Genomic DNA, 115,343 nt, shown 5'->3' with positions numbered 1-115,343 from the left:
GACGACTGCGGCGCCGTGGTGGACACCCATCCGCACAACCTGCCGGGGAGCCCGCCCGGCGCGGCGACCGTCCCCGGCATTCCGAACTTCATGTGCGACTTCCTGCTGGACACCACCCGGGCCGCCGTCAACATGATCAGCAAGCGGACGCTGGACCGCTTCCCGAACATCTCGGTGATCCTGCCGCACGCCGGCGGCTTCCTGCCCTACATCGCGACGCGCATCGAGGCCCTCGGACGGTTCTGCGACCCGCCCGTGGACCCCGGCGCCGTCCGCGACCACCTGCGGCGTTTCTACTACGACACCGCGGGACCGATGGCGCCCGCGGCGACCCTCCTCGCCCAGGTGCCCTCCGACCACATCCTCTTCGGCACGGACTGGCCGGCCGCCCCGGCCGACACGGTCGTGGACCTCGCGCTCCCGGCGCTCGACGCGGACTCCGCGTTCACCCCGGAGCAACTGTCGGGGATCTACCACGACAACGCGCTGCGCCTGATCCCCCAGTTGGCGACGGTCTGACCGGCGGACTCGTCGGCCCGCCCGCCGGTCCGCCCGCCGGCCCGTCCTCACCGGCCCGTTCTCACCGGCACATGTCGAGCAGCAGCCCCGCGGCCACCGCCGCCCCGTCGGTGCGGAACGTGCCGGCCACGGCGGTGGCCCTGGCGGCCGTCTCGGAGGTCAGGGCCGACTCCAGCGCGGCCGAGAGGGATGCGAGGGTCGGAGTCGGACCGTCGTGGGCGGCGCCGATGCCCAACTCGGCCACCCGGCCCGCGAAGTACGGCTGGTCCGCACCCTGGGGCACCACCACCTGGGGCGCGCCGGCCCACGTGGCCGTCGTCGTCGTGCCCGCGCCGCCGTGGTGCACGACGGCGGCCGCCCGGCGGAACAGTGCCTGGTGGTTGACCTCGCCGACGACGAAGCAGTCGTCCTGCTCGTCGATCAGGGCCAGGTCGGCCCAGCCGCGGGAGAGGACGGCGCGACGGCCCTGCGCGCGGATCGCCTCGACGGCCGCCCGGGCGGCGTCCTGCGGATCGCGCAGGGGAATGCTGCCGAAGCCCACGTAGACGGGTGCCGTGCCGGCATCGAGGAAGGCCACCAGCTCGGCGGGGAGTGGGCGTTCGTCCGGCAGGACCCACGCGCCGGTCTGCACCACGTCGAGGTCCGCCGGCTGCTGCCACGGGGCCAGGACGGGGTCCGTCGCCAGCCAGGGGCGGTCGGTGAAGACGTGGTCCCGGACGTTGTCCAGCGGCGGCAGGCCGATCGACGCCCGGTGCGTGTTGATCGCCTCGCCGAAGACCTCTTGCGCGTCCCGGGCGTCCCGGTCCCACAGCACCCGGTTGTCGGTCACCTCCGGAGGCAGCGGCCGGCCCGGCCGCGGCATCGGCGGGTGGTGCGGCGACGGCAGGCTGACCGGCTGGTAGCTCGCGTACACGTAGGGGATGCCCAGTGTCTCGGCCGCCGACCTCACGCCGGCCACGGCCGGCACGAGGCCGGTCGCCAGCAGCACGTCACACCCCTCGCCCGCCGCGGTGACGTTCTCGTGGAACGCGGCGACCAGCTCGGCCGCGCGCCGGGGCACGCCCCCCGGCGACGGCGGCGTCTTCCCGGTCACCAACGCGCGCACCGACTTGCCGGTCGGCACCATGTCCACGCCGACCACCGCCAACCGCTTCGCGAACTCCTCGTCAGGCGGCGCGCACACCCGCACCTCGGCACCGCGCTCCCGCAGTCGCACCGCGAGTCCCACCAGCGGTTCGACGCCCCCGCGCGAGTCGTACGCCGACAACAGCACACGCATTCTCGTGACTCCCCCATTCGCACTAGCCTGGATACATGCAGGGTGATCGGATCACACTGTGCCTCACCGGCGACGTCATGCTCGGGCGGGGTGTCGACCAGGTCCTTCCGCACCCGGGTGATCCGGCGCTGGAGGAGGCCTACCTCCGTGACGCCCGCTCCTACGTCGAGCTGGCGGAGGCCGCGAACGGCCCGATCCCCCGGCCGGTCGACTTCTCCTGGCCCTGGGGCGACGCGCTGCCGGTCCTCGACCGGGCGGTACCGGACGCCGTGGTGCTCAATCTGGAGACCAGTGTCACGCGGAGCGACGACTTCGCCCCCGGCAAGGGCGTCCACTACCGCATGCATCCCGCCAACCTGCCCTGCCTGGCCGCCGCCCGTCCCGACGTGTGCGCCCTGGCGAACAACCACGTCCTCGACTTCGGCCGGCGCGGGCTCGCGGAGACCCTCGACGCGCTGGCGGGCGCCGGGTTCGCCGTGGCGGGGGCGGGACGTGACCTGGAGGGGGCACGGCAGCCGGCGAGCGTCCCCGTCGAGGGCGGTCGGCGGATCCTGGTCCTTTCCTTCGGCATGCCGTCCAGCGGGGTCCCGCCGGACTGGGCCGCCGGCACGGACCGGAGCGGGGTCGACTACGTGGCCGAGGCCTCGGACACCGCGGCGGCCGCGGTGATCGCCCGGATCCGGCGGGTGAAACGACCGGGGGACCTCGTGGTCGCCTCGATCCACTGGGGTTCCAACTGGGGCTACACCGTCCCCCGCGACCAGGTGCGCTTCGCGCACGCGCTCGTCGACGGCGGCGCGGACGTGGTCCACGGGCATTCCTCGCACCATCCGCGGCCGCTGGAGCTGTACCGGGGCAAGCTCATCGCCTACGGCTGCGGCGACCTGGTCAACGACTACGAGGGCATCACCGGCCACGAGACCTACCGGGACGACCTGCGGCTGCTCTACTTCCCCTCGCTCGATCCCGACAGCGGGGCATTGCGCGAGCTGCGCATCGCGCCCTTCCAGGCCCGGCGGATGCGGCTGTGCGAGGCGTCGCCGGAGGACTGCCGGTGGCTGCGGGACCTGCTGGGCCGGATCAACCGCGGCTTTGCCCCACCCCTCGCGCACGAGCCGGACGGCACCCTCGTCCACCGCCTGCGGATCGCCGGATGAGCCCGTACGGGGGGATTCTGGAACTACCGGAAGCAGTGCCGACCGGAGCGTGAGGAGGCACGTGATGACACACGCCGAGGAGTGGAAGGTGGGCGTCTACCTGACCGAGGAGGAGGGTACGACCAAGGCCCGGGCCGTGCTCGAGACCGGGAAGGCGACGATGGTGGGCCGCGGCAAGGCGCGCTGCAATCCGCAGGACGTGGAGGTCCCCGCGATCGGTGACGAGCTGGCGGCGAGCCGGGCGATGCGCGACCTGGCCGGTCAGCTGATGCGGGCCGCCGACCGGGACCTGGCAGCGGTGGGCGCCGTACCCGAACCGCCGCGCACCGGTTACGGCTGGCCGCAGGACACGGGCCCGGCCAAGTAGCCGGCCCTCACCGGCGGGGCATGCGGGTCGGGTGCCCCGCCGGCGCGCGGTCGGCGGCGCGACGCCGCCCCTCCCGCCCCGGCTCAGCCGGCCGCCCGGCGGGCCGCGACCGCTTCGGCGAACTCCGCGAGGGTGGCGTCGCGGAACTCCGCCTCGCCGATCTTGACGCCGAGCCTCTCCTCCACGGCCATGGCCAGCTCGACGACCATGAGGGAGTCCTCCAGCAGGACGCGCATCGGCGCGTTCGCCCGCACTTCCTCGGCCGGCACTTCGAGCGTCTCGGTGAGCAGTTCGGTGATCACGTCGATGACGGATCCCTGCGCGGAAATGGTCACGGCACCTCTTTTGGAACGGACGGAACGAATCTCGTGGTGGAATAAGTATCACGTCGGCCAATTCACGCAAAACCCTTGGCCTGAGCGGTTATTGACGATCCGACAGACGAGAGCGAGAGTCCTTCATGTCCGAAAGCCTGACCGATTTTGTTGAAGCGGCCGCAGTCGAATTCCGACTGTTTCGGCGGCTGTTCGGCGAGGCGGGCGAGATCGCATGGGGCCGGACCCTCGACTGGCTCGTCGACGACTGGTTCCGGCTGGACGTCTTGGGCTTGGAGAACGTGCCGGCCGAGGGTGCGGCGATGCTCGTGGCGAACCACTCCGGCGCCTGGGGACTGGACGCCTTCGTATTCCACAAGGTCCTCACCCGCGGCCTGCGCCGCCCCTTGCACATTCCGGCGGATCCCCTGACCTTCCGCATCCCGGTGCTCGGCTCGTACGCGCGCAAGAACGGCGGATTCCCGATCGACCCGACCCTCGGAATGGAACATTTGAACACCGGGGAGCTCGTGGGAGTGTTTCCGGAGGGAGTCGCCGGTCTCGAAAAGCCCCTGAGCGAGCGCTATCGGCTGCGCCCGTTCAGCCCCGGATTCGCCGTGACCGCCGTCCGCACGGGCGTCCCCGTCGTACCGGTGGCGATCGTGGGTGCCGAGGAGGCGTCCCCCAAGCTCGGGGAGATCCCGGCCCTGGCACGCCTCTTCGACCTGCCCTACTTCCCCCTCACCCCCGCGTTCCCGCTGCCCGCGAAGTGGCTCATCAGCATCGGCGAGCCCATCGAGGCCCCTGCGCGGCCCTCGTCCCTCGCCGAGCGCTCGGCCGCGGCCCGCGCGCTCTGCGCCGAGGCCCAGGCCGCCGTGCAGGACATGCTCGACCACGAGGTCGGTCGCCGCGACACGCCCTTCTGGTAGGGCCCGCACGGTGGCGGGCCCCATCACCTTCAGCCCGCCACCCTCAGCCCGCCAGCCGCTGCGCCGCCCGCCGTACGTCGGCCGCGGCCTTCGCACACCGGTCCGCGTGCCCCAGCAGCACCATGCGGAAGTGCTCGCCCGCCTGGTCGCCGTTCCATCCGGTGTTCCCGGCGCAGGCCGCGAGGCTCTCCGCGTGCCGTTCCAGCCGCTCCGCGCCGGCCTGGGCCAAGGCCCCGTACGAGGCCGGCGCGTAGCCGGGCGCGGCGAGGGGCAGCGCCGTCGGCAGGCCGACCGTCACCCGTGCGTCGGCGGACCCGCCCGCGAGTTCGGTCAGGGCCACGAGCAGCCCGCTCGGGTCGAGGGTGTCCGGCAGCCGGTCCGCGTCGAACCGGGGCGAGATCGGCACCGGTCGGGACTCCGCCACGACCGCGCGTACGGTCTCGGCGGCGACGAGCTCCGCGAAGGGCGCCGACGCGCAGCCCGCGGGGGCGGTGCAGAGCGCCCCCGGCCAGGGGGCCGGGCCGTCCTGGCCCGGTGGGTGGGGCAGCAGGCCGGGCGCGCACAGGATCTCCGTACCGGCCTCCACCGCCAGGTCCCGCCAGACGAACGGGGCCCGTACCGGGTGCACGGCGGCGGCCACGGGCGGATAGCGGCGCAGGGCCTCCGCCACGGCCCGCTCCGGGGAGTCCGCGGCCCGCGCGGCGAGCAGGGCCAGGGCCTGGAGCGCGGTGCCCGAGGCGGCCTCGGACACCAGGGCGAGCGCGTGCGCGACGACGGGGACCGCGCTGGCGGCGGCCTCGCCCCCGGTCGACAGCCTGCCTGCCAGGGACGCGGGGTCCGGGTCGGTCAGGTACGGCGCGAGCCGCCGGCTCAGGGCCGCGGAGCGGGCTTCGTGGGACCGGCTGTCCACGGCCGCCGTCGCCGCCGCGACCACCTCGCTCAGCAGGGTGTCCTCGGCGGCGCGGGCACCCACCACGACCCGGCGGGCCAGGCGGAGCATCCCGGAGCGCCAGACCTGCCAGTCGAGGGTGCCGTCCCCGCGCCGGGCGCCCGTCACCCGGTCCACGTCCTCACGGAGCAGCGCCCGCAGTTCGGCGACGGGCAGCTCCGCGTCCCGGGCGCCGGGCCCGTCGGGGGTCGCGTGCGGGGAGAGCCCGTGGCGGTGTCCCCCGGCGTCGAGTCCGCGCGCGGCCCCCAGGGCGCCGGCGAGGTCCGCGTGGGACAGCAGCGCCGCGGCGTCGTCCGCGCAGAGCGGTACGAGGAAGGACCCGAACGGGGTGCGCAGCCGCACGGGCCGCCCTGACCGGGTACGCCCGAGGTACGCCAGCAGGGCGCGGGTCAGGCCCTCCCGGGTGAGTGCGTCCAGGCCCAGCGCCCGGGCGGGGGCGTCCGCCCAGGGCAGCCGCCGGGCGAGCAGGGCGGCGCTGAACAGGGCGTTCTCCAGGGGCCAGGCGGTCGCGGGCCCCCGTGCCGTCGTCGTGCTCCGGCCGCCCTGGTCGTCGTCGGTCATCGGTCGGTCCCTCTCCCTCGCGGTCACTTGTCGCGCAGCATGTACGGCTGGTTGCCGGTGATCTCGCCGTCGTAGGTCCGGATCAGCCCGTTGACCCGCTCCCGGTGGTGGGCCATGGGGCCGCGCAGGCTGTCGGAGTACGCCTGCGGGGCGTGCGACAGCGGGTAGTCGTACGACTCGTCCAGCCAGGACAGCTCGACCCAGCCGGCCGGGATGTCGTTCGGGGAGGCCGGTCCGCGCCCGTCCAGCGTCGGGATCACGTCGTGCTTGTTGACCAGGCTGATCACCTGGGTGGTGTGGTCGGCGGGCCGCTTGCCGTCGATCGGGGAGCCCACCGCGATCACGTGGGTGAGGCGGTAGGTCGCGGAGAACTCCGGGTCCGAGGCCAGGTTCATCGCGGTCAGCCCGCCGAGGCTGTGACCGACGATCATGAGGTCGGATCCGGCCGGTACGCCCGCCCGTTCCAGGAGGTTGCGGGCGGCTCGGGTGTAGGTGGTGTCGGTGCGCAGGCACCCGTCGAAGGCGCCGATCACGTCCTGGGGCGTGCTGTTGCTGAGCAGGGCGAAGCTGGTGCCGGGCAGCAGGAGCACGTGGCGCACGGCCCCGTCGGCGCACCGGATCCGGCGCAGCAGGGCCAGGCCGTGGTTGCCGATGGCGCCGATGTCGTTGACGTAGCTGACGAGGTCGTTGCGGGAGGTGTCCAGGACCTTCGCCAGGATGGAGTCCGGCTCGGTCCGCTCGGCCCGCCCCGGCCCGGGGTTGAGGTACTTGATCAGCGAACTCGGCAGTCCGAGGAAGGGGTCGGTGGTCGGTACCCCGCCGGCGAGGGTGACCCAGGAGAAGGCGTCGTTGACCGGGTTCTCGTCGAGCAGTCCCAGCAGGGCGAGCAGCTCCATCATGACGGGGCTGATGGTGGTGAGGGCGCGGGTGATGCCCAGCAGTTCGACGAGCCCGCGCAGCGCCCGGAGCGCCTCGATCCGGTTCCCGTTCACCATCGCGTCGGTCAGGCGCCGGGCCGCCGGCGCGTCCAGGTTCGGGTGCTCGGCCGCGGCCGCCTTGATCCGGAGGGCGAAGGCGTCCACCGCCATGGCCACCTGGGCGGGCCGGCGGTACGTCACGCTCCCGGCGATCCGCGCCAGTTCACCGACGAGGCCGCCGTTCGCCCCGAATCCCAGGCCTGACGGGCTGGTCAGGGCCTTGGCGCAGGAGTAGGCGGCGCCGAGCGCCCAGGAGGGGCGGCGCAGGGCTTCGAGCCCGAAGCGCCAACTGCCGAGGGCGCCGGTCAGTTCGGCGCCGGCCTGCCGTGCCGTGAGCGCCGCGTCCGCCAGCAGCACGGAGGCGGCGATCAGCAACTCGGCTTCGGGTCGCCCCGGTTCGGGTGGGGCGGCGGATTCGTCCCTCGCGGGCACGTCCGGCCGCCGCCGCTCGGGAAGGCGCCGCGTCGCTTCGTCGACTACCTGAGGGGTCACTTCCCCACCTCTCGTCCGTGCCCGGCGGCCGCGCGCCGCCCGTGCCCGCCGTGTGCGCTGATTGCTGTGATTGCTCTGACTGCTCTGATTGCGCACGCATCGTGGCACCGAATGCGGACTCCGGAACGCGGCGGCGGCGCCTCACGGGCCGCCGCACCTGCGCGGATTTCGTGCATGGCCGCGCGTCTGCCGGGCCGCCGGCGGTCAGTGGCGCCGCCGGGACCGGCAGGGCCACCGGGGGTGAGTGCACCGTCCGCGTGTTGACACGGGGCCGTCGGGCGGGCCGCGATGGCCCCGAACCCCTCCCGGTGCTTCACTGGTGACATGCCATTCGACCACTACGGCGTGCTGGCCGGGACCCTGGCGCAGCACTTCCGTGACACGCCCGACGACGAGGGCGCGTGGTTCCACGTCAACCTCCGGGTGGACGCGCCGGACGGGCGGTACAAGTGCGCCGTCGACGTGGACAGCCACGACTCCGCGACGGGTGTGCAGTGGCGGTCCTTCACCGTGGACGCCGCGATGCTCGGGCCGGTGGCCGCGCTGCCGCAGGGCTACACCGAGCTGGAGCGCACGTCCTCGTCCGGAGCACTGGACTACCTGCGGCATCCGGCCCTGCGGGACCGCCCGGCCTGGCCCGCGTGGCTGCCCCCGTATCTTCGGGAGCTCCTCGACCGGTGGGTGAGGCCGACCCGGCCGTGGAAGTCGGGTTCCAACCTCGACGCCGCCCTCGCCCTGGAACAGATCCTCGTCGTCGGACGCCCGATCCTGGTCTTCGGCGAACCCTTCGACGCCGGCCTCGGCATGCACAACATCCACCAGAACCAGGGCGACCCCTACGGCAGCCCGTGGTGGGAGGAGAACGGCATCTGGCAGGACGGCGCGACCCTGACCCGCCGCCCCGACGGCCGCTACGACGTGTTCCTGAACAGGTTCTCCACCCAGAAGGACCACACGGACTCCGACGGTCACCCCGTCTAGCGCTTGGCCGGAAAGGTTTGCCGGGGCGCGGTGTCCGGTGCGGTGCATCGCAAGGCGGAGGGACGCGGCTCGTACTGGACGTACTCGCGCGGCCCGACAACGCGGCGAGGTGCCGTGCCGGGTGCCGCGACCCGGTGAACCTTTCCGGTCACAGCACCAGGACCGACCCTCAGCCCAGGCGGGCCGGGGAGGAGGCGCCCGGGGTCAGCAGGCGCGGGCTGCCGCTGCCGTCGGCGGGGACGGTCCACAGGTCCGTGCTGTCGACTGCGCCCTCGGTGGGCAGGGCGTAGGCGAGGGTCCGGTCGTCGAGCCAGGCGGCCTGGTCGTCCACGCTGTGCTTCTCCGCGAGCGGTTGTTCGCGCAGGGTCCGCAGGTCCAGGACGTGTTCGCGCCACAGCGAAGCCCCGCGCTGCACCCGCTTCTTGTAGGCGACGCGGGTCTCGTCCGGGGACAGGGACGGGCATTCGACGTTCCGCGCGAGGGTGGTGACGCTCCGCCCGGAGATCGAGCCCTTGACCAGATACGTCTGGTTGTCGGTGCCGAGGGTGGCGTAGAAGGTGTCGTCGTCCTTGGAGAAGGTGACCCCCCAGAAGTTCACGTCCCCCGCGCTGTACTTCTTGCCGTCCATGAGGATCTCGAACTTCTCCAGGTCCGGTTCGAGCTGCCAGGTGGTCGTGTCCACGATGGCGGTACGGGTGGAGAAGAACGCGGCGCCGTACGACTCCCCCGCGACGAAGACCGTCCAGGCGGCGAACCGGCCGCTCGGGGAGACCCGCGCCCGGCTGGGCGTGCCCGCGAGGGGGAAGCTGCGCCGGGTGCGCAGCTCGGCGTCGACGATCAGCGCCACGTTGTCCTGCGCGAGGGCGCCCGGGGTGGAGCGCAGGCACACCCCGGTGCCCGCGGCGGCGTGGAAGCGTTGGCAGCTGAGGTCGGAGGCGGTGCGTCCGCCCTGGGGGTCCTCGGCCGGGACGGAGGCGAGGGTGCCGCGGTGCGGGCCCTGGGCGGTGTTGAGCAGGGCCAGTGCGCCCGGCCGGGTGAGCGTGACCTGGCCGGTGGTGACGGCGGGGGCGCCCTGTCGCGGCTGCTCGGCTCGGGCGGCGGCGCGCAGGACCATCGCGGTGGCGGCGCCGCCGAGGAGCAGCACCGCCACGGCGAGGACGAGCAGGCGGCGCTTCGGCGACAGCGTCATCGGGTGGTTCCTCACGGGCGTCGGGTCGAGTCGGTACGAGGTGTGGCGCGCGGGTCGCGCAGTACGAAGCCGGCGACGGTCGCGCAGCACAGCAGTCCGGCAGCGGCGGCGGCGAGTGCCGGGCCGGGACCCCAGAGGGTCCAGGCTCCGCCGAAGGCCAGCGAGCAGGCGACCCGGGCCAGGGCCTGGCCGGTGCCGACGAGGGCCAGGCCGGTGCCCCGCAGTTCCCCGGGGACGGTGGCGGCGACGGCGGCGGGCAGGACGCCGTCGGTGGCCGCGTAGAAGAGCCCGTGCAGTGCGAGGACGAGGTAGGGCAGGGCCGGCCAGTGGGGGGCCCAGAGCAGCAGCGCGTATCCGGTGAGGAGGAGGGCGTGCCCGGTGAGGAACACCGTGCGCCGCCCGATCCGGTCCGCGAGGGCCCCGGCCGGTACGGCCAGCAGCAGGAACACCGCGGCGGTGCCCAGCGGGAGCAAGGGGAACCAGCGCTCGCCGATGCCCGTGCGGCTCTGCAGCAGCAGGTAGAGGAAGGCGTCGCTGACGGTGGTGAGACCCAGCAGGGCGGCGCAGAGCGCCAGGGCGCGCAGCCTGGGCAGCCGCAGCAGGGCCAGGGCCTCGCGCAGGCCGACGGCGGGCGCGGTGGAGGGGGCGGTGGAGGGCGCGGTGAAGGGCGCGGTGGAGGGCGCGGTGGAGGGGGCCGGTCCGGTCTTGCCCGGTACGAAGAGCACCAGCACGACCACGCCGAGCACGGCCACGCAGGCGCTGACCCCGAAGACGGCGTCGTAGCCGCCCACCGCCGCGCTCAGGATGAAGAAGGCGGCGAGGGGGCCGAGCAGCGCACCGGTGGTGTCCATGGCCCGGTGCACACCGAAGGCGCGTCCCTGCGACTCGGGCGGTGTGGACAGGGAGATCAGGGCGTCGCGCGGGGCGGTGCGCAGGCCCTTCCCGGTGCGTTCCAGCGCGAGGACCACGCCCACCGGGCCCGCGCTGTGGGCGAGCAGCAGCAGCGGTTTGCACAGGGCGGACAGGCCGTAGCCGAGGCCGGCGATCAGTTTGTGGTTGCGGACCCGGTCGGCGAGGTGCCCGCCGGTGAGCTGGACGAGGGCGCTGACGCCGTTGTAGACGCCGTCGAGGGCGCCGAAGCCGAGGGGGCTCAGGCCGAGACCGGCGATCAGGTAGAGCGGCAGGACGGCGGTGACCATCTCGGAGGAGATGTCGGTGATCAGACTGACCGTCCCCAGCGCGAGGACGGCGGACGCCACCGCGGGGGTCCGTCCGGGGCCGGCCCCCGGCGCGGTCTTCGCCCCGGTGGGGGCGGAGCGGTCCGCGAGGTACATGGTCAGGCGCTCCCCACGTCCTGCCGGCTGCTCTCGTCCCGCAGCCAGGTGGAGAAGTCCCCGTCCCGGATGGCCTTGCGGGACCCCCTGCGGGCGGCGAGTGCCGCCACGACGAACACCACGACGCCGGGGAGCAGCCGCGGCTCGGCGCGGAGCACGGCGCGCAGATCGGCGGTGCCGGTGCGCGCGGACGGCGCCGGCTGTGACGTCCGGTCCGTTCGCGACGCCTGTACGTGTTCCAGCTCGGCGGAGGAGGTCGCCGCGCGGATCTTCCGCTTGACCAGGTCGGACCAGGTGCGCGGCGGGCGGACCACGACCCGGGCGGCCTCGACCACGGTCCGCTCGTCGGGCCCGAAGGCCAGGGAGGCGGCCAGGTCGTCGGCCATCAGCGGCGGCAGCGCGGCGATCCGGGCGTGCCCCGCCTCGGTCACGGCGATGACACCCCGGCCGAACAGGCCCTCGCGGACGGCCGGGAGCCGCTGCCACACCCGGTAGTACGCGCGGACCGGCCAGGCGCAGCCGGTCAGCGGGATGTCCCGGCCGGGGGCCGCGGCGAGGAGCTCCGGGGTCCCGTCGAGCGCGGCGACGAGGGCCCGTACGCCGGCGGCGCCGAGGATGACGTCGGCGTCCACGTAGAGCCGTGGAAAGCCGTACGCGTGCTCGTCGCCGACCCGAAGTGCCGTGTGTTTGGAGGGAGTCGGTATCTCGACCACTCGGACGCGGGGGCCGCGCGCGGCCGCCACGTCGGCGGTGTCGTCCGTACAGCCGTTGCACACGACGACGATGTCGCTCCCGACAGGCTCCCCGTCTGCGGGATCGGCCAGGAGGGCGTCGAGGAGTCGGCCGATGACCCGTCCCTCGTTGTGGGCCGGGATCACGATGCTGGTCACCCGGGCAGTATGCACGTTCGATCAACCGACTCGGGTGATTACCCCAACTCTCCCCAGGCATAGGCAAGGTGGACTAGATTGAGCGCGCTGTGGACGGGTTCGGTCGCATGGGGGAACACGCGGCCGGTCCGGGGGGCGGAAGCACGCGGTTTTCGCAGCATCGGTAGTGGGGGGCCATCACCGTTGAGCAGGTCATGCACGGGTCGCGCAGGCGTCCGGCCTGCCCTCGACGGCACGTCCCTCCATCACACGCGTCCCGGCCACGAGTTGTCGTCACGCCGCCCGGCGTGCGCGGAGGGAAGGGGAACGCCGTGAAGGACACCGCGAAGGGAGCGGGGCGGGACACCGTCGCCGCGGGCCGGGAGCCCGGGGATCCGTTAGGCGTTGCCGTGGTCGGCGCGGGCTACTGGGGCCCCAATCTCGTGCGCAACTTCCAGTCCAGTCCGGGGTTCCGGCTGCGCTGGCTCTGCGACCTGAACGTGGACCGGGCCCGGCAGGTCCTCGGCGGGTACTCCACCGTCCAGGCCACCGCCGACTACGCGGCCGTCCTCGCCGACCCGGAGGTCGACGCGGTCGCCGTGGCCACCCCCGCCGGGACGCACCTGGACGTGGCCCTGGCCGCGCTGCGCGCGGGAAAGCACGTACTCGTGGAGAAGCCCCTCGCGGCCACGTACGAGGACGGACTGAAGCTCGTACGCGAAGCGGAGGAGCGCGGTCTCACGCTGATGTGCGACCACACCTACTGCTACACCCCGGCGGTGGCCCGGATCCGCGACATGGTCCGCTCCGGGGAGCTCGGCGACATCCAGTTCGTCGACTCGGTCCGGATCAACCTGGGGCTGGTGCAGAAGGACGTCGACGTCCTGTGGGACCTGGCCCCGCACGACCTGTCGGTGCTCGACTTCATCCTCCCGGACCACGTGCAGCCGGTCGCGGTGGCCGCCCACGGAGCCGATCCGATCGGGGCCGGGCAGTCCTGCGTGGCCTATCTGACGCTCCAGCTCAGCACCGGCGCCATCGCGCACGTGCACGTCAACTGGCTGTCCCCGACGAAGGTCCGCACCACGATGGTCGGCGGATCGAAGCGCACGCTGGTGTGGGACGACCTCAACCCCTCCCAGCGGGTGGCGGTGTTCGACCGCGGGGTGGATCTCACCGCGCCCCAGGAGATCGGCGAGGACGAGCGCCGCGACATGCTCGTCTCCTACCGGACCGGCGACATGGTGGCGCCCGCGATCGGCGAGAAGGAGGCGCTGCGCAGCATGGTCGAGGAGTTCGCCGACGCGATCAGGACGAGGCGGCCCGCGCTGACCGACGGCCGGGCCGGCTTGAAGGTGCTCGACATCCTGGAAGCCGCCTCGCGGAGCCTGGAGTTCCGTGGCGCGGTGGTCGGACTGCGCACCGGACGTTGACCGTTGGCGGGACCTTCGCACGACAGACGATGAACGACTCAGTGGGGGCAGGGCGTTGAGCAGCGTACGAGGCAAGAGGATTCTGGTCACCGGAGGCGCGGGGACCATCGGGTCGCACGTGGTGGACCTCCTGGTGGACAACGGGGCGCGTGAGGTCGTCGTACTCGACAACTTCGTGCGGGGGCGTGCCGCCAACCTGGCCCGCGCCCTGCCGAGCGGTGTGGTGGAGGTCGTCGAGGGCGACGTGCGCGACGTGGCCGCCGTGCGCAAGGCCACGGACGGCGCCGACCTGGTGTTCCACCTGGCCGCGATCCGGATCACCCAGTGCGCGGAGGAACCGCGGCTGGCGAACGAGGTGCTGGTGGACGGCACGTTCAACGTGTTGGAGGCGGCGGCGGCCGCCGGGGTGGGCAAGGTGATCGCCTCGTCCTCGGCCTCGGTCTACGGGCTGGCGGAGACCTTCCCGACCACCGAGCGCCATCACCCGTACAACAACGACACCTTCTACGGCGCGGCGAAGGCCTTCAACGAGGGGATGCTGCGCAGTTTCCACGCCATGTACGGGCTGGACTACGTCGCACTGCGCTACTTCAACGTCTACGGGCCCCGGATGGACATCCACGGGCTGTACACCGAGGTGCTGATCCGCTGGATGGAGCGGATCTCCGCGGGCGAGCCGCCGCTGATCCTGGGCGACGGCACCCAGACCATGGACTTCGTCGACGTCCGGGACATCGCGAGGGCCAACCTGCTGGCCGCGGAGTCGGATCTGACCGACGAGGTGTTCAACATCGCGAGCGGGACCGAGACGAGCCTGCTCGACCTCGCGCTCGGCCTGCTGGAGGCGATGGGCGCGGACGGCCTGGTGCCGGAGCACGGGCCGGCCCGTTCCGTGAACGGGGTGACGCGCCGGCTCGCGGACACCTCGGCGGCCGCGGCACGCCTCGGCTTCACCCCGGACATCGACATGCGGAGCGGGCTGCGGGACCTGGTGGACTGGTGGCGGGCCGAGCGCGCCGCCGATGCGTCTGCCTCCGGCGGGGCTGCGGATGCGGAGGCCGGCCGATGAGCGGGCCGGAAACTGCGTCGGCGGCCGGGGCGGTGCCCGCGGTCGCGGCGGTCGCGGCGCCCGACCGGATCCCCGTCATGGTGCCGTGGCTGGGCGAGGAGGAGGCCGAGGCCGCCGCCGACGCGGTGCTGTCCGGCTGGGTCGCCCAGGGCCCCCGGGTCGCGGAGTTCGAGCGGGCCTTCGCGGAGCGCGTGGGCGCCGAGCACGGCATCGCGGTGAGTTCGTGCACCACCGCCCTGCACCTGGCGTTGATCGCGCTGGAGCTGGGGCCGGGCGACGAGGTGGTCGTCCCCTCGCTGTCGTTCATCGCCACGGCCAACGTGGTGCGCTACGTGGGGGCGCGGCCGGTGTTCGCGGACGTCGAGGAGGCCACCGGCAACCTGACCGCGGCCACCGTCGACGCGGTGCGCACGCCCCGCACCAAGGCGGTGCTCGCCGTCCACCAGGGCGGGGTGCCCGCCGACGTGCACGCGCTGCGCGCGGCCTGCGCCGACTGGGGCCTCGCGCTGGTGGAGGACGCGGCCTGCGGCATCGGCGCGACCGTCGGCGGCAAGTCCGTGGGCCACGGGGCGCTGCTCGCGGCCTGGTCCTTCCACCCGCGCAAGGTGATCACCACCGGCGAGGGCGGCATGCTGACCACGGACGACGCCGAGTGGGCGCGGCGGCTGCGGCGGCTGCGCGAGCACGGGATGAACGTGTCCGCCGCGGAGCGGCACGCGAGCGGCAAGCCGATCGTCGAGAGCTATCTGGAAGTCGGCTACAACTACCGGATGACCGACATCCAGGCCGCGGTCGGCCTGGTGCAGTTGGGCAAGCTGGACGAGATCGTGACCCGGCGCCGGGCGCTGGCCGCCCGGTACACGGAGCTGCTGGCCGAGGTCCCCGGCCTGACCCCGGTCCGGGATCCCGGTTACGGCCAGGGCAACTTCCAGTCGTACTGGGTGCTGCCGGCCGAGGGCTTCCCGGTCGGCCGGGACGAGCTGTTGGCCGCGCTCGCGGCGGCCGGTGTCTCGGCCCGGCGCGGGATCATGGCCTCGCATCTGGAGCCGGCGTACGCGGGACACGGCTCGGCGCCGCTGCCGGTGACCGAGCGGATCAGCCGGGACTCGCTGATCCTGCCGCTGTTCCACACCATGACCGAGGCCCAGCAGGACCGGGTGGTGGCGGTGCTCCGCGAACAGGCGGGCGGATGAGCGGCGGACGGCCGGCCGGGCGGCCGGACACCGAGGACCTGCTGATCGTCGGCGCGGGCGGGTTCGCGCGGGAGACCGCGCAGGCGGTGCGGGACGTGGTCGCCGCCGACGTGGCGCAGGGCCGTCCGCCGCGCTGGCGGCTCGCCGGGCATCTCGACGACGACCTGTCCCTGCACGGCCGTGACGTGGACGGCGTGCCGGTGCTGGGCGGCACCGAGCAGGTGCACCGGCTGTGGGACGCCCGGGTGGTGGTCTGCGTCGGCAGTCCGCGCGACTACGCGGTGCGGGCCCGGCTGGTGCGGCGGCTGGGGCTGCCGGTGAACCGCTACGCGACGGTGGTGCACCCCACGGCGGTGGTGTCGGATTCCTCGATGCTCGGCGTGGGCTCGGTCCTGCTCGCGCACGTGGTGCTGACCGCCGCCGTGCGGATCGGGTCGCACGTGGCGGTGATGCCGCAGGTGGTCCTCACCCATGACGACGTGGTCGGGGACTTCGCCACGGTCGCCTCGGGGGTTCGCCTCGGCGGTGGGGTGCGGTTGGGGCGCGGCGCCTACGTGGGCGCGGGATCGCTGGTCCGCGAGTACACGTCGGTCGGCGCCTGGTCGCTGACCGGGATGGGAAGCACGGTCCTGGCCGATGTGCCGCCGGGCGAGGTGTGGGCCGGCAGCCCGGCCCGCCGGCTGCGGGCGGCGGGCGGACCCGCCCTCGACGAGTTGCGGGCCGATGGCGAGGCGACCGGCCGGTGGCCGGAGACACGGATGGGGAGTCCAGTCGCATGAACCAGATACCGCTCGTCGATCTGAAGGCCGCGCACGCCGAGGTCGCCGAGGAAGTGCGCGCCGGGTTCGACCGGGTGCTGGCCGGTACCGCCTTCATCGGCGGTGAGGAGGTCGCCGCCTTCGAGCGCGAGTACGCCGAGTTCGCCGGGGTCGGGCACTGCGTGGGTGTCGCCAACGGCACCGACGCCCTCGAACTGGCCCTGCGCGCGAGCGGGGTGGGCGTGGGCGACGAGGTGGTGCTGCCCGCCAACACCTTCATCGCCACCGCGGGCGCCGTCGCCCGGATCGGTGCCCGTCCGGTGCTGGTCGACTGCCTCCCCGACACCCTGCTGATGGACCCGGGGGCCGCGCTGGACGCGGTCGGGAAGGCCACCCGCGCGGTGGTCCCGGTCCACCTGTACGGGCAGTGCGCCGGGACCGCCGAACTGGCCGCGCGGCTGCCCTCGTACGTCCGGGTCGTCGAGGACGCGGCGCAGAGCCAGGGCGCGACCCGGCAGGGCCGCTCCCCCGGCAGCGGCGGGATCGCCGCGACCAGCTTCTACCCGGGCAAGAACCTGGGCGCGTACGGGGACGCGGGCGCGGTGGTCACCGACGACGCGGAGACGGCCGCGCTGGTGCGGGCGCTGGCCAACCACGGCGGCGTCGCCAAGTACCGGCACGACGTGGCCGGGTTCAACAGTCGGCTCGACGGTCTGCAGGCGGTGGTCCTGCGGGCGAAGTTGGCCCGGCTGGCCGACGGGAACGCGGCCCGCCGCGCCGCCGCCGCCCGGTACGACGCCCTGCTGGCCGAGCTCGCGGCCGCCGGACGGGTCACCCTGCCGGTCACGGCGGAGGGCAACGTCCACGTGTGGCACCTGTACGTCGTACGGGTCGACGGGGCGGACCGGGACGCCGTCGTCGGCAAGCTCAACGCGGAGGGCATCGGCGCGGGCGTGCACTATCCGGCCCCGGTCCACCTGACCCCCGCCTTCGGTCACCTCGGCCACGGCCGCGGCGACTTCCCCCACGCCGAGCGGGCGGCGGATCGGATGCTCTCCCTTCCGCTCTTCCCGCAGATCACCGCTGCCCAACAGCAGCGGGTCGTCGACGCGCTGACAAACGCCCTGCGCTGACGCAAGAAGAGGTACAGATGAACAGACGGAGAAGGCTCCTCCGGTACGGTCTCTTCACCGTGGTCGCCGCTCTCATGGCCACGGTCCTGCCGCCGTCGGTGGCGGCTGCGGCCGACCCGTGCGGCCCGGGGAGCAATGCGATCGTGTGCGAGAACTCCAAGCCGGGCACTCCCATGTCCGACTGGTTCGCGGCCGGCGCGTACGGCGACATCAAGGGGTTCCCGGCCCAGACCAGCGTCCAGGCCGGCGAAACCCTGCAGTTCAAGATCCAGTCGCCGACCGCGTACCGCGTCTCGGTCTACCGGCTCGGCCACTACGGGGGCAACGGGGCCCGCCTGATGTCGACCGCCGCGCAGGCGGCCCAGACGTACCCGGCGAACTTCGCGCCGGGCGGTAATCCCAAGAGCTGTACGACCAAGGCCTCCACGGGCCTCGTCGACTGCGGGAACTGGCCGGTGACCGCTTCGTGGAGCGTGCCGTCCGATGCCGTCTCCGGTCTGTACATCGCCAACTTCGACCAGGCGGACGGCAACGGCGTGATGCCCTACCCGTTCGTCGTCCGCAACGACTCCAGCCACTCCGACATCGTGGTGCAGACCGCCGACCAGACCTGGCAGGCGTACAACAACTACGGCGGCCAGGACCTCTACGACGGCACCGGCCCGGCCCCGGACGGGCGTGCGTACGAGGTCAGTTACAACCGGCCGATGGACATCGGCGGGGAGAACGGGATCTACGGCTCCGAGTACCAGATGATCGCGTGGCTGGAGCGCAACGGGTACGACGTGAGCTACATGTCCGGGATCGACATGTCGACCCGGGGTGCGACGCAGCTGCAGAACCACAAGGTCTTCATGTCCTCGGGGCATGACGAGTACTGGACCCAGGACCAGTTCACCAACGCGCTGAACGCCCGCCGGGCCGGGGTCAACCAGACGTACTTCAGCGGCAACGAGGTCTTCTGGAAGACCCGTCTCGCGCCGAGCATCGACGGCGCGAACACCGCCAACCGGACGCTGGTCTGCTACAAGGAGACCAAGCTGTCCTTCCCGGTTCCGAACGGCGTGCCCGACCCGAGCGGGATCTGGACGGGCACCTTCATGGACCCGGCCAGCGGCACCAACGGGCGGACCTACCAGCCGCAGAACCAGCTGACCGGCTCGCTGTTCAGCGTGAACGGCTCCCGCAGCGACGCGATCACCGTTCCGGGCTCCTTCGCCAAGATGCGGCTGTGGCGGGGCACCACCGTCGCGGCCCTGACCCCCTCCCAGACCGCCACGTTCCCGGTCGGCACCCTCGGCTACGAATGGGACAGCGACGTGGAGGACGGCTATCGGCCGCCGGGCCAGATCGCGATGTCTTCGACCACGGTGGACATCAACGACGGCAAGTTCCGGCTCGACTACGGAAACACCTACGGCAACGGCACCGCGACGCACAGTCTGGTGGCCTTCCGCGACCAGACCTCACACGCCCTGGTCTTCGGGGCGGGCACGGTGCAGTGGTCCTGGGGCCTGACGAACATGCCGACCGGCAATCCGGACGACGCGGTGGTCACCGAGGACAAGCGGATGCAGCAGGCCACGGTGAACGTGTTCGCGGACATGGGCGTCCAGCCCAAGTCCCTGCAGAGCAACCTGGTCGCCGCGACGGCCTCGACGGACACCGTCGGCCCCGCCGTCACCGTGACCAGCCCGGCGGCGAACGCCACCGTGCCGGCCCTGAAGCCCGTGACCATCAAGGGAACGGCGACGGACACCGGCGGCGGCGTGGTGGCCCGCGTGGAGATCTCCACCGACGGCGGGACCACCTGGAAGGCGACCACGGGCCTCGGCTCCTGGAGCTACACGTGGACGCCGACCGCCCAGGGCGCGGCCCAGATCAAGGTGCGCGCGGTGGACGACAGCGTCAACATCGGCGCCACCACCACGGTGGCGCTGACCGTCGGTCCCCAGCAGTGCCCGTGCACCGTCTGGCCGGCCGCGACCGTGCCGGGCACGGTCAACGGCGGTGACGGCGGAGCCGTCGAACTCGGCGTGAAGATCCGCTCGTCGGTGCCCGGTTCCATCACCGGCATCCGGTTCTACAAATCCCCCGTCAACACCGGGACCCACACCGGCAGCCTGTGGAGCAGCAGTGGCCAGCGCCTGGCCACCGGCACCTTCACCAACGAGACGGCGTCCGGCTGGCAGCAGCTGAACTTCTCCTCCCCCGTCCCGATCAAGCCCAACACCACCTACATCGCCTCCTACTTCGCACCGCACGGCGGCTATTCCTACAACACCACCTTCGCCTCGTCCGACGCCGGCCTGGCCCCGCTCACCGCGCTGAAGAACGGCACCGACGGCGGCAACGGCGTCTACCGCTACAGCGCCACGGGCGGCTTCCCGAACAACGCGTCCTCGGGCAGCAACTACTGGGTGGACGCGATCCTCGACACCGCCACGGCCAGCACGACGCCGCCCACCGTCACCGCCATCTCGCCGCAGTCCGCGGCGACCGGCACGGCCATCACGGCATCGGTGACGGCGACCTTCAGCGGGGCCATCGACGCGGACACGCTCGCGTTCACCCTGAAGGACTCCGGGGGCAACTCCGTACCGGGCACCAAGGTGCTCGGGGCGTCGAACAGCGCCACCTTCACCCCTGCCGGCGAGCTCGCGCTGAGCACCACCTACACGGCGTCCGTACAGGCCTCCGACCTCTGGGGCAACGCCATGGCCGCGCCGGTGACGTGGAACTTCACCACCAGCGCGACACCGCCGACGGTCAACTGCCCCTGCACGCTGTGGAGCGGCACGACGACCCCGAGCACCGCCAACGTGGGTGACGACACCAACTCGGTGGAGCTGGGCACCCGCTTCCAGTCGGCGGTGAACGGCTACATCACCGGCGTCACCTTCTACAAGGGACCGAACAACACCGGTACGCACACCGGCAGTCTCTGGGCCGCCGACGGCACGCTCCTGGCCACCGGCACCTTCGGCAGCGAAACGCTGACCGGCTGGCAGCAGCTCAAGTTCGCCACCCCGGTGCCCATCACGGCGGGAACCTCCTACGTGGCCTCCTACCACGCGCCGAACGGCAACTACTCGGTGGACGGCGGCTACTTCACGGCGGCGCACCGCTCCTACCCGCTGGTCGCCCCGGCCGACGGCACGGGCGGGGCCAACGGCCTCTACAAGTACGGCGCGAACACCGCCTTCCCCACCAACACCTTCGGCTCGGTGAACTACTGGGTCGGTCCGATCTTCACCACCACCCCGCCCGCGACGCTCGCCGAGTCGGCCGCCGCCTCGGAGGTGTCCGGCCAGTGAGCACGGTCAGCGTGGTGATCCCCTGCTACAAGTACGGGCATTTCCTGGCGGACTGCGTCAGGAGCGTCCTGGACGAGCAGGAGGGCGTCGACGTCCGGGTGCTGATCATCGACGACGCCTCGCCCGACGACTCCGCGGACGTGGCGCGGGCCCTGGCGGCGAAGGACCCGCGGATCGAGGTGCGGGTCCACGAGCAGAACCGGGGCCACATCGCCACCTACAACGAGGGCCTGCTGGAGTGGGCCGACGGGGACTACGTCGCGCTGCTCTCGGCGGACGACCGGCTGGTCCCCGGGGCCCTGGTGCGCGCGGCCGCCCTGCTCGACGCCCATCCGGAGGCGGGCTTCGCCTACGGCAGGCCGCTGCGCTTCCGGCACGGCGGGCCGCTGCCCGCCGCCCGCACCCGGTCCACCGGGTCGGTGGTCTATCCCGGACACTGGTGGCTGGAGCGCCGCTTCCGGGAGGGCACGGGGTGCATCACCTCACCCGAGGTGGTGGTGCGTACGAGCCTCCAGCGCAAGGTCGGGGGCTACGATCCCGAGCTCCCGCACGCCGGTGACATCGAGATGTGGATGCGGCTCGCGGCCCATGCCGACGTCGGCTACATCAGCGGCGCCGACCAGGCCTTCTACCGGGTCCACGGCAACAACATGTCCACCACCGACTTCGGCGGACAGCTCGACGACCTGCGCCAGCGCCTCGTCGCCTTCGACTCGGTGCTGGAGAAGTGCGGCGGCCTGCTCCCGGACGCCGATCGGCTGTCCCTTTCCGCGCGCACCCGGCTCGCCCGGTACGCGCTGCGGCGGGCCTACCGGGCCTACGACCGGGGGCGCACCGGGGTCGTTCCGGTCGAGGAGCTCGTGGCGTTCGCCGCCGAGTGCCTGCCCGGCGGCTACACCGCGCTCGGCGAGTACCGGGCGCTGCGCCTGCGCCGGCGGATCGGGGCGCGCGTGATGCCGTACCTCCAGCCGCTGGTGCTGTCGGCCGTCGCCGACCGGGGGCGCGAGTGGCTGTGGTGGCGTTCCTGGAAGCGCCGAGGGATCTGATGAACCGTCTGTTCCAGTCAGCTGCTCGCCCGTCGGGACCGGCGGGCGAGCAGCTGGTCGGTCCACAGGGCCGCCGGCACCCCGAGTGCCCCGGCCAACAGGGCCGACCCGGCCAGCCCACGGCTCTTGGTGCCGGTCTGCGCCACGGAGTTCGGCGGCACCAGGAGGGTGATGCTCATCCGCGCCGCCTCGGGAATGCCCTGCTGCGTCTGCAGGTCCGTCAGGTGCTTCGAGTAGACCTCGATGATCTTCTGTACGGTCGTATTCGCCGCGGCCGGCGTGGGCTGCTCGGCCTGGATCTGCAGGGAGGGGATCAGGTAACGCGGGGTCACACTGGTGCCGCTGTTGCGCGGGATCAGCCGGTAGGTGCCCTCGACCCCCGCCGCGCGCAGCTCTTCGGCCCCGGCGCGCGACTCCACCTGGCGCACGGCCGCGTACGAGACGGCGGCGAGCGGCGGCTGGAGGTTCGCGAGCTGGTTCGGCTGGCTACCGGTCACCGGGGGTTTGAGTACGACGATCGCCGAGCTCAGGTACGTCGGACGGGGGCGCAGCACCTGGTGTGCTCCGGCGGCCGCCAGCGCCATCGCCACGACCAGGACGTACCAGCGCCGGCGCAGCGCTCGGACCAATTCACCAGGCGACACACGATTCCTTCCGTTCCCCCATGTCGTGATCGATCCTGTCAGGACACGTGTCGGCGCGCCATCAAATCCGGTACCTCCCGGGGGCGTTCGTGACCATCGGTGAGATCCTCGCGGTGCTGCGGCGCCGCTGGTACGTGATGGTGCCGATGGCGCTGATCGGGCTGCTCGCGGCCGGCCACCTGTACCGGTCGGTGCCGGTGTCGTACCAGTCGCAGAGTTCGGTGGCACTGATCGATTCCAAGGCGGTGGCCGAGCTGGCCCCCGCGTTCGGCAATCCCATCTCGAACGCGGGCGGCACGCTGGTCGTGACCGCGGACGTGCTGATCAGGACCCTGTCGGGGGCTGACGCGGCGCGGGACCTGAACGGCCTCGGGGTGACGGACCCGTACACGGTCTCCTTCGCCGCGAACGCCTCGGGTCCGACGCTCACGCTGACCGTCACGGGTACCGACCGGGAGAAGGTCCTCCGGGAGACCAAGATCCTCACCGATTTCGCCGGGGAGCAGCTGGGCGCGCTCCAGGCGGCGGCCAAGGTCGAGCCCGCGTACTTCGTGCAGACCACACCCGTGGTGTTGCCGCAGATTCCGCGGGCCCAGCTCAAGACCCGCTACCAGCAGGTGCTGAGCGTCCTCATCCTCTGCACCACGGCCGGGTTCGCGCTGTCCTTCGTGACCGAGACCCTGGTGGTGGCGGTCCACCGCAGGCGCGCGGCCGGGTCAGGCGGCAGGGTGCGCGCGTGGAGGGCCCGCAGGCGGGCCCGGGGCCGTCAGCTGGACGCGGTCACGCTGCTCACCGGCTATCTGGCGCTGGCCTTCTTCGTGCCGTCGAACCTGACACTGCCGGGGATGGGCGGTGTGGGCACCCCGGCCAACGTGTTCGCGCTGCTGGGCCTGTTCTGGTACCTGGCGGCGTGGATCACCGGCCGGATCCGGCCCGCCCCGGGCACCCGGCTGCCCCGGGTGATGATGTGGCTGCTGGCGGTCGCGGTGCTGGCCTCGTACCTGGCGAACGCGACCCGCGGTGCCTCCCGCAAGGAGATCCTGGGGGCGGACCGCGGACTGATCGCGCTGCTGGTGTGGGTCTCCCTGGTGGTGCTGGTCTCGGCGGCCGTCCAGGACCGGGCCCGGCTCGACGTGCTGCTGCGCCGGGCCGTGGTGATGGCGTCGGTGGTGGCCGCCATCGGCTACTACGACTTCTTCGCCGCCACCAACGTCGCCGACTCGATCACCATCCCCGGCCTCTCGTCGAGCGTCCCCCAGCTCGCCGCCATGGACCGCGGTGCCTTCACCCGGCCGCGCTCCACCACGGCGCACCCCCTCGAGTTCGGCGGGATGCTCGCTCTGTTGCTGCCGTTCGCCATCCAGCAGGCCTTCGATCCGGTGCGGTCGCACCTGAAGCGGTGGCGCCGCTGGGCGCCGGTGGTGCTGGTGGGCGGCTCGCTGCCGCTGACGGTGTCCCGGACGTCGATCATCGGTGCGCTGATCGTGGTGCTGGTGATGGTGCCGGGGTGGAAGCCGCAGCGGCGTTGGACCGCGATCGGCCTGATCCTGGGTTCGGTGGCCTGCTTCAAGGTGATCGTCCCCGGGCTGATCGGAACCATCACCACCCTGTTCGGGTCGTTCCTGGCCAACTCCGACAGCAGTACCCAGGCCCGTACGGTCAAGTACAGCGCGATCGTCCCCTATCTGGAGGGGCGGCCCCTGTTCGGGCAGGGTCTGGGGACCTTCATCCCCGAGCTCTACTTCTTCACCGACAACCAGTACATGCTGACGCTGGCGGAGATGGGCTTCCTCGGGCTGATCGCCCTCCTGGCCCTCTTCCTGACCGGGATCCACCAGGGCGGCGCCATCCGCCGACTGGCCCGCGACGAATCCGACCGGGAGCTCGGGCAGGCGTTCTTCGCCTCCGCCCTCGTCGCCCTGGTCAGCAGCGCCACTTTCGACGCCCTCAGCTTCCCGATGTTCGCCGGGATGTTCTTCCTGACGATCGCCGCCGGCGGCAGTTACCTCGGCTTCGTCCGGCGCGCGGCGCCGAAGCCCCTGACCATGGAGTCCTCATGCGGTTCGACAGCCCAGTCCCCCGCCCCGCGGCCGGCGGTACCGGTCCCGTAGCCGTCGTCGTCGTCACCTGGAACAGCGCCAAGGTGCTTCCGGAGTTCCTCTCCTCCCTGCCGCAGGCCATGAGGGGGCTCGACTGGCGGCTCGTCGTCGCCGACAACGATTCGGCCGACGACACCGTGGACGTGATCCGCTCGCTGGCCCCGGACGCGACGATCGTCCAGACCGGCCGCAACGCCGGTTACGCGGCCGGGGTGAACGCCGCCCTCGGGGCGACCGCCGACTGGGAGGACGGGCCGCGGGCGGCGCTCGTCTGCAATCCGGACATCCGGATGCGGCGGGGCTGCGCCAAGCTGCTCGTGGACGGGCTCGGAGCGCCCGTGGGCAACGGCGACCGCGTCGGGATCAGCGTGCCGCTGCTGTACGAGGAGGACGGCCGCACCCTCGTGCACTCGCTGCGCCGGGAGTCGAGCGTGACCCGCGCCCTCGGCGAGGCCGTCATCGGCAACCGCCGGGCCGGGCGCTTCCCCCATCTGAGCGAGCTGGTCACCGACTCGGCCGCGTACGAGCGGCCGACGCACGCGGACTGGGCGACCGGAGCCCTGATGGCCCTCTCCGCGGACTGCCTGGCCGCATGCGGCCCATGGGACGAGTCCTTCTTCCTCTACTCCGAGGAGACCGAATACTGCCTCCGTGCGCGAGACCGGGGATACGTCACGCGGTTGGAGCCGACGGCCGAGGCCGTTCACCTGGGGGGCGACTCCCAGGTATCACCCCGGCTGTGGACTCTGCTCACCCTCAACCGCGTCCGTCTGTACGGGCGCCGGCACGGTCCCCTCGCCACGGCCGCCTTCCGCACCGCTGTCCTGCTCCGGGAGACATCGCGCGCCGCGCTCGGCCGCCCGGCCGCCCGAGCGGCAGCCGCCGCCCTCGCCCGACCGGGCGCGCTGCGCGCCACGCCGGGGCCGTGATCGCGACCCGTCCGGGAGGTGCGTCCTCCCGGACGGGGCCGGCGGGTCAGGGGCGCGATTTCCGGCGTCCGAGTCGCCGCATCACGGGCACCTCGACGAACCGGTGCATGAGCCCCGCGAGCGCCACTGAGAGGACGAGCGCTCCGACGGTGAGCGTCCAGGCCTTTGCCGGGGCCGAACCCTCGGCGTCGAGCCCCCGCATGAGATCCACGATCACCGACTGATGGATCAGGTAGAAGGCGAAGGAGACCTCTCCCAGCCACACCGCGGACCGGCTCCGCCACACACTCGGCTTCCCCTCGATGTCGGCGACGGCCACGGCAGTGATGAGCAACGCGAACGGGATCGCGGTGACGGCGGACGTTTCCGCGTCCGGCGGGAAGTACGGCGTCACCGCGTAGGCGACGACGACAAGCACTGCGGCGGACCACACGGGAATCCGCGGCCGGCGCCCGTTCTTCACGACGAGCGCCATCAGAATCCCGAGCACGAACTCCAGCAAGCGGACCGGCGGGAAGATGTAGACGAACCAGTAGTGCCGCTCGGCAGGCAGCAGCATCGCCATCACGGGCACCGCGAACACGGCCGCTACGCACGCGGTGGCGCTCGCCCACAGCCTCTCCGGACGGATACGGCGGAGCACGGGCAGCAGCACCGGGAACAGGGCGTAGAAGAACGCCTCACAGGCGAGCGACCAACTGACCGAGTTCGCACCGAAGTAGAAGCGCGGGTCCGGCCACCACGCCTGAACGAGCCCCAGGTTCGCCGCTCCGACGAGGAACCCGACGGCATGGCCGGTCGCATACAGCCCGATGAGGGAGATGACGAAGGCCAGGACGTAGTTCGGGTAGATCTTCGCCGCTCGACGCCGCCAGAAGGCACGAACGGTGTCTCCTTGCCGTGCCGACCACGTCAGGACGAAGCCGCTGAGGACGAAGAAGAACGAGACACCCACAGCGCCGGCGCCCGCCATGCGAGCGAACGCGTGTTGCGTCGACGACGGAGCCAACAGCCCCGATATCGAGACGTGGAAGCAGAAGACGAGGAACGCGGCGACGAACCGGAGCCCTGTCAGCGAGGGGAGCCTCGATCCGTCGGCCTGCGTTCCGGCCCGCCTGTCCGATCCGTCGGTGACCTCAACTGCACTCATGAACCCCCCTGAGAGCCCGGAGCGACCCGAGCCGACTCACCCGGCACTGGAGTACCGGCTCGCGCTCCGCGGTCGGCACACCATGGCGATGAAGTCGTGCCCCACCTCCGGGAGTGCCGCGTCCTCCGCGGCGAAGCACTGCTCCAACAGCTCCAGCGTCTCCGGCCGCTGGTCCCGGAAGTTGTGCGCGATCCCGGAGAACGCGATGTGGAGCACCGTGCCCCCGTACGGCCGTTCCTCGACGACCTCGAAATGGCGTCGCAGGCCCGGCAGCAGCGCGGCGGCGTCGACCGCCTCCGAGGGGTCGTCCAGCACCATCGACAGCCTGCTGGGCCGTACGACGCGGCGCTTGATCCGGCCGTCGGCCAGGCGGCGCCGCTCCTCGGGGAGCCGGGCGAGCAGGACGTTCGCCGCGTCCAGCTGGGCGTCGGTCCACTGGAAGCGGGTGGGTCCGACGAACTCGTCGATCACGAACGTCCCGCCGGGTTCGATCAGTCCGGACAACCGTGGCAGGGTCTCGTCGAGGTTGTCGAAATGGTGCAGTGACTGCAGGCCCAGCAGTACGTCGAAGCGTTCCCCGTCGGCGGACATGCGGTTGACGTCGGTGACCCGGAAGCGCAGGACGTCGGCGAGACCGGCCTCGGCGGCGGACCGGGTGGCGAAGTCGATCCGCTGCTGCGCCACGTCCACGCCTTCCAGGAGACCGAACGCGCCGGTCTTCGCCCAGAGCAGTTCGTTCCCGCCGGTGCCGCACCCCAGGGAGAGGCCGCGCAGGTCGGTGCGCGGCGCGAAGTGCTTCGCGGCCACGTACTGGGGATATGAGGTGTCCGCGTCGCCGGTCATCAGCAGGTTCCACCGCTTGATGACGCCCGGGATCGCCCACCACTCGGTCAGTGACGGGTCGACCTGGGACCAGTGCTGGACCACGCGCGCGCCGCCGCGCACCCGCAGCTTGGCCAGCACCGGGTCCAGGTCCAGCTTCCGTACCTTGCGCAGCAGCCGGTCCGCGTCGTGTCTGTTGATCAGGTTGTTCAGCATGCGGGCTCCCTCCGTACGGCGATGAGGGACTTCGGGGCACCGAGCACCCGCTCGCTGAGCAGCACCGATCCGGGGAACAGGTAGCGCATTTCGGTGCGGGTCAGCAGCTCGATGTTGATCACGGCGTTCATCGCCGACTCCGGGCTGTCGGGGCGGCTGTGGACCAGCGGCCAGCGCCGCACCAGACGCGCCCTGGCGGCCAGCGGCAGGAACTGGAAGCCGGGCGCCACGAAGTGCGGCTCGACCGGGAAGTAGCGGTACGGCGTCTGGATCCAGTGCAGCGGCGCCAGTTGCTCGACGGCGGCCACGAACAGTCGGCGCCGGCTGTGACCGCCCACGTGCTCGATGGTCGAGTTGGAGAACACCAGGTCGTATCCGCCGCGGGCGCTCAGTTCGGCGGCAACCGCCGGGTCGGTCACGTCGGCGATCTCCGCACTGATCCAGTCTGGCAGTTCGGCGGGGTGTTCCTCCAGGTTGATCAGGTGGACGTGCTTGGGGCGCACCTGGGCGCGCAGCCACATCTCGGCGGTGCCGCCCAGGTCCACGACGCTCATGTTCTCGATGCCGGGGAAGCAGCGTCGGAACCTCTCCCAGCGCGCGATGCGCATGCGTTCGCCCAGCGAGCCGGGGGCGTCGACGAATTTGTTTCTGAGGGCCCGGGATCGGGGCATCGGATCAACCACCTGTGGTCGGTGCGGATGGGGGGGCGAGCTTCAACTTGGCTGTCTCCATTGCGTGTAGAAGCTGGCCGGGTTCATCAGGTATCGGACGGTGGGGTGCGGCACATGGCGCACCCGGTGCCGGCGGCCGTACCGGCGGATCAGCTCCCAGTCCTCTCGGGGCAGCACCTCCGGTGTCCGGCGCAGACGGCTGAAGTGCAGTGAGCGGTTGCGGCGGGCGACGAAGGCGTTGGTGTCCAGGAAGGCCTCGCGGGCGGCGCGACGCCGGTCGTAGGGCACCGACAGGACGTCGTGCTCGCTGCCGTCGGGCAGGACGCGGCGCAGCGCCGTGTAGACGGCGTCGGGCCCGCCCGGCGTCTCCAGGACTGCCAGCGTCCGTTCCAGGTGGTCCGGTTCCCACAGGTTGTCGTCGTCCAGGAACGCCACGTACCGCGAGCGGGTGAGGCGGATGCCGACGTTGCGCACGACGCCCGCCACACCGGTGTTGCGTGCCAGCGATACGGCGAACAGTCGTGGGTGGTCGGGGAGTTCGGGCAGTCCGGCGCCGTCGTCGACGACGATCACGACCTGGTCCCGGACGGTCTGGTCCAGGGCCGAGCGCACCGCGGCACGCAGCGCCTCGGGACGCCGGTGGGTGGCGATCACCGTGGCGACCAGTGCCGAGGGCGGCGACGCCAGGACGAGGGCGAGCCGTCGGGTCTCGGCGTCCTCGATCCGGCGCAGCCGCACCGCGCTCGGGGCCAGCAGGACCTTGTTCCTGGTTTCGAAGAGCACCAGCCAGCCGAACAACGTCTTGAGCACCGTCCACGGCGCCCGCGCGACGCGGCGCACGACGCCGCTCACGGGGTCGGCTCGGGTTCGATCGGGCGGCCGTCGGACATCCGGTTGTTCCGCCACACGTTTCCGGCGCCGCTTTGGTTCCAGTGGGCGACCACGCCGTATCCTCCGGCGGCGGGGTGGTATTCCGTCGAGAAGACGTTGTCGGTGACCTTGATCCCGGTGGCGCCGGTACTGCCGCCGTAGAGGGCGTAGGCGCCGCCGGCTATCCAGTTGTTGTCGACGGTGACGTTGCGGACCACCCCGGTGTCGGCGAACAGGCCGATGCTCCCCGAGGCGCCCTCCTTGAGGCCGGTCGGGTTCAGCAGGGTGTTGTGGCGGATGATCAGCTCCCCGGTGTTGCCGCCGCTGCTGATCACCGCGTTGGTGTGCTGCCACTCACCGCCCAGGTTGACGAACGGGGCGATGTCGTGGACGTAGTTGTCGTGCAGATTGCCCTGTCCCATGGCCAGGGCGTCGCCGAACACCGAGACGTCGCACCAGCCGACCTCGATGGAGCTGCCCCCCATGTTCGACACCGCGTAGTCCACGCCGCCGTTGTCCGGCCCCTTGCCGGGAACGGCCGTGATGGTGGAGTGCAGGACCCTCAGGCCGCTGTAACCGGGGCGCAGGTTGATGCCCCACCAGTTGTCCGAGGTGATCTTGCTGTCGATGACGGTGACGTCGTTCGCGTAGATGTCGAGGGAGCCGGTGATGTCCCACCCCCGGATGACGAGCCCGTTCTCGCGGACGGCCATGTACCCGGTCTTGTGGGGCGTGAGCGGGATCCGCGGACCGGTGGTGGAGGCGTCGGGGAAGCCGCAGGCGCTGAAGGTGGCGCAGGCGGCCTTGGCGGCGGGGGTGCCGGACGGACTCGCGGCACCGGCCGTCGCGGTGGGCTTGGCCGTCGGGGACGCGGAGGCCGCGGGGCTGCCCGTCGCCTGGCCGTCCGCGGTCGGCGGGCCCCCGGTCGGTGAGGCCGGGGATCCGCTCGCGGGGCAGGTTCGCGCGGAGTCCGGGCAGTCGGGCAGCGCGGACGAGCGGTCCGGTCCCGAGCAGGCGACGCCCATGACCGCCAGCAGGGCCAAGAGCAGCAGTCCCGCGAACGGGTTCCGGCTGATGCGCCGTGACATCGGGTTCACCTCGTGTCCTGTGGGGTGGGCCGGGCCGGTGCGGACGGCCGACGCCGGCCGCGGTGGGGCCGGTCGCCGCGGTCGGCTCCGCGCAGGAAGCCCCGGCTGGGCAGTACGCACACGGTGTAGGCGGCCGTGGCGGTCGTGCCGATCGCCAGGAGCGCGAGCCGGCCGTCGCCGAGCCAGCGCTCCCCGCCCAGGATGGTCGCGGCCATCACGGCCCCGCCGAGGAAGGGCCACGCGCAGGCCTTCGCGACCCAGGCGACACCGATGCCGCCGCGGCCGAGCGCGTACAGGAACACGGGCACCACCAGGCCGCCGGCGACCAGGACATGGGCCTGGGAGGCTCCGACGATCCCGTTCAGGCGGGCTCCGACGAGGAGCACCGGGATCAGGGTCACCAGCCACAGGCCCTGCACCAGGAAGAGCGACCGGCGCTGTCCGACCGCGATCAGGCAGTCGTAGGCGAGTTCGCTGCCGATGCGGATCAGGCCGAGGGCCATGAGCCAGGGCAGGGCCGCGGCGGCGGGCGCCCACTGGCTCCCGTAGAGCAGCTCGATGGCCGGCCCCGCGAAGCAGGCCAGCAGGACGCACAGCGGGACGGTGCCTGTGATCACCACGCCCAGGGCGCGGCTGAAGCCCTGGGCGAGCGCCTGCGGCGAGTCGGCCAGGCGGGAGAAGCCGGCGAAGGAGACCCGGCGGGCGGCCTCGGAGATGATCCGCACGGGCCAGCCGGACATGTTGAAGGCGAGTACGTAGAAGCCCAGGGCCACGTTGCCCACCGTCGCGCCGACCACCATGGTGTCGACATTGACCACCGAGAGGGCCAGCAGGCTCGCCCCCGCCAGCGGAAGCCCGAACCTCAGGAGTTCCCGGGCGTGCCCGGGGTCCCAGCCGTACTTCAGGGTGCCCGGTGCGGCCAGGCAGCAGCCGATCAGCGTCACGGTGTTCCCCGCCACGGCTCCCCAGGCGAAGCTCATCGCGCCCCAGCCCGCGAAGGCCAGCAGCAGCGTGACCGACGTGCTGATCACGAAGTTGAGCCCGTCGATGATCATCCGCTTGCCCTGGGCGAACTCACGGGTGAGGAACTGGCCGGGCACCGCGGCCACCCCGCCGATCACCACGCACAGGCACATCACCCGCAGGACGCCGGCGGCGTCCGGCGAGCCGAGCAGACCCGCCACCGTCGGTGCCGCCGCGAACAGCGCCACGTACAGCAGGCCGCTGGAGAGGGTGCTGAGGGTCAGCACGGTCGGCGCGAACCGCCGTGGGTCCCCCTCCCAGCGCACGATGGCCAGGCTCACGCCCAGCTCGTTCGCGGACAGCAGGACCAGCAGCACCGTCTGCGCGACGCCGTACACGCCCCATTCCGCGGGGCCCAGGGCGAAGCGTGCCAGCACGATGCCGGTCGCGAAGTTGCCCAGGCGCAGGACGAGGGTGTTGATCAGGCTCCACCGGGCCGCCGAGCGGACCTTCCGGCCGAGGGAGGGAGGAACGGTGGCTGCGGACGCGGGGGGAGCGGGGGCTTCGCCCGGCGCACCGGTCTCACTGTCCGGTGCGCGGACGGTGTCCATGGTTCGACTCCTCGTCGAGCGGCTCGGCGGTGATCGGTGAGGCCGTGACGGGCTGTGGCGCCTTGGGCTCCGCGTCGGCGGGCCCGTCCTCGTCGGACCGGGCCCAACTGGGCGGCCGCCGGATGGCGAGCGTCCGTTCCACCGCCGATTCCTCGGTCCGGGAGGCGGGGGCGGCCGACCCCTCCTCCGGCTCGGGGCTCTGGGCCTCCTGCTCGGAGGCCGGCTCCTCTTCGGGGTCGGGCCGGTGCTTGCCGGGGCCCCGCCGCCGCTTGCGGGCCTCCACGAAGAAGGTGGCGACCAGGCTGAGCACGAAGCCCAGTGCGGCCGCCATCGCGAGGAACTGGATCCGGGACTTGGTCTGGGCCTCCGGCTCCTGGGGCGGCACGATCGTGGCCATCCTGATCATGGCCTCGGGCCTCACCGACTGCTGGGTCTGGAACTCGTCCAGCCTCTTCTGCGCGTAGGCGGTGAGGATCTCGTCCGACTTGAGGACGGCCGCCCGGTCGGTTCCGGTGACGGTCAGCCACATGAAGGGGCCCAGGGCGTTGTCGGCGATCTTCGCCTCGTGCGTGCCGGTGAGGCCCAGGGCCTTGAGGTCGGCGACGGCACCGTCGGAATTCAGGTTGCGGGCGAGTCCGTCGGCCATCCCGGTGAGGGAGGTCTGGGTGCTCAGGAAGGGGTTGCCGTCGAAGGCCTCCGTGGCCTTCTTCGAGTTCAGGAGGGTCACCGTGCTCTGCGACTGGTACTGCACCGGAACGAAGAAGTGCACGGCGGCGGCCAGCGCCGCCGTGATCACCAGCCCGGGTATCAGGACGTACCAGCGCCTGCGCATGACCCGCCAGATTTCGGCGAGATCCAAGGTCTTCCCCTTCTCTGAACTACCTGTTTACTGCGGGACGAGGTCGGTCGGCCGGGGCCGGGTGTGCCTGCTCCCGCCGTCCAGCAGGACCTCGGCGATGCGCTCGCTCGCGCGGCCGTCCCAGAGTTCGGGGCAGCGGGGCGGGGGCGGATCGTCCAGCACCCGGTTCACGGTGGCCACGACGCGTTCCGGGTCCGTGCCCGCGAGCACGTTGGTCCCCTGCTCCACCGTGATGGGGCGCTCGGTGTTCTCCCGCAGGGTCACGCAGGGCACGCCCAGCGCGGTGGTCTCCTCCTGGATGCCGCCGGAGTCGGTGAGCACCAGGCGGGCGGAGTCCTGCAGGGCGATGAAGTCCAGGTATCCGGCGGCCGGTACGAGCCTGATGCCGCCGGGTACGCCCAGTTCGGCCAGCCGCTCGGCGGCCCGCGGGTGCACGGGCAGCAGCAGCGGGCACCGGTCCGCGATCTCGCCCAGGGCCTTGAGCAGGCCGCGCAGCGCCCCGGGGTCGTCCACGTTGGCGGGTCGGTGCAGGGTGACCAGTCCGTATCCGCCCCGGGTCAGGCCGTGGCGGTCGAGGACGTCCGACCGCCTGGCCCGCTCCAGGTTGGCGAGGAGGGTGTCGATCATGACGTTGCCGACGACGTGGATCTGGTCCTCCCGGTAGCCCTCGGCCCGCAGGTTCGCGGCGGCGTCGGGCGAGGGGGCCAGCAGGTAGTCGCTGAGCCGGTCGGTCGCGACCCGGTTGACCTCCTCGGGCATGCCCCAGTCGCGGCTGCGCAGTCCGGCTTCCACGTGGGCCAGCAGCGGGCCGGCCTTCGCGGTCACCAGGGCGCAGGCCAGCGTGGAGTTGATGTCGCCGACCACCACCACCGCGTCCGGGGCCAGTTCCTCGACCAACGGCTCGAACGCGGCCATCACCCGGCCGGTCTGTTCGGCGTGGGTGCCGGAGCCGGCGCCCAGGTACCGGTCGGGGGACCGGATGCCGAGGTCGCGGAAGAAGACGTCGTTCATGGACTCGTCGTAGTGCTGGCCGGTGTGGACCAGGATCACTTCGGCACCGCGGCGCTCCAGTGCGTCCATCACCGGTTTGATCTTCATGTAGTTGGGTCGCGCTCCGGCGACGCAGATGATCCTCTTCGTGCCGCTCACGACTCAGAGCACCTCCACGTTCGGTCCGGACAGCCGGTTGCGGCAGTCCAGTACGTACGAGGCGTGCTCGGAGATCAGCTGGTAGTCGAAGTTGTCGTGGTCGGTGATCAGGACGACCACGTCCGCCGCCGCGATCTCCTTGCGGGTCGGTTCGACCCGGACGAGCCGGGCGTCGACCTCGATGCTCTCCACCACGTGGGGGTCGGCCGCGCGCACCTTGGCGCCCATGTCGATGAGCAGTTGGGAGATGCGCACCGCGGGCGACTCCCGCGCGTCGCCGGTGTTCTTCTTGTAGGCGAGCCCGAGCAGCAGGACCCGGGAGCCGTTGACGGAGCGGCGTTTGACGTTGAGCGCGTCGATGACGCGGCGGGCCACGTACTCGGGCATGTGGCTGTTGATGTCGTTGGCGAGTTCGACGAAGCGGAAGTTCTGGCCGAGTTCCCGCTGGACGCGCCAGGACAGGTACGAGGGGTCGATGGGCAGGCAGTGTCCGCCGACCCCGGGCCCGGGGGTGAACTTCATGAAGCCGAAGGGCTTGCTGGAGGCCGCTTCGATGGCCTGCCACACGTCGATGTCGAGGTGCCGGGCGAACATCGCTATCTCGTTGACGAGGGCGATGTTCACGTGCCGGAAGGTGTTCTCCAGCAGTTTGGCCAGCTCCGCCTCCTTGGGCGAGCTCACCGGCACGGTGGTGTCGACGAGTTCCCCGTAGAAGGCCTCGACGGCCTTGAGCGAGGCGGAGTCGACGCCGGAGACCACCTTGGGGGTCTGTTGGAAGCCCCAGACGGCGTTCCCCGGGTCGATGCGTTCCGGGCTGTAGCCGAGGTGGAAGTCGGCGCCGGCGGTGAGCCCGGAGCCGTCCTCCAGGATCGGCGCGAACAGTTCCTCGGTGGTGCCCGGGTAGGTGGTGGACTCCAGGACGACCGTGGCGCCGGGCCGCAGGTAGCGGGCCAGGGTGCGGGCCGACTCCTCGATGTAGCGCAGGTCGGGTGTGCCTTCTCGCAAGGGGGTGGGGACCGTGACGACGGCGACGTCGAAACCGCCGCAGTCCCGGGCCAGTTCACTGGGCCGGTAGGTGCCGCGCTCCAGCGCCCGGGCGATCCGCTCCGAGGAGACGTCCTCCACGAAGGACTCGCCGGCGGCGAGGCTCTTGACCCGCCGGGAGTCCACGTCGTACCCGATGACCTGGTGGCCGACTTCGGCGGCCCGGATGGCGAGCGGCAGTCCGACGTATCCCTGTCCTACGACGACGACGCGCATCAGCGACTCCTGTTCGCAAGGCCGGCAGGCGGTGTGCGGCGGACGAGTTCCCGGGCCGTCATGGCGAGGAAGGCGGCGTTGGTGGTGAGGTAGCGCTTGCCGAGCCGGCGCGGCTCCTGGAGGGTGCGGTAGAACCATTCGAGTCCCATCCGCTGCCACACCAGTGGGGCCCGCTTGGTGATCCCGGCGAGGATGTCGAAGGAGCCGCCGACGCCGTGCACGACGTTGGCGCCGGTGCGCTTGCCGTAACCGGCGGTGAAGATCTCCTTCTTGGGCGAGGTCATGCCGAGGAACAGCAGCCCGGCGCGGCTGTCCGCGACGGCGTCGGCGATCGACTCCTGTTCGGAGTCGTCGAAGTAGCCGTTGCGGCTGCCGGCCACGTACAGCTTCGGGAACCGCTCGGAGACCCGCCGGAGCATCGTGTCCAGGACGTCCTGCCGGGCGCCGAGCAGGTAGACGGGGATGTCCGCCACCTCGGCCGCGGCGAGCAGCCGCATGAAAAGGTCGATGCCCGCGACCCGTTCGGGCAGTCTGACTCCCAGGACGCGACCGGCCCAGACCACCGCCTGGCCGTCGGCGAGGACCAGGTCGCAGCCGGCCACGGCCTCGGCGAGGCGGGGATCGCGCCGCATGTTGACGAGCTTCGCGGCGTTGACCATGCCGATCTCGATCTGCTCGCCGCGCCGTACCGCGTCCAGGCAGCGCTGTACGGTCTCGTCCATGGTCAGGGGGTCCAGTCCGACCCCGAAGAGGAACTGTCGTCTCGTCATCTGTGGGGACCCCCGAGCCAAGCGAACAGCATCCAGCCGAACTCGTACGGGCGGCACTCGCGGTCCACCGAGACGGGCCGGAAGATCCCGTCCAGCGGCGCCAGCCGCGCTCGGGGCGCGACCCGGGTGGTGAGTCCGCGGGCGGCGCGGACGGCCTTCTTCGGGTCGCCTCGGTAGACCTTGCGCCAGGTGACGCCGAACTCCTCGCGGATCATCGGCTCGCGCGGGGTCCCGGTGGGCCCGGCGAGTTCGGGGACCTCCGTCATCCAGCGCAGCCCTTGGTGGATCTCCGCGGCGAAGTCCGTGCCGCCCGCCTCGGCCAGGTCGAACAGGGCGGTCGGGGCCATCGCGTGCTGGTGGACGCTGTAGACGGGGTAGCCCTCCACCACGGTGCCGTGCCGGGCGTCGTAGTGCCACCACCACTGTCCGCCGTCCCCCTGGAGGGCGCAGATGCGGGCGGCGCAGGCGTCGGCGGCCGTGAGGGCCTGCGGGTCCCCGCCGCTCGCGTGCAGCCTGGCGAGGGCCTGGAGCGGGTACGTCTGGTCGGCGAAGCAGGCGACGTGGGACCGGTAGCCGGGCACCAGCCCCGGTGCGGTGGCGTGCGCGAACAGCGGGCTGTCCCCGGTCCTGGCCGCCAGCAGGCGGTCGCGGGCGGCCGGGATCCGGCCCTCCACGTCCAACGTGCCGCGGGCGGCGGCGAGGGCGGAGAGCACCCAGGCCGCCTCGACCGTGTACTGCGGCCGTCCCGGCTCGTCCAGGGCGGCCACCCGGTCGAGGGCGTCGGACAGCTTCGGGTGGCCGGTTTCGGCGGCCGCCCAGGCGATGAGCGCCGCGTCGCCGAGGTTGACCACGCCGGGAAGCCGCTGCACGAGCAGTCCCGTGAACTCCTCGGCGGTGCGACCGCCGAAGAGTGCGCGCTGGCGCTCCTCGGGCAGGAACCGGGCCCCGAGCGCGGTGATGGCCGCGTACCGGGTGCTGGTCCCGCGCTGCTCCAGGCCGCGGGTGCCGTCGGGCGACACCTTGCCCACCCGGGTGAACACGAAGGTTTCTTCCCCGGGCAGGTACATCGCGGGCAGGCCGGACTCGGCCAGTGCGAGCAGTCGCTCGGCGAGGGCGTGCAGCGCCGGGTCCTCGTGAGCCAGTGCTCCTAATCGCTTGGTGGTCATCGGGTCCCCACCCCGACTCCCCGGGTGCTCCGGGCACCCCGCATGTCCGAGCCGTAGCGCTCCAACACACCTACCCCCTCTGATGTCTCGTCGGAGGGGGATTGCGCCAACGGCGCCCGTGCCCGCGGCGTCGTCCCGCCGATGGCACGAACCGTCCCACGGCTGCGTCTGGAACCCCCCAGCGATGCCGCGGACCGGGGTACACGGATCGGCGGTGTCGGCGGGAGCGGTGTCACCGCGCCCGGACATGACACTGCCCCGGTGCCCTCGTCGTGTACAACCCCCCACTGAGCAAGGCCTGTTGCCTGCTCAGATCCCGTTGTGCAGGGACACGGTATGCCCATGGATGTTCGTTGATTGTGGTTTTGAGGAAATGCCGTTGCCCTAAATTGCCGACATTCCGTCAGCTGCGCTCGGCGAGGGTGCCGTCCTTCTCCTCGTACAGCGCACCGGTGCTCGGGCACTCCCAGACGTCCGGCTCGTCCCCGCGCGCCACCAGACGGATTCCGGCCTTCCCCACCCAGCCGATCCGCCGGGCCGGCACCCCGGCCACGAGCGCGAAGTCGGGTACGTCCCGGGACACCACCGCGCCGGCAGCGACCAGTGCCCAGCGCCCGATCCGCACCCCGGCGACACACACCGACCGGGCGCCGAGCGAGGCCCCCTCGGCGACCACGACCCCGGCCGCCTCCCAGTCGCCGTCGCGCTTCAGCCGGCCGTCCGGGTCGACCGCACGCGGGTAGAAGTCGTTGGTGAGCACGGCCGCCGGGCCGATGAACACGCCGTCGCCGAGCACCGCGGGCTCGTACACGAGCGCGTAGTTCTGCAGCTTCACGTGGTCGCCGATGCGCACGCCGGGCCCGACGTAGGCTCCGCGCCCCACGATGCACCCGCGCCCGAGGCGGGCGTCCTCCCGTATCTGTGCCAGGTCCCAGATGGTGGTCCCTTCGCCGAGCTCGGCCGACTCGTCGACCTGCGAGGAGGGTTGAATGCGGACACTCACGACGCGTTCCCCTTACGGTTCGCGAGGCCCCCGGGCGCACGGGCCTACGAGCGGAGCATATGCGCCGCCGGCCGGCCGCGCCCCGTGGATCAACCCACTGTTCGCCAAACGGACTTGAGGTGCACCACCGGCCTTGTCGCGCGGGCGCGGACCGTACGTGAATCGCCTGGAGATAGGCTCCGTGACCAGGGGATTCACCGGATGAGCAGTCAAGGCGGGGGCAGTGCATGGCATACCGGCGCGCGGCGATACCGGCACTGGCCGGGGGGCTGCTGCTCACAGCGCTGCTCTGGTGGGCGGGGGCGAGCGCCCAGGCGCTGCACCTGCCGGGCACCACCGGCGTGATCGGCGGCCGGGCCGCCGCCCAGCTCGAAGGCTGGCTCGCCCCCTGGTCGTACGACCCGCCGGCGGCCCTGCCGCTCGGCTCCGAACCGTCCGGCGGGACCGGGACGACGGCCGGGAGCGGCAGCACGCGCTACGGCACGCTGTACGGGGCCGGGATGCAGATCCGCTTCGCCGCGGTCTTCGTCTTCTTCGTGCCGGGGGCGCTGCTCCTGATCCGCAGGCTGCCGCCGGTGCGCGGCCGGGTGACGGCCGCACTGCTCGCGGTGTGGGCCTGGGGCCTCGTGGCCGGGGTGCTGGCGGTGACCGTGTCGGCGCCGTGGCTGATCGCCTCGATGGGCCACGGCAGCTACCGCGTCCTGCCCCAGTTGGCGAGCGTGATCGCCTCCGGGCGGCCCGTCGTGGTGGTGACCGCGCTGGTCGCCGCGGTGGTGACGGTGCTCGCGGCGCGCGTCACGGCCGAGGGCGCCGGTCCGGTGCCGCAGAACATCGTTCCCGCGCGCGCGGCCCGCCTGGCCGCCGGCGTCGGGACCGCGGTGGTCGCGGTGTCCCTGGTGGTGCTCTCGTACCAGCCGGTGGCCGCGGCGATCCAGATGGTCTCCCCGGACGGCGGGCTGTTCGCCGAGCCGGGCGACCTCCTGCGCCAGTGGCTGCTGCTCGGCGCCTGGGACAGCCCGGCGGGCGTGCCGTTCGGAGACTGGCTCTTGTACCGGTCCGGCGACGTGCTGCTGCTCGTCGTGGTGTGGTGGGCGCTGCGCCGGCTGCCCGCCCTGCTCACCCGGACCACCGTCCCGGCGATGGCGGTGGGCGCGGTGTGCGCGACGGTCCTCGGGCTGTTGGCGAGCCAACTCTGCGGTTGGCGACGGACCGTACGGGGCTGCTCTACGGGCCGCTGCAGCTGTTCGCCGGCATCGGCGGCGGCATCCCCGCCGCCCTGGTCTTCGGGCTGTTGGCAGGGGTCTCGGCCGCGGTGACCCTGCGGTTGACCACTGCGAAGGAGCTGTCATGAGTACGGGGAAGTGGCTGCGCATCGCGCTACAGCGTTACGTCCTGACGGCCTTCCTCGGCTGCGTGGCCGCGTTGGCGGTGCTGCCCGGCGAGGAGCACCTCAAGGAGGCCTTGGAGGTGGGGCCGCGCGTGGTGCTGGTGGTCGTGCCCCTCCTCACGATCGCGACCATGTTCGTGATCGTCCTGCTGGCCGGTCGGCGGTTCGAACCACCGACCGGCGGCCCCCAGCGGATCCGGGGCGGCTGGATGGTCGTGCTCCCGCTGGCTCCGTTCTTCCCGGTCGGACTGTTCGCGCCGCTGCAGTACCTGATCGCGGTGAGCACGCAGCTCGTCTACGTGTTCTGCGTGCTGCCCTGTCAGGATTCCCGCGACACGGCGGCTGTCCTGCGCTCGCTCGCCGACCCGGCCGTCCCCGCCGAGCAGCGCGCCCGGATCGCACGGGCGGTCGGAGAACTCCGCACCAGGCCGGTCGTGGAAGCGCTGGTGAAGGCCGCGACCGACGAAGAGCCGGAGGTTGCCGAAGCGGGGCTGGAGACCCTCTGCGCCATCTGGCGACGTGACGGCGTCGTCGGCGAGGACTTGCTGTCGAGGCTTCGCCCCGAGGCCCAGGAGCGGGTCCGCGCGCTGGACATCAGGGTCCGTAGCCCCTGGTGAGGACCTGGTGCTGTGGCCGTGAACCTTTCCGGCCACAGCACCAGGCCCGCAGCCGTCACAGGCTCGGGGCGCGGTGGGTCGGTCGGCCGGCCAGGACCGTGAGCAGGACCGGCAGTTCGGGCAGGTCGGTGGCGCCGGCCGCGAGGGGGTTGCCGGCGAGGGCGGTGAGGTCGGCGCGGTGGCCGACGGCGATGCGGCCCGCCTCGTGCTCCTCGCCGGCCGCGTAGGCGGCGTTGACGGTCATGCCCTGGAGGGCTTCCAGGGCGGTGAGGGCCTGTTCGGGGCCGTGCGGGGGCTGGGTCAGGTCGCGGCTGGGGCGGCGGTGGCGGGCGCCCGCCATGACTCCCAGCGGCGGGTACGGGGCGATGGGCCAGTCGGAGCCGAGGACGACGCTCGCGCCGGAGTCCCACAGGTCGCGGCAGCGCCAGGCGCGGGAGGCTCGTTCCTCGCCGAGCCGGCGGGACCAGTTGTCGGTGTGGTCGGCGCGGGTGAAGTCGCAGCAGTGGGTGGGCTGCATGGAGGCGATCACGCCGAGCTCGGCGAAGCGGTGCAGGGTGTCGTCGGGCACGGTCTCGATGTGCTCGACCCGGTGCCGGACGCCGCGGCCGCCGCCGGCCTGCGCCTTCTCGACGGAGTCGAGGACGTGTCGGACGGCCGCGTCGCCGATCGCGTGGGTGGCCGTGGGCACGTGGGCCCGGTGCAGCTCGCCGATGATCCGCGTGTAGGCCTCGGGGTCGGGCCAGAAGGCGTGCGTGGATTCGCCGTGGCAGTCGGGGCGTTCCAGCCAGGCGGTGCCGTTGTCGATGGTGCCGTCCATGAAGAGCTTGACCCCGTCGGTCCGCCACAGCGCGCCGCCCGTGCCCTGCTGCTCGATCAGCGCGCGCAGCGCCTCCGCGTCGATGCCGGGCCGGCACCAGGGTGCGACCCGCAGGCGCAGCGGCAGCTCGCCAGCCTCGTCGAGTTCGGCGTAGAGGGCGAGGCTGTCGCCGTTCGCGTCCATGGCGTGGCCGCCCGTGAGCCCGGCGGCGGCCATGGCGCGCAGGGCCGCGGCGAGGCGGGCGCGGCGCTCCTCGCGGGTGGGCTGCGGGGCGACGCGCTCGACGAGCTCGCAGGCGGCGTCCTCCAGGAGCAGCCCGGTGGGCCGGCCGTCCGCGTCGCAGACCACCTCGGAGGCCTGGTCGAAGGTCCGCGGCCCGTCGACGCCGGCGAGTTCCAGCGCGCGCCGGCTCGCCAGCATCGAGTGGGCGTCGAAGAGCAGCAGGAGCGCCGGGACTCCGTCGAGCACGGCGTCGAACGGGGCGATCTCGACGGGGCGGCCACCGAACACGTTCGGGTCCAGGCCCCAGCCGTGCAGCCAGGCGCCGGGGGCGAGGCGCCGCACCTCGCGGTCGAGGGCGGCGCGCACCTGGTCCACGTCCGTACAGCCGGACAGGTCCAGTCCGTGGGTCAGTTCGGCGCCGGAGACGGGGTGGAGGTGCCCGTCGACCAGGCCCGGGGTCACCACCGCCCCCTTGAGGTCGATCACCGTGGTCCCGGAGTCCGCGAGCGCGCGGATCCCGCGGTCGTCGCCAAGGTCGGTGATCCGCCCGTCGGACGCGGCGAGGGCGGTCTGCGGGAGGAACGCGCCCGTCGCCGGGTCGAGCAGGCGGGCGGAGAGCAGGACGAGAGAGGTGCGCACGGGGGCTCCTGGGTGGAACGGTGAGAAGGATCAGGCGACGGGGCCGGGGGCGGGGGCGGGACTGACGTCGTCGCCCAGGTCCTCGCCCGGGTCGTCGAGGGTGCCGGTGGCCAGGCCGAGTTCGCGCTCCGCCGTCGTGACGGCCATGCGGGTCACCGCCTCGGGGCGGTCGCTGATGTCGGTGTTGGCGTGGGCCCCGAGGCCGTCGAGTACGACCAGGATCTGAATGGTGGTCGCGCGCGGGTCCTCCGTACGGAATTCCCCGCGCTCGACGCCCTGCCGGATGACCCCCTCGATGCGCCCGCGCCAGGCGGACTCCTGCTCGGCGACCCGGTCGCGGAGCACGGGCCGGTAGCGGCTGAGGTGGCGGGCGTTGATCCAGAGCCGGCTGATGTCGTCGTAGGTTTCCCCGGTCGCGTGCGCGAAGAACCGCGCCAAGTGGCGTGTGGGCGTCGTGTCGGCCCGGCCCTCCGGGAGCAGCCGGTCGAGCTCGGCGGTCGCGGCGTCACCGAAGGCCTCGGCCACCAGATCTTCCACCATGGGGAAGTAATGGCTGATCAGACCGGGTCGCACGGCCAGTTCGTCGGCGATCCGCCGGAGCGTGACGCACTCCAGCCCTTCGGTCAGGGCGACGGCTGCCGCGGTCTCGACGATCTCCGCCCGTCGGGCTTCGGGGGATTTGCGAATTCGTTTGCGCTGGACGCTTGACGGCATACCGAGGATGCTATTGAGTGTGCGACCAATAAGCAAGCAGGTGGGTTCCCCCCGCACCGGAGGTCCGCATGGCATCGACGTTCCCCGACCCGCACCCGGACGCGCACAGAGCGCGGATGACCACCCCGAGCGACCACGGCACCGCGAGCGTCCCGGTCGTCACGGACCGCCCGGGCCGCATCGAGGTCCACGGGATCGACCACATCCCCGACGCGGAACGCCACGGCCGTCCCCGCGAGCTCTTCTCGGTCTGGGCGGCGGCGAACGTGAACTACCTGAGCCTGGTCGTCGGCGGCGCGCTGGTCCTGATGGGCCTCACCCTGTGGCAGGCCGTCGCGGTGATCGTCGTGGGCAACCTGTTCTGGGTGCTCACCGGGCTGCTCGCCACGTCCGGCCCCGCCGCCGGCGCCCCCAGCGAGGTGATCACGCGGGCGATGTACGGAGTGATCGGCAACCGGGTCAACAACGCGGTCATCGGCTGGCTGGTCTCCGTCTGCTACTTCGCGCTCAACCTCGCGGCCGCCGCGACCGCCGCCTTCGCCCTGGTCGAGATGGCCGGCCTCGCCACCGGCACCGGCGTCAAGATCGCCGTCGTCATGGCCATCGCCGCGCTCACCCTGGCCATCAGCGTCTACGGACACGCGCTCATCGTGCGGCTCTACCTCCCGATCACCCTGGCGCTCACCGCCGCCTTCACCATCGTGGCCTTCGGCGTGCTCGGGCACACGGACTTCTCGTACGCGCCCGCCGAGCCGCTGACCGGCCTCGACCTCTTGGCGACCCTCGCCGCCGGCGTCACCCTCATCGCGTCGGGACCCCTCTCCTACACCACCAGCGCCGACTTCTCCCGCTACCTGCCCCGCACCTCGTCGCCGAAGGCCGTCCTGGGCTGGACCGCGCTCGGCGCCTTCCTGCCCAGCGTCATCGTCTGCTCGCTCGGCGCGTTCGCCGCGACCGCCGTGGACATGACCGACCCGCAGACCGCGCTCCGGGAGCTGCTGCCCGGCTGGTTCTACCCGCTCTTCCTGCTCGCGCTCGTCCTCGGCACGATCTCCGTCAACGCCCTGACCGCCTACAGCGCCGGTCTCGCGCTCCAGGCCGTCGGGGTGCGCATCCGCCGCTCCGTCAGCGTGCTCTTCGACGGGGCCGCCGCGATCGCCCTGACGCTGTACGGGCTGCTCGTCTCCAACCTCCTCGACACCGTCAGCAACGTCCTCCAGCTGATCGTCGTCCTGATCGGCCCCGCCATGGCCGTGTACGCCACCGACATCGTGCTGCGCCGGTGCCGCTACGACGGGCTCGCGCTCATGGACGAGACCCCGCGCGGCCCCTTCTGGTACACCGCGGGCGTCAACGGGGCGGGCGCCCTCGCGCTGGGCGTGGGGGTGACCGCCGCGGCCCTGTGCGTCAACACCCTCTACACGGGCCCGGTCGCCGCCGCCCTGGGCGGGGTGGACCTGGCCCTGCCCGCCGGCATGGTCGTGTCCTCGGCCCTGTACGCGGCCCTGATGCGCCGCTCCCCCACCGTGCGCGCCGCCCGCGCCGCGGGATGAGCGGGCGGGGGGTCACCGGAGCCAGTCCGGTGACCCCCCTTTCGGCTACGGGCCCGTCAGCCCAGCAGGCCGTTCATCTTGGCGATCTCGGCGGTCTGCGAGCTGATGATCGCATCGGCCATCGTCTTGGCCTCCGGGAAGGCGCCGGCGGTCTTCTCCGCGCGGGCCATCGCCACCGCGCCTTCGTGGTGCTTGATCATGAGCTGCATGAAGGCGGTGTCGAAGGCCTTGCCGGAGGACTTCCCGAGCCGGTCCATCTCCTCGGCCGTCATCATCCCGCCCGTCCCGCCCGCGCCGTGCGCGGAGTGGTCCGCGGCGCCCTCGGCGGGCACCTGCTCGCCCCAGGAGGTCAGCCAGCCGGAGAGGGTCTTGATCTCCGGGTCCTGGGCCTTCTTGATCTGCTCGGCGAGCTGCTTCACCTCGGCCGACTCGGCACGGGAGGGGGCGAGGTCCGCCATCTCCACGGCCTGCCGGTGGTGCGGGATCATCCCCTTGGCGAAGGCCACGTCGGCGGCGTTGTGCCGGCCCTGCGAGGCGGGAGCGGACGCCGAAGGCGTCTGGCTCGCGTGGCCGCCGTGCCCGGCGGCGCCGTCCTCGCCGGACCCGCAGGCGGCGAGGACGAGCGAGGCGGCGGCAGCGGCCACGACGGCGGCGGTACGGCGGATGAGGGAACGGTTCGTGCTCATGGTGGTGCGACTCCTTGTCCGGAATTGAGGATGCGACGGAGCGCGACAGCCCCGAGGGGGCTGCCGTGCGGGTCGTCCTATATCCGCAGGAGTTGCAGTTCGGCCAGGTCGGGCGGCGCCCGACCGCTCTGCGCCGAGGCCGTGGCGACGGCGTGGGGCGCCTGGGCCGCGGGTACGCCGTCGAGGGCGGCGGCCGGGACGGGCGGCGCGTACGGCGTTGCGATACCGGTGGCCGCGCAGGTGGCGTCCGCGTGGTGCGTGTGGCCGGATCCGCCCGCGGTGTGCGAGCAGCCCTCGGCCGCGCGGGCCACGGCCTCGGCCGGTTCGTGGTGGCCCCCCGCCACGGCGTGGGCACCGACACCCGCCGCGGTACGCGCGGAAGCCGGCCCGGGGCCCAGGCCGTGCATGGCCAGCACACCGGCCAGCACCGCGAGTACGAGCAGCACGAAGCCGCGCCCTGTCGGGCGGCGGCCGGGCGGCTGCACGCGGGAGATCATGCGGTCATCGTACGAAAGTCTCGGGGCCGCCACCTCGGCGGGCCCGCATCGTGGGACCGTCCACTTGCGCATCGGCCGCGGAGGGAGTTGCGTGGGTGGTGTCTCCCCTGGACGGGGGTGAGCCAAGGTGTTCTTCACCGATCGGGCCGACGCGGGTCGGCGTCTTGCCGCCGCGCTACGGCATGTGGCGACGGAGGATCCCGTCGTCCTCGGACTGCCCCGGGGCGGCGTACCGGTGGCCTTTCAGGTGGCTCGGGAGCTCGGCGCCCCGCTCGACGTGATCGTGGTGCGCAAGCTCGGGGTCCCGTATCACCAGGAGCTGGGGTTCGGGGCCATCGGGGAGGGCGGCGTACGGATCATCAGCGAGGACATCGTCCGCCAGGCGCGGGTCGCCCGCGAGGACGTCGCCGCGGTCGAACGGGCCGCGCAGGAGGCGCTCGGCAGGCAGGCGCACCGGCTGCGCGAGGGCCGGCCGCGGGTCTCGCTCGTCGGGCGCACGGTGATCGTGGTGGACGACGGGATCGCGACCGGTGCCACGGCGGCTGCCGCCTGCGAGGTCGTCCGCGCGCAGGGCGCGTCCCGGGTGGTGCTCGCCGCCCCGGTGGCTCCGCCGGACGCGGTCGCGTGGCTGCGCACCGAGGCGGACGAGGTGGTGTGCCTGTCCACGCCGCGCGCCTTCCGGGCCGTCGGCGAGTGGTACCAGGACTTCTCCCAGACCGCCGACGAGGAAGTCGTCGCGCTGCTGGCCGAGGCCGGGACGGGCACCCCCGCGCCCGCCCCGCGCCTCACCGAGGTCGAGGTGGCGGTGGAGGTCGAGGTGGACGGGGGCGCGCTGCGGCTGGCCGGGGACCTCACCCTGCCGCAGGGCGGCGGGGACGCCGGAGCGGTCGTCATGTTCGCGCACGGCTCCGGCAGCAGTCGGCGCAGCCCCCGCAACCGCGCCGTGGCGGCCGCGCTGAACGAGGCGGGCCTGGGCACGTTGCTCTTCGACCTGCTCACCCCGTCCGAGGAAGCCGACCGGTCGAACGTGTTCGCCGTCGAGCCCCTGGCCGGTCGGCTTTCGGACGCCACACGGTGGCTGCGCAGCGGGCACGCCCCCACTGCCGCCATCGGCTACTTCGGTGCGAGCACGGGAGCCGCGGCGGCGCTGCTGGCCGCCGCGGACCCCGACGCGGACATCGGGGCCGTGGTGTCCCGCGGCGGCCGCCCGGACCTCGCCGGGCCGCGGCTGGGCGACGTACGCGCGCCGACCCTGCTCATCGTCGGTGGCCGCGATATGACCGTGCTGGAACTCAACCGGCAGGCGCAGGCGGAGCTGAGCTGCGAGAACCGGCTCGACGTGGTCCCGGGCGCCACGCACCTCTTCGAGGAGCCGGGGGCGCTCGACGAGGTGGCGGAACTGGCCCGGGACTGGTTCACCCGCCACCTGGAGAACACGGCAAGATAACAGCCTTCTCAGGGGCCGTCCGATTGTTTGTCCAAGGGTGATGGTCCTGCCGCAGTGACGTCGGCAGTGGCCTAGCGTCCCGTGACACCCACGGAGCTAGGAGGCACTGTGCTGTCACTGCGGTGGCGATCCATCAACACCCTGTCGGTGGCCACGCGGCACACGATCGCGAACGGCATCGTCATCACCGCCCTCGCCGTCACGCTGATCGCGCTGCTGGTTCCCGTAGAGGGATTCGGCGGCCGGACCCCGGTCGGGGCCGCGGCCCCCGGTCCGGCGGGCGAGGACGACGGCGCCGGGACCATGAGCACGGCGTACGGGCCGTTGACCGCCGCGGACCGGGACTTCGTCCGCAAGGTACGGCTGGCCGGGCTGTGGGAGCTGCCCGCCGGCCGGCAGGCCCAACAGCGCGGAACGCGCGCCGCGGTGCGCACGGCCGGGGAGCACCTCGTCGAGGGCCACACCGACCTGGACCAGCAGGTCATCCGCGTCGGCCAGGCCCTCGGCGTCGACCTGCCCAATCAGCCCTCCGCGCAGCAGCAGGAATGGCTGGCGCAGCTGACGCAGGCTCAGGGAGACGCGTACGAGCGGCTGTTCGTCCAGCTCCTGCGCCGGGCGCACGGGAAGGTGTTCGCGCTGCTGGCCGGGGTGCGGGCGCAGACCCGCAACTCCATGGTCCGCGCCCTCGCCACCTCGGCCAACGCCACGGTCCTGGACCACATCACGGTCCTGGAGGAGAGCGGGCTGGTCGACTTCGACGCGCTCGCCGACGCGGCTCCGCTCCCGGCGCCGGCCCTCTCCACCCCGGCGCTCTCCTCCCCCGCTCCTCCGATCCCATCGAGGAAGAAGTCATCGCATGAGTCGACAGGGTCATGAACGCCGCCCGCTGCCGGGCAAGCTGCTGGCCGTGGTCTCCGCGCTGGTGCTGGGCGCCGGCGGGGTCGCCGTCGTCGCCGGCAACGCCTCCGCGGGCCAGGACAGCGACGGGGCGGGGAAGTTGACCGCCACCATCGACTGCCCGGACGTCGGAGAGCGGCTCACCTCCGTCCCCGATCAGGCGAAGGCCGAGGTCGACGAGGGTCTCGCCCAACTGGACGTCCAGGTGGCCGACGCCTACCGGCGGCTCGCCGCCGGTGAGGCGCGGGGCGACGCCCTCCTCGGCCAGCTCCGCGAGCAGCGCGGCACGACCATCAACGGGCTGGCCGATGCGATCGGCCGGTCGGCCGGACGCCCCGAGGACCTCACGGCCTTGAGCGGGTGCCGGATGAAGCAGGCGCCCGCGGAGGACGCGACGGCCGCGGAGCCCGCCTCCGTACGCAAGGGCGGTCCGGCGCGCAGCGACTTCGTGTCCATCACCAAGGTCCGGCCGAACGTACGCACCCCCGCGCCGTCGGCCGACGCATCCAAAGGCACCTTCACCTCGCGGTGTGGCCGCAACGAGAACGGCCACTTCAACCCCGACAACGTGATCGTGGCACCCGGCGTCTCCAACGGCGCCCACCACATGCACGACTACGTCGGCAACGAGTCCACGGACGCCTTCTCCACCAACAACAGCCTCGCCGCCGCCGGGACCACCTGCGGCAACGGCGACCAGTCCAGCTACTACTGGCCGGTGCTGCGGCTGCGCGACGGCAAGGCCGAGCGGGACGCGAAGGCCCCCGGCGGCGGCCAGGACGGCAACGTGGGCACCATCCTGCGACCGAAGCAGGTCACCATCACCTTCCAGGGCAGTCCCGTGGGCCGGGTCACGGCCATGCCGCGCTTCCTGCGCGTCATCACGGGCGACGCGAAGGCCTTCACCAACGGCACGGCCAACGCCAACGCCTCGTGGAGCTGTACCGGCTTCGAGAACCGGCAGCTGAAGGACAAGTACCCGATCTGCCCGAGGGGCAGCGACGTGGTCCGCACCTTCACCTTCCAGAGCTGTTGGGACGGCCGGAACATCGACAGCGCCAACCACCGCACGCACGTGGCCTTCGCGGACCGTGCCGGCCGCTGCCCCGAGGGCTTCACCGCCGTGCCACAGCTCGTGCAGCGGATCACCTACGGCATCGCGCCGGGCGCCCGGTTCGCCGTGGACAGCTTCCCCGAGCAGCTGCACAAGCCGGTGACCGACCACGGTGACTTCATCAACGTGATGTCGCCCGACCTGATGGCCAGGGCCGTGGACTGCGTCAACTCCGGTCGCAGCTGCCGCTGAGCTCCCGGGCCGGGCGCCCCCCTCCCCCATCCGCCGCGCCCGACCTGGGAAAGGTGTTGGCCCGAAGCCGTCAGGCTTCGGGCCAACACCGCGTTCGTCTGTCCTTCCGTTGTCCTCCGTTGTCCTCCGCTGTCCTTCCGTGGGCTACAGGCCGTTGACGCGGGCCATCCGTCCGACGACCAAGGGCGTGAAGTCCGCCGTGACCACGCGCGGTGTCCTGCGGCCCACCCGCGAGTGCTGGCGGCGCACTTGGGCCATCAGCCGGCGGCTGCGCAGGGCCATCTCCAGTTCGAACCGGGTGCGGGGGTCCCTCAGCCCGGTACCGAAGAGCTTCTCCAGCTGGCGCATGCGGTAGCGCACGGTCTGGGGGTGGACGCTCAGGGCCTTGGCGGCCTCGGGGGCCCCGCCGCCCTCCAGCCAGGCGAGCAGGGTCACCTCCAGCCGCTCGCTCTGGCGGGGGGTCAGGTCCGCCAGCGGGCGCAGCCAGCGCGCGGCCAGCGCGTGGGCGAGGGGCTCGTCCTGGAGCAGCAGCAGGGTGGAGAGGTGGTCGTCCACGAAGACGGTCCGGGCGTCCGGGCCGCCGCGGGCGGGGGTGAGGGCGAGCAGGCGCAGCGCCCAGCGCAGCGAGGACGCGGCGTCGCGGAGGGGCACGGCGTGGCCGACGGCGGCGCAGCGGCCGCGCAGCGGGAGTTCGAGGGGGGTCCGGGTGTCGGGGTCGGTGGCCGGGACCAGCAGGCACGGGCGGCCCGCGAACACGCCCGCGAGGGCGTCGTCGAGTACGGCGGCGAGCTGCCGCGTTTCGCCGGGCGTGGCGAGCGCGACGGCCCGAACGGCCATGGGGAGGGGCCAGCCGGCCGCTTGGGCGAGCTCGGCGAGGGAGCTCGCGGAGGGGGCCCGGTCGTCGGTGAGGGCCGCGAAGAGGTCTTGCCGGGCCTGGTCGCCCAGCTGCGATCGCTCCGGTTCGGCGCCGGCGCCGGCCCTGTCTTCGGGTATGGCTAGGGGCACGAGCGCGGGCACGGGATCGGGCGCGTGCCCGTGCTCGGGCTCGGGCTCGGGCTCGGGCTCGGGCGCGGGTTCCGCCTCGGCGTCGGCTGCCGCGTCGGCCTCGGCCGGATCGCGGTAGCCGAGCGCCGTAAGGAGTGCCTCTTCCACCTTCTGTCTGAGCAGTTCGCCGTCAATGGCATCGTTGTCATCGACAAGTGCGGAAAGTTCCGGATTTCCATGCAGAAGCTCCTCCACTACCTCGGCCGCCAGCGCCGGGAGTTCCCTGCGCAGGACGCGGGTCCACTCGCCGCGCGGGCGGGACCAGATGCGGTTCAGAAGTTCGCACATCGTTACCTCGTTCGTGCCGGTGAGGTCTTGACGAAGGGGAGTCTTCCGGTCTTGTTCGATGCGCCGGAGACGCGGTGCGAGAAATTATCACGTTTCGATAAATCCTGTGGAGGTGCTGCACAGGTCCACGATGCTTCTGCACTCCGACCCCAAGACCCGTCTGTCGGCTCGGAGTTCACAGGAGAACCGGATGCCTCTGCCCCAGCCGCACCCACCCCGCTCGCACCGGGCCCGCCGCCGTCACCCCGGCGCGCTCACCGCCGCGGCCGCCGCTCTCGCCTCCGCCGTCGTGGCGGCCCGCGCGGGCGTCCTGACCCACCTCTGGGAGTTCCTCGACTTCGGATCGGGAGTCCTCTCGCTCGTCTCGCTCACCGCCACCGTCCTGTGGGGGCTGATGGCCACCGACCGGGCCCTGTTGGGGCCGGGCCACCGGCTGCTCGCCCAAGGCGTCCACCGCGGCCTGGCCGTGGCGGGGCTCGGCTTCCTCGCCCTCCACGTCTGGGTCAAGGTGGCGGAGGGGCGAACGGGCGCCGTCGCGGCGGCGGTTCCCTTCACGGACGCGGACCGGCCGTTCGTGGTCGGCCTCGGCACGCTGGCCGGATACCTCTTCGTTGCCGTCGCGGTGTCCGGCGGGGTGCGCAGCGCCTTCGCCACCAGGAGCCGCTCGCTCTGGTGGCGGGCGCTGCACATCGGCGCCTATCCCGCGTGGGGCGCGTCCCTGGTGCACGGCCTGAAGGCGGGCCGGCCGGCCGGCGCGTGGGTGACCGCGGCCTACGCGCTGTGCCTGATGGGGGTGGCCGCCGTACTCGTGCTCCGTCTCAAGTCCACCCTGCGCGGGGTGACTTCGCCGCCGATCGCCGCGCCCGTCGGTGCCCGGGAGCCCGTCGGGCGCCGGACGTCGGTGCGCCGGACGTCCGTACGCCGGATGTCCGTGCGTAGGACCGTCGTTCGCGCCCCCCGGGTCGAGCAGCTCGCCGGCCGGGAGCGGTGGAGGTGAGCGGCGGACCGCGTCCCGGCCTCGGCTGTGTGGGCGCGCCCAGGCTGTTGGCCGGGCTCGACCGGGCCGCGCGGCTGGACCGCGAGGCCCATCTGGCCGTGCACGGCACGCTGCCCCGGCCCCACCCCGAGGAACTCGTCGCCCTCGCCGACGACATAGACCTGCGGGGCCGGGGCGGAGCCGGCTTCCCCTTCGCCCGGAAACTGCGCGCGGTCACCCGATCGGCCCGGGGGCGGGACGGGCTCACCGCCGTGGTCGTCAACGGCAGTGAGGGTGAACCGAGTTGCCTCAAGGACACCGCCCTGCTGCTGCACGCCCCGCATCTGGTGCTCGACGGGGCCCTGTTGGCCGCCGCCGCGCTCGGCGCGGAGGAGGTGGCCGTGGCCGTCACGCGGGCGGACGTGGAGCAGTCGGTACGGGAAGCCGTCGCGGAGCGCGGTCCCGCGGGCCGCCGGGTCCGTGTGGCGAGGCTGCCCGAGCGCTTCGTGACGGGCGAGGGGACGGCCCTGGTGGACGGCCTGAACGGCGGCGCCACGTTGCCGTCCGGGCAGAAGGTGCGGACCAGCGAGCGGGGCCTGGGCGGGGTGCCCACCCTGTTGTCGAACACCGAGACCTTCGCCCAACTCGCCGTCGCCGCACGGCTCGGCGCGCGGGAGTACCGTACGGCCGGGCTGCCGGCCGAGCCGGGCACCGTACTGCTGACCGTCGCCGGTTCCACGGTCGTCGAGACGCCGACCGGGACCTCGCTCTCGTACGTCCTCCAGCTGTGCGGCACCGAGCCCGGTCAGGGCGTCCTCGTCGGCGGCTACCACGGAAGGTGGCTGGACCCGGGGTCCGCGCGCGCCGCGCAGGTGTCCCGGCAGTCCCTCGCCGCCCTCGACGCGGTCCTGGGGGCGGGGGCGGTGCTGCCGCTGCCCGAGGACACCTGCCCGGCCGGGGAGGTGGCGCGGGTGACCCGGTGGATGGCGAAGGAGTCGGCGGGCCAGTGCGGGCCCTGCGTACGGGGGCTGCCCGCGCTGGCCGACGTACTGGAGGACGCGGTCCGGGGCGGGGGCCGAGCCGCCCTCGAAGCGGTGGAGGCGCGGCTGCGCGGGGTTCGGGGCCGGGGGGCTTGCAGCCATCCCGACGGGACCTCGCATTTCGTGGCCTCGGCGCTGTCCGCGTTCCCGGACGAGTTCCGCGACCACGCGCTCGGCAGCGGCTGCGGGCGGCGGGTGCTGGGGGCGCTGCCGCTGCCCCGGGACGAGAGTCCGGAGCGGCTGGTCGTGGACTGGACGCTGTGCCGGGGGCACGGGCTGTGCGTGGACATCCTCCCCGATGTCGTGCGGCTCGACGCGGACGGCTATCCGGCAGAGGCGTCGATGGCGGTGCCGGGGCGGCTGCGCCCGAAGGCGCTGCGCGCGGTGCGGCGCTGCCCTGCCCTCGCGCTGCGCATTCAGGGCTGAGCCCGGTTCTTGGCGCGATCGGACAAATTCCTGGGGAAATTCACTGCCACCGCCCCGTTCCCCGTATCAATGATGAAAGCACGGAAACACGGGAACGAACCTGAACGAATCCAATCGAACCTGAAGGAGCGATCGATCGTGAAGAGAATCCGACGTGGGATATTCGCCGGGTCGACTGTCGCGGTTCTGCTGCTGACGGCCGGATGCGGCTCCGGCGAAGAAACCGCGGGGAAGTCGGCCGGGGTCAAGCCGGTGGCCGACAGCGGGAAGATCGGGTCCGCCTACGATACGGGCGGCGCCGGGTACGGAAGCGATCCGGGCACCGTCACGGCTGCGGGGGCGGGACAGTTGAAGGTGCGGGACATCCCGGCCGTGGGCGCCGCCGTCACCGACGGGGACGGCCTCACCCTCTACCGGTTCGACAAGGACACGGCCAAGCCCCCCAAATCCGCTTGCGACGGGGACTGCGCCAAGGCCTGGCCCCCGGTGGCGGCGGACGACGCCACGGCGGGCGAGGGCATCGAGGCGGGCCTGCTCGGATCGGTGGCCCGGGCCGACGGAACCCGGCAGCTCACCCTCGCCGGCTGGCCCGTGTACCGCTACGCCAAGGACACCGCGCCGGGCGAGGCGCTCGGGGAGGGCGTCGGCGGAACGTGGCACGTGATGGGGGCGGACGGGAAACCGGCGGGAGCCCCTGCGGCCGAGAAGAAGAAGGGCGCCGAGGGAGCCGCGGGAGCCGACCTCTCGGTCGTACAGAACCCGACGCTCGGCGGCATTCTCGCGGACCCTGAGGGCCGCACCCTGTACCGCTTCGACAAGGACAGCGCATGGCCGATGAAATTCGGCTGCCTGGATTCCTGCCTGGACACCTGGAAGCCCGCGGGGCCCGTCGACAAGGCGAAGATTTCCGGAATCGCCGCGGAATTGGTCGGCTCGGTGAAGCGTCCGGACGGCACGGAACAATTGACGATCGACTGCTGGCCGGTCTACACGTTCACCGGCGACAAACAGCCCGGAGACATCAGCGGGCAGGGCAAGCAGGGTCTCTGGTTCGCCGTGACGGACAAGGGGAAGAAGGCGAAGTCATCCGTATAGCACCGGCCGCCGTGGTCGCCGCGGCGGCGTGCGGCGCGCTGCTGTGCGGCGGCTGCGCCGCGCCGGGCCCCGCGAAGGCCCCGGCGACGCCCTTCGTCTCGATCGAGGAGATCGCCACGGCCATCGGCTGCACCGCCGAAGTGAGCGTGGAGGCGGAAGAGTTGCGCCAGGGCGGTTGCGAGAGCGGGCAGGGGGCCTACCGCATGGCCACCTTCGCCGCGGACGAGGGACTGCGCTCCTGGCTGGCCGAGGCCCGGATCTACGGCGGCAGCTATCTGGTCGGGAACCGTTGGGTGGTGACCACCGGGGAGAGCGCCGCGTTGAGTTCCCTGCGCGACCGGCTGGGCGGCTCCCTGGACACCGGCACCCCGCACGGGCAGCACCACCCGTGAGCCCGCCCCGCGGGTCAGGTGGATGACGCGGGTCACGTCGCGGACGGCCACGCCGTCCGCGACGTGGCCCTTCAGGCGGTCTCGGTCGCCTCGGCCCTCAGCGGTTCCCGGTCCAGGACGCTCTGCTCCCGCTCCGTCAGCGCAGGTCCGTCGAGCAGCGGCCGGCGCAGTCCGCGGGCGGCCGCGATGAGGACATCGGGGCTGCCGAGAATCGTGGCGGGCCTCTTCATGGTCATCACGTCCGTCAGCGCCCGGACGACGAGGAAGTTGCCGATCGCCGTGCGGTTCAGGCGTTGGACGTACCGGGCCGTGAGCCTGTCGGCCAGGTTCGGCGCCTTGCCGACCGCGTCCGGGTAGAAGCGGTCCTGGCCGACGGCCAGGAGCCAGGCCGCGGCGGCCGGGCGCGCGATGGCCTTCTGGGCCCGCGCGGCGAACCTCGGCGCGGTCACCGGGGTCTTCGCCGCGGTGTCGCGCAGGGCCAGGGCGCCGAGCGCCGCGGCGGACATGCCGTGCCCGTACACCGGGTTCAGGCTGGTCGCCGCGTCGCCGAGGACGACGAACCCGGCGGGCATCGCGGCCTTCTCGAACTGCCGCTGCCGGTTGGCCGTCCGGCCGAAGACGGCCACGTCGCCGATCGGCTCGGCACGCGCCAGGAAGTCGGCGGCCAGCGGGTGCCGCACGCCTCTGGCGAACTCCTCGAAGAGGTGCTCGTCGGCGCTCGGCTCGCCGCCGCGGGTACCGGAGAGGCTGACGTGCCACTGTCCGTCCTCGATGGGGATGACGGAAACCACCTGGCCGGGCTTGCCCAGCCGCGGGTCCGCCTGGATGTGGATGACCGGCCAGTCCGATTCGGCGCCATCCGGCGCGCGGTAGCGGCGGCTGGCGTAGCGCACGCCGGCGTCCACGACGGTCTCCTCCACCACGGGCCCGCCGATCTCGGTGAGCCACTGGGGGGCCTTGGAGTCGCGGCCCGTCGCGTCGACGACGAGGTCCGCGTCGATGACGTCCTCCTCCCTCGCCCCGTCCAGGACGCGGACGCCCGTCACCTCGGAGCCGTCGCCGACCAGCCCGCCGATCTTCACGCCGGTGCGTATCCGCACGTTCGGGTGGGCCCGGAGCCCGGTGCGCACGCCCCAGTCGATGAGGTCGCGGCCGGCTCCGATGAGGTAGTGCGTTTCGGTCCAGCGCCGGAACCAGCCCCCGGGCGAGTACGAGACCATCCCGTTGGGGATCGGAATCCGGTGCGCGCCGGCCTTCAGCCACGTTGCGGTGGTGCCGGGGAGCAGTTCCTCGATGGCGTCGGCCCCGCCCGCCCACAGCATGTGGGCGTGCGCGGCCTGCGGCAGCCTCGGCCTGGGGGCCGCGGTCTCGGGGAGCACGGCGTCCCGTTCGATGACGAGGACCTCCGCCACGTACGGCGCCAGCGCCGCGGCGGCGAGGGTGCCGGCCAGTCCGCCGCCGAGGACGACGGCTCGGGGGCCACCGGAAGGGGTGTGGGTCATCTTGACTGCTCTCCAGGACGGTTCCAGGCTCGGCGCCTTGCGGCCCTGCCCCTGCGCGGCGGCTTGATGACGGTGCCCGGACGTGCGAAACCTTAAATCAGAACGCCGATCGATTCTATAGATGAAACGATCGTTTACTTTCGACTCCTCCCCTTCGTCGGGGAGTTCGGACCGTCCGCCGATTCCGCCCCCGATTCCGCCTTCGATTCCGCTTCCGGAACCGCCTCCGGAACCGGCGCCCGACGGTCGACGGCCCAGAGCAGCGGCCCGCAGAGCGCGGTGGTGACCAGTGCCATGACCACGAGGGCCAGATACAGCGCGGGAGTCAGGATGCCCGCGCCGTACCCGGCCTGGAGGACGACGATCTCGGTCAGGCCCCGCGTGTTCATCAGGGCGGCGAGCCGCAGTCCGGTGGTGTGGGCGAGCCCGCCCAGTCGGGCTCCGGCATAGCTGCCGACGAGCTTCGCGGCGACGGCCAGGGCGGTTCCGTAGAGCAGTGCCGGCCAGGAGAGCACCGCCTCGGGCCCGGACGCCAGGGTGGCGCCGGTGGAGACGAACAGCACGGGCAGCAGCGCCCGCCCGGCCCGGCCGAGGGCTCCGGCGGTGACGGTCCAGGAGCCGCGCTCGCCGTCGGCGGGCAGGGCCAGCCCGACGAGCACCGCCCCGAACACGTCGGTGAGCCCGAAGTGCCGGGTGCCGGCGGCCGCGGCCCAGCCCAGAGCGGCGACGGCCACGATCACGAGCCGCTGGTGACGGGCGGCCCGGGCGGCGAGCGCGGCGGTGGCGGCGAGCCGGCGCAGCACGGCGGCCGCGGCGATCCCGACGGCCAGTACGGCGAGTGCCGTGCCGAAGCCGCCCCGGCCCCCCGTGGTCAGGCCGACGGCCACGGCCAGCAGGACCCAGGTGACGGCGTCGATCGAGACCGCGGAGGCCAGGGCGAGCCGCCCGGTCTCGGTGTGCCGCATCCGCCGGTCGGCGAGGATCCCGGCGAGCACCGGCACCGCCGTGACGGCCAGTGAGATCGCCAGCATCAGCACCAGGGCGGCGGCGGGGGCGGTCCCGCGCAGCCGCGGATCGTCGGTGCGCAGCACCCATACCGCGAGCAGCACTCCGGCGGCCATGGGCAGCAGTGCGGAGCCGAGGGAGAGCCACATCACGGCCCTCCCCGACAGCCGGGCGACGCCCGAACGGATCTCGTGGGCGGCGCCGACGAGGAAGAGGGCCAGCCCGAAGTGACCCACCTGCCCCAGCGGTTCCCGGCCCGGCGAGCCGGGGCCGCCCCAGCCCGCCCAGGCGACGAGGGCCGCGCCGAGCAGGAGGCAGCAGGCGATCTCGCCGACGATCCCGGGCTGCCCGATCCCGCGCGCCGCCCGGCGGCCCAGCAGGGCGCAGGGCACCGTCACGGCAAGGACGAGGACGAGGGCGAAGGCGGGTGTGAGCGAGGTCAGCCGGAGCGCGTCCACTGAGTCTCCTCGGCGGTCCGTCGGGGCGGTTGCGACGAGCTCTTCGATACCCGCCGCCCCGCCGAGGATGCGGAACGGGTCGGCGGCGACCACGACTGCGTGGAGTCCGGCCGGTGCCACACCGCGAGCGAACCCTGGGCCCTGTCGTCAAAGTGGCGCCGGTCAGGCCACCAGCGCCCGCGTGTCGGCCAGTTGTCCGGATTTCGGCTCGTTCGTGAGGAGCACGAGATCCCGCCCTTCGGGATGATCCGCCCTGCCGGCGCGTGCAACAGGGTGGTCGGGTACGCCACTTCGGCTACCTCACCGACCTCATCGAAGGGATGGAACGGCCACGTGCGCATGAAACGCCTCGCACCGCTGCTCGCCTCCGCCGCACTCCTCGCCACCACCGTGCCCCTGCTCGCCGCAACCGGCGCCTCCGCCGCCCCGGCGGAGGACACCGCGCGGCAGAAGCCCGACTGGCACCGTTGCAGCCCTGAGCAGCCGGCCTCGTACGAGTGCGCGACACTCAAGGTCCCGCTCGACCACCGGCGTCCCGAGGGGCGGAAGATCGACCTCGCGATATCGCGGGTCAAGAGCGAGAACCCCGCCAAACGGCGCGGCGTCCTGCTGATCAACCCGGGCGGTCCGGGCGGTTCCGGGCTGAGCATGTCGCTGGAGATCAGCCAGGTGATGCCCAAGGACGTACGGGACCAGTACGACCTGATCGGCTTCGACCCGCGCGGGGTCGGCGCGAGCAGTCCCATCTCCTGCGGGCTGACCGACACCGAGCAGAACTTCGACCGGCCGTACCGCCCGGAGAGCTTCGGCTCCGACGTGGACTGGGCGCGCACCGTCGCCGAGAAGTGCCGCGAGAAGGCCGGCGACGTGCTGCCGTACGTCACCACCCGCAACACGGCCCGCGACATGGACGCGATCCGTGCGGCGCTGGGCGAGCGCAAGCTCTCGTACGTGGGCTACTCGTACGGGACCTACCTCGGCGCGGTGTACTCGCAGATGTTCCCGCAGCGGACCGACCGCTTCGTGCTCGACAGCGGGGTGGACCCGCAGGTGATCTGGCGCGGCATGATCCGGGTGTGGGCGACGGAGGCCGAGCCCGCCTTCGCGCGGTGGACGCGGTGGGCGGCCGAGCGCTCGGCCGAGTACGGGCTCGGCGTCAGTCCGAAGGCGGTGTCCGACACCCTGTGGGGGCTGGTGGCGCGCGCCGATCGGGAGCCGATCGACTTCGAGGGCCTGAAGGTCACGGGCGACGACATCCGGGCCTCGCGGGCGGTGTTCTTCTACCCGGCGCAGGCCACCCCGCTGGTCGCGGCCCTGAAGGCGGCGGCCGAGGGCAAGCCGCTGCCGGCGGGCCTCTCCGCCCCTGAGGCGAAGGAACTGCTGACGGGCGGCCGGAGCGCCGAACCGGCCTCGGACAACGGCACCTCCGTCTTCTGGGCCGTGGTGTGCGGGGACACCGGCACCTGGCCCCGCTACCCGGAGCAGTACGAGCGGGACGCGGCGAAGGACAAGGTGAAGTACCCGCTGTACGGGGACTTCGCGTCCAACATCAAGCCGTGCGCCTTCTGGCAGCGGCCGGTGGAGGCCGCCACTCCCATGCGGACCCGGGCGAACGTGCTGACCGTGCAGAACGAGTGGGACTCGCAGACCCCGCTGTCCAGCGGGCAGGGCCTGCACCGCGCGCTGAAGGGCTCGCGGATGGTGCTGGTGGAGGGCGGTGAGGGCCACGGCGTGTACCTGGCGGACCCGAACTCCTGCGCCAACGCTCACGTGAACGCGTACCTGGCCACGGGCCGGCTGCCCGCCCAGGACGTGACCTGCCGGAACGCGGAGCCGCCGGCCGCTAAGGAGCGGCGCGGGTCCCCGGTTCCTTCGGGTCCGCTTCCCTTCCCCGCCGGACCCGGCCGCTTCTGACCCGGCCCGGGCCGTACGGACCCCGCTGCGCGCCCACATTGCTGCCGCGCAGCGGGGTCAGCAGCACGCCGACGAGGATCAGCAGGCACAGCGCCCCGCCACCCAGGCTGACCCCGGGAACGCCGTGCCTGTGGGCCAGGAACGTGAGCACGGCCACGCCGATCGGGCCCGAGGCGTTGTGCACCGTCCAGAAGGCGGAGGTGACCCGGCCGAGCAGGTGGTCCGGGGTGACCTCCTGACGCAGGGTCATGGTGCAGACCCCGCCCAGGGTGATCCCGAACATGAACACGGCGGCCAGGGCGGCGATCACCGGCACGCTGCGGCTGAGGCCGATGCCCGCCACCGACACCGCGATCATGGCCAGCGAGGCGATCCAGCACGTGCCGAAGCCGAAGACCCGGCGCAGCCGCCCGGCGGCGAGCGCCGCGACGGCGGCCCCGACCCCGCTGACGGCGACCACGTAGCCGAGGGTGACCGCGTCCCGGTCGAGGTCCTCCTCCACGTGGAAGATCAGCAGGTCGGTGGCGCCCATGGTGACGAAGGTCAGCAGCGTCAGCTGGATGGTCAGCGGGCGCAGCAGCGGGTGGCTCCACAGGAAGCGGAAGCCGACGACGAACATCTCCCGCAGCACCCCGGCGCCGGCCGTCGGCCGCTTCTCGGCCCCGTCGGCCGCCCGGTGGAATGTCACCCAGCGCAGGCTGCCGGCGGAGACGAGGAAGGTGGCGCCGTCGACGGCCAGGGCCCAGTCGGCGCCGACCCCGGCGGTGAGGAGCCCGGCCACGACCGGCCCGAGCAGCGTGCCGAAGGCGAAGGTGCTCATCAGCCGGCCGTTGGCGGTGGTGAGGTCCTCGGGGCGGACCAGCTGGGGCACCGCCGTCACGTAGGCCACGTCGAAGAGGGTCTTCAGGACGCCGACGCCCGCGGTCAGTACGTACAGCACCCAGACCCGGGGCCCCGCCATCCAGATGAAGGGCACCGCGCCGAGCAGCGCCGCCCGCAGCAGATCGCAGACGATCATGAGCCGGCGGCGGTCCACCCGGTCCACCACGTATCCCGCGAACAGGCCCGTGCCGATGCCGGTGACGCCCGAGACGACGGTCAGCATGCCCATCTGGATGATGGACCCGGTGGCGTCGAGGACGAGCAGCGGCAGCGCGATCAGCGAGATGGAGCCGCCGAGGACGGACAGCGCCTGGCCGAGCCAGAAGACGTTGAAGTTCTTGTTGCGGCCGAGCGAGGAGCTCGGAGTCATCCGAGCAGGGCGTAGACGGTGGAGGCCGTGGCGGCCGGCTCGTCGGATCCTTCCGGGGTCAGGGTGATGTCGGCGAAGGCCATCCGCTTGCCGAGCTTGGTGACCCGTACGCGGATGATCACGTCCGTACCGACCACCGGCCGTTGGAAGCTCGTCGACTGCTGGACGGTGGTCATCGGCCCGTACGCCCCGCGCGCGGCGGAGACGGCGATGACGGTGGCGGTGTCGGCGGCGGCCATCATGGCCTGACCGGAGAGGCCGCCGCCGTCCCGGGCCAGCTCGTCGGACCAGGGCAGCCGCAGTACGGCGTGCCGCTCGCCCGTCTCCTCGACGGTGAGGCCGAGGGCGAGCACCCAGGGGGCGAAGTTGTCGGCGAGGATCTTGTCTGCGTCAGCGGGGGAGAACGTCACCGGGAGATTGTGGCGGCCCGGCCGGGCCGCCACAATCCCTTTCGGTCGAACAGGGTCAGAGGCCGGCGGCCAGCTCCGTGCCCTGGCGGATGGCCCGCTTGGCGTCGAGCTCCGCGGCCACGTCGGCGCCGCCGATCAGGTGCGCCTCGACGCCGGCGGCGCGCAGCGCCTCGTACAGGTCGCGGCGCGGCTCCTGCCCGGTGCACAGGACCACCGTGTCGGCGGGTACGAGGTGCTGCTCGTCGCCGACGGTGATGTGCAGGCCCGCGTCGTCGATGCGGTCGTACGTGGCCCCGGCGACGGAGACGACACCGCGGTGCTTCATCTCGGCGCGGTGGATCCACCCCGTGGTGGTGCCGAGGCCGGCGCCGACCTTGGTCGCCTTGCGCTGGAGGAGGTGGACCTGGCGCGGCGGCGCGGGGCGCTCGGCCTTGGTGAGCCCGCCGGGGCCGGTGTACGTGGTGTCCACGCCCCAGTGGCGGAAGTAGACGTCGGGGTCCTGGGAGGCGCCCTCGCCGCTGTCGGTGAGGTACTCGGCGACGTCGAAGCCGATGCCGCCGGCGCCGACGACGGCCACGCGCTCGCCGACGGGGGCGCCGTCGCGGAGCACGTCGAGGTAGCTGACGACCTTGGGGTGGTCCACGCCCTCGATGTCGGGGGTGCGGGGGGTGACTCCGGTGGCGACGACGACCTCGTCGAAGCCCTGGAGGGTCTCGACGTCGGCGCGGGTGCTCAGGCGTACCTCCACCCCGCTCTCCTCCAGCTGGGTGCCGAAGTAGCGGATGGTCTCCTCGAACTCCTCCTTGCCCGGGACGCGTCGGGCGATGTCGAGCTGGCCGCCGATGTGCCCGGAGGCCTCGAAGAGGGTGACGGCGTGGCCGCGGCCGGCGGCGGAGACGGCGCAGGCGAGACCGGCCGGACCGGCGCCGACGACGGCGACACGCTTCTTCAGCTTGGTCGGGGAGAGCACGAGTTCGGTCTCGTGGCAGGCGCGCGGGTTGACCAGGCAGCTGGCGGTCTTGCCGCTGAAGGTGTGGTCGAGGCAGGCCTGGTTGCAGCCGATGCAGGTGTTGATGGTCTCGGGGCGGCCCGCGGCGGCCTTGGCGACGAAGTCGGCGTCGGCGAGGAAGGGCCGGGCCAGCGACACCAGGTCGGCGCGGCCGTCCGCGAGCAACTCCTCCGCGATCTCGGGGGTGTTGATGCGGTTGCTGGTGACTAGGGGGACGGACACCGCGCCCATCAGGCGCTTGGTGACCCACGTGTAGGCGCCGCGCGGGACGGAGGTGGCGATGGTGGGGATGCGGGCCTCGTGCCAGCCGATGCCGGTGTTGATGATGGTGGCGCCGGCCGCCTCCACCTCCTTGGCGAGGCGGACGACCTCGTCGAGGGTGGAGCCGCCGGGGATCAGGTCGAGCATGGAGAGGCGGTACATGAGGATGAAGTCCTCGCCGACGGCCTCTCGGGTGCGGCGGACGATCTCCAGCGGGAAGCGCACGCGGTTCTCGTACGCGCCGCCCCAGCGGTCGGTGCGCTTGTTGGTTGCGGCGGCGATGAACTCGTTGATCAGGTAGCCCTCGGAGCCCATGATCTCGACGCCGTCGTACCCGGCCGACTTGGCGAGCCGCGCGGCCCGCACGAAGTCCTCCACGGTCCGCTCGACCTGGACGTCGGTGAGCTCGTTCGGGACGAAGGGGCTGATGGGGGCCTGGAGGGCGCTGGGGGCGACCAGGTCCTTGTGGTACGCGTAACGGCCGAAGTGCAGGATCTGCATCGCGATCTTGCCGCCCTCGGCGTGCACCGCCTCGGTGATCACCCGGTGCTCGGCGGCCTCGTCCTCGGTGGTGAGGCGGGAGCCGCCCTCGAAGGGCCGGCCCGCGTCGTTGGGCGCGATGCCACCGGTGACGATGAGCCCGGCGCCGCCGCGCGCACGCTCGGCGTAGAAGGCGGCGAGGCGCTCCATGCCGCCCGCGTGCTCTTCGAGGCCGGTGTGCATGGACCCCATGATCACGCGGTTCGGCAGGGTGGTGAAACCGAGGTCCAGGGGGCTCAGCAGGTGCGGGTACCGGCTCTGGGAACTCATGAGGGGCGCCTCCTCGCGCGGGGGTGATGAACCTGTTCTAGCGAGGGAGGCCCGGTTTTGCAACTAGGTGCAAAACCGTTCGCGGGTCGCCTGCCCGGCGTTCCGGGGGCAGGCGACCCCTGCCTGTGGCGGAGTTCACGCCCGCGACTGCATCGCGGAGAGCCGGCGCACGAAGACGATGGCGCATCCGGCCGCGACGACGTAGAGCACGTCCGATGCCACACCGACCAGGACGGAGTCGCGGAACTCCGCGTCCGTCACCGCGCCGGCGGCGAGCCGGTTGGCGGCCACCGCCACCAGCATGGCCGCGCCGAACGAGCCCGCCCACGCGGCGACGGGCGCCGCCGACACGGGCCGCGCGGAGCTGCCGGACAGCCGCGACGCGCCGGCCGCCCACACCTTCACCGCGATCATGTACGCGAGAACGGTCCAGCCCACGAGCGGGATGAACCAGACCCCGACCGCCCAGCCCGTCCCCCCGACGAACCCGCCGAACATCCCGGGCGCGTAGCCGCCCGCGTTCACCCGGACCCGGTGGAACCAGACGACGAAGACCACGGCCGTGACGACCATGGCCGTCACGGCGAAGCTCAACCCCCTCGAATACAGCTGCCAGGACGGGACCGCGTCCGCCGCCCCGCCCTCCACGAGGGCGTCCAGGACGAGGTACCGGTTGATCCCGGCGGCCCCCGTGAACAGCCGGGTCGCGGCGCACAGCCCGAGCAACACGGTCAAAGCGGTGGCCAGGCCCTTGGGCGAGCGGAACGGCGAGCGCCCCGGGGGCGCGCCGAGCGGAGGCAGTTTTGCGGTGCCGAAGGACATGACGAGGGACCCCCCACGGGTACACGGTGACATGAAGAAGCCCGCCGACGGGGGCGGGCAGCGAGGAACATACGGCACCGGCACGACCGCCGTCCACGCGACTCCGCGCGAAGGCCCGTACGGTCGGCCGGACGCCGGAGCCTCGCGGCGGCCCAGGCGCTCGGCATCCCCGGCGGGCTGGGCCTCCCGCCGGGGGCCGAGCGCCCGACCGAGCTGCGCACCGTAGGCGTGCGGCCCTGCCATCCGGTGCGACTCAACAGGACGAAGCCGTCCTTCTCGACAACAGCGCGGTACCCCCGGACGCGGGCGATGTCGAGGGTGAGCTCCTCCTGCTCGACCGACAGCGGCCAACGGTGGTTCGGCGCGACCAGGGTGTCAACCATGATCCACTCGGGATTGGGACGACTGTCGCCCCAACCGTAGACGCTGACGCTGGTGCGGTCGGCGAGGTGGGGCCCCAGATTGTTCGACGCCTGGACCCTGGCTCCGTCCGGGATCTTGGCCATCACACCGCGGGCCACCGCCATGCGGGGGTCGGTCTGCCAGCTCGCCGGCTGAACCAGCTGCCACAACGGGAAGTGCGGCAAGAGCAGCAGGGTGACTGCCGCGGAGCCCGCCAAGTAGCGGTACAGACTGCGGCCGCTCGTGTTCCGCCGGCGCAGGGCAGCGCGACCAACAGCAGCGGAGAGCGCACCGCCAGGAACAGGGTGGGAGCCAGCACGAGGATGAGGGTGGTGACCTTCTCCTGCGCGGTGATGAGACCGACCGTCACCGTGTGGAGGAAATCGAGCAGGTCCCCCGATCCGCTGTCGGCGGTGCGGGGGTTGTGGGAGGCGTAGTAGCCGTCGAAGCCGCCCGGGTGGAAGGCGGACAGCACCGGCACGACGAGCGCGGTCGCGGCCAGCCCGACGGAGGCCGTGACGATCCCCAGCCTGCGGCCACCGGGCCCGCCGCGCCACGCGATGAGCGGACCGATCACGACAACCGTGAGGCCGAGGTCCTCCTTCACCAGCACGAGCGGCAGCGCCCAGAACGCGGCGGCGCGCAACCGGTCGCTGCCGAGGGCGGTCAGGGAGAAGGCGAGCAGCGGAACGGCGAAGGCCCATTCGTGGAAGTCGTAGCCGACCCCGCTCGCGATGCCCCACGAGACGCCGTAGCAGACCCCGATGACCACGGCGGCCGCGGAGCCCAGTGTCCTGCGGGCCCAGAAGGCCAGCGGCAGCACGCTCGCGGCGACCAGCGCGGCCTGCGCGACGAGCAACAGCTTCACCGACGGCCACAGCCAGTACAGCGGTGCCAAAACGGCCAGGATCGGGGAGAAGTGATCGCCCAGGACGGGAAAGTCCGGCCCCTTGACCTCGGAGACAGGCAGGTGCCCGGCCGCGTAGGACTGCACGACCTGTACGAAGATCCCCAGGTCGAAGGAGTGGGAGAGCAGATGCTCATGGATCCGCAGGGACACGGCCACGTAGGCGAAGAACAGCCCTCCCGCCATGGCCCAGATCCACCAGGTGGGTTCGCGACGGCTTTCTGCGGGGGCTTCCGGAGCCACCCGTTCCTCGGTGCCCGACTGTTGCGTTGGAAGTGCGGCGGCGTTGCCCGAGGGTGCTTGCATGGACCCTCAAGATGCCGGCGACCCCACGGGTCAAGTGCGGAGCCAACGCCCGTGTGGGGAGTCTCCTCCGAATGGAGGACACCACGGGCACCGGGCTCCGGGCACCGGACCGGGGACCCCGGACCGGTGCCCGGCCACCCGGGTCAGGCGCGGCGGAGGCGGATCGTGAGGATCTGGAACGGGCGCAGGGTGAGCGTGACCCTGCCGTCCCGGGTGGGGGCGCCCACGGCCGTGCCGGGCAGCGGGCGTTCGAGGAGGTCGCTCTCCACCGCCTCCGTGATGGGGAAGTCCGCCGCGAGGACGGCCTTGGCGCGGCCGCCCCGGGACTCGTAGACGCGGACGATCACGTCGCCCCCGCGGTCCTCGGCCGGCTTCACCGACTCGACCACCACCGCGTCGTTGTCGACGGAGAGCAGCGGGGCCACCGGGGCCGCGCCCCGGACCGCCCGTTCCGGCAGGTTCAGCGCGTGGCCCTCCCGGACCGCGTCGGCGATGCCGGCTCCCGGGGCGAGCGAGAACCGCAGGGTGTGGCGGCCCTGGTCGGTCTCCGGGTCCGGGTAGCGCGGGGCCCGGAGGAGCGAGAGGCGGACGGTGGTGGTCTGGCCGCCGTCGGGCCGCACGTCACGGGTGACGTCGTGCCCGTACGTGGAGTCGTTGAGCAGCGCCACGCCCCAGCCGGGCTCCTCCGCGTGGATCCAGCGGTGGGCGCAGATCTCGAACTTGGCCGCCTCCCAGGAGGTGTTGGTGTGCGTGGCCCGGTAGACGTGCCCGAACTGCGTCTCGGACGCGGTGCGTTCGGCCTTCACGTCCAGCGGGAAGGCGGCCTTGAGGAACTTCTCCGTCTCGTGCCAGTCCACGTCCGTGACGATGTCCACCGTCTTCGCGTCGGCCCTCAGGGTGACCGTCTGCACCACCGACGAGGAGCCGAAGGAACGGGTCACCGCCACGGTGGCGGCCTCGGGGCTCCCGTCGGTGACCTCCAGGGAGTCCACGTCCACGAGGTCGGTGACCTTGTTGCGGTAGAACCCGTCGATGTCCCACGCGTCCCACATGTTCGGGAAGTCGGGGTGGATCTGGAGCAGGTTGGCGGCGGCTCCCGGGGCGATCGACTCCCGGCCGGATTCGAGATCGTAGGCCGAGACGATCAGCCCGCGGCCGTCGATCTCCACCAGCAGCCGTCCGTTGGCGAGGACGTGTCCGCCCCCGTGCCGTTCCTCGACCGTGACCGGCTGCCGGCCCGTCCGCGTCGGGCGGCCCGCGCCGCCGGCCGGAACGCCGCGCCGGGTGTGCGGGGCACAGTTGAAGACCAGGTCCTGCGCGCCCTCGCCGGCCAGCGCCAGCTGCGCGGCGACGGTGATCCCCTGCAGCTCCTCCCGTACCTCGGCGTACGTCTCGCGGGCCTCGCGGTGCACCCAGGCGATGGACGATCCCGGCAGGATGTCGTGGAACTGGTGCAGCAGCACCGTCTTCCAGATCCGCTCCAGGTCCTCGTACGGGTACGCGAAGCCGGGCACCCGCACGGCGGCCGTGGTCGCCCACAACTCGGCCTCGCGCAGCAGTGATTCGCTGCGCCGGTTGCCCTGCTTGGTCTTGGCCTGGGAGGTGTAGGTGCCGCGGTGCAGCTCCAGGTAGAGCTCGCCGGCCCAGACCGGCGCGTCCGCGTACTCGGCGTGGGCCTTCTCGAAGAAGGCGTCGGGCCGCTCGATCTCCACCCGCGGGGAACCTTCGAGGTCCCGCCGGCGCTTGGCGCGGGCGAGCTGCTCACGGGTGGGGCCGCCACCGCCGTCGCCCCAGCCGAAGGGCGCCAGCGAGCGCGAACCCCGGCCCTTCTCCCGATAGTTGCGGGCCGCGTGCGCCATCTGCGCGCCACCGAGGTCGGAGTTGTACGTGTCCACGGGCGGGAAGTGCGTGAAGACGCGGCTGCCGTCGATGCCCTCCCACCAGAAGGTGTGGTGGGGGAACTTGTTGACCTGGGACCAGGAGATCTTCTGGGTCAGGAACCACTTGGAGCCGGAGAGCTTGACGATCTGCGGCATCGCGGCGGTGTAGCCGAAGGAGTCGGGCAGCCAGACGTTGTGCGTCTCGATGCCGAACTCGTCGAGGAAGAACTTCTTGCCGTAGAGGAACTGACGGGCCATGGCCTCGCCACCGACCATGTTGGTGTCCGACTCCACCCACATGCCGCCGACCGGCACGAACTGTCCGTCCGCGATCTTCTTCTTGATCCGTTCGAAGAGCTCGGGCCGGTAGGTCTTGATCCAGTCGAGCTGTTGCGCCTGCGACATGGCGAAGACGAACTCGGGGTGTTCGTCCATCAGGTTGACCATGTTGGAGGAGGTCCGGGCGACCTTGCGCACCGTCTCGCGCAGCGGCCACAGCCACGCGGAGTCGATGTGGGAGTGGCCGATCGCGCTGATCCGGTGCGCGGAGGCGTTGGCGGGGGCGGCGAGCACCCCGGCCAGGCGGGCGCGGGCGGCGGCGGCCGTGCCGGGCACGTCGCAGAGGTCGATCTCGTCGAGCGCGGAGTCGAGGGCGCGCAGGATCTCGTACCGGCGGGCGCCCCCGGCGTCGAGCTGCGTCATCAGGTCGTAGAGCACTTCGAGGTCCTGGACCAGTTCCCAGACCTCGGTCTCGAAGACGGTGAGGTCCATCCGGGCGAGCCGGTAGAGCGGCTGGTCTCCGCTGGTCCGCCGGTCGCCCTCGTACGTGACCGAGTGGTCGACCAGGATCGGGTTGGAGGCGCCCTCCACGTACCACTCGATCCGCTCGCCGCCCGCCGCCCGGTCGGCCACCCGCACCCAGTCGTTGTACGGGTTCAGCGCCTTGATCTCGCCGCCGTCGGCCCGGTGGACCAGGCCCTCGCACTGGAAGCCGGGCATCATCCGGTCGAAGCCGAGGTCGAGGACGGCCTCCACGGTGCGGCCGGCCCACTCGGCGGGGACGGTGCCGGTGACCTTGAACCAGGTGGTGCCCCAGGCCGGGCCCCACATGTCGCCGATCGCGCAGGGCTCGTACGCCGCGGCCAGCCCCTCGGCGACCGGGACGGGTTCGCCCGGGGCCTCCCAGCGCTCGACGGTCAGCGGGACGGAGTGGGAGTGGACGGCGGGCTTGACGCGCTCCTTGAGGACCCGGCGGAGGCGGTGTTCGATGATGCTGCGGTCGTCATGCATGACGGCTGCTCCAGGAGAGGGGTGGTCGGTCGGGCGTCGGACGGGTCGGATCAGGTCTTGACGGCTCCCTCGCCCACGCCCTTGAAGAAGAAACGCTGGAGGGCGAAGAAGAGGAGCACCATCGGGACGAGGGCCGCCGTCGCACCGGCGGCGATGATCCGCTGGTCGTTGACGGTGGTGGCGCCGGCCAGGGTCTTCAGGCCGAGTTGCAGGGTGTGGTTGTCGCTGTTGGTGAGGACCAGCAGCGGCCAGAGGAAGTCGTCCCAGGCACCCATGAAACTGGTGATGCACACGACGGCCAGTGCGCCCTTGGCCGCGGGGAGGAAGACCCGGGTGAAGCGGGTCCACTCGTTCGCCCCGTCGAGCACGGCGGCCTCCTCGACCTCCTTGGGTACGGCGAGGAAGGCCGCCCGCATGATCATGATGTTGAGGACGGAGACCGCGCCGGGGAGCCAGACACCGATGAGGGTGTCGACCAGGCCCATCTCGCGGACCGTCAGGAACATCGAGATCATCACGGACTCGAAGGGGAACATCAGGGTCGCCACCAGCAGGGTGAAGACGGCCTTGCGGCCCTTCCAGGCCGCACGGGACAGGGCGTACCCGCCCATCGCCGCGAAGAGCATGTTCGAGGTGACGGCGAGGAGCGCGACGGTGAGGGTGTTGCCGACGTACTGGAGCAGCGGGAACGATTCGGCCACCCGGAGGTAGTTGTCGAGGGTGGGCCGCGAGGGCAGCACGCCGTCGTACACGTTCTCGGTGCGGCCGCGGATCGAGGTCAGGAACTGCCAGACGATCGGGCCCAGCATGACGACGAGCATCAGGACCAGCGTCGCGTACCGGCCCGCCAGTCCCAGGAGGTGGCGGCGGCGGTCGGCGCCGACCCGGCGCGGGGGCTCGTTCCCGAGGGAGGCCAGGGTGCTCAACTCTCGTCTCCCTTCGAAAGACGGCGGCCCAGCAGGCTGAAGACCAGCGTCAGGAGGAACAACAGGATGGAGATGGCGCAGGCGTAGCCCGTCTCGCCGGAGAAGCCGAGGCCGACCTGCCGGATGAGGAAGGGGAGGGTGCGGGCGCCGCCCCCGGGGCCGCCGCTCTCACCGCCGAGGATGTAGATCTCGGTGAAGACGCGGAGCGCGGAGATCGCGGACAAGGTGCCGACCAGCAGCATCATCGGCTTCACCTGGGGGACGGTGATGTCGAAGAAGCGGCGGACGGGCCCCGCGCCGTCGATCGCGGCCGCCTCGTACAGGGAGGCCGGGACGTTCCCGAGGGCCGCGAGGTAGAAGACCATGTAGTAGCCGAGGCCCTTCCACACGGTCACGATCATCGCGGAGACCAGCAGCATGGTGCTGTCGGTCAGGAACGGGATCGGCTCGGAGACGATGCTCAGCTTCCGGAGCACGGTGTTGACGAGGCCGTCGCTGCGCAGCACCCACTGCCAGATCAGGCCGACGACCACGGCGGAGGCGATCACCGGGGTGTAGAAGGCGGAGCGGAAGAAGCCGATGCCGGGGATCTCGGCCTGGACGAGGACCGCGAGGGCCAGCGGCAGGAACACCAGGCACGGCACGACGACCACGAGGTACAGCACGCTGTTGCCGGTGGCGACCCAGAAGTCGGGGTCGGCGAAGGCGCGGGTGTAGTTGTCTAAGCCGACGAAGGTGCCGCCGCGCAGGATCCGAGCGTCGGTGAAGGAGAGGACGACGGTGTTGACGAACGGCCAGAGGCTGAACAGCACCACCATCACCAGGCCGGGGGCGAGGAAGAGGTAGGGGGTCCACCACGTGCGGTGGCGCAGCCCGGTCTCGGCTTCCATGGCCCGCGCGGCCGCCTTCTCGTGGCGGCGGGCCCTCACTTCTCGGCCGGGGCGGCGAGGAGCTTGTTGGCCGCCTCCTGCGCCTTCTTCACAGCCGTCCGGGCGTCCTGCTCTCCCTTGATGGCCTTCTGTACCTCGCGTACGACGGCGTCACCGACCTGGCTGGTCCACTGCACGGGGGTGTTGGCGTCGAGTGCGGCGCTCGCCAGTTGCTCGGCGCCGACGGCGCGGGCGAGGCTTTCCGCGTCCTTGCCGTCGCCCCGGTCGGAGAAGTACGGGTCGGCGAGACCCCGGGCGTTGGACGGGTAGATGGTGGCCTTCCTGGAGAACTCCACCTGGTTGGGGCCGTTGGTGACCCACTTGGCGAACTCGGTCGCCGCGTCCAGGTGCTTGGTGTCCTTCCTGATGCCGAGGGACTGGGAGTAGATGCCGATGTGGCCCAGCTTCCCGGTGACCGCTCCCGCGACCCGGGTGTGCGCGTAGACCTGCGGGGCGTTCTGCTTGATGTCCTTGACGAAGCCCGGGGAGCCCGGACCGAAGACGAGCTTGCCGCCGCCGTAGAGCTGGTTGACGTCGTCGGACTTGAGCAGGGACTCCTTGGGCATGGCGCCCTTCGCGTACAGGTCCTTCATCCGCTCCACCCACCCGACCGCCGTGTCGGTGTCGAAGGTGAACCGGTCCTGCTTCTCGCTGAGGATCGGGATGCCCATCTTCTGCCAGTCCCCGGGAAGCCTGCCCTTGGGATCGGCCATGAAGGCGGAGTACCGGCCGCCGGACCGGGCGGCGATCCGCTCGGCGTAGTCGAAGAACTGCTCCACGCTGGTCGGCGGCTTGGCCGGGTCCAGGCCTGCCTTCTCGAAGAGCTCCTGGTTGTACGTGAGGATCTCCGGCGTCACGTACCAGGGGTACGCGTACACGCCGTCGCCCTTGCCGGGGAGCTTGAACTGCTCCCAGGCGCCGGGCACGTACTCCTCGGCGATCTCCCCGTCGAGCTTGGCGATGTCGGCGAGCATGCCCCGGTCGGCGAGGAGCTGGAAGGAGTCGGTGGACAGGTTGACCACGTCGGGAAGGGCTCCGGCCTGGGCGTCCGCGACGAGCTTCTCGTTGTAGCCGTCGCCGGGGACGTCCTCCCACTTGATCTTCACGTCGGGGTGCTTCTGCTCGAATGCCGCGATCACGCCCTGCACGTAGCCCGTGAACACGGGTTTGAGCTGGAGGGTCCGGAAGGTGATCTCGCCGGCCACCCTGCCCGTCTTCTCCGCCTCCTTCACGTCCCCGGCGCCACCGCCCACTCCGCACGCGGCGGTGGAGAAGAGGACGCCGGCCACGAGCGTGGCAACCGCGGTACGGGGGTGGTTCGTACGAGTCATCGTCGCCGCCTTTGCGGAAGTCCGGCCTCGTTGCCGGAGGCGCGCCCACCGTTGTCCGCAGTCGTCACCCCGTCAACGAGGCAGAGGGACCGGTGGCCAGGCGTAGGCAGGTCCCGAAGTGCGCGACGCGGCTGTCCCCAAGCCGGAGGGTCCTCACCCCCACCCCTCCGACCTCGACTAATGCGCATTAGTACGCGGCGCATTGAGCACCTCGCCGATTCGACGCCGCCACCGGCCCACCGTCAGGACTTGACTCTATGTCGACGGTTCGGAGGGCTCGGGCCTCCCCTCCCCGAAGCGGATCTGGTAGCTTGAACGCGTTCAATTGAACGTGTTCAGATCCTCGGAGGGGGCGGCCTTGAGCGCCGGACAGGACATCGATCACCGGGACCAGCCGCTCCACAGGGTTCAGCGGACTCTCGCGGTGTGCGCGGCGCTCGCCGCCGTGCCCATGGTGTGGTGGGAACTGGACGTCGGCATGATGGCCGGGCTGCACCTCTTCATCGCGCCTTTCATCGCGATTCCCCTCATACCTCGCCGCGGGCAGGACTTCGTAATGAGCTGCCGGATCGTGGGGATCTCACTGTTCCCGTTGGGGGTGATCGGGGTCTTCTGGGCCTTGTGGTCGTTCTGGCCCTCGGCGCTCCTCCTCCTGCTGGCCGCGCTCGGTGATCCGCGCAAGAGCCCGGTGGCAGCGTGGGTGTCGGGGATCATCGGCGCCTTGGTGTTCGCGGGAGTCGCGGCGCTCACCGCTTGGTACGCCTGGCACGTCCACGTCGGCCCCGCGCTGGCCCGACCGCACACGTTCCGAACGGAAACCGACACCCGGTGGTTCCACACAACGAGCACGGAAGCCCGGGAGCGGCTGCGACCGTACGGGGCGACCATCCACGGAACGGGCTCGGGCGGGCGCGCCTACCTGCACGTCCGCTTCCCCGACGACCTCTCCGAAGAGCGGCGCGCGCAGTTGAAGGAGCAGATCGCACAGCTCCCCGGCATCCACGGGGCGGTGGAGCTCTGCTCGGTACGCGTCTGCGGCTGACAGGCGGGCGGCCCGCGCCGGGTTCTCACTTGTACGAGCGCTGTTCGGGCATCTAGGTTTCGCGTAGAACGGCGTGTAGCTCAGTAGCCAGAGCACCGACTTGCTCAGTCGGAGGGCGCAGGGGCAGGACCTGCCACGCCGGCCATGGACACGAACGATCCCCTCGCGGACCTGACCCCGAGCGACGCCTTCGCCCACTGCCTCACCGCCGAAGGCCTCGCCTGGCTGCGGTCGTTGCTGGACAGCGGACGGTACGAGGTGCGCGCGCCCGAGGAGACCGCGCTGCTCACCGTGGCCTGGCTGCTGCGCGCCGGGGACTCGACCGGCGCGGCCGAACTCGTCGAGGAACTGCGACGCCACTCCCACGAAGTCCGCTTCGCCCCGAGGCCCGCGGAACTCCCCTCGCCCGGCCCGGACCACGTGCACCGCCGCACCGTCGGCGAGGCCGCCGCCCTGCTCGGCCGCCGGGGGCCCAACGCGGCCGTCGAGGCGCAGCGCGAGGCCCTCACGGTCTGGCGGCCGTACGAGGACGAGCTGCTCGCTCACCGGCTGCGCGACGACGCGAACGGCCCGGAGTGGGATGCCGCCGGTGTCGCGCTGCTGGAGCGGTACCGGGCCCGCGCGGCCGCGCACACCCGCTGCACCAAGCACCTCGACCCCAAGTCGAACGCCTCGATCCTGCGCCGCGCACTGGAAGAGGCCCTCGCGGGCCGGGAGCCCACGCCCCGGGCGGCCGGGCTGCTGCGGCACGCCGTGACCTCGATGGCCGCCAAGCGGGACCGGCCGCATCAGACGGGCCGGCCCGCCCATCACGACCTGGCCGCGGTGGTGCTGCGCCGGCTCTCCGCGCACCCCGTGGACCGGGGACTGCCGGACGTCGGACCGCTCATCGGGCCGGTGACGGCCGAAGAGGCCTTGGAGAGCGGCCTGCCCGTGGGGACCGCGATCCCGCCCTCGGGTGCGCGGGGTGGCGGCCGGCGTCCTCGACGCTCCTGTGGAGGTACTGCTGGAGCGCGGGACGATCCCCTCCGCCGAGGTACTGGCCGAACTGGTGCCACAGCTGATCGCGACCCACCACGCGCGGGGATACACCGACGCGTCCCTGCGCACCCTGGTGGCAGCCGCGTACCGGGCCCCGCGCCGCTTCGTGAGCGTCTGGATCCCGGAGTACCACGTAGCGGTGTCCGAACTGCCCTGGGTCCGCGCGGTCGAGCGGTGGCACCGGCACGAACCGGCGGTCGCGGCCCGCGCAACGCTCACCTGGCTGGCCGAAACGTCCCTGCGGGCCTTCCCCGGCACCGGACTGCCCACCCGTCTCGTGTACGAGCTGTCCCGGCTCGCGGGCCGGGCGGAGCTGCCCACACCGATCCTCTTGGAGCCCTTCGCGGACGACTTCGGCGGGGCGGCCTCTCCCCGCCTGCTCGACGCGGCCCGGAACGCCGCCGAGCTGCTGCGCGGCACCCTGTACGAGCGCTACCACGACATCGACTACGCCGCGGTGCGGGACATGGCGGACACGGACGGCCGCGAGGGCTTCACGCGCCTGTGCGCCGAGCGCGCCGGCCGTCCCCTGCTCGTGCCCCAGCCGGACCACTGGCGGGCGCGCCCGGCGCTGACCGCGGACCCGGCCGTCATCGAACAGGCCCGCATCCTCACCACGTTCAACCTGGCCACTCTGGTCCGCGACGTGGGCCTCGCCCCCGAGCCCGGTTGGGCGGCCCTGGCCAGGGGCGCCTTCACCGCGGCGACCGGCCCGGCGGCCACCGCCAAGCGCTCCGCCCGCGCCTGGCGGCAGTTGCTGTTCCACCTCTCGCTGTGCGACGCCGACGAGCGGACCCTCGTACTCGCCTGGATCGACGTGGAGGCCGCCCGACTCCCTGCGCGCGCCGCCGCCCGGATCGCCCTGCCGCTCGCCCGGCTCCGGCTCGCCGCTTAGCCGGACCTTCGCAGGAGCCGGCCGCCGGCCGCTGTCCTCGAAGGTCTTCGACCGGCGCAACGATCGTCGCTGGGCTGGGACTGGGCTCGGCTCGGAGGCGCGGGGGTCACGCCCCGGAGGTCACCAGGTCCCCGGGGTCGGTGTTGGCCCCGCAGAGGATGACCGCGACCCGCTCCCCCGGCGGCTCGGCGGCGGTCCGCAGCGCCGCCAGGGCGGTGGCCGCGCCCGTCTCGACCACGATCCGGTGCTCCTCCCAGAGGGCGCGCCGGGCCTGCGTGATCGCCGCGTCGGGGACGAGGACCGACCGTACGCCGTCCTCGCGCGCGGCGGCCAGCGCGTCGGCCGAGACCCGGGGGGCCCCGAGGGAGTCGGCCGCGACCGAGTCCACGGCCACGTCGACGGGGCGGCCCGCTTCCAGCGCCGCGTTCAGGGCGCGGCAGTTCTCCGGTTCGGCCGCGAGCACCCGCACGCCGTGCTCGCGGGCGGCGGTGGCCACGCCGGCGAAGAGCCCGCCGCCGCCGACCGCGACGACCACGGTGTCCAGCCCGGGCAGGCCGGCCCGGATCTCGTCGAGCAGGGTCCCGGCGCCGGCCGCGATCAGCGGATGGTCGTAGGCGTGGCTGCTCAGCGCGCCGCTCTCGGCGGCGAACTCCCGGCAGGCCGCCAGCGCTTCGGCGTACCGGTCGCCGACGAGCCGTACCTCGGCCCCGTAACCGCGCAGCCGTTCGACCTTCACGCGCGGCGCGGTGGCCGGCAGGAACACGGTCGCGCGCACGCCCTGCGCACGGGCCGCCCAGGCGCAGGCGAGCCCGGCGTTGCCGCCGGAGGCGATGGTGACGCCGGCGGCCGGGAGGGTGCCGGTCGCCGCGTGCGCGGCGAGGAAGTTGCGGGCGCCGCGGGCCTTGAAGGACCCGGTGTGCTGGAGGTGTTCCAGTGCGTACCAGACGCCTTCGCCGGCGGGGGCCACGGCCACCGGCCGGACGGCGCCGGCGATGCGATCGGCGGCCGCGCGTACGGCGGCGTAGTCGAGCTGCTGCGTCAGTTCCATGGTCGGTCTCCCCATCAGGTGGTGGGCCGGGTGGGCCGGGCGGCTTCGATCAGCTGGCGCAGGGCGCCGTAGTACACCTCGTGGTCGGTGAGCGGGGGCAGTACGTCGGCCACCGCGCCCGCGAGTACCGGGAATTCGGCGGGGTCCAGAGCGGCCAGGGCGGCCCGCGAGGCGGCGGTGGCGGCGGCCGGGTCGCGGTGGTCCACGAAGGCGGCGCTGCCGAGGGTGAGCAGGTACATGCGGCGGTAGACGGTCATCGCCTCGGCGGGGCTCATCCCGGCGGCCACGCTGTCGGCGAGCATCGGTTCCACCAGCCGGGCCAGCAGCCGGCGGCCGAGCCAGGGCCGGCCGCCGCGCAGCACGAGCAGTCCGGGGTGCGCGGTGAGCAGCCGGTACAGCGCTCCGAACCGCTGCTCGGCGGCTTCGGCCCAGTCCGTGCCGGCGGGGATCTCGGGGAGCCGGCCGGCCAGGTGCTCGGTGCAGAGGTCGAGGAGTCCGGCGAGGTCGGAGCAGCGGCGCTGGACGGTGGCGTGGGAGACGTCGAGCCGGTCGGCGAGGGAGCGGAAGCTCAGGTGCTGCGGCCCGTCCTCGTCGAGGATCCGCAGGGCGGCGACGGCGATCGCCTCGGGTGTCGCGCGGTCCAGGGCGGCTGATCTTCTCGGCATGAGATACAGCGTATCGTACGCCGTATCACCAGCCTGATACACCTCCTTCGTGTGACAGCGTTTACGGCCATATTGCTGGTCATCGGGTCATAATCCGCGACTTGCGTTGACAGCGGGTAGCCGCCTCGCTGCACTGGGCGCACGACTGCCCCCACGTCAAGGAGACTCCGTGCCGCCTCGCCTGCGTGCGACGCTCCCCTGCCTGACCGCGGCCGCTCTGTTCGCCCTCGCGTTGTCCCCCGCGCCGTCGTCGGCGGCCGAGCCCGACGCGACCTCGGACACCCCGCTCGCGCTCACCCCGCCGATGGGCTGGAACAACTGGGCGCACTACATGTGCGACATCGACGAGGCCAAGGTGGTCGCGAACGCCGATGCCCTGGTGTCCTCCGGGCTCGCCGCCAAGGGCTACGACACGGTGACCGTCGACGACTGCTGGATGACCAAGAGCCGCGACGAGAAGGGCGCCCTGGTCGTCGACACGCAGAAGTTCCCGCACGGCATGGCCTGGCTCGGCGAACACCTGCACGCCAAGGGCCTGAAGTTCGGCATCTACCAGGACGCCGGCTCGCTGACGTGTGAGAAGTACCCCGGCAGCGGCGCCCCCGAAGGCGGCGGCGCGGACCACTACGCCCAGGACGCGCGCCAGTTCGCCTCCTGGAAAGTCGACTACGTCAAGATGGACGGCTGCAACCTCTGGGTGCCGGAAGGGAAGACGAAGGAGCAGGCCTACCGGGACGCGTACAACGCGGTCGCGAAGGCCCTGCGCGCCAGCGGCCGGGACATGGTCCTCTCCGCCTCCGCGCCCGCCTACTTCCAGCAGGGCGAATGGGGCGGACCGGACTGGCACAAGGTGCTCGGCTGGGTCGGCGAGACGGGCCAACTGTGGCGCGAGGGCCGGGACATCAAGGTCTACAAACCGGCCGCGCCCACCACCTCCCGCTGGAGCTCGGTGATGGGCAACTACGGCTACAACCGCTGGCTGGGCCGGTACGCGGGCCCGGGCAACTGGAACGACCCGGACTTCCTGATCGCGGGCGCCCCCGGCCTCACCGCGGCCGAGAGCCGCAGCCAGGTCGCCCTCTGGGCGATGATGGCGGCGCCGTTCATCCTGAGCTCGGACGTCTCCCGGCTGACCCCCGAGGGGCTGGCCGCCCTCGGCAACACCCGGATGATCGATCTGGACCAGGACCCGATGGGCCGTCAGGGCGCGGTGGTCTCCTCCAACTCCACCTTCGAGATCCTGGTCCGGCCCCTCGCGAACGGCGACCGGGCGGTGGCCGTGCTCAACCGATCGGCGGCCACCCGGAACATCGCCGTGCCGCTCGAAGAGCTCGGGCTGCCCGCCTGCTCGGTCGACGCGCAGGACCTGTGGAGCGGGCAACGCCGCGAGGTCACGGACACGTTGACCGGGAAGGTGGCCGGGCACGACACCGGGGTCTGGCGGCTCACCCCGCAGCGCTGCGCCGACGCCGTGCCGACCGGGCAGATCGTGGGTGACGGCGCGAAGTGCGCCGACGGGGCCAACACCACGGGCGTCGGCGCGGTCGTGTTGGCCGCCTGTAGCGGGGCCCCCGACCAGCGGTGGGTCCTCGGTGAGGAAGGGAGCCTGCGCATGGCCGAGCAGTGCCTGTCGGCGGGCGCGGACGGCCTGGTGGAGCTGGTGGACTGCGCGCCTCCGCAGGCACAGCAGCCGACCGGCCAGAGCTGGTCGCACCGCCGCGACGGCGCCCTCCTGGACGAGGCGAGCGGTATGTGCCTGACGGCTCCGGCCCCTGTCGCCACCCCGGACAGCCCTGCCGAGCGGCTGCGCCTGACCCCCTGCGGCGACCACCGGGTCGACCAGGCCTGGTCCCTGCCGGTCTGACCACGTCCCCCAGCGAACGGATGAGCCACCCGATGCCACGAAGCGGGCGCCACCGCCTGCCCGTCCCCCGCCCGGTCGCCCTCGCCGCCCTGCCCGCGGCGCTGCTGGCCCTGCTCTGCGCGGCTCCCGCGCCCGGGGCCACCGCTCCGGGCGCGGGTTCGGCCGCACGTGCCGACGTAACCAAGGACGCACGGAGCGACGTACGAGCCGACGCGCGTCCGGGAGCTCCGGCGGCGCGGGCCTTCGACGTGGCGCCCGCGCGGGCCTCCCTGGAGCGGCTGCTGCCGCGGCACGCCGCGCAGTTCACGCTCGTGGCCGACGCCGGCGCGGCCGCCGACACCTTCACGGTCTCCGGGACCGCCGGCGCCGTCACGGTGCGCGGCAGCACCGGGGCCACCCTGCTGACCGGGGTCGGGTGGTACCTCCAGCACGTCGCGGGGGCCGACATCGGGTGGCCCGGCGACAGCATCGGGATGCTGCCCGCCGAGCTGCCCGCCGTCCCCGCGCCGGTCACCCGCAGCGCGCTCGTACCGCACCGGTACGCGCTCAACGACACCGACGACGGGTACTCCGGCCCGTACCGCTCCTTCGAGGAGCACCAGCGGCAGATCGACCTGCTCGCCCTGCACGGGGTCAACGAGGTGTTCGTGCAGGTCGGCGCCGAGTACCCGTACTACCGGGCGCTTCAGGACTTCGGCTACTCGGCCGAGGAGCTGCGCCGGTGGATCCCCGGGCCCGGTCACCAGAGCTGGTGGCTGCTGCAGAACCTCAGCGGTTTCGGCGGGCCCGTCTCGGAGCGGCTGATCCGGGAGCGCGCCGCGCTGGGCGGCAGGCTCGCCGAGCAGCTGCGCGCGCTCGGCATGACCCCGGTGCTGCCCGGCTACTTCGGCACCGTGCCGCCGGAGTTCGCCGCCCGCAATCCGGGCGCGGTCACGGTGGCGCAGGGCGACTGGGCCGGCTTCGACCGACCCGATTGGCTGGACCCGGCCTCGCCCGTTTTCGGGAAGCTCGCCGCCTCCTACTACGAGGCTCAGCGCTCGGTGTTCGGGGACAGCACGATGTACCGGATGAGCCCGCTGCACGAGGGCGGTCAGACGGGGAACGTGGACGTGAAGGCGGCGGCGGGCGCCATCCAGCGGGCCCTGCACGCGGCCCGTCCGGGCGCCCTGTGGGCGGTGCTGGGCTGGCAGGACGATCCGACCGCGGAGCTGCTCGCCGGGGTGGACACCTCGAAGCTGCTGATCCTGGACGGGCTGTCGGACCGGTACAACCGTCTGGACCGCGAGACCCGTTGGGGCGGAGTCCCGTACGCGATGGGCTCCATCTACAACTTCGGGGGCCACACCACGATCGGCGCCAACACCTCGGTGTGGATCGACCGGTTCGGCGCCTGGCGGGCGAAGGGCGACAGCGCGCTGACCGGGATCGCCTACATCCCGGAGGCCACCGGCACCAATCCGGCGGCCTTCGACCTCTTCACCGACCTGGCCTGGGAGCCCGGGCCGGTCGACCAGCGGCGCTGGTTCGCCGACTTCGCCTCCCGCCGCTACGGTCGGCCCGACGCGGCGGCGACCGCGGCCTGGGAGGAGCTCCGCAAGGGGCCGTACAGCACCTCCTCGGGCCTGTGGTCGGAGTCGCAGGACAGCCTGTTCACCGCCCGGCCCTCGCTGAGTGCGGTGGGCACGGCGTACTGGAGCCCCAGGTCGATGCGCTATCCGGCCGATTCGGTCCGTCGGGCCCTGGATCACCTGCTCAGGGTGGACCCGTCGCTGCGCGGTTCCAGCGCCTACCGGTTCGACCTCGTGGACACCGCCCGGCAGGCCCTCGCCAACCACTCGCGGGTGCTGCTGCCGAAGATCAAGGCGGCGTACGAGGCGAAGGACCTGCGGCGCTTCCGCGATCTGACCGCCCAATGGGCCGACGGGGAACGCAGGTTGGACGCGCTCGTCGGCTCGGACCCGAACTTCCTGCTCGGCGACTGGCTCGGCAAGGCCCGGTCCTGGGGCGCCGACGATGCCGAGCGGGACCGCTACGAGTACGACGCGCGCTCGATCCTCAGCGTGTGGGGCCGCCGCAGCACGAGCGAGGGCGGCTTCCTGCACGACTACGCGAACCGCGAATGGAGCGGCCTGGTCTCGGAGTTGTACGCCGGCCGGTGGAAGCTCTACTTCGACTCGCTGGAGGAGGCGCTGCTGCGGCAGGCCGCGCCACGGGAGATCGACTGGCACGCGTACGAGGAGGAGTGGGCCCGGCGCACCACCCGGCACCCGGCCCGGCCGAGCGGGGACCCGTACGAGCTGGCGGCCGGGATCGCCGCCGCCCTGCCGGCGCCGGCCGCACCGGCCTCGAACTGACCACCCTCCCGGGGGAATCCCGCTACCCGTCCGGGGTACAGGACGGTCGGGGCTCCGCCGCGCCGGACGGACCCGGAAATGATCAGGGGCATGACCGAGACCGCACAGCAGCCCCCGGCGGCTCCGGAGCCGCCCGCCCTCGACCGGTCAGGCCCCTGCCCATGGCCCCACGGGGTGGTGGAGCTGCGGAAACGCCGGGAAGTGGGACCCTGGCAGCCGGCCGCCGCCGAGGACCGCCCGGCGGCCCGTCGGAAGGCGACACCGGATGAACCCAGTGGACCAAGGGGACCGAGGGAACGAAGGGAACCGCGGGAACCGCTCGACAGCGGGCCCTAGACGTGGCCGGCCGCCGCTGCTCGGGGCCGCCGGCGGGCTGGTGGCGGCCTTCGCGGGGCTGGCGGCCGCCGAGTTGGCCGCGGCGGCGGTCCGGCCCGAGGCCGCCCCGGTCACGGCCGTCGGCGGGGCGCTGGTCGACCTCACGCCGCAGGCCGTCCGGGAGTGGGCGATCCGGCTGTTCGGCACCGCCGACAAGACGGTGTTGGCGCTCGGCATCGTCGTCGTGCTGGCCGCGGTGGCCGTCGGGGCCGGGATGCTCGCCCTGCGGCGCCTGCCCGCCGGGATCGCGGTCACGGGCGGTGTCGGGCTGCTCGGCGCGGCGGCCGCACTCAGCCGTCCCGAGGCCTCCTGGAAGGACGCGCTGCCTTCACTGGTGGGCGCACTGGTCTCGGCCGCGGTGCTGTACCTGCTGATCACGGCCGCGACCCGGCCGCGACCGGCCGGGACCCCGCCCGCCGGGACCTGGGCGATGGACCGGCGAGGCTTCGGCCGGCTGGCCGCGGCGGTCGTGGCGCTCTCGGCCGGGGCCGGGTACGCGGGACGCCGGCTGGGCGCGCACGGCTCGGCGGGGGCGACGGCGTCCCGGGCCGAGTTCGTCCTGCCGCGGCCGACCGTGCCGGCGCCGCCCGTCCCCGCGGGCGCGGAGCTGCACGTGCCCGGGCTCTCCCCCTTCCTCACCCCCAACCGGGACTTCTACCGCGTGGACACCGCGCTGGTCGTGCCGCGCGTGGACGCGGACACCTGGCGGCTGACCGTCCATGGTGAGGGGGTCACCCACCCCCTCACCCTCGATCTGCGGGAGCTGCTGAGCCGACCGGTCGTCGAGCACGACATCACCCTCACCTGCGTGTCCAACGAGGTCGGGGGCCCGTACGCGGGAAACGCCCGGTGGATCGGCGTACGCCTGGGAGACCTGCTCCGCGAGGCGGGCGTCCGGCCGCCCTCGCAGGGCGGTCCGGCGGACCAGTTGGTGGCCCGTTCGGTGGACGGCATGACGATCGGCACCCCCGTGGAGGCGGTGATGGACGGCCGGGCGGCGCTGCTCGCCGTCGGGATGAACGGCGAACCGCTGCCGTTCGCACACGGGTTCCCGGTCCGGATGGTCGTACCGGGCCTGTACGGGTACGTCTCCGCCTGCAAATGGCTGACCGAGCTGCGCCTGACCACCTTCGCCGCGTACGACGCCTACTGGGTGCGCCGGTCGTGGGCGCAGCAGGCCCCGGTCAAGACGCAGTCGCGGATCGACACCCCGCGTTCGAACGCCGAGGTGCGGGCGGGCCGGGTGGCGGTCGCCGGGGTGGCGTGGGCGCAGCACCGCGGGATCGAGCGGGTGGAAGTACGGGTGGACGGCGGCGCATGGCAGCAGGCGCGGCTCGGGGCTGCGGACGGCATCGACACCTGGCGCCAGTGGGTGTGGCCGTGGGAGGCGACTCCGGGCCGGCACACCCTGGAGGTCCGGGCGACGGACGGCGCGGGCGCCGTCCAGACGGGTGCGCGCGCGGGGACCGTGCCCGACGGGGCGACCGGATGGCACGCGGTGGAGGTGAGCGTCCGCGCCCTGAGCTGATGCGCCGGTACATTGACGAGACAGTCCGGACATTAGTTGACATTTCACCCCCTATGACAGTCGGGAGCCGGGGCCGTGGAGCTGACCAGTACGGCGTTCCTCGTCACGCTGATCGTCGTGACCGTGCTGGCCGTGCTCGCCGCGCTGCTCCTGTGGAACCGGATCCCCGGACCGGGCTGGGTGCGGTGGCCGGCCCGACTGGTGATGATCGGGCTGTGCCAGTTGACCGCCATCTGCGTGGTGGCCACCTGGATCAACGGCAGCTACGGGCTCTACTCCTCCTGGGACGACCTGCTGGGCACCGACGCGGGGCAGGACCCCGGCGCGATGACCGGCGCGCCGGTGGGTCGGGCCAGGTTCACGCAGGCCGGGGACGGTACCCAGAGCACCTACTTCCGGGGCACGCACTCGAGGCTCGCCGGCCAGGTCACCGTGTGGACTCCCCCGGAGTACGGCACCCCGGGCGCGGACCGGACCCGTTTCCCCGTGCTGATGCTGTTGCACGGCTACCCGGGCACGCCCCGTACGTGGATCGACCTCGGGGACATGCCGGGCGCACTCGAGGAGCTGGTGGAACTGGGGGTGGCGCACCCGTTCATCGTGGTGATCCCGGAGATCTACCCGGGCGGGGTGAACACCGACTGCAGCAACACCCCGGAGCGCAAGATCGCCGACTGGCTGGCCCAGGACGTGCCGGAGCTGGTCGGGCGGAACTTCCGCACGCTGCCCGCCCCGGGCGGATGGGGCCTGATGGGCGTCTCCACCGGGGCGTTCTGCGCGGCCAAGCTGCCGCTCCAGTACCCGAAGGCCTTCCGGGCGGGGGCGGCTCTGGATCCGGACCCGCTGACGGGCGACCCGGAGGTGCTGTCGGACCCCGTGCTGCGCGAACGCAACAGCCCGATGTGGCTGGTCGAGCACACGAAGAAGCCGGACGTCGGGCTGTTCCTGGCCACCTCCGCCCAGGACAAGGACAGCCCGCCGCAACAGCTGGCGGCCTTCGCCAAGGCCGCGGCGGGCAGCGGGGTCCGGGTCAAGACCCTCGTCCGACCGGCCGGCGGGCACAACTTCCAGACCTGGACCGGGATGTACCCGGACGCCCTGGGCTGGCTGAGCACGGAGCTCACCCCGCCGAAGGGCCCCTAGGAGGCCGCCCGCTGTCACATTCCGAGGGGCCGCCCGGTCTGAACGGGCGTACCCGACAGCCGCGCGGACCGGGGCACCGTCGGGACACGGATGCGGGCACAGCACTAGGCGATGAGGTCGTCGACGGTGGGGGCGATGACGCCGAACACGTCGCCGATGGTGGTCAGGGCGGCGGCCTGGAGGGTGGCGGCGGGCAGGACCGTGCCGTCGGGGGCGGCCAACGGCCGGGTGGCGGTGGCCTCGGCGACGACGGTGGGGCGGTAGCCCCGGTAGAACGCGCCCTCGGCGGTGAAGGTGACGCACATGTGGGTCATGAAGCCGGCCAGCACCAGGTCCTTGCCCGCGCCCAGGTCGCGCAGGGTCTTCTCCAGCTCGGTTTCGTGGAAGCCGTTGGGGACCTGCTTGACCACGACCGGTTCGCCTTCCACGGGGGCGACTTCGGCGCTGATGGCACCGAGCTCGGAGTGGATGTCGTAGCCCGCGTCCACGACGTGGATGACGGAGACACCCGCGGCGCGGGCGGCGGCCAGCAGCCGGGCCGCGGCCGCCAGGGCCTGCTCGGCGCCCTCCAGGGCCATGACTCCGGAGCGGTAGGTGTTCTGGAAGTCGATCAGGACGAGGGTGGTGTCGGCGAGGCGCGGCAGCTGGTTGTCGAGGCCGATCACGTCGCGCAGGGTGGTGGAAGCGGGCATGGCGAAGCACTCCTTGTTCGGGAAGCGGGAAAGGTTCTGAAAGGGCGTTCGGCTGTGAGGAAGATTCAGCCGACGGTGCGGAAACGGCGGCGGTAGGCCGCCGGAGTGGTGCCGATCTGCTTGCGCAGCGCTCGGTGGAGGGTTTCCACCGAGCCGAGTCCGCAGCCGGCGGCGACCTCGTCCAACGGCTGGTCGGTGTGCTCCAGCAGACGGCGGGCGGCCTCCACCCGGGCGGCCTCGACGTAGGCGGCGGGTGTGGTGCCGGTCTCCTGGCGGAACACCCGGGCGAAGTGGCGTTCGCTCAGGCACATCCGCGCCGCGAGGGACGCCGCGGACAGATCGCCGTCCAGGTGGTCGGCGATGAACATGCGCAGTTCGTCGATGTCCCGGCGGGAGGCGGCGGGTTGGCTGAGCGGGACCGAGAACTGGCTCTGGCCGCCCTGCCGCTTGAGGTACATCACGAGCTGCCGGGCCACGGTCAGGGCCACCTCCTCACCAAGGTCCTCGGCCACCAACGCCAGGGCGAGGTCCATGCAGGCGCTGATCCCGGCCCCGGTCCACACGTTCCCGGACCGGACGAAGATCGGGTCGGGGTCCACCGTGACCGCCGGGTGGTCCGCCGCCAGCTGTGCTGCGGTGGACCAGTGGGTGGTGGCCGTCCTGCCGTCCAGCAGGCCGGCCGCGGCCAGCAGGTGCGCTCCCACGCACACCGACGCCACCCGCCGGGCCAGCGGCGCGGTCGTCTTCAGCCACGCCACCACCTCCGGGTCGATCCGGGCGACCGGCCCGCCGGGACGCAGGTCCACCGCACCGGGCACCAGGAGCGTGTCCAGTACGCCGTCGACCTCGGCGAACGACAGGTCCGCGACCAGCCGCACCCCCGCCGAGGTGGTGACGGTTCCGGGCGCGGGCGCCGCGAGCTGCACCCGGTACCCCGCCCGGCCGCCGGTCTCCCGGTTGGCGAGGGAGAACACCTCGGCCGGACCGGTGACATCGAGGAGGTCGACATCGGGGAAGACCGCGATGACGACGCGGCGGTTGGTGGACATGCGCCCATCGTCACAGCCGTACCCGGTGGCCGCAATGACAGGCTTCTGTCACATCCGGACACAGGTGTCGGGTGCGTCAGGTCCCCAGTCGGGGTGAGTACGGCGACTCATGCCGGGCCGTCCCCTCCGCCGCCACGCTGAGGACACGAAGGCCAGACACCCCGGAGGTACCGTGATCAGCTCCATCGCAGCCGTCCTTGCGCCCGTGTTCGGCCGGATGTCCGTCACGGCGGACGCGGCGGCGGGCCCCGTCGCGGACGGGACCATCCTGGTCGCGAACCACACCAGCCTGGCCGACCCGGTCGTCGTGGTCGCCGCGCTGCGCCGGCTCGGCGTCGAGCCGGTGGTCATGGCCGCGGCCGGGCTGTGGCGGGTCCCGGTGCTCGGGGGCGCACTCGCCCGCGAAGGGCACATCCCGGTCCGCCGGGGAACGGCTCGTGCGGCGGAGGCCCTCGACGCCGCCGCCGAGGCACTGGCGGCGGGGCGGTGCGTGCTGATCTACGGAGAGGGCGGGATTCCCGCCCGCCGGGACTCCGGGGAGCGCGCACCCCTGCCCTTCCGCAGCGGTCCGGCCCGCCTGGCCCGGACGACGGGCGCGCCCGTCCGCCCGGTCGGCCAGGCGGGCGCCCGGCGCATCAGCTCCGGGACGGCCACCAAGCAGATCGCCGGAGCCGTTACGGCCCCGGTCCGCCGGCCGCGCCTGCACGTGCACGTCGGCGCGCCCGTGTTCCTGCCCGAGCACGTCGCGGAGGCGACGGCCGTGGCCCACGGTGCGGTCACCGCGGCATGGCGTACCGCGGTGACCGGCCTCGCCGCGTGAGCCTTTCCGGTCACAGCACTAGCCGCGCACCAGGCGGACCGGCAGTGACGTGACGTTGTTGCTGATGAAGCTGCGCTGGTACGGGAGTTCCGCCTCGGGGACCGCGAGGTCGAGGCCGGGGAAGCGGGTGAAGAGCCGCTCCAGGGCGATGGTCGCCTCCAGTCGGGCCAGCGGCGCGCCCATGCAGTAGTGGGCCCCGTGGCCGAAGGAGAGGTGGCGGGCGGCCGTGGGGCGGGTGATGTCGAAGCGGTCGGCGTCCGGGCCGTGGAAGGTCTCGTCGCGGCCGGCCGCGGTGTACCCGGCGAGCACGGGTGTGCCCTGCGGGATCACGGTGCCGTCCACGGTCAGGTCACGGGTGGGGTAGCGGAACGGGAACCAGCTGACCGGGCCGTCCCAGCGCAGGGTCTCGTCCACCACGTCCGACCAGGTCGCCTTTCCCTCCAGGACGAGGGCGAGCTGATCGCGGTGGGCGCACAGGGCTCGGACGGCGTTGACGACCAGATTGAGGGTGGTTTCGTGGCCGGCGACGAGCATCAGCCGCATGGTGCCGATGAGTTCGACCTCGCTGAGCCGGTCGCCGTCGCCCTCGCGGACTGCGATGAGGGCACTGGTGAGGTCCTCGCCCGGCTTCTCCCGCCGGGCGGCGGCGATCGTGGCCATCAGGGCGACGAGTTCCTGGAGGGCGGCCATCTTCTCGGCCGGGGTGATGTCGGTCGCGATGATCACCGTGTTGGTGAGGTGGTGCAACCGGCCCCGGTGCTCGGGGTCCACGCCGAGCAGCTCGCATATGACGTTCATGGGCAGCGGGAGCGCGAAGTGCGCGTACAGGTCGGCGACCCCGTCGGGGGACTCGTCCGCGGCCCGGTCGAGGTCGTCGAGGAGCTCGGCGGTCAGCTCCTCGACGCGCGGCCGCAGTTGCTCCACCTGGCGGGCCGTGAAGGCCTTGCCGACCAGCGAGCGGAGTCGGCGGTGGTCGGCGTCGTCGGCGGTGTGCATGCCCTGGGCGTTGGCGAAGACGCGCAGCGGCCAGTCCGCGGGGATGGTGCCGTCGTGCAGGGCGGGGAAGTGCCGGGCGCCCTTGGCCACGTCGGGGTGGGCGAGGAACTCCTTCAGCGCCTCGTGCCCCAGGACGACCGCGCCGGGCACCCCGCCGGGGAGCACGACCTCCGCTGCGCCGCCCCGCTCGGCGCGCAGCCGGGCGTTGAGTGCGTGCGGGCAGCCACCGGCGGGGTCGATGACGTGCGGGGCGGGCGGGACCGGTGAAATGTGGGACGACAAGCCGACTCTCCTGACCTGATGAACGAAACTCGGTCAACAGTGCGGCTTCCTCGGCATGTTGTACAAGTCCCGCCCTGGGAGCGTCTCAGAACCAGTTCACGGTCAGCGCGAAGGACGTGCCCGCGGCGGCCCCGGTGGAGTCGGTCGCGGTGGCGGTGACCGTGACGGTGCCGCTCGCCCAGGGCTTGCCGGTGATGCGCCCGGAGCCGGCGTCAAGGGTCAGCCCCCAGGGCAGGCCGCTCGCCGCGTACTTGACGGGCGCCTTGCCGCCGGTGGTGGCTAGCTGGATGGTGCAGGACTGGTTGAACTTGCAGGTCTGCGGGCCGGGGTTGGTGAACCTCAGGCCACCCGGGGTGGAGGTGGGGGTAGGGGTGGGTGTCGGCGTGGGTGTGGGCGTCGGGGTGGGGCTGGGCGTCGGGGTGGGAGTCGGCGTCGGGGTCGGGGTGGGAGTCGGGGTCGTGCCGCAGCCCGGCGTGGCCTCCGGCGGCAGCGGGACCCGCCAGATCTGGGTGTCGTTCTCCGAGCCGACCAGCAGGTTGGCGCAGTCGGCGTACGTCACCGTCTCCCCCTGCGATTGGGCCGGCAGGGCGACGTCCGCGAGCTTGATCCCCGCGGCGTCGTACACGGTCGCGGTGTTGGCGCCGACCGGCCCGCCGCTGCGCAGGGTGTACGAGGCCCCCGTCGGCGAGTAGGCGCCGTCCGTGGCGAACACCGGGCCGGGCCGGACCGCCGTGAGCGTGTTGACCTGTCCGGTCACGGGTGGCAGCGGGGCCTGGTACAACTGGCCCGGCGCGCCGATGATCTTGCTCGCGATGTGGATCCGACCGGTGAGGGGGTCGGCGAGCAGGGATTCGGCGTCGTGCTTGCCGTCCGCGTAGGCGAAGCGGTAGGTCACGGGCGTCACGGTGGCACTGGCGAGCTGGTCGGGTTCGGCGAAGGAGTGCACGGTGATCTCGGCGCGGCCGCTGAAGTTGTCGCCGATGTCGCCGACCAGGATGGCGGGGCCGCCCGTGGCGTCCTTGCCGATCGCCAGCCCCTCCCAGTCGGTGTTGCCGACCCCCGAGACCGTGAAGGTGGCCGCGAGCCGGCCGGTGGCGGTGGTGCAGTCGATGGCGAAGACCTGGTTGGTGTTGCCGCTGTCGTTGACCACGTAGATAACGCCCGGGTGTTTGCGGCTCATGGCGAGGCCGCTCTGTTCGGCCAGGCCACCCGGGAGGGTGCACTTCTTCTCCGGCGCCAGGGCCTCGGCGGCGGCCGCCGTGGCGGGCGGGCTCCCCGGGGAGGCGGTGGCGCTGGTCATCCAGGCGACGGCGGGCAGGATCGTGGCGAGGGCCGCGGTCGCGAGGGCGGCGGCCCGGTGGGGTGTCGACGTGAGGAGTCGGGACATGCACACAATGTGACGGGCCATCAGTTGGTGGTACAGGCCAAATCCCCTCCCGTTTGAGCATCGTTCAATGCCGCGGCGGCATGTCTTCTCAGCGCACCGGTTCCCGCACCGGCGCCTTGTGCCCGGCGTGCGCGATGAAGGCGCGGGCGGCCCGGCTCAGCGGCCGGCGGGCATGCGCGATGCCCACGGGGCGCAGCAGGGGCGGTGTGAAGGAGCGGATTTCGGCGCGGCTCCCGAAGGCTCTTAAGACCACGTCCCGGTACCAGATCAGGGACCCGCGGCCGTCGGTCACTCCCGTCACCCAGGCGAGACGCTCGTCGACCTCCAGACTGGGCACCGGCCGCACCCCGAGGCAGCTGAACATGGCCTCCATCTCGGTGCGCCGGCCCGTCCCCGGGGTGGGCAGCACCATCGGCAGTCCGTCGAGCATGCGGAACGGCAGCGGGTCGGGCAGCCGGGAGCCGATCGGCGATATCAGCACCACCTCGCGCTCCTGGATGAAGTGGGTGGAGAGTTCCTTGTCGACGGGCAGGTCGACGAGCGCCAATTCGGAGCGCCCCTGGTTCAGCTCCTCGACCAGCGCTTCCCGGCTGTCGTGCTGCTGGAGCCGCACGTCGACGGTCGGATGCCGCTCGTTGAAGGCGGCGATCAGACCGGTGGCCAGGTCGAGGGCGAGGGTGGGCGTGGTGACGACGGTCAGCGCGGCCCGGGCGTCCTTGCCGTGCGGGGTCCCTATGTCGTCTATGGCCTCCACCGCGTTGAGCACGGTACGGGCCAGCCGGACGACCCTGGCCCCCTCCGGCGTGAGGTCCACCCCCCTTCCCCGGCGTGCGAGCAGTTCGACGCCCAGATCTCGTTCCATGGCCTGGACGGCCCGGGACAGGGCGGATTGGGCGACGAAGACCGAGGCGGCCGCGCCGGTGATGGACCGACAGTCGGCGACGGCGACCAGGTAGCGGAGCTGCGCGAGTGTGGGGGTCATGACCGGACGGTAACCGCGTGGGGCTGTACCTGTAAGGGTTCGTCGGGTGAACAACTGACCGGCTCCGGCGTGGCGTTCATGCCGGGTTCGGCGATAGGCATGCCGGGGCGGCATGCGAGCGGGACTGTGCCACGAGGGCACGCGCGCCGGGGTCGGACCGGACTCTGCGGGCATCGCCCCAGGCCACGGCCTCGGCGGGGCCGCGACGGGGGTCCGCACACGGTGCGCGCCGGGCCCTGCGCTCATACCGATGGCGCGAAGCATCGCATTCCGCATGACTGTTGACAGTGCGGGGAGGCCACCGCACGATGCATCCCGGCGTGAGGGAGTTTGACCACTGTTCAAGCCCGCTGTGTCGGCGGTGGGCCGCCCAACCGATGTGTGCGAGACGCCGCCCCGGTACTTCCGTTCTTCTGTTCTTCCGCCCTGCACTGCGCCATGTCACACAGCACTGGAAGAGGAGCGCCCGTGACCCCCCAGCCCCCGCAGTCAGCCGCCACCCGTGACCTCGTCGTCGCGCTCAGCCCCTTCGAGGAGCCGCACCCGCGGATCGTGGCCGCCGCCGAGCGCGCCGGGGCCCTCGGGCTGCTCGATCTCGGCCGGGACCCGGACGCCGCGCGGCGCGGCTTCGCGGAGCTGGCCCGCCGGCTCGGCGGCGGTGGAGGCGGCGGCGGTGCCGGTGCCCGGTCGTACGGAGTGCGGGTGCCCGTCGGCTGCCGTGTCCAGCCCGGGGAGCTGCCCGCCGCGGTGGACACGGTGCTGCTCGCCGACCCGGCGTACTACACCGAGGCGGAGGTGGCCGCGTGGGCCGCGGCGGCCGGAACGCCCCGGGTGTGGGCCGAGGTCACCAGCGTGGCGGAGGCCGCGGAGGCGGTGGCCGCCGGGGTCGGCGGGCTCGTCGCCAAAGGCCACGAGGCCGGCGGCCGGGTGGGCGGGGCCACCAGCTTCGTCCTGCTCCAGCAGTTGCTCGGGGACCCCGACGTCGGAGTGCCCGTACGGGCCCTCGGGGGGATCGGGCCGCACACGGCGGCCGCGGCCGTCGCGGGCGGGGCGGCCGGGGTGTTGCTCGACGTACAACTGGCGCTGACCTCCGAAGGGGAGGCCGCTCTGCCCGAGGAAGTGGCAGCCGCCCTGCGCGCGATGGATGGCTCCGAGACGCGACTGGCCGGGGCCCACCGGGTGTTCACGCGTCCGGACCTGACGCAGCCCGAGGGGCCCGTGGCCGCGCTCCTCGGAGCCCGGGACCTGCGGGCACAGCTGCTGCCCGTGGGGCAGGACGGGGCCTCGGCCGCCCGGCTGGCGGCGCGGTACCGGACCACCGGGGGTGTGCTCCAAGCCGTACGGGCGGCCATCGCCGGGCACCTGACGGCGGCCGCCCGGTCCCGGCCGCTCGCCCGGCCACTGTCCGTCGCGCAGGGCCCGATGACCCGGGTCAGCGACCAGGCGGCCTTCGCCGAGACGGTGGCCCGCGCGGGCGGGGTGCCCTACCTGGCGCTCGCGGTGATGGAGGGCCCCGACGTACGCCGGCTCCTGACCGAGAGTGCCGAACGCCTCGGGGAAATCCCCTGGGGCGTGGGCCTGCTCGGCTTCGCCCCGCCCGAGCTGCGGCGCGAGCAGCTGGCCGCCGTGGCCGAGGCCCGCCCGCCGTACGCGATCATCGCCGGCGGCACCCCGGCGCAGGCGGCCCCGCTGGAGGCGGCCGGGATCCGGACGCACCTGCACGTGCCCTCGCCGGGGCTGCTGGAGCGGTATCTCGCCGAGGGAGCACGGCGGTTCGTCTTCGAGGGGCTGGAGTGCGGGGGGCACGTCGGGCCCCGGGCGTCGTTCCCGCTGTGGGAGGAGCAGATCGAGCGGCTGCTGGCCTGCCCCGAACCGGAGGCGCTGGACGTGCTGTTCGCGGGGGGCATCCACGACGAGCGCTCCGCGGCGATGGCGGCGGCGGCCGCGGCGCCCCTGGCGGAGCGGGGCGCCCGCGTCGGGGTGCTGATGGGCACCGCGTACCTGTTCACCGAGGAGGCGGTGGCGGCCGGCGCGGTGGTACGGGGCTTCCAGCGGGCGGCGTTGGACTGCGAACGGACCGTGCTGCTGCACACCGCCCCCGGCCACGCCACGCGCTGCGCGGCCACCCCGTACGCCGACGCCTTCGAGGCGACCCGCCGGCGCCTCACGGAGAGCGGCACCGAGCCGCGCCACGCGTGGGAGGAACTGGAAGCCCTCAACCTGGGCCGCCTCCGCATCGCCAGCAAGGGCTTGCGCCGGTCCTCTGCCGGGTCCCCTGCCGGGGGCTCGGCGGGGGTGGCCGGGGCCGAACAGTCGGTCGGGGCAGGCGGCAATCCAGCCCCTCCGGCGTTTGAGGAGCGGGGTCTGGGGCGGAGCCCCAGCGGCGGGCCCGCGCCCGATGACCTCGCCGCGCCCTCGATCCCCGAGCGGGTGGCCAGGGCCAAGGGAACGGGCCGGGCGGGCGGGACGGGCGCCGGGAGCCAGCCGGCCGGGATCGGCCAGGCGGGCGGTGTCGGGCGGCGCGCGCCCGGAGCCGAGGAACCCCTGCCGGACGGCAACCGGCTGGAGACCGTGCTGGAGGCCGTGTCCGAGGAGGAACAGTACGCCGAAGGGCTGTTCATGCTCGGGCAGGCCGCCACCCTGCGGGCCGAGACCACCACCGTGGCCGCCTTGCACGCGCAGGTGACCGAGGGAGCCATGCGGGTCCTGGAGCAGCGGGCCCGGGAGTTCACCGCGCCGGAGGCGACGCCGGCGGGCGACCCTCTCGACGTCGCCATCGTCGGCATGGCCTGCGCCTACCCCGGCGCTCCCGATCTCGCCGCCTACTGGGCCATGGTGCTCGCCGGCACGGACGCCGTGACCGAGGTACCGGCCGAGCGCTGGGACCCGGAGCTCTACTACGACGCCGACCCGGCCCGGGCCGGCGAGCGCACCCCGTCCCGCTGGGGCGGGTTCCTCGGCCCCGTGCCCTTCGACGCCCTCGCGCACGGCATACCGCCCGCCTCCCTCACCGGGATCGAGCCGGTACAGCTCCTCGCCCTGGAGATCTCCGCGCGGGCCCTCGCGGACGCCGGGTACGGCAAGGGCCGGGAGTTCGACCGCTCCCGGACCTCGGTGGTCTTCGGGGCGGAGGCCGGCACCGAGTTGGCCGGCGCGTACGGGCTGCGCGCACTGCACCCCGCCTACCTGGGCGAGCTGCCCCCCGCGCTGGACGAGCAACTGCCGCGCCTCACCGAGGACTCCTTCCCCGGGATCCTCGCCAACGTCATCGCCGGCCGGGTCGCCAACCGCCTCGACCTCGGCGGCGCGAACTGCACCGTCGACGCCGCCTGCGCGTCCTCCCTCGCCGCACTGGACCTCGCCTGCCGCCAACTGCGCGACGGCGACTCCGACATGGTGCTGTGCGGCGGCGCCGACGTCCACAACGGCATCAACGACTACCTGATGTTCGCCTCCGTCCGCGCCCTGTCCCCCGGCGGCCGCTGCCGCCCCTTCGACTCGGCCGCCGACGGGATCGCCCTCGGCGAGGGCGTGGGCGCGCTCGTCCTGAAGCGGCTCGCGGACGCGGAGCGCGACGGCGACCGGGTCTACGCCGTGATCAAGGCGGTCGGCGCCTCCAGCGACGGCCGGTCGCTCGGCCTGACCGCGCCCCGCCCGGAGGGCCAGCGGCGGGCGCTCGAGCGGGCCTACGCGCGGGCCGGTGTCACCCCCGGCGAGGTGGGGCTCGTCGAGGCGCACGGCACCGGCACCGTGGTCGGCGACAGCACCGAACTGGCCGTGCTGAGCGAGCTGTTCACGGCATCCGGCGCCGCGGCCGGATCCTGCGCGCTGGGCTCGGTGAAATCGCAGCTCGGGCACACCAAGTGCGCCGCGGGTCTGGCCGGGCTGATCAAGGCGGCCCGGGCCGTCCACGCGGGCGTACGGCCGCCGACCCTGCACATCGACACCCCGAACCCGGCCTGGCGGGCCGAGAGCAGCCCGTTCTTCTTCGACAACGAGCCCCGGCCCTGGGCGGCGCCCCCGGAGCGGCGCATCGCCGGGGTCAGCGCCTTCGGCTTCGGCGGTACCAACTACCATGCGGTGCTGGTCGGTTACGCGGGCAGCGAGGAGCCCCGGCACGGGCTGGAGGAGTGGCCGGCCGAGGTCTTCTTCTTCCGCGGCGAGGACCGGCGTGCGGCCGGCCGGGCGATGGCGCGGCTCGCCGCACGCCTGGAGGAGAACGACACGGCCGGGCGACCTTGGGCGCTGCGCGACCTCGCGGCGGAGGTCGCCGCCGACTCCGGGCCGGTCCACGTGGCCCTCGTGGCCGCCGACCTCGACGAGCTGGCGGCCCGGCTGGAGCCGGCCCGGGCCTTCGCTCCGGGCGCGGGGATCCACGTACGGGAGGAGTCCGCGCGGCCGGGGCAGGTGGCGTTCCTGTTCCCCGGGCAGGGCAGCCAACGGCCCGGAATGCTGGGCGAGTTGTTCATGGCGTTTCCCGCGCTGCGCGGGCTGCTCGACGAGGCGCCGGGGTCGGTGGTCTCCGCGATGTTCCCGCCAGCGGCGTTCACCGCCGAGGAGCGGGCCGCGCGTCGGGTGGCGGTCACGGACACCCGGGTGGCCCAGCCGGCGCTCGGGCTGGCGGGGGCGGCCGCGCACCTGCTGCTCGGCGAACTCGGCGTTCGGCCGGACTGCGTGGCCGGGCACTCGTACGGGGAGCTCGCCGCGCTCTGGGCGGCCGGGGCGTACGACACGGAGAGCCTGCTGCGGCTGAGCACGCGCCGGGCCGAGGCGATCGTGGCGGCCGCCGGGGCGGACCCGGGGTCGATGGCGGCGGTGTCGGCGACGCCGGAGGCGGTACGGGAGATCGCGGCGCGCGCCGGATGCGTGGTGGCCAACCACAACGCGCCCCGGCAGTGCGTGATATCGGGCCCGACGGAGGCCGTCGCCGCAGCCGTGACGGCGCTGCGCGAGGCGGGTCTGACGGCCGAACCACTGCCCGTGGCCTGCGCGTTCCACAGCGAGGTGGTGGCGGGGGCGACCGCAGCCCTCGCGGCCGAGCTGTCGGCGACGGCGGTGTCCGCGCCGGGCATCGAGGTGTGGTCGAACACGACGACCGAGCCGTATCCGTCCTCCGCCGAAGCTGTACGAGACCTTGCCGCGCGCCAGCTCGGCCGGCCGGTCCGCTTCGTGGAGCAGGTGGAGGCCATGTACGCCTCCGGAGTCCGCACCTTCGTGGAAACGGGCCCCGGCCGCGTGCTGTCCGCGCTGGTGGCCCGCATCCTCGGCGACCGCCCGCACACGGTGGTGCCGCTGGACGTACCGGGCGAGCACGGGCTGCTCCGGCTGGTCACGGCCCTGGCCGAGCTGGCTGCGGCAGGCGTGCCGGTGGCCCCGGAGGCGCTCTTCCGCGGCCGGACCTCCCGCCTCCCGGACCACGCCCCGCGCCGCCCGGGCTGGCTGGTCGACGGCCACCTGGTCCGCACCGCGGACGGCACCCCGGTGGCGGGCGGCCTCCAACCGGCCCGCCGGTTGCCTCCGGCGGCAGCGGGGGTCCACGGCGCGGCCGCGGCCGCGGCCCCAGGCGCCGCCCCGGCCTGGGCTGCCGGCACGGCTCCGCTCCCGGGCACGGGCCCGGCCGTGGGCACAACCCCGGGGACGGTCCCGGGCGGGGGCCCGGCTTGGGCCGGCGGCGCGGCCCCGTCTGGGGACGCGACCCCGGCTGTCGGCGCGGGCCCGGCTCCGGGCGCGGGCGCGGGCGCGGCTCCGAGCACGGCTTGGGGTCCGGCTCCCGATCCGGGCGCTGCCTGGGGGCAGGCCCCGGCTGTGGCTCCGAGCGCGGCTTGGGGTCCGGCTCCTGAGCCGGGTACAGCCTGGGGGGCGGCTCCGGCTGCGGCTTCGGGCACGGGCTCGGCCTCGGGTGCCCGGCTCGCGAACGGGGTCCCGGCGCACGGCGGAGCCGAGCCGGCTCTGTGGGCGGCCGGTCCTCCGGCAGCCGACCGGCGCGAGGAGGCGGTGCTGGAGTACCTGCGCGCTTCGCGCGAACTGGTCCAGGCGCAGCGGGACATCCTGTTGGGCTACCTGGGCGCGGCAGCGCCTGCCGGCGCGGGCATCCCGGCCCCGGGCGGGCCCGGACGCACGACGTGGCCCGCCGGGCCCGAGGGCCACACCTGGGCAGGCGCCGCGCCCTGGCCTCCCCAGCCGAACGGCAGCCAGCCGGCGGGCACTGCGATGCTCGACTCCGCCGGACTCGCCCCATGGCCCGACGCCGACGCACCGGGCACAGGGATGCCCTGGGCCCCGGCCGGTGTTGGCGGCACCGGGTGGCAGCCGCCCCAGCCCGACCCGGCCGCGCCGGGCGGCGCCCCGATCGGGGCGGGCCCGGGTGGGTGGCCACTGACGGCGCCCGACCCGGCCGCCCCGGGCCGGTCGCACGGCGCCCCGGCGGGTGCGGACGCCGGCTCCGGCAGCGGCAGCGGCAGCGGCGCACCGGGTACCGCCGGCCGCGACCGGTCTCCCGAGGCCGTCATGGACGTCGTACTGGAGATCGTGCACACGCGGACGGGGTACCCCCGGGACATGCTCGACCCGGCGCTGGACCTGGAGGCGGACCTCTCGATCGACTCCATCAAGCGCGTCGAGATCATCGGCGCCCTCGCCGACCGCATCGGGCTCCCGCAGGGCCCCGGCGGGACCTCCGAGGACGCGGTCGAGGAGCTGTCCCGGATCAAGACCCTGCGCGGGATCGTGGATTGGGTCACCTCCCACACGGGCGGGCCCGTGGACGAGCCGGCCCCGGCGCCCGCCGAGATCCCGTCCAGCCCTCCACGGACGGACGCGCTCCCCGAACCCGACCCGGCACCCGCACCGGCCCCGGCACCGGCCCCGGCATCGGCCCCGCTCAGCCGGCTCCGGGTCGACACGGTGACCCTGCCCGCGCCCGCCGGGGAGCCGGAGGCCTTGCGCGGACTGCGCATCGGGCTCGTCGAGGACGGTCAGGGCGTCGCGCTCGCGCTCGGCGCCGCCCTGGGCGCGCACGGCGCCGAGGTGAAGGTCCTGGCCGAGGCCGAGGGCGGGTTCGACGGCATCGTCGACCTGTCCGCGCTGCGGCCGGCGTCTGAACCCGTGCTGCCCGGGGCCTTCCCGGGGGTGCGGCAGGCCCTGACCGGCGGCGTACGGCGGCTGCTCCTCGTCACCGCGCCCGGCACACCCGGCGCCGGCCTGCACGGCTTCGCCCGCAGCGCGGCCCTGGAGTTCCCCGGGGCGCTGATCCGCGCGGTGGACGTCCACCCCAAGGAGGACCCCGAACGGATCGCCTCCCAGCTCCTTGAGGAGCTGGCCTCCGCGACCGACGACGCTCCCTCCTCCGTCGGGTACACCGCCGACGGCGTGCGGGTGACCCACCGCCCGGTGCCCGTCGAACTCGCCAAGCTCGCCGAGCCGGTCGGCCGACCGCTCCTCGACCCCGGTTCCGTGGTGCTGCTCACCGGTGGGGCCCGTGGGATCACCGCGCGGACCGCCCTCGCGCTGGCCCGCGCCACCGGCTGCCACGTCGAGTTGATCGGCCGTACGCCCGAACCACCGGCGACAGAGGACGAGTTCGTCCAGGCCCACGACCGGGTCGCCCTCCGCGCCGCGCTGATCGCCAACGGACTGCGCAAGCCCGTCGAGATCGAGGCGGCCGCCTCCCGGATCCTCGCGGAGCGCGAGGTACGGGCCACCCTGACCGCCCTCGCGGGTGCGGCGGCCTCCGTCCGCTACCACTGCGCGGACGTCACCGACCCGGCGGCGGTGCGGGCCGTGGTGGCCGATGTCCGGGCCCGACACGGCCGGCTCGACGGGATCGTGCACGGCGCCGGGATCCTGCGCGACGCCCTGCTGCGCGACAAGCAACCGGCCGACTTCACCGAGGTGTTCAGCACCAAGGTGGCCGGCGCGCGCAACCTGGCGGCCGCGGCGGCCGAGCACGGGTCGACGCCCGCACCCCGCTTCCTGGCCCTGTTCGGCAGCGTCGCCGGGGTGTACGGAAACCGCGGCCAGTGCGACTACGCCGCGGCCAACGACGCCCTCGACTCCCTCGCGCACACCTGGGCCGAATCCTTCCCCGGCCGGGTGCTGGCCGTCGACTGGGGCCCCTGGGCGGCGGACGCGGGCGGGATGGTCACCCCCGAGCTGGAGCGGGCCTACGCCCGGCGCGGCATCCCGCTGATCACGCCGGAGGCGGGCACCGCCGCGTTCCTCGCCGAACTCGCGCACGGAACCGACGTACAGGTGGTCCTGATGGCATCCGAGGAGACGCGGGAGGTCCACGGCGATGAGTGAGCGAGAGCCCCGCCGCGGACCCCGCCCGACCGACGCGGCGATCGTCGGGATGGGGGCCGTCTTCCCGGGGGCCGCCGACCTCGCCGCCTACCGGCGCAACCTCTTCGCCGGTACGGACTCCATCGGCGAAGTCCCCCCGGGCCGCTGGGATCCGGAGGTGTACTACGACCCGGACGGCGCCACCGGCCCGGTGTCCGGCGACCGGTTCTACTGCCGGCGCGGCGGCTTCGTCGACGGTCTCGCCGCCTTCGACCCGACCCGGTTCGGAATCATGCCGGCCGCGGTGGAGGGGGCCGAGCCCGACCAGATGCTGGCCCTGCACGCGACGGCCGAGGCCATCGCGGACGCGGGCGGCGAGAGCCGGCTGCCGGCCGACCGCTCCCGGATCGGGGTGGTGCTGGGGCGCGGCGGGTTCATGGGAGTGGCCACCGCCCGTCTGGACCAACGGGTGCGCACCGCCCACCAGTTGGCCCAGACGCTACGGGAGCTCGCGCCGGAACTGGGCGAGCGACGGATCGCGCAGGTGCGGTCGGCGTTCCAGGAGGCCCTCGGCCCGGAGCGGCCGGACGCCTCGATCGGGCTGGTGCCGAGCTTCACCGCCGCCCGCACCGCGAACCGGCTGGACTTCCGGGGCCCCGCCTACACCCTGGACGCGGCCTGCGCGTCCTCGCTGCTGGCCGTGGACCAGGCGGTGGGGCTGCTGGCGGCCGACCGCTGCGACGCGGTGGTCGCGGGCGCCGTCCACCACTGCCACATCGCCACGCTGTGGAGCGTGTTCACGCAGCTTCGGGCACTCAGCCCGAGCGAGCGGATCCGGCCCTTCGACCGGCGGGCCGACGGGACCCTGCTGTCGGAGGGCACCGGGGTGGTGTTGCTGAAGCGGCTGGCGGACGCGGAGCGGGACGGCGACCGCGTCTACGCGGTGATCCGCGGAACCGGCGTCTCCGGCGACGGGCGGGCGGCGAGCCTGATGAGCCCGCTCGTCGCCGGGCAGGTACGGGCGCTGGAGCGGGCCTGGCGGGAGGCCGGTCTGGACCCGCGGGCGCCGGGCGCCCTGGGGCTGCTGGAGGCGCACGGCACGGGCACCCCGGTCGGCGATGCGGCCGAACTGGACACTCTGGCCCAGGTGTTCGGGCCACCAGTGGAAGGGTTCGGCGGCATCGGGTTCGGGTCGGTGAAGTCGATGCTCGGGCACACCATGCAGGCCTCCGGCATGGCCGGGCTGATCAAGGCCGCGCTCGCGGTGCACGAGGGGGTGTTGCCGCCGACCCTGCACCTGGAGGAGCCGCACGCGGACCTCGTACGGACCCGGATGCGGCCGGTGACGGCGGCTGAGCCGTGGGAGCGCGGGCCGGCGCCGCGCCGGGCCGGGGTCAACGCGTTCGGCTTCGGCGGGATCAACGCGCACGTGGTGCTGGAGGAGGCTCCGGCGGCCGCCCGCCCGACGGCCCCGGCGCGGCGGTTCCTGCCGCTGGGGGTCTCGGCCGCGCCGGTGGGTCCGGCGCTCGCTCGGGAGGACGTACTCCTGCTGGCCGCCGACAGCCCTGCGGAGCTGTCGGAGCTGCTGGCTTCCGGATCCCCGGTGTCGGGCGGCGGCGGGCCGTGCCGGCTGGCAGTGGTCGGGCCCACCCCGCAGCGGCTCGCGCTGGCCGCGAAGGCGGTGGCGCGCGGGCGGGCCTGGCGGGGAAGGGGCGACGTGTGGTTCACGCCCGAGCCACTGGGCGGCCGGACGGCGTTCCTGTTCCCGGGCCTGGAACCGGAGTTCGCGCCGGTCCTGGACGACGTCGCGGACCGGCTCGGGCCCGCCCGGCCCCCGCTCACCCGGGGCCCGTCCCTCGTCGAGCGGGCCCTGGACGCGATCGCGACCGGCCGGTTCTTCGCCGACGTGCTGCCCGGGCTCGGCATCGAGGCCGACGTGCTGGCCGGCCACAGCCTGGGCGAGTGGGCGGCGATGGTGGCCGCCGGCATGTACTCGAAGGAGGCGGCCGACACCTTCCTCGGCTCACTGAGACCGGGCGACCTGCTGGTCCCGGACCTCGTGTACGCGGCGCTGGGCTGCGGTGCGCGGCGGGCGGAGGCGGCGCTGCACGGGCTGGACCGGGTGGTGGTCAGCCACGACAACTGCCCGCACCAGTCCGTGATATGCGGGGAGCCCGAGCAAGTGGCCGCCGTGGTGGCCCGGTTGCGCGCCGACGGGGTGCTCGGGCAGGAACTGCCGTTCCGTTCGGGCTTCCACACGCCGATGTGGGAGCCGTACCTGGGCCAGGTCCGGTCCGCGTTCGGGCGGCTGCCGCTGCGGGCCGGGGCGCTTCCGGTGTGGTCGGCGACGACGTGCGCTCCCTTCCCCGCCGAGGCCCACGCAGTACGGGAGTTGGTGGTCCGGCACCTTCTGGAACCGGTCCGCTTCCGCGAGCTGACACTGCGGCTGTACGAGGAGCAGGGCGTGCGGTCCTTCGTCACGCTGGGCCCCGGCAGCCTGCCGGGCTTCGTCGAGGACACCCTGCGCGAGCGCCCGCACCTGTCGGTGTCCGTCTCCTCCCCCCGGCTCGGCGGCCTGGCGGCCCTGCGCCGCGCGTGCGCCGCGCTCTGGGCCGAGGGCCACGCCCCGCGCTGGGACCGACTGACCGAAGCCACCGCTGCCCCTGCGGGCGGCCCGGCCACCGGCCCTGCGGGCGCCACGGCAGGACCCCGCAGCTCGACCAACGGCCCTGCGGGCGCCGCGGCGATCCCTACGCCACCCCGGCCCGCGGCCGCCACGGCCGCCCCGGGTAGCGCGTCGGCCTCTGCCCGTGCGGGCGGCTCGGCCGTCCCGGCGGGCCCGCGGACTGCGCCCGCGACCGCCCCTGCGGACCGCCCTGCGGTCACGCCGTCCCCCGCCACCGCTACACACGGCCCGGCGGTCACGGGCCCATGGCCCGCGACCGACTCCGGCGCCGCGGGCGGCCACCCCGTCCCACTCCCCGCGCCCGGAGCCGGCGACTCCGTTGCGGCTCCGGGTCCCGGCGCCCGTCTCGGTGCCGGTCCGGACCCGACGGACCCGGACCCGGACGCAGCCCCGGGCCCGGCCGGCGCCCCAGGCTCGGCCGTCGGCCACCCCGGCGTGCACCCCGCGCCCACCCGTCGCGAACCCGGCTCCGGCTCCGGCTCCGGTCGCAGTGTGGCGCTGGACCTCGGTTCGCCGTTGGTGCGGCTCGGGGAGGCGGCTCGGGCCTCCCTGGCCGGGCTCCTGGCACCGCCCGCACCGAGGGCGCCGGCGGAGCCGGCCGGTGCCCGGCCGGTCCTGCTGTCGGCCCTGGACGCGGTGCTCGCCGACACCGGCGCGGCCGCACAGAGCGTCGCCGCCGCCTGGTCGGCCGTACGACCGCCGGACGCGCCGGTTCCCGGCGCCCGGCCCGGGCCCGCCGCGCGGCCGACCGCGGCGGGACCGGACCACCACGGTTCGGGAAGGGCCACGGGGAAAGAGCTCCTGCGGCTCTCCCTCGCCGCGCTGCCCTACGTACGGGACCACTGCGTGTACCTCCAGCCCGACGGCTGGCCCGAGGATTCCGACTGGTTCCCCGTCGTGCCCATGACCACCATGCTGGAGCTGGCCGCCGAGGCCGCCCGGCGGCACGCCCCGCCCGGCCTCGCCGTCGTCGGCTACGAGGACGTACGGGCCCTGCGGTGGCTCGCCGTCGAGCCGGCCGTCGACGTCGAGGTCACCGTCCGGGACGACGGCCCCGGCCGGATGCGCGTCACCCTCGGGGAGTACGCGAGCGTGGTCGTCCTGCTCGGCGCAGGGTACGAGCGGCCGCCCGCGCCCGACCCCACGCCGCTGCGCGACCCACGGCCCGCGCCCGTCAGCGCCGAGGCGCTGTACCGGGACCGGTGGATGTTCCACGGCCCGCGCTTCGCCGCCGTGCACGAGGTGCGGGCGGTCGGCGAGGACGGGATCACGGGGGTCCTGCGGGCGCTCCCCGATCCGGGCGCGTTGCTGGACGCCGCGGGCCAGCTTTTCGGGCACTGGATGCAGCTGCGGCTGCCGGTGGACCGGCTCGTCTTCCCGGCCACCGTGGACCGGATCCGCTTCTACGGCCCCCCGCCTACCGGCCGGGACCTCGTCGCCGCGACCGCCCGCATCCGCGAGGTCCGCGACGTCACCGTGCGCGGCGACCTCGAACTGCGTCGCGCCGATGGCAACGGCAACAGCAGCAGCAACGGCGCGGTGTGGGCGCGGATCGAGGGGTGGACGTACCGCCGCTTCGGCGCCGACGAGCGGGTCTGGCCGATGAAGTTCACCCCGGAGGTGTGCGGCATCGGCGAGCCCCGGCCCGAAGGCTGGTGCCTGGCCCGGCGGCGCTGGACCGACCCCGCCTCGCAGGATCTGGTGATGCGCCGCTACCTCGGCGCCGCCGAACGGGCCGCGTACGAGCGGCTGTCGCCGCGCGCCAAGGCGCCCTGGCTGCTCGGCCGGATCGCCGCCAAGGACGCCCTGCGCGAGCTCCTGTGGGAGGCCGGAGCGGGGCCGGTGTTCCCGGTGGAGGTGCCGATCGGCAACGACGCGGCGGGCCGCCCGCTGGCCGAGGGGCCGTTGACCGGCGGCTTCCGGCTGTCGATCGCCCACAAGGACCGGATCGCGGTCGCCCTCGCCCATCCGTCCCGGCCGGTCGGCATCGACGTGGAGCCGGTGACCGCCGACCCGGAGGCGTTGGCCCGCATCGCGCTCGGACCGGACGAACTCTGCCTGGCCGAGCGGCTGGCCACCCGTGAGGGCACCGGCCTGCCGGCCGCGCTGACCGCCCTGTGGTGCGCCAAGGAGGCCGCCGCCAAGGCGGAGGGCAGCGGGCTCGGCGGCCGACCCCGCGCGTGGCGGGTCACCGAGGACGCGGAGGGCCCGGACTCGGGCGCCCTGCTGGTGCGTTCGCCCGACGGGCGCCCGTACCCGGTCCGCACCACCCGCATCCCCACCGACCCGCTCGGCCTCGCGCCGCTCGACCACGTCGTCGCCTGGACCGCCGACCCGGCGGCCCCGCCCACCGTCCCCTTCCAGCTCACGGAGACCCGTCATGGCACCTGACATCCTCGCCGAGATCACCTCCATGCTCGTGGAAATCGTCGGCGACGAGTACCTGCTCGCGGAGGAGGTCACCATGGAGACGACCTTCAACCAGGATCTCGCCCTGGAGAGCGTCGAGTTCGTCGCCCTCGCCGAACTGCTGCACCACCGCTACGGCGCCGACGTGGACCTGATGGGGTTCCTCGCGGAGAAGGACATGGACGCCATCCTCGCGATGTCCGTCGGTGAACTCGTCACGCACATCGGCCGGATCACGCACGCCTCCCTCGCCCGGACCTCGACGGCCGCCTCGGCAGCCTCGGCCGCCTCGGCCACGTCGGCATCGGTCGGCTGAGCCCGCCATGGCCGTCGTCCTCGCGGGCTCCCTGCGCTTCCACGTCCAGCGGCTCCCGGCAGACGCCGGGGCCGCCGGCCCCGACCGGCCCGTCGTCGTGTTCCTGCACGGGCTGGTCGTCGACAACCTGTCCTCCTTCTACTGCCCGTTGGCCGTCCCGGTGGCCCGGGCCGGGTACGAGACCGTCCTCTACGACCTGCGCGGCCACGGCCGCACCGAGCGGCCGGCCACCGGGTACGACAGCCGCACGGCCGTACGCGACCTCTTCGCGCTGCTCGGCGCCCTGGACCTCGGCGGGCGCCCGGTCCACCTGGTCGGCAACAGCTACGGCGGCACCCTCGCGCTGCACGCCGCCCTGGCCCGGCCCGACCTAGTCGCAGGGCTCACCCTCCTCGAACCCCCGCTCAGCGGCGGCTGGGTGGAGAACATGGTCGACACCCTGTCCGCCGCCGCGCTCAGCCTGGAGGACAGCCCGGTCCCGACCGAGCTGCTCGGCCTGCGGCTGCGCAAGGCGGCCAACCTGACGGCGATCGCGGACGCCCTCCTCAACCGCACCACACTGATCGACGACATCGCCGGGAGCCGCACCTTCACCCCGGCCGACTACGCCCGGCTGCGCTGCCCGGTGCTGATCGTCTGCGGCGAGCACTCCGAACTCGTGCCGGGCGCGCGGGAACTGGTCCGGCACGCCCCGGAGGTCGCGTCGATCGAGATCCTGCCGGGCCTGGGCCACGACGTACTGAAGGAGAGCAGCGGGGCGCTGCGCAAGACCGTGCTGGCGCACCTCGACGCGACCGCCGGCCTGGGCGATCCTTCCGCCGAGCACTCCGCGCGGGCGGGAGCTCTGGTCCCGTGAGGGTGCTCTTCGCGGTCCCCCCGCTCGCGGGGCACGTCAATCCGACCGTGGCCGTCGGAGCCGAACTGGTCGCCCGGGGGCACGAGATCGCCTGGACCGGTCCGGCCTCCGCACTGGCCGGGCTGCTGCCGGCGCGGGCCCGGATCCTGCCGGCCGGCGAGGAGGACGGTGGCCGGGAGATCGGCGGCACCTACGCCGATCTGCACGAACGGTGGCGCGATCTGCGCGGGGTCGGGGCACTGCGGTTCCTCTGGGAGGAGGCCCTCGTCCCGCTGGCCCGGGCCATGGTCCCGGGGGTGACCCGGGCGGTGCACGCCTTCGAGCCGGACGTGCTGGTCGCCGACCAACAGGCCCTGGCCGGGCCGCTGGTCGCCCGGCGGCTCGGCGTCCCGTGGGCCACCTCGGCCAGCACCTCGGCCGAACTGACCCGGCCCTTCGCGGACTTCCCGAAGGTCGGGGAGTGGGTGGCCGAGCAGATCGCCGGCCTGCTCGCGGAGTTCGGCTCCGCGGGTGAGGGACCGGACTGGGACCCCCGGTTCTCGGAGCGGCTGGTGCTCGTCTTCTCCACTCCCGAACTCGTGGGGCCGTCGGCGGAGTTCGCGTCGCACTTCGCCTTCGTCGGGCCGGCCTTCGGGGCCCGCCCCACGCCTCCCGACTTCCCCTGGCAGCGGCTGGACCCGGCGCGCAAGCGCGTGCTGGTGTCGCTGGGCACCCTCAACCAGGAGGCGGGCGGCCGCTTCTACCGGTCGGTGCTGGGCGCCGCCGAACGGCTCGCCGGGGAGGTGCAGCTGGTACTGGCCGCGCCCTCCGCCCTGATCGGGGATCCACCCGGCCACCTGCTGCTCCAGGAGCGGGTCCCGCAGCTGGAGCTGTTGCCGCACCTGGACGCGGTGGTCTGCCACGGCGGCCACAACACCGTCTGCGAGTCCCTCGCGCACGGGCTGCCCCTGGTGGTCGCCCCGATCCGGGACGACCAGCCGATCGTGGCCCGGCAGGTCGTCGAGGCGGGGGCGGGGGTCCGGGTGCGGTTCGGCAGGACCCGGGCCGAGGAACTGCGCGACGCGCTCACGGCCGTGCTGGACGACCCCGGCCCCCGCCGGGCCGCCCGGCGGATCCAGGCCTCATTCGCCGCGGCGGGCGGGGCCGCCGCCGCGGCCGACCGGTTGGAGAAACTCCTATGACACCACCCCCGCTCCCCCGGATCCGCTGGGTCCCGGCGGTGCTGCTGGCCGCGCTCGGTGCGGGCACCGTGCGCACCCGGCGGCGGTTGCGGGCGATCCACGTGCTGCCGGTGGTGCCGCCGGCCGCCACGGCGTTGCCGCGCGCCGCCGGGTGGCGGCTGCTCACCGCCCGGGGCGTGGAGCCCGACCCGGCCACCTTCCTCGCCGCCTGTGCGCACGCCGAGCGGGAGGGGCTGCGGGTGCTGGACCTGCTGCCCGCGGATCTGGCCACCGAGCGGGTGCTCGGGCTGCTGCGCCTGGTGGACCCGGCCCGCTACCGGGAGGACCGGCTGGGCGAGGGGCGGGGGGCGGGGTTCGCCGTGCTCGTCGCGGAGGAGGTGCTCGCGCGGGCCGGGGTGGACGCGGCCGGGCCGCGCCCCGGACCTGCGGAACTCCTCGCGCTCACCCGCCGTTTGAAGGAGTACGCGGCCGACGCGACGGGGCTGGCCATCGCCCCGGCGCTGAGCTGCGGGGCCCCGGGGAGCCAAGGGGCGGCGCGAGGGCCGGCGCGGGCCGCCGAGCTGCGGGCCCAGGGGCTGCCGCCGGGAGCCCTCGCCGCCGCGCAGCTCTTCGGGCTGGCGCTGCTCGCGGGTGCCGTCGTACGTCAGGGCCGGTGGGGCGCGGCGGCGGCCGGACTGTACTGGCTGCAGCCCTACCTCGCCCTCGGCGGGCCGGGCTCCCCGCTGCGCCCGGCCGATCTGCCCCGGGCGACCGCCGGCCGGCCGTTGCGCTCCCTCGGCGCTGCCGTGCGTACGGCCTCGGCCGCGGCCCGCCACCGGGGGGATGCGGACGTCGCCAAGGCCGCGGCCTACCGGGCCGACCTGGCCGCCGGCACCGACCGGTTCCTCGAACCGCGCCGCCCGGACTGCCCGTGGTGCGGCTCGCACCGGCTGGCCGTTCGGGTGAGCGTGCCGGACCTGCTCCAGGGCAAGCCCGGCCGGTTCACGCTGGAGCGCTGCGAAGACTGCGGGCACGTGTTCCAGAACCCCCGACTGACCTTGGAGGGGCTGGAGTTCTACTACCGGGACTTCTACGACGGGCGCGGCGGCGAGGGGGCCGGCACGGTCTTCGGGCGGCTCGGCGCGGCCTACCGGAGTCGGGCCGAGATGCTCCGCCCGCACGTCGTTCCCTCCTCCTGGTTGGACGTCGGGACCGGGCACGGCCACTTCTGCAACGCGGCGCGGGCCGTGTGGCCGCGGACCCGGTTCGACGGGCTGGACATGGGCGAAGGGGTCCGCGAGGCGGAGCACCGGGGGTGGGTGGGGACCGGATACCAGGGCCAGTTCCCGGAGTTCGCGTCGAAACTGGCGGGGCAGTACGAGGTGGTCAGCATGTACCACTACCTGGAGCACACGCGGGATCCGCTGGCCGAGCTGGACGCGGCGGCCGCGGTGCTCGCGCCCGGCGGGTACCTGACCATCGAGCTGCCCGATCCGCAGTCCCGGATGGCCGAGCTGCTCGGCCCGGCGTGGCTGCCGTGGTTCCAGCCGCAGCACCAGCACCTGATCCCGGCCGCGAACCTGCGGGAGGCGCTGGCCGACCGGGGGTTGACCGTCCTGGCCGAGGAGCACGGCCCGGCCCACCAGGGCAACGACTTCTTCGGCGCGGTCGCCCTCACCGCGACCCGGCTCGCCCCGGACCCCGATCGGCCGTGGGGCCCCCCGCCCACCCCGGGCCGGCGGGCCCTGGCCGGAGCCGTCCGGGTGGCCGCACTCCCCTTCTTCGCGGCGGCGGCGGCCCTCGACGCCCTCCGCACCACAGCGGCCCACCACACGGACGGCGGCAACGCCTACCGCCTCCTGGCCCGCAAGGACACCCGATGACGGCCCCGTCCAGGGGACGACCGACCCCACCGCCCCCGACCACCGCCGCTCCGGACCCCGCCGCGGCCTGCGCCCGCACGGGCGGCGCCGAAGCCGCCGACCCCGCCCACCGCGCCGGAGGCGACCTGGCTCGGCGGGCGACCGCCGATCCGTTGTTCCGGCTCGTCGCCTATGCCCTGGAGGCCGCGCACGGGCGGCCCCCGGCTGCCGTGTGGAGTGCCCCGTACGCGTTCCACCTCGGCTCCCCCGGGCTGGTCGCGGCGGCCGGGTGGCCCACGGCCGCCGCCGCGGCCCCGCGGACCGACGGGCTGGTGCGGCTCAGCTCCCTCGCCCACCCCGCCGACAGCTGCGATCTGCCGCTGACCCTGACCGGGCCGCCGCCCGACGCCCCCGACTGGGCCGTGCGGCCGTACGCGGTGCTGCGGGCGCTGGCCCGGGCCGGCCACGGCCGCGGCGGGACCGACCTGCACGTGCAGGGTTCGCTCACGGCGGCCGCCGGTCTGGCCACGGCGGAGCCCGCGGACTGCGCGATCGCGCTGGCGGTGGCCGACGTACACGGCGGCCCGGACGAGGAGCCGGACCGCGCCCACGTGGCCCGACTGCTGGCCGACGCCCTGCCCGACGGGGACGACGCACTGCGCCGGGCCGTGTTGTTCGCCCGGCCCGGGCAGGCCCTGCTGCTGGGCCCGGATCCGGCCCGGGGCCGACGGTACGTCGACTTCGACCCGGCCGCTTCGGGCGCACGGCTGGTGCTGATGGCCGTACGCGGGGACCCGGCGGACCGGCCGGCCGATCTGGCCCGGGCCACGGCCCGTACCCGCGCGGCCGGGGCACTCAGCGCCTGGCAGCCCGGGCAGCGGCCGGGGCGGAGCGTTCTGGTGCTGCTGCCCGAGGCCCGACTGGCGGCGGTACGGGCCGCGGTCGCGGAGGACTTCCGCGACCGGGGTCGGCCCGTACCGCGGTTCCTGAACATCGCCGTGGCCGGAGCGGCCCGGCGCGAGGAATGACACCACACACAGGAGGAACCACCATGTCCACTCCCTCACCCCGAACGGCCGCGAGACGCGGGGCCCGACGCTCCGCGATCGTGGCCGCACTCGGCGCGCTCGGCCTGCTGGGCGCCTTCACCGTGGCCAACTCACAGGCCGCGGAGACCGGTTCCACCGTCGCCGCGCCGGCGGCCGCCGCGGCCCTGCCCTCGTACGACCACGTGGTGGTCGTCGTGTACGAGAACAAGCAGTACGGCGAGATCATCGGCAGCTCCAACGCCCCGTACATCAACCAGCTGGCGGGCGGCGGCGCGAGCCTGACCGGGATGAAGGCGCTGACCCACCCCAGCCAGCCGAACTACTTCAACCTCTTCTCCGGCGCCACGCAGGGCATCACGGGGGACGGCTGCTACACCCCGCAGTCGATGACGGCGGCCAACCTCGGCCAGGAGCTGATCGCGGCCGGCAAGTCCTTCGCGACGTACAACGAGGACCTGCCGAGCGAGGGTTCCACGGCCTGCACGAACGGCCAGTACGCGCAGAAGCACAATCCGTGGTTCGCCTTCAAGAACGTGCCGCTGAACACCGGCAAGACCTGGGCGCAGTTCCCGCAGAACAACTTCGCGGCGCTGCCGAGCCTTTCGTTCATCGTCCCGAACCAGTGCAACGACATGCACTCGTGCTCGGTCAACACGGGTGACACCTGGACGAAGAACAACATCGACGCCTACGCGCAGTGGGCCAAGGCCAACAACAGTCTACTGGTGCTGACCTGGGACGAGGACAACTACCTGGGCTCGAACCAGATCGCCACCGTGTTCTACGGCGCGAACGTCAAGACGGGCACGTACGGCACGGCCTTCAACCACCACCATCTCCTGCGCACCTTCGAGGACCTCTTCGGCACGGCGACGCACGCGGGCAACGCGGCCAACGTGCAGCCGATCAGCGAGGTCTTCACCACCGGCACCACCCCGACCCCGACGCCGACTCCCACGTCGACCCCCACGCCGACCCCGACACCCACGCCGACGCCCACCCCCACCACGGGTGATCTGAAGCTGGCCAACCTCGGACCCAAGACCTGCAAGTTCAACCAGTCCTGCACCATCCAGCTGAGCGCCACCGGAGGCACGTCCCCGATCCGCTACGCGGCCACGGGCCTGCCCTTCGGCCTGACCGTCGACGCCGGAACGGGCCGGATCAGCGGCAAGCCGTGGTCCGTCGGCACGGTCCAGGTCACCGCGACCGCGACCGATTCCACGGGCACGACCGTCACCGCCGCGTTCCCGCTCACCGTCAACTGGTTCTGAGGGAGGCATCCGTGTACCTGTCGACCAGCCGGGCCGCGGACATCGCCGGGCGCACCTCTCCCGCCCGGGGACCCTTGCGGGCCGTCCCCGGAACGGTGATCGCGCTCGGCCTGGTCAGCCTGGTCACGGACGTCTCCGCGGAGATGGTGACCGCGGTCCTGCCGCTGTACCTGGTGGCCGGACTCGGCATGTCCCCGCTCGCGTTCGGCGCCCTGGACGGACTCCACCAGGGCGCCACCGCGCTGCTGCGCATCGTGGGCGGCCGGGTCGCGGACCGCACCCGGCGCCGCAAACTCGTGGCGGGCACCGGCTACGCGCTCTCCGCAGCCTGCAAGGCGGCCCTGCTCGTCGTCGCCACCCCCTGGTCGGTGGCGGCGGTGCTCGCCGCCGACCGGGCGGGGAAGGGCCTGCGCACCGCCCCGCGCGACGCGCTGATCTCGCTGTCCTGCCCGCCGCAGGACCAGGGTCGCGCCTTCGGGGTGCACCGCGCCCTGGACACGGCGGGCGCGCTGCTGGGGCCGCTGGCCGCGTTCGGGGTGCTGTGGGTGGTGGTGGACGGGTACGACACCGTGTTCACCGTCAGCTGCTGCGTCGCCGTACTGGGGGTGGCGCTGCTCGCCCTCTTCGTACGGGAGGCCCCCGCGCCCGCCGTCCCCGGCCCGGCCCGGGCCCCCGTCCGCACCCTCGTCCGGATCCCCGAGCTGCGGCGGCTCTGCCTGACGTCCGCCGCCCTCGGCCTGTTCACCGTCGGCGACGCCTTCCTCTACCTGCTGCTCCAGCGCCGGCTCGACCTGCCGGCGGCGTACTTCCCGCTGCTGCCCGTCGGCACGGCGGCCGTGTTCCTGCTGGCGGCGGTGCCCGCGGGCCGGTTCGCCGACCGGCTGGGCCGGCGCCGGGTCTTCCTCGGCGGGCACGTCCTGCTGGTCGGCGCGTGCCTGCTGCTCCTGGTCCCGGGAGCGGCCGGGCCCCCGCTCGTCGTCGGCGTCCTCACCCTCCTCGGCCTGTTCTACGCCGCCACGGACGGGGTGCTGATGGCCGCGGCCGGGTCGGTGCTCCCGGCCGAGCTGCGCACCACCGGGCTCGCGGTGCTCCAGACCGCGCAGGCCCTGGCCCGCTTCGCGGGGTCGGTGCTCTTCGGGGCGGCCTGGACCCTGTGGGGGCCGGGCCCGGCGCTGGCCGCGGGAGCCGGCGGACTCCTGCTCTCGCTGGCCGTGATCGCCGTGTTCGGCAGGCGGGGGCCGCACGTGCCGTCGTAGGGTCGGCACATGCCCGAAGCGGAGCCGACACAGCGAACACTCGAAGGCAGGGTCGCCCTCGTGGCCGGCGCGACGCGCGGCGCGGGCCGCGGGATCGCGGTCCAGCTGGGGGCGCGGGGCGCGACGGTGTACGTATCGGGGCGCAGCACGCGGGGCCGGCGGTCCGAGTACGACCGGCCCGAGACGATCGAGGAGACCGCCGAGCTGGTCACGTCGGCGGGCGGCCGGGGCGTCCCGGTGGTCGCCGACCACCTCGTCCCGGCGGAGGTGGAGGCGCTGGTCGCCCGGATCGATGCCGAGCAGGGTCGCCTGAACGTCCTGGTGAACGACGTCTGGGGCGGGGAACGGCTCTTCGAGTGGGACAGCACGGTCTGGGAACACGACCTGGACAACGGTCTGCGTCTGCTGCGCCTCGCGGTGGAGACCCATGCCATCACGAGTCACCACGCGTTGCCGCTGCTGCTGCGCGAGCCGGGCGGCCTGGTGGTGGAGATGACGGACGGCACCGCCGAGTACAACGCGAGTCGCTACCGCAATTCGTTCTTCTACGACATCGCCAAGTCCTCGGTCCTGCGGATGGCGTTCGCCCTGGGGCACGAGCTGGGCCCGCGCGGGGCGACGGCGGTGGCGTTGACCCCGGGCTGGCTGCGCTCGGAGATGATGCTCGACAACTTCGGTGTGACGGAGGCGAACTGGCGGGACGCCCTGACGAAGGTCCCGCACTTCGCGATCTCGGAGACCCCGTCGTACGTGGGCCGCGCGGTCGCCGCGCTGGCCGCCGACCCGGAGGTGTCCCGCTGGAACGGCCGGTCCCTCTCCAGCGGTGGCCTCGCCGGCGTCTACGGCTTCACTGACCTCGACGGCAGCCGCCCGGACGCCTGGCGCTACATGGTCGAGGTCCAGGACCCGGGCCACCCGGCGGACGTCACGGGCTACCGGTAGCGCGTCCGGCCGCCCGGACGAACGGCAGGTCCTCCGGTGCGGTCTCGGCCTTGGGCCCGGCGGCGCGGAGCACCACGTCGAGTACCTTCCCGGGGTCGCAGGCGTAACCACCGCTGGCCCAGGCCGGGTTCGCCTCGACGACCGCCCAGCCGCCCTCGTCGAGCAGCCCGACGTCCACCACCGCGGCAGATGGCAGGGAGCCGTCGGCGGCGGCGAGCAGCTCGGCTGCGAAGGCGCGGACTTCCGCCGCGTACGGGTCCTGCGCGAGCCGCGCCGGGTCGAGCCGCGGGCCGACGGAGTACCGGCTGCCGACGTGTACGGCTCCGTCGAGGACGAACAGCCGGTACTCACGGTCGAACCGGACGATGTCGCTGACCAGCACCGGCAGGTCGTCGTCGAAGGCGTCCGGTCCGGGCAGCCGCGAGCCGTCCGGATGGATCCGGGCCGGGAAGAGCTTGTCCGTCGGCGGTTTGACGAAGGCCGGCCGCCGCAGCCGGCGCGCCTGCGCCAGTGTGACCGCCTCGACGCGGCGGCCGGTCAGTGCGACCGGCAGTCGCGCCAACCAGTCGGCCGGTGGCTGCAGGGCGGCGACGTCCAGTTCCCCGGCCACCCGGTCGGCCAGGAGCGGCCCTCCGTAGAGGTGGGTGCGGCCGGCGTCCCGCGGGCCGTCGGGCGCTCGCCAGCCCTCCGCCGTCACCGCGCGCAGGCCGCGGGCCGTGGCCGTCTCGGTGAGGCGGCGCACGGTGTCGGTGGCGCGGGGGGCCAGGAGCAGGACTCGGTCGTCGATCACCGGGCACATGATGCCGGGATCGTGTGGGGTCGGTACAACGGTTTACCTCTCGGGCCGCTCGGCCCGGGAGTCGATCAGTCGGGCCAGGCCGTCCAGGACGCACCGGAGGCCGAAGGACCAGACCGTGTCCGGGTCGTAGGCGCCGACCGCGCTGCCCACGCGGCCGGCGAGCGGGTAGCGCTCGGGGTCCATGGCCCGTTCCAGGAGGGGGGCGCTGACGGCCCACCACTCCTCGTCGCTCTGCCTGCTGTTGTGGGCGGCCGCGTCCGCGGCGGCGCGGGCGTTCGCGTGGACGAAGCCGAGGAGGTGGGTGAGGGCGGCGTCCATCTCGGTGTCGGCGAGGCCGATGCCCTCGAAGGCTCCCAGTTCGTACTCGTACTTCGCGATCACACCCGGGCCCAGCGGCGGGCGGGTGACCGACAGGTCCGCGATCCACGGGTGCCGGGTGAGCAGGTCGCGGTTGTCGTCGGCGATCCGAGTGACCTGCTCCTGCCACGGGTCCCGCTCGCCGGGGGGCCGGCGGTCCATCCGCCGGTACGCCTCGTCCAGCATCAGGTCGAGCAGCTCGGCCTTCCCGGGGACGTACGTGTACAGGGTCATCGGCGTCACTCCGAGGCGCTGGGCCAGCGCCCGCATGGTCAGCGCGGCGAGCCCCTCCTCGTCGGCGAGGGCGGTCGCGGCCAGCACCACGGCGTCCACGCTGAGCCCCTGCCGGGGCCCGCGCCGTCCCGGCCGGGCCGGCTCCTGCCCGGGCTCCCGCCACAGCAGTTCCAGCGTGCGCACGGGATCGCCCGCGCCGCTCCGGTCCTTGGCCATACCGATGCCTCCCATCCAGAGAACCAAAACTCACTACGTCGTATAGAGTACAATGTATAAAGTAAGCCCGAGACGCCGCCACCGCGAGGAGTTCCGTGCAGATCGCCAGCACCGCGATATCCCTGACCGTCGACGATGTCCCCGCCTCCGCCACCTTCCTGACCAGGCACTTCGGCTACACCGAGACCATGGCCGCCGAGGGCTTCGCCTCCCTCGGCCACCCCGACGGCCCCCAGGTCATCTTCCTGCGGCGCGGTATCGAGGTCCTCCCCGAGGGCTTCCGCGACCAGCACGCGAGCGGGCTGATCCTCGCCTTCACCGTCGCCGACCTGCCCGGCGAGTACGAGCGCCTGCGCACCGAGGGCGCCCCCATCGCGATGGAGCTCCGCGAGGAGCCCTGGGGCGAGCGGCTGTTCCAGGTCAGCGACCCGAACGGGGTGATCATCCAGCTCGTCGACTGGGTCGCCGCGCAGGAGGAACAGCAGCAGGCGGATCAGCGGCAGGCGGATCAGCAGCAGGCGGATCAGCGGCAGGCGGACCCCGCGCGGGCGGACAGCTCGAACCTCGTCAACCCGGCGGACAGCCACCAGGTCATCCAGGTCCGCGGAGCCCGCGAGAACAACCTGACGGACGTCTCCCTCGACATCCCCAAGCGCCGCCTGACCGTCTTCACCGGCGTCTCCGGCTCCGGGAAGTCCTCCCTCGTCTTCGGTACCGTCGCCGCCGAGTCGCAGCGGATGATCAACGAGACCTACACCTCCTTCGTCCAGTCCTTCATGCCCAGCCTGGGCCGGCCGGACGTGGACGCCCTGCACAACCTGAGCGCCGCCATCGTCGTCGACCAGGAGCGGATGGGCGCCAACTCCCGTTCCACCGTGGGTACGGCGACCGATGCCTCCACCATGCTGCGGATCGTGTTCTCCCGCCTCGGGACCCCGCACATCGGCACGTCGTCCGCCTTCAGCTTCAACACGCCCGAGGGCATGTGCCCGCGCTGCGAGGGCATCGGGCAGGTCTCCGACATCGACGTGGACCAGCTCGTGGACCGCGAACTCTCCCTCAACGAGGGCGCGATCACCGTGCCGGGCTTCGCCGTGGACTCCTGGTACTGGCAGATCATGGCCAACTCCGGCTTCTACTCTCCCGATACGAAGCTCAAGGACTTCACCGAGCAGGAGTGGGCGGACTTCCTGCACAAGAGCGCGGTGAAGGTGAAGGTGGGGTCGAACAACTTCACCTACGAGGGCCTGATCACCAAGGTGTCCCGCACCTACCTGGCCAAGGACCGCGAGTCCATGCAGTCCCACATCCGGGCGTTCGTGGACCGGGCCGTCGTCTTCGCCGACTGCCCGGAGTGCGCCGGCACCCGCCTGTCCGCGGCCGCGCTCTCCTGCCGCATCGACGGCGTGAACATCGCCGAGTGCTCGGCGATGCAGATCAGCGACCTGGCCGCCTTCGTCCGCCGGATCGACGACCCGGCCGTGGCGCCGCTGCTCGCGAACCTGGGAGACCTGCTCCACTCCCTCGTCGAGATCGGGCTCGGCTACCTCAGCCTGGACCGCCCCGCCGGGACCCTGTCCGGTGGCGAGGCCCAGCGGGTCAAGATGGTGCGCCACCTGGGCTCCGCGCTCACGGACGTCACGTACGTCTTCGACGAGCCGACCACCGGCCTGCACCCGCACGACATCCAGCGGATGAACGACCTGCTGCTGCGGCTGCGCGACAAGGGCAACACCGTGCTGGTCGTCGAGCACAAGCCGGAGGTCATCGCGATCGCCGACCACGTCGTGGACCTCGGCCCGGGCGCGGGCACGGCGGGCGGGCAGCTCTGCTACAGCGGGGACGTGGCCGGGCTGCGCGCCTCGGGTACCCTCACCGGCCGCCACCTCGA

The 115,343-nt window shown here is 73.3% G+C and carries 88 protein-coding genes, 1 tRNA gene and 1 pseudogene (2 of these 90 only partly in view); 44 read left to right on the top strand and 46 right to left on the bottom strand.

Annotation, left to right across the window (positions count from 1 at the left end):
- Nucleotides 1-519: the 3' portion of an amidohydrolase family protein gene (locus ACFV9H_RS00680; protein WP_385391442.1), read on the top strand. It extends 498 nt beyond the left edge of the window; the window shows 519 of its 1,017 coding nt (coding positions 499-1,017); its start codon lies off the left edge, out of view; its stop codon occupies nt 517-519.
- A gap of 61 nt (nt 520-580) precedes the next feature.
- Here the strand turns inward: ACFV9H_RS00680 and ACFV9H_RS00675 are convergent, their stop codons facing one another.
- Entirely contained in the window at nt 581-1,798 is a 1,218-nt protein-coding gene (locus tag ACFV9H_RS00675; RefSeq protein ID WP_385391440.1) for a glycosyltransferase, read from the bottom strand.
- A gap of 35 nt (nt 1,799-1,833) precedes the next feature.
- Between ACFV9H_RS00675 and ACFV9H_RS00670 the strand changes: the two genes are divergently transcribed.
- Complete coding sequence (locus ACFV9H_RS00670) at nt 1,834-2,955, top strand: CapA family protein (protein WP_385391438.1); 1,122 nt, start codon at nt 1,834-1,836, stop codon at nt 2,953-2,955.
- A gap of 64 nt (nt 2,956-3,019) precedes the next feature.
- Entirely contained in the window at nt 3,020-3,322 is a 303-nt protein-coding gene (locus ACFV9H_RS00665; protein WP_385391437.1) for a DUF1876 domain-containing protein, read from the top strand.
- Nucleotides 3,323-3,405: 83 nt separating this feature from the next.
- Here ACFV9H_RS00665 and ACFV9H_RS00660 read toward each other — a convergent pair whose 3' ends face one another.
- The gene (locus ACFV9H_RS00660) at nt 3,406-3,657 is read right to left on the bottom strand and encodes an acyl carrier protein (protein WP_385391435.1); all 252 of its coding nucleotides are present in this window, start codon (nt 3,655-3,657) and stop codon (nt 3,406-3,408) included.
- 125 nt (nt 3,658-3,782) lie between these two features.
- On the opposite strand from ACFV9H_RS00660, the gene ACFV9H_RS00655 reads away from it, so the two are divergent.
- The gene (locus ACFV9H_RS00655) at nt 3,783-4,565 is read left to right on the top strand and encodes a lysophospholipid acyltransferase family protein (RefSeq protein WP_385391433.1); all 783 of its coding nucleotides are present in this window, start codon (nt 3,783-3,785) and stop codon (nt 4,563-4,565) included.
- A gap of 43 nt (nt 4,566-4,608) precedes the next feature.
- On the opposite strand, the gene ACFV9H_RS00650 is transcribed toward ACFV9H_RS00655, so the two are convergent.
- Together ACFV9H_RS00650 and ACFV9H_RS00645 are read right to left on the bottom strand one after the other, a co-directional pair.
- On the bottom strand, nt 4,609-6,075 hold the full coding sequence (locus ACFV9H_RS00650) for a hypothetical protein (protein WP_385391432.1): 1,467 nt from the start codon (nt 6,073-6,075) through the stop codon (nt 4,609-4,611).
- Nucleotides 6,076-6,098: 23 nt separating this feature from the next.
- The gene (locus ACFV9H_RS00645) at nt 6,099-7,544 is read right to left on the bottom strand and encodes a hypothetical protein (RefSeq protein ID WP_385391430.1); all 1,446 of its coding nucleotides are present in this window, start codon (nt 7,542-7,544) and stop codon (nt 6,099-6,101) included.
- 324 nt (nt 7,545-7,868) lie between these two features.
- Between ACFV9H_RS00645 and ACFV9H_RS00640 the strand changes: the two genes are divergently transcribed.
- Entirely contained in the window at nt 7,869-8,525 is a 657-nt protein-coding gene (locus ACFV9H_RS00640) for a DUF2278 family protein (RefSeq protein ID WP_385391428.1), read from the top strand.
- 169 nt (nt 8,526-8,694) lie between these two features.
- Here the strand turns inward: ACFV9H_RS00640 and ACFV9H_RS00635 are convergent, their stop codons facing one another.
- Genes ACFV9H_RS00635 through ACFV9H_RS00625 form a run of 3 tightly spaced genes read right to left on the bottom strand, consistent with a single transcriptional unit; the run spans nt 8,695 to nt 11,938 of the window.
- Nucleotides 8,695-9,714 (bottom strand): TolB family protein, encoded by a 1,020-nt coding sequence (locus ACFV9H_RS00635; protein WP_385391426.1) that lies wholly within the window; start codon nt 9,712-9,714, stop codon nt 8,695-8,697.
- Nucleotides 9,715-9,725: 11 nt separating this feature from the next.
- Nucleotides 9,726-11,048 (bottom strand): MFS transporter, encoded by a 1,323-nt coding sequence (locus ACFV9H_RS00630; protein WP_385391425.1) that lies wholly within the window; start codon nt 11,046-11,048, stop codon nt 9,726-9,728.
- A gap of 2 nt (nt 11,049-11,050) precedes the next feature.
- A complete protein-coding gene (locus tag ACFV9H_RS00625; protein ID WP_385391423.1) occupies nt 11,051-11,938 on the bottom strand; it encodes a glycosyltransferase in 888 nt (295 codons plus the stop codon).
- Nucleotides 11,939-12,249: 311 nt separating this feature from the next.
- Between ACFV9H_RS00625 and ACFV9H_RS00620 the strand changes: the two genes are divergently transcribed.
- From ACFV9H_RS00620 to ACFV9H_RS00590, 7 genes are read left to right on the top strand one after another with little or no spacing between them, the layout of a single operon-like run.
- Nucleotides 12,250-13,350, top strand: a complete 1,101-nt coding sequence (locus ACFV9H_RS00620) for a Gfo/Idh/MocA family protein (RefSeq protein WP_385391421.1) — start codon at nt 12,250-12,252, stop codon at nt 13,348-13,350.
- A gap of 55 nt (nt 13,351-13,405) precedes the next feature.
- Nucleotides 13,406-14,419 carry an NAD-dependent epimerase/dehydratase family protein gene (locus ACFV9H_RS00615; RefSeq protein ID WP_385391420.1) on the top strand — a complete coding sequence of 338 codons (1,014 nt, stop codon included), beginning with the start codon at nt 13,406-13,408 and terminating at the stop codon, nt 14,417-14,419.
- Entirely contained in the window at nt 14,416-15,612 is a 1,197-nt protein-coding gene (locus tag ACFV9H_RS00610; RefSeq protein WP_385391419.1) for a DegT/DnrJ/EryC1/StrS family aminotransferase, read from the top strand. The genes ACFV9H_RS00615 and ACFV9H_RS00610 overlap by 4 nt, the downstream gene beginning before the upstream one ends.
- Nucleotides 15,609-16,391 (top strand): NeuD/PglB/VioB family sugar acetyltransferase, encoded by a 783-nt coding sequence (locus tag ACFV9H_RS00605; RefSeq protein WP_385391417.1) that lies wholly within the window; start codon nt 15,609-15,611, stop codon nt 16,389-16,391. The genes ACFV9H_RS00610 and ACFV9H_RS00605 overlap by 4 nt, the downstream gene beginning before the upstream one ends.
- Complete coding sequence (locus tag ACFV9H_RS00600) at nt 16,388-17,503, top strand: DegT/DnrJ/EryC1/StrS family aminotransferase (RefSeq protein ID WP_385391416.1); 1,116 nt, start codon at nt 16,388-16,390, stop codon at nt 17,501-17,503. The genes ACFV9H_RS00605 and ACFV9H_RS00600 overlap by 4 nt, the downstream gene beginning before the upstream one ends.
- 17 nt (nt 17,504-17,520) lie before the next feature.
- Nucleotides 17,521-20,820 carry a DUF4082 domain-containing protein gene (locus ACFV9H_RS00595; protein WP_385391415.1) on the top strand — a complete coding sequence of 1,100 codons (3,300 nt, stop codon included), beginning with the start codon at nt 17,521-17,523 and terminating at the stop codon, nt 20,818-20,820.
- Entirely contained in the window at nt 20,817-21,866 is a 1,050-nt protein-coding gene (locus ACFV9H_RS00590; RefSeq protein ID WP_385391414.1) for a glycosyltransferase, read from the top strand. The genes ACFV9H_RS00595 and ACFV9H_RS00590 overlap by 4 nt, the downstream gene beginning before the upstream one ends.
- Before the next feature lie 17 nt (nt 21,867-21,883).
- Here ACFV9H_RS00590 and ACFV9H_RS00585 read toward each other — a convergent pair whose 3' ends face one another.
- Nucleotides 21,884-22,510 (bottom strand): hypothetical protein, encoded by a 627-nt coding sequence (locus ACFV9H_RS00585; protein WP_385391413.1) that lies wholly within the window; start codon nt 22,508-22,510, stop codon nt 21,884-21,886.
- An 89-nt stretch (nt 22,511-22,599) separates the two neighbouring features.
- On the opposite strand from ACFV9H_RS00585, the gene ACFV9H_RS00580 reads away from it, so the two are divergent.
- Nucleotides 22,600-24,621, top strand: coding sequence for an O-antigen ligase family protein (locus ACFV9H_RS00580; RefSeq protein WP_385391411.1), 2,022 nt, complete (start codon nt 22,600-22,602; stop codon nt 24,619-24,621).
- Complete coding sequence (locus tag ACFV9H_RS00575; protein WP_385391410.1) at nt 24,567-25,538, top strand: glycosyltransferase family 2 protein; 972 nt, start codon at nt 24,567-24,569, stop codon at nt 25,536-25,538. Before ACFV9H_RS00580 ends, ACFV9H_RS00575 begins: the two co-directional genes overlap by 55 nt.
- Nucleotides 25,539-25,584: 46 nt before the next feature.
- Here the strand turns inward: ACFV9H_RS00575 and ACFV9H_RS00570 are convergent, their stop codons facing one another.
- The 12 genes from ACFV9H_RS00570 to ACFV9H_RS00515 form a co-directional block, all read right to left on the bottom strand.
- Nucleotides 25,585-26,688, bottom strand: a complete 1,104-nt coding sequence (locus tag ACFV9H_RS00570) for an acyltransferase family protein (protein WP_385391409.1) — start codon at nt 26,686-26,688, stop codon at nt 25,585-25,587.
- A gap of 36 nt (nt 26,689-26,724) precedes the next feature.
- Complete coding sequence (locus tag ACFV9H_RS00565; protein WP_385391408.1) at nt 26,725-27,726, bottom strand: class I SAM-dependent methyltransferase; 1,002 nt, start codon at nt 27,724-27,726, stop codon at nt 26,725-26,727.
- Nucleotides 27,720-28,397, bottom strand: coding sequence for a class I SAM-dependent methyltransferase (locus ACFV9H_RS00560; RefSeq protein WP_385391407.1), 678 nt, complete (start codon nt 28,395-28,397; stop codon nt 27,720-27,722). The genes ACFV9H_RS00565 and ACFV9H_RS00560 overlap by 7 nt, the downstream gene beginning before the upstream one ends.
- Before the next feature lie 42 nt (nt 28,398-28,439).
- Nucleotides 28,440-29,249, bottom strand: a complete 810-nt coding sequence (locus ACFV9H_RS00555) for a glycosyltransferase family 2 protein (RefSeq protein WP_385391405.1) — start codon at nt 29,247-29,249, stop codon at nt 28,440-28,442.
- Nucleotides 29,246-30,355, bottom strand: a complete 1,110-nt coding sequence (locus ACFV9H_RS00550; protein ID WP_385391404.1) for a hypothetical protein — start codon at nt 30,353-30,355, stop codon at nt 29,246-29,248. Before ACFV9H_RS00550 ends, ACFV9H_RS00555 begins: the two co-directional genes overlap by 4 nt.
- A 5-nt stretch (nt 30,356-30,360) precedes the next feature.
- Nucleotides 30,361-31,929 carry an oligosaccharide flippase family protein gene (locus tag ACFV9H_RS00545; RefSeq protein WP_385391403.1) on the bottom strand — a complete coding sequence of 523 codons (1,569 nt, stop codon included), beginning with the start codon at nt 31,927-31,929 and terminating at the stop codon, nt 30,361-30,363.
- The gene (locus ACFV9H_RS00540) at nt 31,901-32,788 is read right to left on the bottom strand and encodes a Wzz/FepE/Etk N-terminal domain-containing protein (RefSeq protein WP_385391401.1); all 888 of its coding nucleotides are present in this window, start codon (nt 32,786-32,788) and stop codon (nt 31,901-31,903) included. The genes ACFV9H_RS00545 and ACFV9H_RS00540 overlap by 29 nt, the downstream gene beginning before the upstream one ends.
- A gap of 27 nt (nt 32,789-32,815) precedes the next feature.
- Nucleotides 32,816-33,937: a non-hydrolyzing UDP-N-acetylglucosamine 2-epimerase gene (wecB, locus tag ACFV9H_RS00535; protein ID WP_385391400.1), complete on the bottom strand. Its 1,122-nt coding sequence runs from the start codon at nt 33,935-33,937 to the stop codon at nt 32,816-32,818.
- A gap of 3 nt (nt 33,938-33,940) precedes the next feature.
- Nucleotides 33,941-35,197 carry a nucleotide sugar dehydrogenase gene (locus ACFV9H_RS00530; protein ID WP_385391399.1) on the bottom strand — a complete coding sequence of 419 codons (1,257 nt, stop codon included), beginning with the start codon at nt 35,195-35,197 and terminating at the stop codon, nt 33,941-33,943.
- Entirely contained in the window at nt 35,197-35,967 is a 771-nt protein-coding gene (locus ACFV9H_RS00525; RefSeq protein WP_385391398.1) for a WecB/TagA/CpsF family glycosyltransferase, read from the bottom strand. The genes ACFV9H_RS00530 and ACFV9H_RS00525 overlap by 1 nt, the downstream gene beginning before the upstream one ends.
- Nucleotides 35,964-37,133, bottom strand: a complete 1,170-nt coding sequence (locus ACFV9H_RS00520) for a hypothetical protein (protein ID WP_385391396.1) — start codon at nt 37,131-37,133, stop codon at nt 35,964-35,966. The genes ACFV9H_RS00525 and ACFV9H_RS00520 overlap by 4 nt, the downstream gene beginning before the upstream one ends.
- Nucleotides 37,134-37,536: 403 nt before the next feature.
- Nucleotides 37,537-38,136 carry an acyltransferase gene (locus ACFV9H_RS00515; RefSeq protein WP_385391395.1) on the bottom strand — a complete coding sequence of 200 codons (600 nt, stop codon included), beginning with the start codon at nt 38,134-38,136 and terminating at the stop codon, nt 37,537-37,539.
- Between the two features lie 227 nt (nt 38,137-38,363).
- On the opposite strand from ACFV9H_RS00515, the pseudogene ACFV9H_RS00510 reads away from it, so the two are divergent.
- A pseudogene (locus tag ACFV9H_RS00510) lies at nt 38,364-39,487 on the top strand (hypothetical protein).
- Nucleotides 39,484-40,140, top strand: a complete 657-nt coding sequence (locus ACFV9H_RS00505) for a HEAT repeat domain-containing protein (RefSeq protein ID WP_385391393.1) — start codon at nt 39,484-39,486, stop codon at nt 40,138-40,140. Before ACFV9H_RS00510 ends, ACFV9H_RS00505 begins: the two are co-directional and overlap by 4 nt.
- Before the next feature lie 55 nt (nt 40,141-40,195).
- Here the strand turns inward: ACFV9H_RS00505 and ACFV9H_RS00500 are convergent, their stop codons facing one another.
- Nucleotides 40,196-41,818, bottom strand: coding sequence for an amidohydrolase (locus ACFV9H_RS00500; protein WP_385391392.1), 1,623 nt, complete (start codon nt 41,816-41,818; stop codon nt 40,196-40,198).
- Nucleotides 41,819-41,848: 30 nt separating this feature from the next.
- On the bottom strand, nt 41,849-42,532 hold the full coding sequence (locus ACFV9H_RS00495) for a TetR/AcrR family transcriptional regulator (protein ID WP_385391390.1): 684 nt from the start codon (nt 42,530-42,532) through the stop codon (nt 41,849-41,851).
- Nucleotides 42,533-42,600: 68 nt separating this feature from the next.
- On the opposite strand from ACFV9H_RS00495, the gene ACFV9H_RS00490 reads away from it, so the two are divergent.
- On the top strand, nt 42,601-44,085 hold the full coding sequence (locus tag ACFV9H_RS00490) for a purine-cytosine permease family protein (RefSeq protein ID WP_385391389.1): 1,485 nt from the start codon (nt 42,601-42,603) through the stop codon (nt 44,083-44,085).
- A 56-nt stretch (nt 44,086-44,141) separates the two neighbouring features.
- On the opposite strand, the gene ACFV9H_RS00485 is transcribed toward ACFV9H_RS00490, so the two are convergent.
- Both ACFV9H_RS00485 and ACFV9H_RS00480 read right to left on the bottom strand, forming a co-directional pair.
- Nucleotides 44,142-44,771 (bottom strand): DUF305 domain-containing protein, encoded by a 630-nt coding sequence (locus ACFV9H_RS00485; protein ID WP_385391387.1) that lies wholly within the window; start codon nt 44,769-44,771, stop codon nt 44,142-44,144.
- 77 nt (nt 44,772-44,848) lie between these two features.
- The gene (locus ACFV9H_RS00480) at nt 44,849-45,268 is read right to left on the bottom strand and encodes a DUF6153 family protein (protein ID WP_385391386.1); all 420 of its coding nucleotides are present in this window, start codon (nt 45,266-45,268) and stop codon (nt 44,849-44,851) included.
- A gap of 127 nt (nt 45,269-45,395) precedes the next feature.
- Here ACFV9H_RS00480 and ACFV9H_RS00475 point away from each other — a divergent pair, with 127 nt between their 5' ends.
- From ACFV9H_RS00475 to ACFV9H_RS00465, 3 genes are all read left to right on the top strand, one after another.
- Complete coding sequence (locus ACFV9H_RS00475; protein ID WP_385391384.1) at nt 45,396-46,715, top strand: phosphoribosyltransferase family protein; 1,320 nt, start codon at nt 45,396-45,398, stop codon at nt 46,713-46,715.
- Between the two features lie 108 nt (nt 46,716-46,823).
- Nucleotides 46,824-47,591 carry a DUF4142 domain-containing protein gene (locus ACFV9H_RS00470; RefSeq protein WP_385391383.1) on the top strand — a complete coding sequence of 256 codons (768 nt, stop codon included), beginning with the start codon at nt 46,824-46,826 and terminating at the stop codon, nt 47,589-47,591.
- Nucleotides 47,572-48,918 (top strand): DUF1996 domain-containing protein, encoded by a 1,347-nt coding sequence (locus tag ACFV9H_RS00465; protein ID WP_385391381.1) that lies wholly within the window; start codon nt 47,572-47,574, stop codon nt 48,916-48,918. The genes ACFV9H_RS00470 and ACFV9H_RS00465 overlap by 20 nt, the downstream gene beginning before the upstream one ends.
- 144 nt (nt 48,919-49,062) lie before the next feature.
- Here the strand turns inward: ACFV9H_RS00465 and ACFV9H_RS00460 are convergent, their stop codons facing one another.
- A complete protein-coding gene (locus ACFV9H_RS00460) occupies nt 49,063-50,250 on the bottom strand; it encodes a PucR family transcriptional regulator (RefSeq protein ID WP_385391380.1) in 1,188 nt (395 codons plus the stop codon).
- A gap of 190 nt (nt 50,251-50,440) precedes the next feature.
- Between ACFV9H_RS00460 and ACFV9H_RS00455 the strand changes: the two genes are divergently transcribed.
- From ACFV9H_RS00455 to ACFV9H_RS00440, 4 genes are all read left to right on the top strand, one after another.
- A complete protein-coding gene (locus tag ACFV9H_RS00455) occupies nt 50,441-51,247 on the top strand; it encodes a hypothetical protein (RefSeq protein ID WP_385391378.1) in 807 nt (268 codons plus the stop codon).
- Nucleotides 51,244-52,692, top strand: coding sequence for an NADH-ubiquinone oxidoreductase-F iron-sulfur binding region domain-containing protein (locus ACFV9H_RS00450; RefSeq protein WP_385391376.1), 1,449 nt, complete (start codon nt 51,244-51,246; stop codon nt 52,690-52,692). Before ACFV9H_RS00455 ends, ACFV9H_RS00450 begins: the two co-directional genes overlap by 4 nt.
- 138 nt (nt 52,693-52,830) lie before the next feature.
- Nucleotides 52,831-53,787 (top strand): SCO0930 family lipoprotein, encoded by a 957-nt coding sequence (locus tag ACFV9H_RS00445; RefSeq protein WP_385391375.1) that lies wholly within the window; start codon nt 52,831-52,833, stop codon nt 53,785-53,787.
- Nucleotides 53,788-53,798: 11 nt separating this feature from the next.
- On the top strand, nt 53,799-54,179 hold the full coding sequence (locus ACFV9H_RS00440; RefSeq protein WP_385391374.1) for a hypothetical protein: 381 nt from the start codon (nt 53,799-53,801) through the stop codon (nt 54,177-54,179).
- A 71-nt stretch (nt 54,180-54,250) separates the two neighbouring features.
- On the opposite strand, the gene ACFV9H_RS00435 is transcribed toward ACFV9H_RS00440, so the two are convergent.
- Together ACFV9H_RS00435 and ACFV9H_RS00430 are read right to left on the bottom strand one after the other, a co-directional pair.
- Nucleotides 54,251-55,681 (bottom strand): pyridine nucleotide-disulfide oxidoreductase, encoded by a 1,431-nt coding sequence (locus ACFV9H_RS00435; RefSeq protein ID WP_385391372.1) that lies wholly within the window; start codon nt 55,679-55,681, stop codon nt 54,251-54,253.
- Between the two features lie 134 nt (nt 55,682-55,815).
- Nucleotides 55,816-57,264, bottom strand: coding sequence for a cation:proton antiporter (locus ACFV9H_RS00430; protein ID WP_385391370.1), 1,449 nt, complete (start codon nt 57,262-57,264; stop codon nt 55,816-55,818).
- A 219-nt stretch (nt 57,265-57,483) separates the two neighbouring features.
- On the opposite strand from ACFV9H_RS00430, the gene ACFV9H_RS00425 reads away from it, so the two are divergent.
- Entirely contained in the window at nt 57,484-59,058 is a 1,575-nt protein-coding gene (locus tag ACFV9H_RS00425) for an alpha/beta hydrolase (protein ID WP_385391368.1), read from the top strand.
- On the opposite strand, the gene ACFV9H_RS00420 is transcribed toward ACFV9H_RS00425, so the two are convergent.
- The 10 genes from ACFV9H_RS00420 to ACFV9H_RS00375 form a co-directional block, all read right to left on the bottom strand.
- Nucleotides 58,988-60,310 carry an MFS transporter gene (locus ACFV9H_RS00420; protein ID WP_385391366.1) on the bottom strand — a complete coding sequence of 441 codons (1,323 nt, stop codon included), beginning with the start codon at nt 60,308-60,310 and terminating at the stop codon, nt 58,988-58,990. The genes ACFV9H_RS00425 and ACFV9H_RS00420 overlap by 71 nt on opposite strands.
- Nucleotides 60,307-60,720, bottom strand: coding sequence for a PaaI family thioesterase (locus ACFV9H_RS00415; RefSeq protein ID WP_385391365.1), 414 nt, complete (start codon nt 60,718-60,720; stop codon nt 60,307-60,309). Before ACFV9H_RS00415 ends, ACFV9H_RS00420 begins: the two co-directional genes overlap by 4 nt.
- 55 nt (nt 60,721-60,775) lie before the next feature.
- A complete protein-coding gene (locus ACFV9H_RS00410; protein ID WP_385391363.1) occupies nt 60,776-62,800 on the bottom strand; it encodes an FAD-dependent oxidoreductase in 2,025 nt (674 codons plus the stop codon).
- A gap of 135 nt (nt 62,801-62,935) precedes the next feature.
- Nucleotides 62,936-63,622 carry a DUF4328 domain-containing protein gene (locus ACFV9H_RS00405; RefSeq protein WP_385391362.1) on the bottom strand — a complete coding sequence of 229 codons (687 nt, stop codon included), beginning with the start codon at nt 63,620-63,622 and terminating at the stop codon, nt 62,936-62,938.
- Nucleotides 63,532-64,194 (bottom strand): DUF2079 domain-containing protein, encoded by a 663-nt coding sequence (locus ACFV9H_RS00400; RefSeq protein WP_385391585.1) that lies wholly within the window; start codon nt 64,192-64,194, stop codon nt 63,532-63,534. The genes ACFV9H_RS00405 and ACFV9H_RS00400 overlap by 91 nt, the downstream gene beginning before the upstream one ends.
- A complete protein-coding gene (locus ACFV9H_RS00395) occupies nt 64,128-65,117 on the bottom strand; it encodes a DUF2079 domain-containing protein (protein WP_385391360.1) in 990 nt (329 codons plus the stop codon). Before ACFV9H_RS00395 ends, ACFV9H_RS00400 begins: the two co-directional genes overlap by 67 nt.
- Before the next feature lie 263 nt (nt 65,118-65,380).
- Entirely contained in the window at nt 65,381-68,407 is a 3,027-nt protein-coding gene (locus ACFV9H_RS00390) for an alpha-mannosidase (RefSeq protein ID WP_385391358.1), read from the bottom strand.
- A 50-nt stretch (nt 68,408-68,457) separates the two neighbouring features.
- Nucleotides 68,458-69,333 carry a carbohydrate ABC transporter permease gene (locus ACFV9H_RS00385; RefSeq protein WP_385391356.1) on the bottom strand — a complete coding sequence of 292 codons (876 nt, stop codon included), beginning with the start codon at nt 69,331-69,333 and terminating at the stop codon, nt 68,458-68,460.
- The gene (locus tag ACFV9H_RS00380) at nt 69,330-70,223 is read right to left on the bottom strand and encodes a carbohydrate ABC transporter permease (protein ID WP_385391354.1); all 894 of its coding nucleotides are present in this window, start codon (nt 70,221-70,223) and stop codon (nt 69,330-69,332) included. Before ACFV9H_RS00380 ends, ACFV9H_RS00385 begins: the two co-directional genes overlap by 4 nt.
- A gap of 35 nt (nt 70,224-70,258) precedes the next feature.
- Nucleotides 70,259-71,593 (bottom strand): ABC transporter substrate-binding protein, encoded by a 1,335-nt coding sequence (locus ACFV9H_RS00375; protein WP_385391353.1) that lies wholly within the window; start codon nt 71,591-71,593, stop codon nt 70,259-70,261.
- Nucleotides 71,594-71,951: 358 nt separating this feature from the next.
- On the opposite strand from ACFV9H_RS00375, the gene ACFV9H_RS00370 reads away from it, so the two are divergent.
- From ACFV9H_RS00370 to ACFV9H_RS00360, 3 genes are all read left to right on the top strand, one after another.
- Nucleotides 71,952-72,635 (top strand): hypothetical protein, encoded by a 684-nt coding sequence (locus tag ACFV9H_RS00370; RefSeq protein ID WP_385391351.1) that lies wholly within the window; start codon nt 71,952-71,954, stop codon nt 72,633-72,635.
- 69 nt (nt 72,636-72,704) lie between these two features.
- Nucleotides 72,705-72,780, top strand: a tRNA-Ser gene (locus tag ACFV9H_RS00365).
- Nucleotides 72,781-73,602: 822 nt separating this feature from the next.
- Nucleotides 73,603-74,571: a hypothetical protein gene (locus ACFV9H_RS00360; protein WP_385391349.1), complete on the top strand. Its 969-nt coding sequence runs from the start codon at nt 73,603-73,605 to the stop codon at nt 74,569-74,571.
- Nucleotides 74,572-74,677: 106 nt separating this feature from the next.
- Here ACFV9H_RS00360 and ACFV9H_RS00355 read toward each other — a convergent pair whose 3' ends face one another.
- Nucleotides 74,678-75,619 (bottom strand): serine/threonine dehydratase, encoded by a 942-nt coding sequence (locus ACFV9H_RS00355; RefSeq protein ID WP_385391347.1) that lies wholly within the window; start codon nt 75,617-75,619, stop codon nt 74,678-74,680.
- A 14-nt stretch (nt 75,620-75,633) separates the two neighbouring features.
- Entirely contained in the window at nt 75,634-76,284 is a 651-nt protein-coding gene (locus ACFV9H_RS00350; RefSeq protein WP_385391346.1) for a TetR/AcrR family transcriptional regulator, read from the bottom strand.
- Nucleotides 76,285-76,453: 169 nt separating this feature from the next.
- On the opposite strand from ACFV9H_RS00350, the gene ACFV9H_RS00345 reads away from it, so the two are divergent.
- The 4 genes from ACFV9H_RS00345 to ACFV9H_RS00330 all read left to right on the top strand — a co-directional run bounded on the left by ACFV9H_RS00345 (nt 76,454) and on the right by ACFV9H_RS00330 (nt 83,548).
- The gene (locus ACFV9H_RS00345) at nt 76,454-78,148 is read left to right on the top strand and encodes a ricin-type beta-trefoil lectin domain protein (RefSeq protein ID WP_385391345.1); all 1,695 of its coding nucleotides are present in this window, start codon (nt 76,454-76,456) and stop codon (nt 78,146-78,148) included.
- A 32-nt stretch (nt 78,149-78,180) separates the two neighbouring features.
- Nucleotides 78,181-80,502, top strand: coding sequence for an alpha-N-acetylglucosaminidase (locus ACFV9H_RS00340; RefSeq protein WP_385391343.1), 2,322 nt, complete (start codon nt 78,181-78,183; stop codon nt 80,500-80,502).
- 265 nt (nt 80,503-80,767) lie between these two features.
- Nucleotides 80,768-82,405, top strand: coding sequence for a molybdopterin-dependent oxidoreductase (locus ACFV9H_RS00335; protein WP_385391342.1), 1,638 nt, complete (start codon nt 80,768-80,770; stop codon nt 82,403-82,405).
- 75 nt (nt 82,406-82,480) lie between these two features.
- Nucleotides 82,481-83,548: an alpha/beta hydrolase gene (locus ACFV9H_RS00330; protein WP_385391341.1), complete on the top strand. Its 1,068-nt coding sequence runs from the start codon at nt 82,481-82,483 to the stop codon at nt 83,546-83,548.
- 104 nt (nt 83,549-83,652) lie between these two features.
- Here ACFV9H_RS00330 and ACFV9H_RS00325 read toward each other — a convergent pair whose 3' ends face one another.
- Together ACFV9H_RS00325 and ACFV9H_RS00320 are read right to left on the bottom strand one after the other, a co-directional pair.
- Complete coding sequence (locus ACFV9H_RS00325) at nt 83,653-84,240, bottom strand: isochorismatase family protein (RefSeq protein ID WP_385391339.1); 588 nt, start codon at nt 84,238-84,240, stop codon at nt 83,653-83,655.
- A 65-nt stretch (nt 84,241-84,305) separates the two neighbouring features.
- Nucleotides 84,306-85,289 (bottom strand): GlxA family transcriptional regulator, encoded by a 984-nt coding sequence (locus tag ACFV9H_RS00320; protein ID WP_385391337.1) that lies wholly within the window; start codon nt 85,287-85,289, stop codon nt 84,306-84,308.
- Between the two features lie 172 nt (nt 85,290-85,461).
- On the opposite strand from ACFV9H_RS00320, the gene ACFV9H_RS00315 reads away from it, so the two are divergent.
- Complete coding sequence (locus tag ACFV9H_RS00315; RefSeq protein ID WP_385391335.1) at nt 85,462-86,109, top strand: lysophospholipid acyltransferase family protein; 648 nt, start codon at nt 85,462-85,464, stop codon at nt 86,107-86,109.
- A gap of 18 nt (nt 86,110-86,127) precedes the next feature.
- On the opposite strand, the gene ACFV9H_RS00310 is transcribed toward ACFV9H_RS00315, so the two are convergent.
- From ACFV9H_RS00310 to ACFV9H_RS00300, 3 genes are all read right to left on the bottom strand, one after another.
- Entirely contained in the window at nt 86,128-87,387 is a 1,260-nt protein-coding gene (locus ACFV9H_RS00310) for a cytochrome P450 (protein WP_385391334.1), read from the bottom strand.
- An 85-nt stretch (nt 87,388-87,472) separates the two neighbouring features.
- The gene (locus ACFV9H_RS00305) at nt 87,473-88,774 is read right to left on the bottom strand and encodes a putative Ig domain-containing protein (RefSeq protein WP_385391332.1); all 1,302 of its coding nucleotides are present in this window, start codon (nt 88,772-88,774) and stop codon (nt 87,473-87,475) included.
- A gap of 88 nt (nt 88,775-88,862) precedes the next feature.
- The gene (locus tag ACFV9H_RS00300) at nt 88,863-89,756 is read right to left on the bottom strand and encodes a LysR family transcriptional regulator (RefSeq protein ID WP_385391331.1); all 894 of its coding nucleotides are present in this window, start codon (nt 89,754-89,756) and stop codon (nt 88,863-88,865) included.
- Nucleotides 89,757-90,224: 468 nt separating this feature from the next.
- Between ACFV9H_RS00300 and ACFV9H_RS00295 the strand changes: the two genes are divergently transcribed.
- The 10 genes from ACFV9H_RS00295 to ACFV9H_RS00250 are packed head-to-tail and all read left to right on the top strand — an operon-like array spanning nt 90,225 to nt 111,846.
- Entirely contained in the window at nt 90,225-98,057 is a 7,833-nt protein-coding gene (locus ACFV9H_RS00295) for an SDR family NAD(P)-dependent oxidoreductase (RefSeq protein ID WP_385391330.1), read from the top strand.
- A complete protein-coding gene (locus tag ACFV9H_RS00290; protein WP_385391329.1) occupies nt 98,050-103,113 on the top strand; it encodes a beta-ketoacyl synthase N-terminal-like domain-containing protein in 5,064 nt (1,687 codons plus the stop codon). Before ACFV9H_RS00295 ends, ACFV9H_RS00290 begins: the two co-directional genes overlap by 8 nt.
- Nucleotides 103,103-103,447, top strand: coding sequence for an acyl carrier protein (locus ACFV9H_RS00285; protein ID WP_385391327.1), 345 nt, complete (start codon nt 103,103-103,105; stop codon nt 103,445-103,447). The genes ACFV9H_RS00290 and ACFV9H_RS00285 overlap by 11 nt, the downstream gene beginning before the upstream one ends.
- Before the next feature lie 7 nt (nt 103,448-103,454).
- A complete protein-coding gene (locus ACFV9H_RS00280) occupies nt 103,455-104,303 on the top strand; it encodes an alpha/beta fold hydrolase (RefSeq protein ID WP_385391325.1) in 849 nt (282 codons plus the stop codon).
- Nucleotides 104,304-104,305: 2 nt separating this feature from the next.
- Nucleotides 104,306-105,484: a glycosyltransferase gene (locus ACFV9H_RS00275; protein ID WP_385391584.1), complete on the top strand. Its 1,179-nt coding sequence runs from the start codon at nt 104,306-104,308 to the stop codon at nt 105,482-105,484.
- Nucleotides 105,481-107,346 carry a class I SAM-dependent methyltransferase gene (locus tag ACFV9H_RS00270; RefSeq protein ID WP_385391324.1) on the top strand — a complete coding sequence of 622 codons (1,866 nt, stop codon included), beginning with the start codon at nt 105,481-105,483 and terminating at the stop codon, nt 107,344-107,346. The genes ACFV9H_RS00275 and ACFV9H_RS00270 overlap by 4 nt, the downstream gene beginning before the upstream one ends.
- Complete coding sequence (locus tag ACFV9H_RS00265) at nt 107,343-108,353, top strand: galactokinase (protein WP_385391322.1); 1,011 nt, start codon at nt 107,343-107,345, stop codon at nt 108,351-108,353. The genes ACFV9H_RS00270 and ACFV9H_RS00265 overlap by 4 nt, the downstream gene beginning before the upstream one ends.
- A gap of 23 nt (nt 108,354-108,376) precedes the next feature.
- Complete coding sequence (locus tag ACFV9H_RS00260; RefSeq protein ID WP_385391320.1) at nt 108,377-109,648, top strand: alkaline phosphatase family protein; 1,272 nt, start codon at nt 108,377-108,379, stop codon at nt 109,646-109,648.
- Nucleotides 109,649-109,659: 11 nt separating this feature from the next.
- Nucleotides 109,660-110,904: an MFS transporter gene (locus ACFV9H_RS00255; RefSeq protein WP_385391319.1), complete on the top strand. Its 1,245-nt coding sequence runs from the start codon at nt 109,660-109,662 to the stop codon at nt 110,902-110,904.
- A gap of 9 nt (nt 110,905-110,913) precedes the next feature.
- Complete coding sequence (locus ACFV9H_RS00250; protein ID WP_385391318.1) at nt 110,914-111,846, top strand: SDR family oxidoreductase; 933 nt, start codon at nt 110,914-110,916, stop codon at nt 111,844-111,846.
- Here the strand turns inward: ACFV9H_RS00250 and ACFV9H_RS00245 are convergent.
- Together ACFV9H_RS00245 and ACFV9H_RS00240 are read right to left on the bottom strand one after the other, a co-directional pair.
- Nucleotides 111,830-112,645: an ATP-grasp domain-containing protein gene (locus ACFV9H_RS00245; protein WP_385391317.1), complete on the bottom strand. Its 816-nt coding sequence runs from the start codon at nt 112,643-112,645 to the stop codon at nt 111,830-111,832. The genes ACFV9H_RS00250 and ACFV9H_RS00245 overlap by 17 nt on opposite strands.
- Nucleotides 112,646-112,678: 33 nt before the next feature.
- On the bottom strand, nt 112,679-113,467 hold the full coding sequence (locus tag ACFV9H_RS00240; RefSeq protein WP_385391315.1) for a TetR/AcrR family transcriptional regulator: 789 nt from the start codon (nt 113,465-113,467) through the stop codon (nt 112,679-112,681).
- A gap of 80 nt (nt 113,468-113,547) precedes the next feature.
- Between ACFV9H_RS00240 and ACFV9H_RS00235 the strand changes: the two genes are divergently transcribed.
- On the top strand, nt 113,548-115,343 hold the 5' portion of the coding sequence (locus ACFV9H_RS00235) for an ATP-binding cassette domain-containing protein (RefSeq protein ID WP_385391313.1). It continues 937 nt past the right edge of the window; the window shows 1,796 of its 2,733 coding nt (coding positions 1-1,796); the start codon lies at nt 113,548-113,550; the stop codon falls past the right edge of the window.

It is taken from the genome of Streptomyces sp. NPDC059874 (genome assembly GCF_042731135.1).
GTDB lineage: Bacteria > Actinomycetota > Actinomycetes > Streptomycetales > Streptomycetaceae > Streptomyces.
Note: the sequence above shows the minus strand (reverse complement) of the source record. Positions and strands in the feature narration are given on the sequence as shown.

Excerpts from the sequence above, each read along its gene's own strand:
- ACFV9H_RS00465 (WP_385391381.1), top strand. The coding sequence starts at position 47,572 with ATGAGTCGACAGGGTCATGAACGCCGCCCGCTGCCGGGCAAGCTGCTG.
- ACFV9H_RS00665 (WP_385391437.1), top strand. The coding sequence starts at position 3,020 with ATGACACACGCCGAGGAGTGGAAGGTGGGCGTCTACCTGACCGAGGAG.
- ACFV9H_RS00550 (WP_385391404.1), bottom strand. The coding sequence starts at position 30,355 with ATGTCACGGCGCATCAGCCGGAACCCGTTCGCGGGACTGCTGCTCTTG.
- ACFV9H_RS00455 (WP_385391378.1), top strand. The coding sequence starts at position 50,441 with ATGCCTCTGCCCCAGCCGCACCCACCCCGCTCGCACCGGGCCCGCCGC.
- ACFV9H_RS00380 (WP_385391354.1), bottom strand. The coding sequence starts at position 70,223 with ATGGAAGCCGAGACCGGGCTGCGCCACCGCACGTGGTGGACCCCCTAC.
- ACFV9H_RS00240 (WP_385391315.1), bottom strand. The coding sequence starts at position 113,467 with ATGGGAGGCATCGGTATGGCCAAGGACCGGAGCGGCGCGGGCGATCCC.
- ACFV9H_RS00650 (WP_385391432.1), bottom strand. The coding sequence starts at position 6,075 with ATGACCGACGACGACCAGGGCGGCCGGAGCACGACGACGGCACGGGGG.
- ACFV9H_RS00655 (WP_385391433.1), top strand. The coding sequence starts at position 3,783 with ATGTCCGAAAGCCTGACCGATTTTGTTGAAGCGGCCGCAGTCGAATTC.
- ACFV9H_RS00490 (WP_385391389.1), top strand. The coding sequence starts at position 42,601 with ATGGCATCGACGTTCCCCGACCCGCACCCGGACGCGCACAGAGCGCGG.
- ACFV9H_RS00640 (WP_385391428.1), top strand. The coding sequence starts at position 7,869 with ATGCCATTCGACCACTACGGCGTGCTGGCCGGGACCCTGGCGCAGCAC.
- ACFV9H_RS00300 (WP_385391331.1), bottom strand. The coding sequence starts at position 89,756 with ATGACCCCCACACTCGCGCAGCTCCGCTACCTGGTCGCCGTCGCCGAC.
- ACFV9H_RS00420 (WP_385391366.1), bottom strand. The coding sequence starts at position 60,310 with ATGACTCCGAGCTCCTCGCTCGGCCGCAACAAGAACTTCAACGTCTTC.
- ACFV9H_RS00560 (WP_385391407.1), bottom strand. The coding sequence starts at position 28,397 with ATGCCCCGATCCCGGGCCCTCAGAAACAAATTCGTCGACGCCCCCGGC.
- ACFV9H_RS00285 (WP_385391327.1), top strand. The coding sequence starts at position 103,103 with ATGGCACCTGACATCCTCGCCGAGATCACCTCCATGCTCGTGGAAATC.
- ACFV9H_RS00290 (WP_385391329.1), top strand. The coding sequence starts at position 98,050 with ATGAGTGAGCGAGAGCCCCGCCGCGGACCCCGCCCGACCGACGCGGCG.
- ACFV9H_RS00575 (WP_385391410.1), top strand. The coding sequence starts at position 24,567 with ATGCGGTTCGACAGCCCAGTCCCCCGCCCCGCGGCCGGCGGTACCGGT.
- ACFV9H_RS00525 (WP_385391398.1), bottom strand. The coding sequence starts at position 35,967 with ATGACGAGACGACAGTTCCTCTTCGGGGTCGGACTGGACCCCCTGACC.
- ACFV9H_RS00520 (WP_385391396.1), bottom strand. The coding sequence starts at position 37,133 with ATGACCACCAAGCGATTAGGAGCACTGGCTCACGAGGACCCGGCGCTG.
- ACFV9H_RS00375 (WP_385391353.1), bottom strand. The coding sequence starts at position 71,593 with ATGACTCGTACGAACCACCCCCGTACCGCGGTTGCCACGCTCGTGGCC.
- ACFV9H_RS00600 (WP_385391416.1), top strand. The coding sequence starts at position 16,388 with ATGAACCAGATACCGCTCGTCGATCTGAAGGCCGCGCACGCCGAGGTC.
- ACFV9H_RS00335 (WP_385391342.1), top strand. The coding sequence starts at position 80,768 with ATGAACCCAGTGGACCAAGGGGACCGAGGGAACGAAGGGAACCGCGGG.
- ACFV9H_RS00245 (WP_385391317.1), bottom strand. The coding sequence starts at position 112,645 with ATGTGCCCGGTGATCGACGACCGAGTCCTGCTCCTGGCCCCCCGCGCC.
- ACFV9H_RS00280 (WP_385391325.1), top strand. The coding sequence starts at position 103,455 with ATGGCCGTCGTCCTCGCGGGCTCCCTGCGCTTCCACGTCCAGCGGCTC.
- ACFV9H_RS00355 (WP_385391347.1), bottom strand. The coding sequence starts at position 75,619 with ATGGAACTGACGCAGCAGCTCGACTACGCCGCCGTACGCGCGGCCGCC.
- ACFV9H_RS00605 (WP_385391417.1), top strand. The coding sequence starts at position 15,609 with ATGAGCGGCGGACGGCCGGCCGGGCGGCCGGACACCGAGGACCTGCTG.
- ACFV9H_RS00505 (WP_385391393.1), top strand. The coding sequence starts at position 39,484 with ATGAGTACGGGGAAGTGGCTGCGCATCGCGCTACAGCGTTACGTCCTG.
- ACFV9H_RS00460 (WP_385391380.1), bottom strand. The coding sequence starts at position 50,250 with ATGTGCGAACTTCTGAACCGCATCTGGTCCCGCCCGCGCGGCGAGTGG.
- ACFV9H_RS00610 (WP_385391419.1), top strand. The coding sequence starts at position 14,416 with ATGAGCGGGCCGGAAACTGCGTCGGCGGCCGGGGCGGTGCCCGCGGTC.
- ACFV9H_RS00350 (WP_385391346.1), bottom strand. The coding sequence starts at position 76,284 with ATGCCGAGAAGATCAGCCGCCCTGGACCGCGCGACACCCGAGGCGATC.
- ACFV9H_RS00530 (WP_385391399.1), bottom strand. The coding sequence starts at position 35,197 with ATGCGCGTCGTCGTCGTAGGACAGGGATACGTCGGACTGCCGCTCGCC.
- ACFV9H_RS00675 (WP_385391440.1), bottom strand. The coding sequence starts at position 1,798 with ATGCGTGTGCTGTTGTCGGCGTACGACTCGCGCGGGGGCGTCGAACCG.
- ACFV9H_RS00570 (WP_385391409.1), bottom strand. The coding sequence starts at position 26,688 with ATGAGTGCAGTTGAGGTCACCGACGGATCGGACAGGCGGGCCGGAACG.
- ACFV9H_RS00405 (WP_385391362.1), bottom strand. The coding sequence starts at position 63,622 with ATGTCCTTCGGCACCGCAAAACTGCCTCCGCTCGGCGCGCCCCCGGGG.
- ACFV9H_RS00565 (WP_385391408.1), bottom strand. The coding sequence starts at position 27,726 with ATGCTGAACAACCTGATCAACAGACACGACGCGGACCGGCTGCTGCGC.
- ACFV9H_RS00265 (WP_385391322.1), top strand. The coding sequence starts at position 107,343 with ATGACGGCCCCGTCCAGGGGACGACCGACCCCACCGCCCCCGACCACC.
- ACFV9H_RS00250 (WP_385391318.1), top strand. The coding sequence starts at position 110,914 with ATGCCCGAAGCGGAGCCGACACAGCGAACACTCGAAGGCAGGGTCGCC.
- ACFV9H_RS00270 (WP_385391324.1), top strand. The coding sequence starts at position 105,481 with ATGACACCACCCCCGCTCCCCCGGATCCGCTGGGTCCCGGCGGTGCTG.
- ACFV9H_RS00325 (WP_385391339.1), bottom strand. The coding sequence starts at position 84,240 with ATGCCCGCTTCCACCACCCTGCGCGACGTGATCGGCCTCGACAACCAG.
- ACFV9H_RS00545 (WP_385391403.1), bottom strand. The coding sequence starts at position 31,929 with ATGGACACCGTCCGCGCACCGGACAGTGAGACCGGTGCGCCGGGCGAA.
- ACFV9H_RS00480 (WP_385391386.1), bottom strand. The coding sequence starts at position 45,268 with ATGATCTCCCGCGTGCAGCCGCCCGGCCGCCGCCCGACAGGGCGCGGC.
- ACFV9H_RS00425 (WP_385391368.1), top strand. The coding sequence starts at position 57,484 with ATGAAACGCCTCGCACCGCTGCTCGCCTCCGCCGCACTCCTCGCCACC.
- ACFV9H_RS00495 (WP_385391390.1), bottom strand. The coding sequence starts at position 42,532 with ATGCCGTCAAGCGTCCAGCGCAAACGAATTCGCAAATCCCCCGAAGCC.
- ACFV9H_RS00435 (WP_385391372.1), bottom strand. The coding sequence starts at position 55,681 with ATGACCCACACCCCTTCCGGTGGCCCCCGAGCCGTCGTCCTCGGCGGC.
- ACFV9H_RS00390 (WP_385391358.1), bottom strand. The coding sequence starts at position 68,407 with ATGCATGACGACCGCAGCATCATCGAACACCGCCTCCGCCGGGTCCTC.
- ACFV9H_RS00410 (WP_385391363.1), bottom strand. The coding sequence starts at position 62,800 with ATGAGTTCCCAGAGCCGGTACCCGCACCTGCTGAGCCCCCTGGACCTC.
- ACFV9H_RS00630 (WP_385391425.1), bottom strand. The coding sequence starts at position 11,048 with ATGTACCTCGCGGACCGCTCCGCCCCCACCGGGGCGAAGACCGCGCCG.
- ACFV9H_RS00260 (WP_385391320.1), top strand. The coding sequence starts at position 108,377 with ATGTCCACTCCCTCACCCCGAACGGCCGCGAGACGCGGGGCCCGACGC.
- ACFV9H_RS00670 (WP_385391438.1), top strand. The coding sequence starts at position 1,834 with ATGCAGGGTGATCGGATCACACTGTGCCTCACCGGCGACGTCATGCTC.
- ACFV9H_RS00305 (WP_385391332.1), bottom strand. The coding sequence starts at position 88,774 with ATGTCCCGACTCCTCACGTCGACACCCCACCGGGCCGCCGCCCTCGCG.
- ACFV9H_RS00485 (WP_385391387.1), bottom strand. The coding sequence starts at position 44,771 with ATGAGCACGAACCGTTCCCTCATCCGCCGTACCGCCGCCGTCGTGGCC.
- ACFV9H_RS00395 (WP_385391360.1), bottom strand. The coding sequence starts at position 65,117 with ATGGCGGGAGGGCTGTTCTTCGCCTACGTGGCCGTGTCCCTGCGGATC.
- ACFV9H_RS00340 (WP_385391343.1), top strand. The coding sequence starts at position 78,181 with ATGCCACGAAGCGGGCGCCACCGCCTGCCCGTCCCCCGCCCGGTCGCC.
- ACFV9H_RS00635 (WP_385391426.1), bottom strand. The coding sequence starts at position 9,714 with ATGACGCTGTCGCCGAAGCGCCGCCTGCTCGTCCTCGCCGTGGCGGTG.
- ACFV9H_RS00320 (WP_385391337.1), bottom strand. The coding sequence starts at position 85,289 with ATGTCCACCAACCGCCGCGTCGTCATCGCGGTCTTCCCCGATGTCGAC.
- ACFV9H_RS00595 (WP_385391415.1), top strand. The coding sequence starts at position 17,521 with ATGAACAGACGGAGAAGGCTCCTCCGGTACGGTCTCTTCACCGTGGTC.